The 115,343-nt window shown below is 73.9% G+C and carries 82 protein-coding genes and 2 pseudogenes (1 of these 84 running past the window's edge); 45 read left to right on the top strand and 39 right to left on the bottom strand.

Going from position 1 to position 115,343, the window contains the following annotated elements; genetic code table 11:
- On the top strand, positions 1-581 hold the 3' portion of the coding sequence (locus tag ACZ64A_RS27045) for a saccharopine dehydrogenase family protein (protein ID WP_469813905.1). 460 nt of this gene lie to the left of the window's left edge; only the last 581 of its 1,041 coding nucleotides appear in the window; its start codon lies off the left edge, out of view; its stop codon occupies positions 579-581.
- A 24-nt stretch (positions 582-605) separates the two neighbouring features.
- Here the strand turns inward: ACZ64A_RS27045 and ACZ64A_RS27040 are convergent, their stop codons facing one another.
- The 4 genes from ACZ64A_RS27040 to ACZ64A_RS27025 form a co-directional block, all read right to left on the bottom strand.
- Positions 606-2,438 carry a cholesterol oxidase substrate-binding domain-containing protein gene (locus tag ACZ64A_RS27040; protein ID WP_469813903.1) on the bottom strand — a complete coding sequence of 611 codons (1,833 nt, stop codon included), beginning with the start codon at positions 2,436-2,438 and terminating at the stop codon, positions 606-608.
- Between the two features lie 178 nt (positions 2,439-2,616).
- Entirely contained in the window at positions 2,617-3,291 is a 675-nt protein-coding gene (locus ACZ64A_RS27035) for a hypothetical protein (protein WP_469813902.1), read from the bottom strand.
- A gap of 155 nt (positions 3,292-3,446) precedes the next feature.
- Entirely contained in the window at positions 3,447-4,280 is an 834-nt protein-coding gene (locus tag ACZ64A_RS27030) for a PIG-L family deacetylase (RefSeq protein WP_469813900.1), read from the bottom strand.
- Positions 4,281-4,424: 144 nt separating this feature from the next.
- Positions 4,425-5,006: an alpha/beta fold hydrolase gene (locus ACZ64A_RS27025; RefSeq protein WP_469813898.1), complete on the bottom strand. Its 582-nt coding sequence runs from the start codon at positions 5,004-5,006 to the stop codon at positions 4,425-4,427.
- 268 nt (positions 5,007-5,274) lie between these two features.
- Here ACZ64A_RS27025 and ACZ64A_RS27020 point away from each other — a divergent pair, with 268 nt between their 5' ends.
- On the top strand, positions 5,275-5,727 hold the full coding sequence (locus ACZ64A_RS27020) for a hypothetical protein (RefSeq protein WP_469813897.1): 453 nt from the start codon (positions 5,275-5,277) through the stop codon (positions 5,725-5,727).
- Positions 5,728-5,952: 225 nt separating this feature from the next.
- Positions 5,953-6,744 carry a bestrophin-like domain gene (locus ACZ64A_RS27015; protein WP_469813895.1) on the top strand — a complete coding sequence of 264 codons (792 nt, stop codon included), beginning with the start codon at positions 5,953-5,955 and terminating at the stop codon, positions 6,742-6,744.
- An 8-nt stretch (positions 6,745-6,752) separates the two neighbouring features.
- Here the strand turns inward: ACZ64A_RS27015 and ACZ64A_RS27010 are convergent, their stop codons facing one another.
- Positions 6,753-7,661 (bottom strand): helix-turn-helix transcriptional regulator, encoded by a 909-nt coding sequence (locus ACZ64A_RS27010; RefSeq protein WP_469813893.1) that lies wholly within the window; start codon positions 7,659-7,661, stop codon positions 6,753-6,755.
- 138 nt (positions 7,662-7,799) lie between these two features.
- Between ACZ64A_RS27010 and ACZ64A_RS27005 the strand changes: the two genes are divergently transcribed.
- The 3 genes and pseudogenes from ACZ64A_RS27005 (at position 7,800) to ACZ64A_RS26995 (ending at position 9,043) form a co-directional block, all read left to right on the top strand.
- The gene (locus ACZ64A_RS27005) at positions 7,800-8,579 is read left to right on the top strand and encodes an NAD(P)H-dependent oxidoreductase (RefSeq protein ID WP_469813892.1); all 780 of its coding nucleotides are present in this window, start codon (positions 7,800-7,802) and stop codon (positions 8,577-8,579) included.
- A 31-nt stretch (positions 8,580-8,610) separates the two neighbouring features.
- Positions 8,611-8,718: pseudogene (locus ACZ64A_RS27000) on the top strand (ATP-binding protein); the annotation flags it as partial.
- A 106-nt stretch (positions 8,719-8,824) separates the two neighbouring features.
- Entirely contained in the window at positions 8,825-9,043 is a 219-nt protein-coding gene (locus ACZ64A_RS26995) for a hypothetical protein (RefSeq protein WP_469813891.1), read from the top strand.
- 190 nt (positions 9,044-9,233) lie between these two features.
- On the opposite strand, the gene ACZ64A_RS26990 is transcribed toward ACZ64A_RS26995, so the two are convergent.
- The gene (locus ACZ64A_RS26990; protein ID WP_469813889.1) at positions 9,234-9,599 is read right to left on the bottom strand and encodes a hypothetical protein; all 366 of its coding nucleotides are present in this window, start codon (positions 9,597-9,599) and stop codon (positions 9,234-9,236) included.
- Positions 9,600-9,680: 81 nt separating this feature from the next.
- Between ACZ64A_RS26990 and ACZ64A_RS26985 the strand changes: the two genes are divergently transcribed.
- Positions 9,681-10,622, top strand: coding sequence for an RNA polymerase sigma-70 factor (locus tag ACZ64A_RS26985; protein ID WP_469813887.1), 942 nt, complete (start codon positions 9,681-9,683; stop codon positions 10,620-10,622).
- Positions 10,623-10,734: 112 nt separating this feature from the next.
- Entirely contained in the window at positions 10,735-11,934 is a 1,200-nt protein-coding gene (locus ACZ64A_RS26980; protein ID WP_469813886.1) for an NAD(P)/FAD-dependent oxidoreductase, read from the top strand.
- A gap of 221 nt (positions 11,935-12,155) precedes the next feature.
- Here the strand turns inward: ACZ64A_RS26980 and ACZ64A_RS26975 are convergent, their stop codons facing one another.
- Entirely contained in the window at positions 12,156-13,145 is a 990-nt protein-coding gene (locus tag ACZ64A_RS26975; RefSeq protein ID WP_469813884.1) for a helix-turn-helix transcriptional regulator, read from the bottom strand.
- 62 nt (positions 13,146-13,207) lie between these two features.
- On the opposite strand from ACZ64A_RS26975, the gene ACZ64A_RS26970 reads away from it, so the two are divergent.
- The 24 genes and pseudogenes from ACZ64A_RS26970 to ACZ64A_RS26855 all read left to right on the top strand — a co-directional run bounded on the left by ACZ64A_RS26970 (position 13,208) and on the right by ACZ64A_RS26855 (position 71,039).
- Complete coding sequence (locus tag ACZ64A_RS26970) at positions 13,208-13,675, top strand: hypothetical protein (RefSeq protein WP_469813882.1); 468 nt, start codon at positions 13,208-13,210, stop codon at positions 13,673-13,675.
- Positions 13,672-14,220, top strand: a complete 549-nt coding sequence (locus ACZ64A_RS26965; RefSeq protein WP_469813881.1) for an NIPSNAP family protein — start codon at positions 13,672-13,674, stop codon at positions 14,218-14,220. Before ACZ64A_RS26970 ends, ACZ64A_RS26965 begins: the two co-directional genes overlap by 4 nt.
- An 11-nt stretch (positions 14,221-14,231) precedes the next feature.
- Positions 14,232-14,381: pseudogene (locus tag ACZ64A_RS26960) on the top strand (epoxide hydrolase); the annotation flags it as partial.
- 138 nt (positions 14,382-14,519) lie between these two features.
- Positions 14,520-15,116, top strand: a complete 597-nt coding sequence (locus ACZ64A_RS26955) for a dihydrofolate reductase family protein (RefSeq protein WP_469813879.1) — start codon at positions 14,520-14,522, stop codon at positions 15,114-15,116.
- Positions 15,117-15,274: 158 nt separating this feature from the next.
- Positions 15,275-16,474 carry a cytochrome P450 gene (locus ACZ64A_RS26950; RefSeq protein WP_469813878.1) on the top strand — a complete coding sequence of 400 codons (1,200 nt, stop codon included), beginning with the start codon at positions 15,275-15,277 and terminating at the stop codon, positions 16,472-16,474.
- Between the two features lie 10 nt (positions 16,475-16,484).
- On the top strand, positions 16,485-16,721 hold the full coding sequence (locus ACZ64A_RS26945; RefSeq protein WP_469813877.1) for a ferredoxin: 237 nt from the start codon (positions 16,485-16,487) through the stop codon (positions 16,719-16,721).
- Positions 16,722-17,144: 423 nt separating this feature from the next.
- A complete protein-coding gene (locus ACZ64A_RS26940) occupies positions 17,145-17,492 on the top strand; it encodes a YciI family protein (RefSeq protein WP_469813875.1) in 348 nt (115 codons plus the stop codon).
- A gap of 104 nt (positions 17,493-17,596) precedes the next feature.
- Positions 17,597-19,363 (top strand): acyl-CoA dehydrogenase, encoded by a 1,767-nt coding sequence (locus ACZ64A_RS26935; RefSeq protein ID WP_469813874.1) that lies wholly within the window; start codon positions 17,597-17,599, stop codon positions 19,361-19,363.
- The gene (locus ACZ64A_RS26930) at positions 19,363-21,042 is read left to right on the top strand and encodes an acyl-CoA dehydrogenase family protein (protein WP_469813873.1); all 1,680 of its coding nucleotides are present in this window, start codon (positions 19,363-19,365) and stop codon (positions 21,040-21,042) included. Before ACZ64A_RS26935 ends, ACZ64A_RS26930 begins: the two co-directional genes overlap by 1 nt.
- A 47-nt stretch (positions 21,043-21,089) precedes the next feature.
- Complete coding sequence (locus tag ACZ64A_RS26925; RefSeq protein WP_469813871.1) at positions 21,090-21,377, top strand: acyl carrier protein; 288 nt, start codon at positions 21,090-21,092, stop codon at positions 21,375-21,377.
- A gap of 181 nt (positions 21,378-21,558) precedes the next feature.
- Positions 21,559-22,881 carry an alpha/beta fold hydrolase gene (locus ACZ64A_RS26920; protein ID WP_469813869.1) on the top strand — a complete coding sequence of 441 codons (1,323 nt, stop codon included), beginning with the start codon at positions 21,559-21,561 and terminating at the stop codon, positions 22,879-22,881.
- A gap of 66 nt (positions 22,882-22,947) precedes the next feature.
- Positions 22,948-23,868 (top strand): DUF6039 family protein, encoded by a 921-nt coding sequence (locus ACZ64A_RS26915; protein ID WP_469813867.1) that lies wholly within the window; start codon positions 22,948-22,950, stop codon positions 23,866-23,868.
- Between the two features lie 16 nt (positions 23,869-23,884).
- A complete protein-coding gene (locus ACZ64A_RS26910; protein WP_469813865.1) occupies positions 23,885-24,685 on the top strand; it encodes an enoyl-CoA hydratase-related protein in 801 nt (266 codons plus the stop codon).
- A 28-nt stretch (positions 24,686-24,713) separates the two neighbouring features.
- Complete coding sequence (gene fabD / locus ACZ64A_RS26905; protein ID WP_469813863.1) at positions 24,714-27,446, top strand: ACP S-malonyltransferase; 2,733 nt, start codon at positions 24,714-24,716, stop codon at positions 27,444-27,446.
- Positions 27,443-28,267, top strand: coding sequence for a DUF6039 family protein (locus tag ACZ64A_RS26900; protein ID WP_469813861.1), 825 nt, complete (start codon positions 27,443-27,445; stop codon positions 28,265-28,267). Before fabD ends, ACZ64A_RS26900 begins: the two co-directional genes overlap by 4 nt.
- Positions 28,268-28,388: 121 nt before the next feature.
- Positions 28,389-42,185: an amino acid adenylation domain-containing protein gene (locus tag ACZ64A_RS26895; RefSeq protein ID WP_469813859.1), complete on the top strand. Its 13,797-nt coding sequence runs from the start codon at positions 28,389-28,391 to the stop codon at positions 42,183-42,185.
- A complete protein-coding gene (locus ACZ64A_RS26890) occupies positions 42,182-65,074 on the top strand; it encodes an SDR family NAD(P)-dependent oxidoreductase (RefSeq protein WP_469813857.1) in 22,893 nt (7,630 codons plus the stop codon). The genes ACZ64A_RS26895 and ACZ64A_RS26890 overlap by 4 nt, the downstream gene beginning before the upstream one ends.
- Positions 65,071-66,030, top strand: coding sequence for an LnmK family bifunctional acyltransferase/decarboxylase (locus ACZ64A_RS26885; protein WP_469813855.1), 960 nt, complete (start codon positions 65,071-65,073; stop codon positions 66,028-66,030). The genes ACZ64A_RS26890 and ACZ64A_RS26885 overlap by 4 nt, the downstream gene beginning before the upstream one ends.
- Positions 66,027-66,287, top strand: a complete 261-nt coding sequence (locus ACZ64A_RS26880) for an acyl carrier protein (protein WP_469813854.1) — start codon at positions 66,027-66,029, stop codon at positions 66,285-66,287. Before ACZ64A_RS26885 ends, ACZ64A_RS26880 begins: the two co-directional genes overlap by 4 nt.
- Positions 66,284-67,528 (top strand): hydroxymethylglutaryl-CoA synthase family protein, encoded by a 1,245-nt coding sequence (locus tag ACZ64A_RS26875; RefSeq protein WP_469813853.1) that lies wholly within the window; start codon positions 66,284-66,286, stop codon positions 67,526-67,528. Before ACZ64A_RS26880 ends, ACZ64A_RS26875 begins: the two co-directional genes overlap by 4 nt.
- 61 nt (positions 67,529-67,589) lie before the next feature.
- Positions 67,590-68,384, top strand: a complete 795-nt coding sequence (locus ACZ64A_RS26870) for a thioesterase II family protein (protein ID WP_469813852.1) — start codon at positions 67,590-67,592, stop codon at positions 68,382-68,384.
- Positions 68,385-68,414: 30 nt separating this feature from the next.
- Positions 68,415-69,098, top strand: a complete 684-nt coding sequence (locus tag ACZ64A_RS26865; RefSeq protein ID WP_469813850.1) for a Crp/Fnr family transcriptional regulator — start codon at positions 68,415-68,417, stop codon at positions 69,096-69,098.
- A gap of 115 nt (positions 69,099-69,213) precedes the next feature.
- Positions 69,214-69,492 carry an acyl carrier protein gene (locus ACZ64A_RS26860; RefSeq protein ID WP_469813849.1) on the top strand — a complete coding sequence of 93 codons (279 nt, stop codon included), beginning with the start codon at positions 69,214-69,216 and terminating at the stop codon, positions 69,490-69,492.
- Positions 69,489-71,039, top strand: coding sequence for a D-alanine--poly(phosphoribitol) ligase (locus ACZ64A_RS26855; RefSeq protein ID WP_469813847.1), 1,551 nt, complete (start codon positions 69,489-69,491; stop codon positions 71,037-71,039). Before ACZ64A_RS26860 ends, ACZ64A_RS26855 begins: the two co-directional genes overlap by 4 nt.
- A 120-nt stretch (positions 71,040-71,159) precedes the next feature.
- On the opposite strand, the gene ACZ64A_RS26850 is transcribed toward ACZ64A_RS26855, so the two are convergent.
- The 9 genes from ACZ64A_RS26850 to ACZ64A_RS26810 all read right to left on the bottom strand — a co-directional run bounded on the left by ACZ64A_RS26850 (position 71,160) and on the right by ACZ64A_RS26810 (position 82,985).
- Positions 71,160-72,962 carry an ABC transporter ATP-binding protein gene (locus tag ACZ64A_RS26850; RefSeq protein WP_469813845.1) on the bottom strand — a complete coding sequence of 601 codons (1,803 nt, stop codon included), beginning with the start codon at positions 72,960-72,962 and terminating at the stop codon, positions 71,160-71,162.
- Positions 72,959-73,786, bottom strand: a complete 828-nt coding sequence (locus ACZ64A_RS26845) for an ABC transporter permease (protein WP_469813844.1) — start codon at positions 73,784-73,786, stop codon at positions 72,959-72,961. The genes ACZ64A_RS26850 and ACZ64A_RS26845 overlap by 4 nt, the downstream gene beginning before the upstream one ends.
- Positions 73,787-73,830: 44 nt before the next feature.
- Positions 73,831-74,796: an ABC transporter permease gene (locus ACZ64A_RS26840; protein ID WP_469813842.1), complete on the bottom strand. Its 966-nt coding sequence runs from the start codon at positions 74,794-74,796 to the stop codon at positions 73,831-73,833.
- Positions 74,793-76,340 (bottom strand): ABC transporter substrate-binding protein, encoded by a 1,548-nt coding sequence (locus tag ACZ64A_RS26835; RefSeq protein WP_469813840.1) that lies wholly within the window; start codon positions 76,338-76,340, stop codon positions 74,793-74,795. Before ACZ64A_RS26835 ends, ACZ64A_RS26840 begins: the two co-directional genes overlap by 4 nt.
- 1,212 nt (positions 76,341-77,552) lie before the next feature.
- The gene (locus tag ACZ64A_RS26830; protein WP_469813838.1) at positions 77,553-77,915 is read right to left on the bottom strand and encodes a nuclear transport factor 2 family protein; all 363 of its coding nucleotides are present in this window, start codon (positions 77,913-77,915) and stop codon (positions 77,553-77,555) included.
- Positions 77,912-79,453, bottom strand: a complete 1,542-nt coding sequence (locus ACZ64A_RS26825) for a class I adenylate-forming enzyme family protein (protein ID WP_469813837.1) — start codon at positions 79,451-79,453, stop codon at positions 77,912-77,914. The genes ACZ64A_RS26830 and ACZ64A_RS26825 overlap by 4 nt, the downstream gene beginning before the upstream one ends.
- 7 nt (positions 79,454-79,460) lie before the next feature.
- On the bottom strand, positions 79,461-80,192 hold the full coding sequence (locus ACZ64A_RS26820; RefSeq protein ID WP_469813835.1) for a PIG-L deacetylase family protein: 732 nt from the start codon (positions 80,190-80,192) through the stop codon (positions 79,461-79,463).
- A 33-nt stretch (positions 80,193-80,225) separates the two neighbouring features.
- A complete protein-coding gene (locus tag ACZ64A_RS26815; protein WP_469813833.1) occupies positions 80,226-81,653 on the bottom strand; it encodes an MFS transporter in 1,428 nt (475 codons plus the stop codon).
- A gap of 129 nt (positions 81,654-81,782) precedes the next feature.
- Positions 81,783-82,985: a cytochrome P450 gene (locus ACZ64A_RS26810; RefSeq protein WP_469813831.1), complete on the bottom strand. Its 1,203-nt coding sequence runs from the start codon at positions 82,983-82,985 to the stop codon at positions 81,783-81,785.
- Positions 82,986-83,159: 174 nt separating this feature from the next.
- On the opposite strand from ACZ64A_RS26810, the gene ACZ64A_RS26805 reads away from it, so the two are divergent.
- The 3 genes from ACZ64A_RS26805 to ACZ64A_RS26795 all read left to right on the top strand — a co-directional run bounded on the left by ACZ64A_RS26805 (position 83,160) and on the right by ACZ64A_RS26795 (position 85,284).
- Positions 83,160-83,573: a DUF3224 domain-containing protein gene (locus ACZ64A_RS26805; protein WP_469813829.1), complete on the top strand. Its 414-nt coding sequence runs from the start codon at positions 83,160-83,162 to the stop codon at positions 83,571-83,573.
- Between the two features lie 194 nt (positions 83,574-83,767).
- The gene (locus tag ACZ64A_RS26800; RefSeq protein WP_469813827.1) at positions 83,768-84,664 is read left to right on the top strand and encodes an aminoglycoside phosphotransferase family protein; all 897 of its coding nucleotides are present in this window, start codon (positions 83,768-83,770) and stop codon (positions 84,662-84,664) included.
- A gap of 89 nt (positions 84,665-84,753) precedes the next feature.
- Entirely contained in the window at positions 84,754-85,284 is a 531-nt protein-coding gene (locus tag ACZ64A_RS26795) for a GNAT family N-acetyltransferase (RefSeq protein WP_469813826.1), read from the top strand.
- 39 nt (positions 85,285-85,323) lie between these two features.
- Here ACZ64A_RS26795 and ACZ64A_RS26790 read toward each other — a convergent pair whose 3' ends face one another.
- Together ACZ64A_RS26790 and ACZ64A_RS26785 are read right to left on the bottom strand one after the other, a co-directional pair.
- On the bottom strand, positions 85,324-85,884 hold the full coding sequence (locus ACZ64A_RS26790) for a DUF1697 domain-containing protein (protein ID WP_469813824.1): 561 nt from the start codon (positions 85,882-85,884) through the stop codon (positions 85,324-85,326).
- A gap of 62 nt (positions 85,885-85,946) precedes the next feature.
- Positions 85,947-86,687 carry a thioesterase II family protein gene (locus tag ACZ64A_RS26785; protein WP_469813823.1) on the bottom strand — a complete coding sequence of 247 codons (741 nt, stop codon included), beginning with the start codon at positions 86,685-86,687 and terminating at the stop codon, positions 85,947-85,949.
- Between the two features lie 314 nt (positions 86,688-87,001).
- Between ACZ64A_RS26785 and mca the strand changes: the two genes are divergently transcribed.
- Complete coding sequence (gene mca / locus ACZ64A_RS26780; protein ID WP_469813821.1) at positions 87,002-87,934, top strand: mycothiol conjugate amidase Mca; 933 nt, start codon at positions 87,002-87,004, stop codon at positions 87,932-87,934.
- Between the two features lie 137 nt (positions 87,935-88,071).
- Here the strand turns inward: mca and ACZ64A_RS26775 are convergent, their stop codons facing one another.
- Both ACZ64A_RS26775 and ACZ64A_RS26770 read right to left on the bottom strand, forming a co-directional pair.
- Positions 88,072-88,662 carry an anthrone oxygenase family protein gene (locus tag ACZ64A_RS26775; RefSeq protein ID WP_469813819.1) on the bottom strand — a complete coding sequence of 197 codons (591 nt, stop codon included), beginning with the start codon at positions 88,660-88,662 and terminating at the stop codon, positions 88,072-88,074.
- A gap of 147 nt (positions 88,663-88,809) precedes the next feature.
- Positions 88,810-90,279 carry a multicopper oxidase family protein gene (locus tag ACZ64A_RS26770; RefSeq protein ID WP_469813818.1) on the bottom strand — a complete coding sequence of 490 codons (1,470 nt, stop codon included), beginning with the start codon at positions 90,277-90,279 and terminating at the stop codon, positions 88,810-88,812.
- Positions 90,280-90,462: 183 nt separating this feature from the next.
- On the opposite strand from ACZ64A_RS26770, the gene ACZ64A_RS26765 reads away from it, so the two are divergent.
- The 3 genes from ACZ64A_RS26765 to ACZ64A_RS26755 all read left to right on the top strand — a co-directional run bounded on the left by ACZ64A_RS26765 (position 90,463) and on the right by ACZ64A_RS26755 (position 93,147).
- Positions 90,463-91,863, top strand: coding sequence for a pyridoxal phosphate-dependent decarboxylase family protein (locus ACZ64A_RS26765; protein ID WP_469813817.1), 1,401 nt, complete (start codon positions 90,463-90,465; stop codon positions 91,861-91,863).
- A 64-nt stretch (positions 91,864-91,927) separates the two neighbouring features.
- Entirely contained in the window at positions 91,928-92,515 is a 588-nt protein-coding gene (locus tag ACZ64A_RS26760; RefSeq protein WP_469813815.1) for a hypothetical protein, read from the top strand.
- Complete coding sequence (locus tag ACZ64A_RS26755; RefSeq protein WP_469813813.1) at positions 92,512-93,147, top strand: DUF6875 domain-containing protein; 636 nt, start codon at positions 92,512-92,514, stop codon at positions 93,145-93,147. Before ACZ64A_RS26760 ends, ACZ64A_RS26755 begins: the two co-directional genes overlap by 4 nt.
- Positions 93,148-93,237: 90 nt before the next feature.
- On the opposite strand, the gene ACZ64A_RS26750 is transcribed toward ACZ64A_RS26755, so the two are convergent.
- Genes ACZ64A_RS26750 through ACZ64A_RS26700 form a run of 11 tightly spaced genes read right to left on the bottom strand, consistent with a single transcriptional unit; the run spans position 93,238 to position 101,598 of the window.
- A complete protein-coding gene (locus tag ACZ64A_RS26750) occupies positions 93,238-93,954 on the bottom strand; it encodes a beta/alpha barrel domain-containing protein (protein ID WP_469813812.1) in 717 nt (238 codons plus the stop codon).
- A 47-nt stretch (positions 93,955-94,001) separates the two neighbouring features.
- Positions 94,002-94,307: a hypothetical protein gene (locus ACZ64A_RS26745; RefSeq protein ID WP_469813810.1), complete on the bottom strand. Its 306-nt coding sequence runs from the start codon at positions 94,305-94,307 to the stop codon at positions 94,002-94,004.
- Complete coding sequence (locus tag ACZ64A_RS26740) at positions 94,304-95,449, bottom strand: acyl-CoA dehydrogenase family protein (protein ID WP_469813808.1); 1,146 nt, start codon at positions 95,447-95,449, stop codon at positions 94,304-94,306. The genes ACZ64A_RS26745 and ACZ64A_RS26740 overlap by 4 nt, the downstream gene beginning before the upstream one ends.
- Positions 95,450-95,474: 25 nt before the next feature.
- Positions 95,475-95,849 (bottom strand): ectoine synthase, encoded by a 375-nt coding sequence (locus ACZ64A_RS26735; protein WP_469813806.1) that lies wholly within the window; start codon positions 95,847-95,849, stop codon positions 95,475-95,477.
- Positions 95,846-96,697 carry a tryptophan synthase subunit alpha gene (trpA, locus tag ACZ64A_RS26730; RefSeq protein ID WP_469813804.1) on the bottom strand — a complete coding sequence of 284 codons (852 nt, stop codon included), beginning with the start codon at positions 96,695-96,697 and terminating at the stop codon, positions 95,846-95,848. The genes ACZ64A_RS26735 and trpA overlap by 4 nt, the downstream gene beginning before the upstream one ends.
- Positions 96,690-97,721, bottom strand: a complete 1,032-nt coding sequence (locus tag ACZ64A_RS26725; protein ID WP_469813803.1) for a hypothetical protein — start codon at positions 97,719-97,721, stop codon at positions 96,690-96,692. The genes trpA and ACZ64A_RS26725 overlap by 8 nt, the downstream gene beginning before the upstream one ends.
- A 2-nt stretch (positions 97,722-97,723) precedes the next feature.
- Positions 97,724-97,981, bottom strand: coding sequence for an acyl carrier protein (locus tag ACZ64A_RS26720; protein WP_469813802.1), 258 nt, complete (start codon positions 97,979-97,981; stop codon positions 97,724-97,726).
- Positions 97,978-98,241: a hypothetical protein gene (locus tag ACZ64A_RS26715; protein WP_469813801.1), complete on the bottom strand. Its 264-nt coding sequence runs from the start codon at positions 98,239-98,241 to the stop codon at positions 97,978-97,980. The genes ACZ64A_RS26720 and ACZ64A_RS26715 overlap by 4 nt, the downstream gene beginning before the upstream one ends.
- Entirely contained in the window at positions 98,234-99,118 is an 885-nt protein-coding gene (locus ACZ64A_RS26710) for a MaoC/PaaZ C-terminal domain-containing protein (protein ID WP_469813799.1), read from the bottom strand. The genes ACZ64A_RS26715 and ACZ64A_RS26710 overlap by 8 nt, the downstream gene beginning before the upstream one ends.
- A complete protein-coding gene (locus ACZ64A_RS26705; protein WP_469813797.1) occupies positions 99,115-100,353 on the bottom strand; it encodes a beta-ketoacyl-[acyl-carrier-protein] synthase family protein in 1,239 nt (412 codons plus the stop codon). The genes ACZ64A_RS26710 and ACZ64A_RS26705 overlap by 4 nt, the downstream gene beginning before the upstream one ends.
- Before the next feature lie 27 nt (positions 100,354-100,380).
- A complete protein-coding gene (locus ACZ64A_RS26700) occupies positions 100,381-101,598 on the bottom strand; it encodes an aminotransferase class I/II-fold pyridoxal phosphate-dependent enzyme (RefSeq protein ID WP_469813796.1) in 1,218 nt (405 codons plus the stop codon).
- Between the two features lie 280 nt (positions 101,599-101,878).
- On the opposite strand from ACZ64A_RS26700, the gene ACZ64A_RS26695 reads away from it, so the two are divergent.
- Positions 101,879-102,718, top strand: a complete 840-nt coding sequence (locus ACZ64A_RS26695; RefSeq protein WP_469813794.1) for an AfsR/SARP family transcriptional regulator — start codon at positions 101,879-101,881, stop codon at positions 102,716-102,718.
- 986 nt (positions 102,719-103,704) lie between these two features.
- Here the strand turns inward: ACZ64A_RS26695 and ACZ64A_RS26690 are convergent.
- From ACZ64A_RS26690 to ACZ64A_RS26680, 3 genes are read right to left on the bottom strand one after another with little or no spacing between them, the layout of a single operon-like run.
- A complete protein-coding gene (locus ACZ64A_RS26690; protein WP_469813792.1) occupies positions 103,705-104,457 on the bottom strand; it encodes an SDR family oxidoreductase in 753 nt (250 codons plus the stop codon).
- A complete protein-coding gene (locus tag ACZ64A_RS26685) occupies positions 104,454-105,440 on the bottom strand; it encodes a 3-oxoacyl-ACP synthase III family protein (RefSeq protein ID WP_469813790.1) in 987 nt (328 codons plus the stop codon). The genes ACZ64A_RS26690 and ACZ64A_RS26685 overlap by 4 nt, the downstream gene beginning before the upstream one ends.
- A 12-nt stretch (positions 105,441-105,452) precedes the next feature.
- The gene (locus ACZ64A_RS26680) at positions 105,453-105,707 is read right to left on the bottom strand and encodes a hypothetical protein (RefSeq protein WP_469813789.1); all 255 of its coding nucleotides are present in this window, start codon (positions 105,705-105,707) and stop codon (positions 105,453-105,455) included.
- A 191-nt stretch (positions 105,708-105,898) separates the two neighbouring features.
- On the opposite strand from ACZ64A_RS26680, the gene ACZ64A_RS26675 reads away from it, so the two are divergent.
- The 5 genes from ACZ64A_RS26675 to ACZ64A_RS26655 are packed head-to-tail and all read left to right on the top strand — an operon-like array spanning position 105,899 to position 111,230.
- Positions 105,899-106,777, top strand: coding sequence for a class I SAM-dependent methyltransferase (locus ACZ64A_RS26675; protein WP_469813787.1), 879 nt, complete (start codon positions 105,899-105,901; stop codon positions 106,775-106,777).
- An 11-nt stretch (positions 106,778-106,788) separates the two neighbouring features.
- Positions 106,789-108,354, top strand: coding sequence for a flavin-containing monooxygenase (locus ACZ64A_RS26670; RefSeq protein WP_469813785.1), 1,566 nt, complete (start codon positions 106,789-106,791; stop codon positions 108,352-108,354).
- Positions 108,355-108,371: 17 nt separating this feature from the next.
- On the top strand, positions 108,372-109,856 hold the full coding sequence (locus tag ACZ64A_RS26665) for an FAD-binding protein (RefSeq protein ID WP_469813783.1): 1,485 nt from the start codon (positions 108,372-108,374) through the stop codon (positions 109,854-109,856).
- A gap of 43 nt (positions 109,857-109,899) precedes the next feature.
- The gene (locus tag ACZ64A_RS26660; RefSeq protein WP_469813781.1) at positions 109,900-110,388 is read left to right on the top strand and encodes an SRPBCC family protein; all 489 of its coding nucleotides are present in this window, start codon (positions 109,900-109,902) and stop codon (positions 110,386-110,388) included.
- A complete protein-coding gene (locus ACZ64A_RS26655; RefSeq protein WP_469813780.1) occupies positions 110,385-111,230 on the top strand; it encodes an alpha/beta fold hydrolase in 846 nt (281 codons plus the stop codon). Before ACZ64A_RS26660 ends, ACZ64A_RS26655 begins: the two co-directional genes overlap by 4 nt.
- A gap of 267 nt (positions 111,231-111,497) precedes the next feature.
- Here the strand turns inward: ACZ64A_RS26655 and ACZ64A_RS26650 are convergent, their stop codons facing one another.
- From ACZ64A_RS26650 to ACZ64A_RS26630, 5 genes are all read right to left on the bottom strand, one after another.
- Positions 111,498-112,499 carry an AraC family transcriptional regulator gene (locus tag ACZ64A_RS26650; protein ID WP_469813778.1) on the bottom strand — a complete coding sequence of 334 codons (1,002 nt, stop codon included), beginning with the start codon at positions 112,497-112,499 and terminating at the stop codon, positions 111,498-111,500.
- Positions 112,500-112,599: 100 nt separating this feature from the next.
- Positions 112,600-113,157, bottom strand: coding sequence for an anthrone oxygenase family protein (locus ACZ64A_RS26645; RefSeq protein ID WP_469813776.1), 558 nt, complete (start codon positions 113,155-113,157; stop codon positions 112,600-112,602).
- Positions 113,154-113,948: a hemerythrin domain-containing protein gene (locus ACZ64A_RS26640; RefSeq protein ID WP_469813775.1), complete on the bottom strand. Its 795-nt coding sequence runs from the start codon at positions 113,946-113,948 to the stop codon at positions 113,154-113,156. Before ACZ64A_RS26640 ends, ACZ64A_RS26645 begins: the two co-directional genes overlap by 4 nt.
- 82 nt (positions 113,949-114,030) lie before the next feature.
- On the bottom strand, positions 114,031-114,870 hold the full coding sequence (locus tag ACZ64A_RS26635) for an NmrA family NAD(P)-binding protein (RefSeq protein ID WP_469813773.1): 840 nt from the start codon (positions 114,868-114,870) through the stop codon (positions 114,031-114,033).
- Between the two features lie 248 nt (positions 114,871-115,118).
- Positions 115,119-115,343 (bottom strand): adenosylhomocysteinase (locus tag ACZ64A_RS26630; RefSeq protein WP_469813771.1); only part of this gene is annotated, 225 nt, incomplete at its 5' end.

Raw genomic sequence — 115,343 nt, 5'->3', positions numbered from 1 at the left:
AGGTGCACGTCGCCTACGGCCTGAACAGCTGGCACCCCACACCGGGCACCCGGCTCGCGGGAAAGGTGTCCGCCGAACGGCGCGGCGGACGCCGGGTGCGGTTCACCGGGGGCCGGCTGGAGTACCACGACGACGAACTGCCCACCCTGACATGGCCGTTCCCTGAGCCCATGGGGGACCGGTCGGTCATCGCCGGGTTCACGATGGCCGACGTCGTCACCGTCCCCAGCCACCTGACCGTCCCCGAGGTGCGCACCTACATGACGATCGAGGCGGCCCGGGGTGTGGGCTCGCCGGACACGCCCGCCCCGAGCGCCGTCGACGAGCGCGGGCGTTCCGCGCAGACCTTCCTCGTCGACGTCGTCGTCCGCCGCGACGGCGACGAACGCGGGGCGGTCGCCGTCGGGCAGGACATCTACGCCGTCACCGCGCCGCTCGCGGTCGAGGCCGTCGCCCGTGTCCTCGACGGGCGGACCCGGACCGTGGGCGTCGCCTCCGCCGGCGAGATCTTCGACGCGCCCGGCTTCCTCCGCTCCCTGGCACCGCACATCACCGTGACCCTTCGCCGAGACCCCCGCTGACGACAGCCCCCTCCGTCCGTCCGTTCAGCGCAGCAACGCGTCGAGGAACGGGCTGGACAGCACATGGTGGGGGTCCAGCCGGTCGAGGGTCGCGACCGCCTCGTCCCAGCCCGGGCCGCCCCCGGCGCGCTGGCTGTCGGGGACGGCACGGGTGAGGACGTCCGGGTCGGACCACGCGGCGGTGTCGGTGTAGGCCCAGCCCTTGGACCACTCCACGCGCACCGTCGCCCGGTCGCCGTCCAGACTCAGGAGGAACCGCTCGATGTCGCGGTAGAAGCGGTGCAGCGCGGGGGTGGCCGGCAGGGAGAGGATGTCGAGCCACACCGCGGTGTCGACGTCCGGCCGGTCCTGGCGGGGCCGCAGCGCGGACAGCAGCGGGGGCCGCGCGCCGGGGACACCGCACGCGGACGGGTCCTCCAGGCCCGTCACGCGGATCTCCACCTGGCCGTTGACCGGGTACTCGCCGCGCGCCGCGTACTGCGCGAGCAGCGTGCGGTAGAAGGCGGTGAACTGGCTGACCACCCATTGCAGATCGGCCCGGCGGGTGAGTACGGCGTAGCCGTTGGCGGTCTCGCGCAGCGTGGTGGGCCGCACGTACTGCAGCAGGTTGCGGGAGTCGCCCCACAGGTCCGACCGCAGGCCGCCTGCCAGCAGGTGGGTGAGGACGTCACCGGTCAGCACGTCCCGCACCAGGGACCCCGAGAGCAGGACGTCGGTGATGTCACCGGTCAGCGCGACCTTCGCCAGCAGGTACTGGACCTGCCCGAAGAGCGGCGCGCTCGCCCACGCCCCGGACACCAGGTCCCCGGCCAGCCGGGCCACGGGCTCGGGGAGGGAGTCGGAGAACGGGTAGTTGTACGGCTCGTCGACCGCGCGGGCGCCGAACGGCCGTTTCGGGGCGACGCTCCAGACCTTCAGCCAGGGGCGGTCGGTGAAGGCGAACCAGATCGCCTCCACCCGGCCGGTGCGGTCGACGAAGTCGGCGAGGGTCCGTGTGCCGGCCGGAGCACCGGGGGCGGCGAACAGTTCGGTGGCGGGGATGTCCAAGAAGGACTGGCAGCGCAGAGCGCGGTCGGGGCCGACCCGCAGGACGGCCTCGGTGACGAGCGCGCGGCCGAGGTGGGTGAGGAGCGCGGCGCAGTCGGGCTCGGCCCGGCCGAGGGTGCGCAGGACATAGCGGCCGGCGCTCTGGTCCCAGACGACCGCGGTCAGTTCGGTGACCAGGTTGCTCAGTGAGCCGTATCCGTGGCCGGGTGACGGGCTCTCGCCGGCGGCGGGTACGGCCGTGCCGTGCGCGCCGATGGCGAGCGCGCCGCCGACGGAGAGGTCGCCGGGGGCCGGCGCGGAGGCGACCCCGTGTCCGGAGGCACCGGCGAACGCGAGCAGCGTCTCCAGCGAGGCACCGGCCTGCACCCGGATCGCGGCCGATCCGTCGGCGGCCTGCTGCTCCAGCGACATCGCGGTGAGGTGCGCGGCGGTGTCCAGCAGCAGCACCTTGGCGGCGGCCGGGGTGCCGTCGGCCACGGTGAGGGGAGCCCAGCCGTGCCGATGCCCTTGCGCGCGGACCGTCCAGCCCGCGCCGTGCGCCCAGTTGACGACGGCCAGCACCTCCTGCGGGTCGCGCGGCGCGCACGTCCACAGCTGGTCGGTGCGGATCTCGCCGGCCCAGTTCTCGTAGGCGCGCTGGTAGACGTCGATCCCGGCCGGGAAGCCCGGCGGCGGTGCCGAGGCGGCGTAGGCGCTGCCCGGCCGGACCAGCCCGCGCAGCAACCAGACCGCGCCGCCCGCGACGGCCGACGACGCCAGCAGGCTGCGCCGGGACAGCCCGCCGCCCTGGTTCGAAGGACTGTCCGTCATCCCCGCATCCCCCTGACCCCGCTCCTGGACCGGCACGCCCGGTCCGGCCGACCACGCACGTTACCCAGCACAGACGGCCCCACGGTCACACGTTCGGCCGATCCACATGAACGAGTGAACGACCGCCGAACCGGCACCGCCTCGGGGCCATCACCATGTAGGCGGCCCAACCGCCTCCTCAGCGTGCGGGGTCGGCCGCCGAGGTCACCGTCACCCCCGCGCGGCTGAGCGCCCGGACGAGGGCCGGGCGGTCCAGCGGATCGTCGTAGCGGTTGGACTCGCCCAGCCGCTCCAGCAGCCTGTACGGCTCGAGCCGGTACGCTTCCGCGTCGGCCAGGAGGCTGTCCGCACTCGCCCCCTCCACCGTGTCGTCCAGGTGGTCCGTCAGGTCGCCCAGGACCTCGCCGCGGTCGATGAAGCAGCTCATGCCACAGTCCAGGCCGTCGTCGTCGAGGTCGTCCGGGTAAGGGGCCCGGGCCCAGGCGCCGTTCTCGTACCAGTAGACGCAGCCGATCTCGCGCCCTTCGAGGCGGCCCCGCAGTTCGTCCCAGGGCAGCCAGGGCGGCCCGCCCGCCAGCACGTCGATCGCCGGCTCGTGCCACTTGACGTCGCTCGCCTCGTCCTCGCCGTACAGCACGAACCGGCCTTCGCCTGCCCGGGACATGACCCACCAGGTGCAGCCGCAGTCGTCCCAGTGCAGGCCCTCGTCGTCGATCCACCGGCCGGTGCGGTGGCGCGGCGGGCGCTCCTCGTACTCGGCCGTCGCCTCCAGGGCGGCGAGCAGCGCCCAGCGCGCCCACAGCTCCTCGGCCGGCGGCAGGTCCTGCGGCAGTCCCGGGCGGTGAACGGTCATGTGTGGCCCCCGTGTGCGTCTCGATGCGATCGCCGCAACGATACGGTCCGGGACTGACACGAGCGTCCGTGCGGTGCCGTGCGGTGCGGCCGGCCGGACCGGCGGGCGCGGACGGCGGGCGGTCGGCGGCCGGCGGCTGGGGCGGGCCGGGCGGGTCAGCGGAGGCCGGTGAAGAGGTCCGTTTCCGGTATGGCCGCTCCGGTGGGGTCCTGGACGCGCAGGAAGGTCTCCGTGCCCATCAGCTCGGCGAACCTCTCCTTGCCCATCTTGAGGAAGAAGATGTTCTCGCCCTGACTGGCGTGCGCGGCCAGTGCGTCGAACTTCTGGCCGCTGAACGCGGTGGTGTCCACCCACGTGGTGATCTGATCGTCGGGCAGGCCGATCTCGGCCATCGCGGCGGCCTCGGCGGGATCCGGCTCGGGCATGTCCTCGTTGAACTCGCGCATGACCTCGCCGAACCGCCGCATCATCGAGCGGGGCATCGTGGTCCAGTACACCTTCGGCGTCAGCTCCGTCATCTCCAGTGCCGCCACGGTGATGCGGTGGGCCTGGATGTGGTCGGGGTGGCCGTAGAAACCGTTCTCGTCGTAGGTGACGACCACGTCGGGGCGGTAGTGGCGCATGAGTTCCGCGAGCCGGGCGGCGCCTTCCTGCACGGGGGTCTGCCAGAAGGAGCCGGGGGCGTCGTTGGTCGCCCAGCCCATCATCCCGGAGTCGGCGTAGTCCAGCATCTCCAGGTCGCTGATGTTCAGGACCTGACAGCTCGCCTCGAGTTCCTGACGGCGCATCAGAGCGACGGCCGCCGGATCGTGGCCGGGGTCGCCCGGCTTGACACCCCCCGGTCCGTCGCCGCAGCCGCCGTCGGTACACGTCACGAGAACCGTGCGGATGCCTTCCGCCGCGTACCGCGCGAGGACCCCTCCGGTGCCGGTGGCCTCGTCGTCCGGGTGGGCGTGTACTGCCATGAGCGTCAACGGCCGGTCGGTCATGAAGCGGTCCTCCTGGATAAACACGTCGTGGTGCCTCGGTCGATGCAACCCGCCGGCCCGACCGGCTGTTCCCCACGCGGCCACTCGGCTTTGCGGACGTGCGGGGGCCGGGGCCGCCGGGGCTGAGCACTGGGCCGGGGTTGCTCACTCTCCGGAGTTGCCGGCTCTGCCGGCAGCGATCGCCTCGGCCACTTCGCTCATGTCGTTGTTCAGCTGGTGGTCGCGTCCGGGCAGTCGGTGCACCTGTGCCTGCGGGATCGCGCGAGCGTAGAGATCGGCGTGCGGCGGTGGGGCGATCTCGTCCGCGAGTCCGTGGAACACGTGCACCGGCGTCCCCCGTGGCAGTCGCGCGCCGAGATCGCCGGGCAGTTCGAACTCGGTGACCGGCCAGCCGCCGTTGCCGACGAACGGGGCGGAGATCAGTACGATCGCCGCGAGCCTGCGCTCCGGCGGCTGCTCCACGCGTGCGAGTGTGTCGACCAGGAGCGTTCCGCCCACGGAATGGCCGACCACGACCGCGCCGTCCCCGAGGTCGGCCACTGCGCGCCGGATCGCCGGGCCCCACCGGGCATGGCTCGGGTCGTCCTCGTCCGGCATACGCGGGTAGCGGACGTCGTAGCCGTCCCCGAGCTCACGCCTCAGGCCGTCGGCCAGCTTGTCGTCCCACGCGTCGTGCGCGCCCGCGCCGCCACCCTGGATGAACAAGACCTGCTGAGTCCCTGTCACGGCAACCGTCCCTCGCCCGTCCGACAACCCGGTGCTACCCGCTGCCGGCAGACGACCACGCGGAGCGCAACCCGGCCGGCACCCGAACGGTGAGGCAAGTGCGCCCGTATGGATCTCCACGAGCGGCATCGGCATCCCTTGCCTCGGGCTGCCGTCCGCGCGGGGCGACGACATCGCGGGCCGGCCTTCGCAGACGTACCCCACGGTGTGATCAAGCAGGGTTAGGATCACGCCGACTGCTCAACTCTCCCAGGGGGAAGGCCACTTCATGTTCAAGACACGCAGCCGGATAAGCACCGTGCTGGCGGCGACCGCCGTGTCGGTCGGTCTCACGATCGGCGTCGGTGCGGGCAGCGCCTCCGCGGCACCCCGGCTCACCACCGACACGATCTTCTACCAGAGCGGCAAGTCGGTCGTCGTCTCCCTGTACGCCGACGGCAAGTACGCCGGCGCGGTGACCTGGAACGCGGACCCGCTGGGCGACAAGCCCGGGGACGCGCTGCAGGCGTACGACGGCGGGGCCGACGGCTGGGGCGTCCAGGGCACGGTCACGGACCCCTGGATCTACCGCACGGCCTCGACCGCGGGACACGCGTCCCCGTACACCACCAAGTGGGTGACCGGCGACATCAAGGAGGGCACGTGGCTGGACATCTCGGTGTGCCTGGTGAAGGGGTCGGAGCGGGTCTGCGACTACAACCTGCCCCGCGTCTCCTCGTAACCACCCGCATGTGACGCCGGCGGACCGAACCGGGGCGTCGACGCTCGCGGACGCAGGGGGCCGCTCCCGTTCGGGGGCGGCCTCCCGCTTGCTCGGCTCACTCGGTGGTGTGAACTGTCCGCGGGCACACGGCCCGGCCGTGCGGTGGGAACTGCCCGCAGCCGCACCGGCCGGCCGCTTTCGGCCGGCTTTCGGACCGGCGTGCCGGGCCTACACTCCGCCGACATGTCGCTGTGGCTGCTCAACCATTTCAGCACCTTCGCCCTCGCCGTCGTCACCGTCGGCGGGAGTGTCCTCCTGGCGGTCGCCGGCAGCGTCCTGATGCGCCGCCGCTACCCGTCGCTCGCGCGCGGCGAGCACAACGACATGGTCGGCGTGACGCTGGGCATGTTCGGCGCCATCTACGGCATCATCCTCGCCTTCGTCATCGTCACCCTGTGGACCCAGCTGGAGGACACCCAGACCATCGTCGCCTCGGAAGCCACCGACGCCGCCCTCATCGCCCGCGACGCCGCCGCCTTCCCGGCACCGGTCCACGCCCGCCTCGACTCCAGCCTCAGCGGATACGTGCACGCCGTCGTCGAGGACCAGTGGCCCCGGATGCGTTCCGGGCACCCCGCCTACGGCGCCACGGAACGCCATCTGAAGGCCGCGTTCCAGTCGTTGCAGACGTACGAGCCGAGCGGACAGCGGGAGGAGGTCTTCTACGAACAGGCCGTCACCCACCTCGACGACATCGCCTCCCAGCGCCGCGCCCGCATCACCATGGCGCGACAGGAACTGCCGCCGCTGCTTCAGGTCCTGGCCGTCGGCGGGGCGCTCGTACTGATTCCGCTCACCTTCCTCTACGGCATGCGCAAACTGCGGGTCCAGCTCCTCTTCGTCGCGTCGGTCGCCGGACTCGTGGGCTTCAGCCTGCTCCTCGTCTTCGTCCTGGACCGCCCCTTCGCAGGTGACCTCAGCGTCAGCCCGGCCCCCTTCCGGGAGGGAGCCCTCGCCCAGTACTGGCGTCCATGACCTCGGAGTCACTCGCGGACGTGAGCGGGCGCAGCGGGACGCCCGTCACCTGCGCCCGGGCCCGGGCCGGGGTGGGAGCCGCCGTCCGAGCCGGCGCCCGCGACCGAACCGCTGTCCGATGTCAGGCCCGCGAGGAGGCGCAGCCCGTCCTCGGCGGGGGTGCCGGCGGCTGCCGACAGGACCAGCAGCTCCATGCCCGGTTCGTCCGGCAGCGCGAAGTTCTCCTGGTGCAGTTCCAGCAGTCCGACCAGCGGGTGCCGGTACGTCTTGCGTCCATGGGCGCGGGCGCGGACGTCCGCGCGGGCCCAGAGGCGGCGGAAGCGCTCGCTGCCCATCGCCAGCTCGCCGATGAGCGAGGCCAGGCGGGGGTCCTCGGGGTACTTGCCGGCGGCCAGGCGCAGGTGCCCGACCACGTCGAGGGTGCAGGTCTCCCAGTCCGCGTAGAGGCCGCGCTCGCCTTCCTCCAGGAAGATGTGCCGGGCGACGTTCAGGCCAGGCATCGGCCGGCCGAAGAGGAGCCCGGCGAGGCGGTTGCCCGCGAGCGCGTCCAGGCGGTGGTTCATGATCAGCGCGGGTGCGTCGGCGACCAGGTCGAGGACGCGCAGCAGCTCCGGCCGGACCCGGCCGCCGGGCACCTTCGCGCGGCGGCGGCGCTGCCGGGCGAGCCGGTACAGGTGGCCGCGTTCGGTCTCGTCGAGAGCGAGGACGCGGGCGAGGGCGTCGAGGACCTGCTCGGAGGGCTGCGTCGCGCGGCCCTGCTCGAGGCGTACGTAGTAGTCGACGCTGACTCCGGACAGGTGCGCGACCTCTTCGCGGCGCAGTCCTTCCACCCGGCGACGGCTGTCGGTGGGGATGCCCACGGCCGCGGGGTCGACGCGGGAACGGCGGGTCCGCAGGAAGCCGGCGAGATCGTCCATGCCGCCAGTATCGCCTCCGCGTCGCCCGTGAAGGTGGCCCTGCCGTTACCAGGAAGTCCCGTCCGACGGAAGCGGCGCCCCTGAACGCGGGCGCCGCGGCGCCCCGGGATCGAAGGCACCCGATCCGAAGGAGTTCCCGTGAAGACGCTGATCGTCCACGCCCACCCGGAGCCGAAGTCGCTCAACAGCTCGCTGAAGGACCTCGCCGTGTCCACCTTGGAGAACGCCGGGCACGAGGTACGGGTGAGCGATCTGTACGCGATGAACTGGAAGGCGGTCGTGGACGCCGCGGACTACGGTCCCAGCGCGTCGGATCGGCTGAGGGTGGCCCTGGACTCGGGCCGGGCCTTCGAGTCAGGGACGCTCACGCCGGATGTCGTCGCCGAGCAGGAGAAGCTGTTGTGGGCCGACACGGTCATCTTCCAGTTCCCGCTGTGGTGGTACACGATGCCGGCGATCCTGAAGGGCTGGGTGGACAGGGTGTTCACCTACCGCTTCGCGTACGGCGTCGGCGAACACAGCGACACCAAGTACGGCGAGCGCTTCGGTGAAGGCACCCTCGCCGGCCGGAGGGCGCTGCTGTCGGTGACCACCGGCGGCCCGGAGTCGCACTACGCGGCCCGCGGGATCAACGGCCCCATCGACGACCTGCTGTTCCCGATCCACCACGGCATCCTGTACTACCCCGGCCTCGAGGTGCTGCCACCGTTCGTGCTGTACGGCACCGACCGGATGACGGACGAGGACTACACGGACGCCGCCAAGGCCTGGACGCAGCGGCTGCTCACCCTGGAGTCGACGGAGCCGATCCCGTTCCGGCGCCAGAACTTCGGCGACTACGAGATCCCCTCACTCCACCTGAAGGAGGGCCTGGAACCCAAGGGCCGCACCGGCTTCGCCCTGCACATACGCGACTGACGACACCCTCCGGCCGGCCTTCGGTTCGCCGGCCGAGGCCGCCCGCACATGGCTGCACGCCGAGGCCGAGGTCGTCGACACCACGCACCTCACACCCGCCGAGGCCTCGCCGCGGGTCGCGGAGGCTGTGAAGAGCTGAGGCAGCGGGCGTGCGCCCTGGGACGTGCCCGGACCTGCAGTAGCCGGCGACGTCGGCGAGCAGGTCCACGGATCCGTACGCCTCGGGCCGTGGATATGATCGCCTCATGCGTGGGCGGGGGCGGATGGTCGGGGCGGCGCGATTCCTGGTGGCGTGGGCCGTGCTCACCGTCTTCATGCGCTGGGCGACGGACTTCGCGGGCGTCTACAAGGGCTGGTCGGTCACTGCGGTGACGTCCGCGTCGGTGGTGGCCGTCTGGTACCTGGTCCCGTGGGCGCGGTCCCGCAGGGAACACCGAGCCGGCCCGGCGCGCCCGCGGGGGTGACGACGCCGGCGGCACCGACTTCGTGACCGTCCGTCAGTTGCCGTGCCTGTCCTGCGTCGTGACCGGTCGGCCGTACATCGCCACGTGGTACGGAGTCAGCCGCGTTGTGTCTTTCCGGCCGGCAGCATGCCGGAGAAGCGGCTGAGGTCCGTGACGTGAAGAGTCCCGTCGTGGCCTGGGTGCCGCCGCTTCAGGCGAGGTCGGTCAGGTCCTCCGCGTAGACCTGGGACAGGGGTTGCGGGCCCACGTACTGCTGGCAGTTGCACTGACCGGCCTCGTAGCGCAGGGGTTTCTTGTTCTCGTCCCAGGCCGTCGGGAGTTCGACGCGTTCGTGGCAGCGGCCCTGCTTGTCGTGCTTGGCCAGATGGTGCGTGCAGCCGCACACCGGCTCCGGGGGCCTGTTGGCCGCTTCGACGGCCAAGCGCTCCTGCTTCGCCGCCTCCAGCAACTGGAGTCTGCGTTCGTGCCGGTTGCGCAGCGCGGTGCGGATGTTGTCGGCCGCCCAGGCGAAGCCTCCCGTCCAGAAGGCGATGAGCACCCACCAGAACCAGTCCATCGGCTGTCCCCTTCCCCCGTCGGCTGCTGCCGGGGTCAGCATAGATGGCTGCCGCAGCGCCCGCGGATTAGGATCGGGCGCATGGCCCTGATCACGAGCGACGTCGACCGGTTCCAGGCCGCGAGGCCCCGGCTGGAGGCCATCGCCTACCGGTTGCTCGGTTCGGCGAGCGAGGCCGAGGACGCCGTGCAGGAGACGTTCCTGCGCTGGCAGGCGGCCGACGTCGAGCGGATCGAGGTGCCCGAGGCCTGGCTGACCAAGGTGCTCACCAACCTCTGCCTGAATCAGCTGAGTTCGGCACGAGTACGGCGCGAGAGCTACGTCGGCAGGTGGCTCCCGGAGCCGCTGCTCGCCGGGGACCCGATGCTCGGGCCGGCCGACACCGTCGAGCAGCGTGAGTCGGTGTCGTACGCCGTCCTCGTGCTGCTGGAGCGTCTGTCGCCCAACGAGCGGGCGGTGTACGTGCTGCGCGAGGCCTTCGACTACCCGCACCGGGAGATCGCCGCGATCCTCGACATCAGCGAGGCCGCCAGCCAGCAGATCCATCACCGGGCCAAGAAGCACGTCGCGGCCGGCAGGGCGCGTACCGAGATCGACGAGGCCGCCGCCCGCAGGATCGTCGAGGAGTTCCTGGCCGCAGCGACGAGCGGCCGGACCGAACCGCTGGTGCGGCTGCTCACCCAGGACGCCGTCTCGGTCGGCGACGGCGGTGGGAAGGTCCCGGCCCGCGCGAAGGCGTTCGAGGGTGCGCTCGCGGTCGCCAAGTTCCTGCGGGGTCTGTTCAAGCCCAGCGAGGCCAAGCGGGCCCATGTGGGGGGTACGCCCGAGCTCTACGCCACGACGGCCAACGGCGAACCCGCCGTAGTGGCGGTCGTGGACGGCCGGGTCGTCGGGATCACCTGCCTGGAGGTGAGCGCGCAGGGCATCGTCGCGCTGCGCAGCCAGGCCAACCCCGACAAGCTCGTGCGCGCCACTGAGCAGTGGGCCGCCGCGGACCACGGGGAGCCGCTGCACACCCTCTGACCGGGTGTGACGTGCTTCACATCGCGATCCTGTCAGGAAACGCCGGGCTGTCCGGTTCATGGGGCGAAGCCGCGCAGACAGCGGCGCGATCCTCACCGACAGGAGCAGCCCCATGCAGCACCGCATCGTCGTCCTCGGAGCCGGCTACACCGGAGCCATCGCCGCCGGCCGCCTCGCCAAGCGGCTGCACCGCGAGGACGTCACGATCACCCTCGTCAACCCCGAGCCCGACTTCGTCGAGCGGGTCCGGCTGCACCAGCTCGCGGCCGGCCAGGCCCTCAGGCCCCGGCCGTTCAGCGAGATGTTCGCGGGCACGGGCGTCGAGCTGAAGCTCGCCAAGGTCACCGCCGTGGACGTGGACCGCAAGGCGGTGACGGTCACCGCCGTCGACGGCCCCGGGCAGGAGGAACTGGTCTACGACACCCTGGTCTACGCCCTCGGCAGCGGCTGGAACGACGGCGGTGTCCCCGGCGCCGCCGAACACGCCCACGAGCTCTCCAGCCGCGCCGGGGCCCTGCGGCTGCGCGACCGTCTGGCCGCGCTGGACGCCGGCCGGCCCGTGGTCGTCGTCGGCGGCGGCCTGACCGGTCTGGAGGCAGCGACGGAGATCGCCGAGGCCCGCCCGGACCTCGACGTCGCCCTGGCCGTCCGCGGCACCCTCGGCGACTGGCTCTCGGACAAGGGCCGCGCCCACCTGCGCAAGGTGGTGGACCGGCTCGGCATCACGGTCCACGAGCACGCCGCGGTCACCGCCGTCGCGGAAGACGCCGTGACGACGGCCGACGGCCGGACCGTGCCCGCCGAGGTCACGGTGTGGACCACGGGCTTCGCCGTCCACCCCGTCGCGCAGGCCACAACGCTCGACGTCTCCGAGGGCGGGCGGATCGTGGTCGACGCCACGATGCGTTCGGTCTCCCACGAGGACGTGTACGCCGTGGGCGACGCGGCGATGGCGGTCGGCCCGGGCGACAAGCCCCTGCGGATGTCCTGCGCCTCGGGCGTCCCCATGGCCTGGCAGGCCGCCGACGCCATCGCGGCCCGGCTCACCGGCGCCAAGGTCCCGCACGTCGCGATCCGTTACTTCCAGCAGTGCATCTCCCTGGGCCGCAAGGAGGGCCTGATCCAGTTCGTCACGGCCGACGACCGGGCGGTCGACCGCGCCCTGACGGGCCGCGGGGCCGCCTTCTACAAGGAGATGATCTGCAAGGGCGCGGCCTGGGGCGTCGCCAACCCGACCGTGGGCATGCCGTCCCGACGCCGCCGGGTCGTACGCCCGCGGACGGCGCAGGCACCGGCCGGAGCGGCGGCCTGACCCGGCCGGCAGTCGTGAACAGTTCTTTCCGGGGGACCGTGGCCCCCCAGGTCGGGTACCTGGTCCACGCCGACGACGGACAGCAGGACGGCGTGGCGGACGCCGGCCCGCCCGGCGGTGTCCAGGCGGTTGCCGGTCGCGGCACGGAAGAAGCCGGCGGATGCGCCGTCGGTGGGGCGGCGAGCGGCTCCCGGAACAGGGTCCAGCGCCCTCGGCGCGCCCTAGGGGGTGTCGTTCGGATCGTCCCGGCGTCGCGGCGGGCCCTGGGGGTCGCCCTGTCCGGGGCGGTTCCCGTAGCGGGCGGTCAGGGTGCGGACGGTCGCCGTGATGCGGTCGCGGAGTTCGGCCGGGGCCAGGACCTCGATGTCCGTGCCCAGGCGCAGGAACTCCCCGTGGGCGTGGTCGACCGACTCGATCGGCACCCGGGTCTCGGTCCAGCCGTCGCCCGTGGGCGTCACCCCGAGGCGGCGGGCGCCCTCCGGGGTGAGCCGCACCAGGGCTTCCCCGGTGTGCAGCCGGGCCCGGAAGCCGGCCACATGGTCCTTCCAGTACGCGGCCAGGTCGAACCCCTCCGGAGCGGTGAACTCCGTCAGCGGGCGCAGGGCGAGGATCTGGTCGACGCGGTAGGTGCGGATCCCGGACGGGCCGCCCGCGACCAGGTACCAGCGGCCCGCCTTCAGCACCAGCCCGTACGGCTCCACCCGCCGCTCGATCTCCTCCGGCGCCCGCCAGCGCCGGTACCGCAGGAGCGTCGCCCGCCGCTCCCACACCGCGGCGGCGACCGCGGCCAGGTGGGGTGTGCGGTCGGCGTCGCTGTACCAGCCGGGGGCGTCGAGCAGGAAGCGTTCCCTGATCCGCCCGGCGTGCTCGCGCAGCTGTGCCGGCAGCGCGGCGTGCAGCTTGAGCTGGGCGGTGGCGAGCGCCTCGCCGAGGCCGAGGTCGGCGGCGGCGCCGGGGAGCGCGGCGAGGAACGCGGCCTGCGCCTCGTCGGCGGTCAGTCCGGTGAGCCGGGTGCGGTAGCCGTCGACCAGCCGGTAGCCGCCCGCGTGGCCGGCGGCGCCGTACAGCGGGATGCCGGCGGCGGCGAGCGCCTCGACGTCCCGGTAGACGGTACGGACGGACACCTCCAGCTCGCCGGCCAGTTGCCGGGCCGTCATCCGGCCCCGGTTCTGGAGCAGGAGGAGCAGGGTGACCAGCCGGCTCGCGCGCATGCTGTTCAGTATCCGCCTTCACTGACAGCGGATGTCAGGGGACCCTTTCTACTCTGCGGCGCATGAACGACTTCGACTTCCTGCACGGCACCTGGGACGTGGCAAGCCGCCGTCTGACCGCTCCGCTCGCGGCGGGCGCCGCGACCTGGGTGGAGTTTCCCGGGCACGCGGTGGTGCGGCCGCTGTTCGGGGGCGCCGGCAACATCGACGAGATCACCTTTCCCACCCTGGGCCGTCAGGGCGTGACCCTGCGCCTGTTCGACCGCGAGACGGAGCGCTGGTCGATCCACTGGTCCGACAGCCGGACGGGCCGGCTGGACCCGCCCGTCGTCGGTGGCTTCACCGGCGACCGCGGCGACTTCCACGGTGAGGACACCTTCGAGGGGCGCCCGATCCGGGTGCACTTCACCTGGCACCGCCTCGGCCCGGACCGCGCGCGCTGGGAGCAGGAGTTCTCCGCAGACGACGGCCGTACCTGGGAGCACAACTGGACCATGGACTTCACCCGGACCGGGCGGGCCGGCGCATGAGCATCGTCGAACTGCGGCAGTACACCCTGCGTCCCGGAGCCCGGGAGACACTGATCGAGCTGTTCGAGCGCGAGTTCGTGACCGGGCAGCAGGCGGTCGGCATCACGGTGGGTGGCCGGTTCCGCGACCTGGACGACCCGGACCGGTTCGTCTGGCTGCGCGCCTTCCCCGACATGGCGAGCCGCCGGCGCTCGCTGGAGGCGTTCTACGGCGGCCCCGTCTGGCGGGAGCACCGCGACACGGCCAACGCCACCATGATCGACAGCGATGACGTCCTGCTGCTGCGCGGCCCGGGCTTCACCCCCGCGCCCGGCGCCCGTGAGGTGCTCGCGACCGTCTGCCACCCGTCCGGGGAGAGCGCCTTCGACGCGTACGCCGCCCGCCACCTCGGCCCGGGCCACGCGCTGCACCGCACCGAGCACGCCGAGAACGACTTCCCGCGTCTGCCGGTCCGCACCGGGGAGGACGTCCGGCTCTGGTTCGGCCCGGCGCAGCCCCCGCCCTGGCCGGCGCAACGGCTGCGGCTGCAACCGGTGACCGCCTAGGACCTGCTGGTGTACGGGCGTTCGCGACCGGGCCGCAGGCGCGGTGGTTCCACCACGTCAACGTCAACGCCCATGACCGCGGCGGCCACTTCATCCCCTGGGAGAACCCCGACGCCTGGGTGAACGACCTGCGCCGCACCTTCCACGACCGCAGGCCCTGAACGCGCCGCGGGCCCGTCGCACGTCCCCCGAACACGGCTTCGCACGGCCCGGCCGCGTGTCATGATCGCCCGACGTGCCTCGCGCCCCGGCCGGCATGCCGGGGCCCACGGCAGCGGACCGAAGAAAAAGGAATCAGCGTGCGCAGACTCGTCCACTACGTCGCCATCACTCTCGACGGGTTCATCGCGGGCCCCGACGGCGCGGACCCCACCGGCCCGAACGGCTTCTGGCCCATACCGGAGGACTACATCCGCCACCTCGTGACCGAGTACCCCGAGACGCTGCCCGTGCAGGCCCGGCAGGCGCTGTCCGTCACGGCGGAGGGCACGCACTTCGACACGGTGCTCGAAGGGCGGCGCAGCTACGAGATCGGTCTCGCGGCCGGAATCACCGACGCCTTCCCGCACCTGCGTCACCTGGTGTTCTCCCGGACGCTGACCGAAAGCCCGGACCCGGCCGTCGAGCTGGTCGCCGACGACCCGGTGGCGACCGTGCGCAAGCTCAAGCAGCAGGAGGGCAAGGACATCTGGCTGCTCGGTGGCGCCGAGCTGGCGGGCTCCCTGTACGCCGAGATCGACACCCTGATCCTGAAGCTCGGCCCGCTGACCATCGGCGACGGGATCCCGCTGTTCTCCCGCAAGGCCGCCTTCGATCCGCGCACCTGGGCACTGGCCGACCACACCGTGCTGGACAGCGGCGCGGCCTTCCTCACCTACACCCGCGTCGACGGCTGAGCACGGGGGTCCGCCCGCCTCGGGCACGCATCCACTCCCCCGGTCCGGTGCGGGCGATGTTCAAGAGTGAGCGGCGCCGCGCGGGGTGGGCGGGTCACGCTCGGGCGTGAGAAGCCCCTCACCGAGGTGCCGGGTCCTTGAGGCGAAGGAGTGGACTCATGTCGACGACGAGGCGGGTGCACACGTACCCCTTCGAGGGGGAGGTGCACGGACTTGAGATCCACCCCGCGTTCGAGGAGCTGCGGGAGGCGGAGCCGCTTGCCCGGGTGAAGCTCCCGTACGGCGACGAGGGGTGGCTCGTCACGCGCTACGACGACGTGCGGACGGTGAACTCCGATCCCCGCTTCAGCCGGGCGCAGATCGGTGAGGACACCCCGCGCACCACTCCGCTGGCCCGCCGCGGCGACACGATCCTCAGCATGGACCCGCCGGAGCACACGCGGCTGCGGCGCCTGCTGTCCAAGGCGTTCACGGCCCGGCGGATGGGGCAGTTGCAGCCGTGGCTGGAGGAGTTGTTCTCCGGGCTGCTGGACGGTGTGCAGCGCATGGGCCCGCCGGCGGACGTGGTGCGCGACCTGGCGGAGCCGTTCACGATCGCGGTGATCTGCCGGCTGCTGGGCGTGCCGTACGAGGACCGGGGCAAGTTCCAGCACTGGTCGGAAGTGATCATGTCGACCACGGCGTACAGCAAGGAGGAGGCGCTGGCCGCCGACCGGGCGATCCGCACCTATCTCGCCGACCTGGTGGCCGCACGCCGGGCCGCCCCCCACGACGACCTCCTGGGCGTGCTGGTGGCGGCCCGGGACGAAGGGGACCGGCTCTCCGAGGAGGAGCTGATCACCTTCGGGGTCACGCTGCTCGTCGCGGGACACGAGACGTCGGCCCACCAGCTGGCGAACATGCTGTACGTGCTGCTGACCCACGAGGACCAGATGGGGCTCGTGCGGGAGAAGCCGGAGCTGCTGCCGCAGGCGGTGGAGGAGCTGCTGCGGTACGTGCCGCTGGGCAACGGCATCGGCAACGCGCGCATCGCGCGGGAGGACGTGGAGCTCAGCGGCGGCACGGTGTGTGCCGGTGAGGGCGTGATGGCCGCCGCGATCAACGCCAACCGCGATCCCCGGATGTTCGCCGACCCGGAGCGTCTGGACGTCACCCGGGAGAAGAACCCCCATCTGGCGTTCGGGCACGGGGCGCACTACTGCCTCGGGGCACAGCTCGCCCGGATGGAGCTGCGTGTGGCCATCGGCGGGGTCCTGGAGCGTTTCCCCGGGCTGCGGCTGGCGGTCCCGGCGGAGGAGATCGAATGGAAGACGGGTGGTCTGTTCCGCGGTCCGCGGCGGCTGCCGGTCGCTTGGTGAGGTGGGCGGGATGAGCGAGGAGCGCACGACGCACTGGCGGGTCGAGGCCGATCACGGGGTGTGCATCGGCACGGGAATCTGCGCCGGGGTGGCACCCCACCGTTTCCGGGTGGTCGACGGGCGGTCGGTGCCGCCGGCCGGGGAACTGGAGCCGGACGAGGACGTGCTGGACGCGGTGGAGTCCTGCCCGGTGGAGGCGTTGCGGGTGCGGGACGCGGCGACCGGTGCGGTGCTCGACCTGCAGTGACGGGCGGTCGGGTGCGGCGCCTCGAGCGATCCTCGAGCGCCGCACGCGCGGGCCGGGGTGCACAGTGGTTAGGGTCGGCAGCATCACCGCCTTTCGGGTGGGTGCTTTACGGTCCTGACGGTGGGCGCTTTCCGGCCCTGACGGTGGACGCTTTCCGGTCCTGGCACCCGGTCCGGGGGCGGCGGCGGAAATCAGCCGTAATTCGGCGGGAATTGACGCTCTGAATAGGGGCCGCTCCCGAGGCGGCGCGGCACGACTGCGAGTTCCGCTTGCCGAATGCCAATTGCCTCTCCACTCAAAGGAGTTGCTTCCCCCGGTCCGACTTGACACGGGTCGCGAGGGGCCTATTGAGTATCTCCTCGGATTCTGGAATTCCGTATTCCAGCCCGGTATTTCGCACGTCGCGACAGTAGGAGAACCCGCATGAAGTTCGCCATCGTCATCATCGAGAACGCCGAGTCCAGGCGGAAGATCCAGGAGGACCGCCTCGCCTACCGGAAGCAGATCGAGGAGTGGATGGGCCAGCAGGCCCAGGCCGGTGCCCTCGTGGGCGGCGAGGCGTTCGAGACCGAGTCCGTGGCCCCGGTGACGGTGCGCCGGACCGCCGACGGCACCCCGAAGGCCGTCGAGGAGCCGTTCGCGGGCGGTGACGAGACGCTGGGCGGTTACATCCTCGTCGAGGCCGCCGACCGCGACGCCGCCGTGGAGATCGCCAAGTCGTGGCCGACGCCCGAGACCCTCGAGGTGCGGCCGCTGTGGGTGGCCCAGTAACACCGGCCGGGCACGGTCCCGAGCCCGCGCCGGGGCGTCCGCGAGCAGCGGCCGCGCCCCGGCGCGGGCCCGCGGCGCAGCCCATCAGCGAAAGGGGGGAAGCGATGCCGGGCACCAGGAACGCGACACCGCCCGCCGACGTGGCCTCGCTGCTCGAACGCCGGCTGGGGGACCCCGAGGACCCGGCGACGATGCTGTCGTACGCCCGCGTTCTGGACGCCGACCGCCACGAGACCTTCCCCGCCGATCCCTGCGGGCTGCTCGACCTGTGGGGGCTGCCGGACCACTACGTGCCCGCCGAGCACGGCGGGCTGCTGACCGACTACCCGCAACTGGCCGCGCTGGTACGCACGGTGGCGGGACGGGACCTGACCACGGCGGTGGTCCACACCGGCACCTTCTTCGGCTCGGCCTGCGTGTGGGCCTCCGGCGATCCCGGGGCCGCCCGGCGCCTGGGCACTCTGGTGCGGGCCGGGCACAGCGTGGCGCTCGCCCTGTCCGAGCGGCACCACGACGACGACCCGATCACCACCGACGTCACCGCCTGGCCGGTCGCCGACGGCTTCCTCCTCAACGGCGAGAAGGCGCTCGTGCCGGGTGCCGCCCGGGCCCGGGTGCTCTGTCTGCTCGCCCGCACCGGGCCGGACTCCGGTCCGCGTGCCTACAGCGTGCTGCTCGTCGACAAGGCCACGCTGAGCGGCGGCCGGTGCGAGGAGTCGGCCCGTACGCCCACCGAGGGTGTGCGCGGCGCCGACCTCAGCGGGGTGCTCTTCACGGACGCCGTCGCTCCGGCCGGCAGCCTGGTCGGGGCACAGGGCCAGGGCGGCGAGATCGTCCTGAAGGGGCTGCAGCTCGTCCGCAGCATCACCCCCGCCCTGTCGTCGGGCGCCGCCGGCCACGCACTGCACCTGGCGCTGACCGAGCTGCGGCAGCGACCCGGCCGCCCTCCCGGCACAGTCGCCGGCACCCTCGCCGACGAACCGCTGACCCGCCGGATCCTCGGCGAGTGCGCCGCCGACCTGCTGGCCGTCGACGCGCTGGCCACGGTCACCGCACGCAGCGTGCACCTGCTGCCGCGCGAACTCTCGGTGACCTCCGCTGCGGCCGCCCACCTGGTGCCCGCGGTCGTAGGAGAGGTGCTGGAGCGGCTCGTCGGCCTGTTCCCGCAGCGCACGGCAGGCCCGGCGCAGGAGATGCTGCGCAAGGCCGAACGCGACCACCGGACCGTGCGGATCCTCGGCGGCAGTGACACCGCCCATCTGTACGCCCTCGCCACCGCCTTCCGTCATCTGGCGCGCCCCGCCGAAGCGCAGGGCGCAGGCGTCGACCCGGCCGTGTACGACCCGGGCTCGCCCCTGCCCCCGCCTCGCCCGCAGGATCTCGCTCTCGTCGCGCGCGACGGCAGCGCACTGCTCGCGGCGCTGCCTCGGCTGGCCGGGGAACTCGCCGGCGCCGCGGCCACCACCCCGGCGCTGGCAGGTGCCGCCAGGGTGGCGCAGGAACTGAGCGGCCGGGCCGAGCGGCTGCGGGCCGCGCTGCCGCCCGCCGTGCACACCCTCGCCCGGCTGCCCGCCGCCTCGGCGGAACAGGCCCGGCAGGTGGCCGTGTGCCTGGCGGCCTCGGCCTGCCTCGGCATGTGGCGGCACGCGCCCGCGCTGGAGGACAGGTGGCCGGACGGGATGTGGCTGGAGCCCGCGCTGCGGCGGCTGCTGCGGCGGCTCGGCGGGGCGGACACGCACATGGTGCAGGACGGACCCGGATCAGGCGGCCAGGACTACGACGCACTGGCCGACCGTGTCGCCGACCTGTGGGAACGCGACGGCGCGCCCTGCGCTCTCGTGCCGCCCGCAGGCGTGGAAGGAGCAGCGTGATGAGACTGGCCGCGGCCCGGGGCACACGTCCGGGATCGGTGTCGGAGGACAGTGCGGTACGGGCCCGTATCACCGCATTGGACAAGCACTTCGGCAGCCCCGGCGATCTGACCAACCCGTTGGGTGCGGCGGCGTTGCTGCGCGCCGACGAGGAGGGGCGTGTGCCGGACGCGCTGCCGCTGCTGCTGGCGGACTACCGGTTCGGCGCCGAGTTCGTGCCCACCGAACTCGGTGGCCGCTTCGTCCAGGTCGACACCCTGTGCAGGGTGGTGCGCACCGTCTTCCGGCACGACGGCGCCCTCGGGCTCGCCACGGGCGCCTCCACGCTCCTCGCCGTGGCCCCCGTGTGGGCGGCGGGCAGCGGACAGCAGCAGGAACACCTGGCCCGGCTGCTGCTGAGCGGCGGGTATCCGGCCGCGGTCGGCGTGGGCCGGGACTGCGCTGTCGCCGATACGGCACCGGCCGCCCGGCGCCACGGTGAGCGATACGTCCTGGACGGGGACGCCGAACGATGTATCGACGCTTTCCGGTCCGACGCGCTGCTCGTGTTCGCCCGGACCGGTTCGGGCGAGGCCGCGCACAGCGCGCTGCTGCTGCGGACCGGAGAGCTGCCGGACGGGCAGCGTGGTCCGGGCACGGGGCCGTCGTTCGACGCCCACGGTGTCCCGGCGTCCGCGCTCGTCGGAGCCGAGGGCGAGGGCGATGAACTGGCCCGACGTATACGGCAGTTGGCGGGATGCGCCCTGCCGTCCATGGCGGTGGGCGGCGCCGACGGGGCCGTGCGCACCGCCCTCGGATTCGCCCGGGACCGGCGGCTGCTCGACCGGTCCCTGGCCGACGTGCCGTTCCACCGGGGGCTGTTCGCCGGTGCCTTCCTCGACCTGCTCGTCGCCGACTGCCTGGCGCTGACGGCGACCCGCTGCCTGCACGCCCTGCCCGCCGAGGCGGGTGCCGTCGCGGAGGCGGCCGCCCTGGCCGTGCCGCGGCTGCTCCGCCGGGCCGTCGACGACGTCGCCGGCGTGCTGGGCCTGGCCGGCTCCGTACGACAGGGGCCGTACGCGATGTTCGGCAAACGCCTGCGCGACCTGCAGCGGCTGCCCGCGCCGCCGGTGACCGCCGCGACGGCGCTGCGCGCCTTGTCGGCGACGACGCCGGGGCGGCCCGTGCCGCGTTCGGTGTTCTCCCCGGGGGAGGGCCTGCCCCCGCTCGACTGGCGCGGCCGGCCGCAGGCCGTCTCCGATCCGCTCGCCGCGTCGCTGCGCGCCTGCGCCGACGACGTGATGGGGCGCACCGATCTCGGCCCGCACGGCCGCGTGCTGGGCGCCGCGTGCGCGGCGCTCCTCGACGAACTGCGCGACCTGACACGGCAGTGCGCCCAGCTGGACCCCGAACACCTCGTGGCGCCGCACCCGCACGCCCGGCACCTGGCCGAACGCCACGCTCTGCTCACGGCCGCGGTGGCCGCTCTGGGCGTGTGGCGCGAGGCGGACGGCCAGCGGACGCATTTCCTGGCCGATCCCGCCTGGGTGACGGCGGCCCTGCACCGCATGGTCGTGCGGCTCGGCCGGGAGATACCCGCGCCGCCCGCGACCACCGAGCGGGAGATCGTGGCCGAGCTGCTCGCCCGTCACCGCTCGCACCGGACATTCGATGTGTACGACACCCCCCTGGCCGGCTGACGGCGGCGCGTCCGCCCACCACCGGCCCCTGCCCGAGGACTTCGCCCATGCCGAGCCCGTCCCAGCAGCTTGACGAGGCGGACGTCCGCCGCTGGCTGGTGTCCCGGATCGTCGCCTACCTGGGAGGCGACGCCCGGACCCTGGACCTAGCCCTGCCGTTCAGCGAGTACGGCCTCGACTCGCTGGCCGCGTTCGGGCTGTGCGGCGACATCGAGGAGGAGTTCGGGGTCGTCGTGGAACCCACCGCGGCCTGGGACCACCCCACCGTCGCCGCGCTGAGCCGCCATGTCGTGGCACAGGGGGTGCCTGTGCGGGACGGGCGCCCGGAACGCTAGGGCGGCTGCCGTCGGTCGCGCCGGGCCGGGCGGATCCGCCGTGACCGGCGAGACGTCCCCGGCGCGGCGCGGTCCGCTCAGTTTTGAGCGGAGCCGGGGGCTCGGCCGACCCCATGGTGGGGTGCCGTCGCGATGCCCCGGGCGGCCCCGACCCCGTAGGCGCGAAGGAGAGGCACTCGCCATGACGGACGGCGTGACGGACATGGCCACGGCGGGACCCGGCACCGGGCGGCTGCGGCCCCTGCTGGACGCCGTGCACGACACGGCCGCTGAGGTGCGCGCCCGGCGCCCCGACTACTTCGAGCACCGGCCGCTGCGGCTGCCGGCCCATCTGCTCGAGCGTCACGGCGCCGACCGTGACCCGGTGCGCCGGCTGGTGTCCGAGGCGTACGGGCTGCGGCTGGAACCGGTGGCCGACGCGCAGGACTGCACCGCCGTGGACCGCCTGGCCGCCCTGCGCGCGGAACGCGGCCGGATCGCCGGCGGCAACGGCAACGACACGGACGCCGATGGCGGTGTGGCCACGGCCGCGGACCTGGCAGCCGTCGTGCGGGAGCAGGACGCGCTGCGGCGCTCCCTCGCACAGCAGGCGGACCGGATCGCCAGGACGGCGCCGCGCCGGGTCGGCGTCATGGGCGGAGTGCTGTCGTACGTCGCCGCCGGCACCGCCCGGGACGGCGAGCCGCCCGTCGTCCTGGTGAACGCCCTCGGGATGGGTACGGCGCTGTGGCATCCGCTGATGGCGGCGCTCGCGCCCGACCACCGGGTGCTGACCTGGGCGCCGCGGGGCACCCGCGCCGGCACCCGGCCGCTGCGGCTGCGCGACCAGGCCGAGGACCTGGCGGCCGTACTCGCCGCCGAGGGTGTCCGCGAGTGCCATCTGGTGTGCTGGTGCAGCGGACCGAAGACGGCGGTGGAGTTCCACCGGCGCCGCCCCGACGCCGTACGGTCGATGGTCTTCCTGCACGGCTCCTTCCGGCACACCGGCGACCCGGCCGGGCGCGAGCCCGACACCCCCTACGAGCGCGGCCTCGAGGAGTTGTGCCGGGCCGTCGCCGCCCGCCCGGCGCTCGCCTCCCGGATGCGTGCGCTGTTCACCGGCAAGCGCGCCGACCTGCCAGAGGACCTGAGCGCCCACCGTTTCGCCGAGGAGGTCCTCGCGCTGCCCGCGCCCGGCCTGGAGGAAGAACTGCTGCGTCCGTTCGCCGACGACGTCCTGCCCGCCTACGCCCGGCAGTTGCTGGACTACTGGGACCACGACGCCCTCGCGCACGCCGGCCGGGTGCGGGTGCCGGTGCTGTGCGTGACCGCCGAGTTCGACCGGATCGCGTCCCCCGAGCGGCTCGCCCTGGCAACCGGCTCCTTCCCCGACGCCCGCCACGAACAGCTGCCCGGCGCCACGCACTACTCCATGTACGACCGGCCCCGCGAGGTCGCGCGGCTGCTCGGGGACTTCTTCACGGCGGCGCGGCCGCGCTCAATTGTGAGCGGCACCCTGCGCTGACGCTCCCTAGCGTCGTACCCCGGCGGCCCGAGGCCGCCTCACTCGTGCGACGAAGGAGACAGTGCGATGACCGACGCGGTGAGCCCGGCCCCGGGCGCCTTTCTTCCCGCCCAGGCCGGACCCCTCGGCTCCGGCAGCAACCTGCTGCACTCCGGGAACGCGGGCTTCATCATCCACCGGGCGGGCCAGCTCAACCACGCCTTCCGTGCCGAGGGCCGCGCGTTCGCCAGGGATCTGGTCGACCACCTCAACAAGGTGGTCGAGGGTGTCGCCACGATCGCGGTGCACGAGGAGATCCTCGGCACCGCCGACCGGCTGCACTGGCTGATCCACATGAAGCAGCCCAACGACTACAGCCGCTTCCTGGAGATAGCCGACCACGACCGGAGCTTCAAGGAGATCACCGAGGCCGACCGGATCAAGGCCGAGCAGGGCGCCGGGAACTGGGAGCGCATGTTCGTCGAGGGCTCCTTCCAGGAGCGCGTGTACGTGCCGCAGCACGGCCTGGACGACCACGACGACGACCACCACGACCACCACGACGAGCCGTCGGACACGTTCGTGCCGCCGGCCCGCCACCAGACCGGCCTGCCCGAGAGCCGGCAGCGCAACTCGCTGGACAGCGGCCTGACGATCATCCGCACCGCGCAGACCGCGTTCCGCTTCCGCACCGAGGCCCGCGAGTTCGCCTTCGCCTGGGCCGCCGAGGTCAACCGGGCCCTCGGCGGGGAACTGACGGTCTACCTGTACGAGGAGACCTTCGGCCAGCAGGACCGCATCCACTGGATGATCCACCTCGACAGCTTCGACACCTACCGCAAGCTGACCGAGCTGAGCCGGACCGACGCCGACTACCGGGCGCTGTTCGGGCGCGAGTTCGTGCCCGCGCACAAGGGCGGCGGCGGCTGGGAGCAGACGTTCGTCTCGCCCACCATCCAGGACACCGTCATCACGCCGCTGCACGCCGGCGCGCCCCTGTGGTTCTGAAGCGGCGGACCGGGCCGTGACGGCGGACATCGATCCGACGCACCAGGGCGTGCGGCTCACCACCGAGCCGCACGTCCTGCGTGTCACGCTGGCGAGCCCGGACGGCCTCAACAGCCTCAGCGGGGACGTGCTCGACGCGCTGGAGGCGGCCCTGGACCGGGCCGAGGCCGATCCGGACTGCCGGGTGCTGCTCCTGGAGGGCTCCGGCGGCACGTTCTGCACCGGGCTCGACTTCGAGGAGGCCGCGGGCGATCTCGCCGGCGGTGACGTACGGGCGGGCCAGGGCGGGGAGGCGTTCCTCGCCCTGATGCGGCGCTTCGGCGAGACGCCGGTCGTGGTGGTGGCCTGCGTCGACGGACGGGTCACCGGGGGCGGTGTGGGCCTCGCGGCCGCCGCCGACCTGGTGATCGCCACCGAACGCAGCGAGTTCAGCCTGCCCGAGGCGCTCTGGGGGCTCGTGCCGTGCTGTGTGCTGCCCGTCCTGGTGCGGCGTACCGGCTTCCAGGTCGCCTACTCGATGGCCTTGACCACCCAGCCCGTGCCCGCGCGCCGGGCGGCGGAGTACCGCCTGGTGGACGACGTGGTGGCCGACCCGGCCCTCGCGGTGCGCAGGCTGCTGGTCCGCCTGACGCGGCTGGACCCGGTGACGGTGGGCGAGCTGAAGCGCTACGCCCGCACCCTGTGGTTCACCACGCAGGAGACGGACGCGTTCGCCCTGCGGGAGTTCACCCGGCTCATCGACGCGCCGGTCGCCCGGCGCCGTATCACCGACTACACGACGGCGCGGCGGCTCCCCTGGGAGAAGCCGCGGCCCTGACCGGGAACGGGCCAGGAGGGACGAGGCGATGGTGGCACTGGTGTTCCCCGGACAGGGATCACAGCGCAAGGGCATGGGGGACGGGCTGTTCGCCCGCTTCCCCGAGCTGACGCGGCAAGCGGACGACATCCTCGGCTACTCCGTCGAGGAGCTGTGCCGCACCTCGGGCGAGGGCCGGCTCGACCGCACCGAGTACGCGCAGCCCGCACTGTTCGTGGTGGGTGCGCTAACGTATCTGGCCCGCGACCCGGCGTTGCCCGGGCCGCGGTTCCTGGCCGGGCACAGCCTGGGCGAGTACGGCGCCCTGTTCGCCGCGGGCTGCTTCGACTTCGCGACCGGGCTGCGGCTCGTGCGGGAGCGCGGCGCCCTGATGGGGCGGGCAGCGGGCGGCGGCATGCTGGCGGTGCTCGGCGCCGAGGGCACCGAGGTGCCGGGGCTGCTTCAGGAGACCGGGGCGCGTGAGGTGGACGTCGCGAACTTCAACGCGCCCACGCAGACGGTGCTGGCCGGGCCGCTGGAGGAACTGCGCGAGGTCGCGCAGGCCCTGGGGCGGCGACCGGGGGTGCGCTGTGTGCCGGTGCGGGTGAGCGCGGCGTTCCACTCCCGGCACATGCGGCCCGCCGCGCAGGAGTTCGCGCGCTTCCTGGCCGGCTTCTCCTTCGCCGACCCCCGCCGCACGGTGGTGTCCAGCGTCACGGCCCGGCCGTACCGGCCCGGTGAGGTGGCCGAGCTGCTGGCCCGGCAGATCGCGGCCCCGGTGCGCTGGGCGGAGACCATGGCCTACCTCGACGCGCAGGGCGTCCGGGAGGTGGAGGAGGTGGGCCCCGGGCAGGTCCTGACGGGCCTGTGGAAGCGCACGTACGCCGCGGCGGCCCGCGGCGGCCCGACCGCGACGGCCCGGACCACCGCGCCCCGGGTCCCGGCATCCCGCGGGGCCGGGGCACCCGCGTCCCCGTCCACGGCCCCGGCCGGCGCGGCGACGGCCACGTCGGCCGCGCCGCACGGCACGGGGGCCACGGCCGGCGCGGTGACCCCCTCGCCGTTCAGCACGGCCACGGCCACGACCGGTGCAGAAACCCCCTCCGCTCCCCCACCGCACGCCACGGCCCCGGCCGGTGCGGTGGCCGTCGCGCGGGCCGGCGGGGGCGGCGTCGCGGGCACCACCGTCGTCGCCGATCCCCCGCGGGCGGCCGCCGCGCGCACCGCCGCCGTCGCCACCATGCCCCCCACGGCCCCGGTGGGCCTGTCTGCGGCCGGTGTCACCGTTCCCGCGGGCGACACCGCCGTCCTGGACGGCGCGGCAGCGGGGCAGCTGCGGCGGTTCCCGGTACCGGCCGAACCCTCCGGGCAGGTTTCCGACGGGCAGGCCTCGGGCGCCGAGGCGTTGGGGTGTGCGGAGTTCCGGCGGGAGTACGGGATCCGGTACGCGTATCTCGCGGGGGCCATGTTCCGGGGTATCGCCTCGGCGGATCTGGTGATCCGGATGGGCCGGGCCGGCCTCATGGGCTTCTTCGGCGCCGGCGGCCTCACGCTGGAGAAAGTGGAGAGCGCGCTGCTGCGCATCACCGACGCGCTGGGGCCCGACGGCCGCTACGGCATGAACCTGCTGCACTCCATCGACGACCCGGCCTATGAACAGACCCTGGTCGACCTGTATCTCAGGCACGGGGTGCGCACGGTGGAGGCCGCCGGGTTCACCCAGCTCACCCCAGCCGTGGTGCGCTTCCGTTTCGCGGGCGCCCACCGGGACGCCCAGGGCCGGCCCGTCGCCGTCCGCCGGGTCCTGGCCAAGGTGTCGCGCCCGGAGGTGGCCACCGCGTTCATGGGTCCGCCGCCCGAGCCGATCCTGCGCCAGCTGGTCGCCGAGGGCCGGCTGACCGCGCAGGAGGCCGAGGTGGCCGCCGGCCTGCCGGTCAGTCAGGACATCTGTGTGGAGGCCGACTCCGGCGGTCACACCGACGGCGGCGCGGCCCTGACCCTGCTGCCCGCGATGATCCGCCACCGGGACGCGGCGATGGCCCGTCACCGTCACGCCCGGCGGATCCGGGTCGGCGCGGCCGGCGGAATCGGGTCCCCGGAGGCCGTGGCCGCGGCGTTCGTCCTCGGCGCCGACTTCGTCCTGACCGGCAGTGTCAACCAGTGCTCACCGCAGTCCGGCACCTCCGACGCCGTGAAGGACGTCCTGGCCTCGCTCGATGTGCAGGACACCGCCTACGCGCCCGCCGGTGACATGTTCGAGATCGGCGCCCAGGTGCAGGTGGTGCGCAAGGGCACGCTGTTCGCGGCCCGCGGCAACAAGCTGTACCAGCTCTACCGCTCCCACGACAGCTGGGAGTCCATCGACGCCTCCACCCGGCGCTCGATCGAGGACACCTATTTCAAGCGGCCGTTCGCCGAGGTGTGGGAGGAGACCCGCGCCTACCACCTGTCCCGGGGCCGGGCCGCCGAGATCGAGAAGGCCGAGCGGCTGCCCAAGCACCGTATGGCGCTGGCGTTCCGCTGGTACTTCGCCCGGTCGGTGCGCTGGGCGCTGGAGGGCGACCCCGCGCAGAAGGTCAACTACCAGATCCAGTGCGGGCCCGCGATCGGCGCGTTCAACCACGTCGTACGGGGCACCGCGCTGGAGAACTGGCGCGACCGCCATGTCGACCTCATCGCCGAGCACCTGATGACCGGTGCCGCCGAGGTCCTCGCCCGCCGCTGCGGCGGGGCGGCACCATCCGACGTTTCCCACGCAACCACTGCCAGGAGCAGCTCATGACCGCCCTGACCTTCCATTCGACCAACTCCGGTGTGATCGTCGAGCGCACCGCCCAGCTGAAGCAGGAGCACCGGACCGAGGGCCGCCGGATCGCCCTGGAGCAGGCGGCGTTCCTCAACGAGAAGTTCGCCGGCCGTACCACGGTCACCGTGCACGAGGAGGCGTTCGGCTCCCGGGACCGGCTGCACTGGCTGATCCATCTGCCGCAGCTCAGCGGTCACCGGGAGATCGTGCGGCTGCTCGACGGTGACGAGGGTCCGGCCGGGGAAGCCGGCTGGGACCGCATGTTCGTCGACGGCTCCTTCTCGGAGACGGCCCTGATCCCGCAGCACTGGGGGATGTACGGGACCGACGAGGCGCTGCCGGACGGCACGCAGATCGACGCGGCCGCTCCGGACCTGCGTGTCCCGCCCGCTCAGCGGCAGACGTCGGTGAGCCCGGACCAGACCGTCAACTCCGCCACGGCCGGAATGATGATCCACCGTGTCGCGCAGCCGAAGTACGCCTTCCGCGCCGAGGCGCGGCTGTTCGCCCGCCGCATCACCGAGTCCATCAACACCAGGCTGCCGGGCATCGCCTCGTCGTTCCTGTACGAGGAGGCGTTCGGGCCGGCCGACCGGGTGCACTGGCTCATCCACATGAAGAACGAGGACTCCTACTACGACCTGATCGACATGCACATGCGCATGGACGAGGAGACCCGCGCGATCTACCTCGACGAGATCATCGTGCCGGAGAAGGGGGGCGGCACCTGGAACCGCCTCTTCGTCGAAGGCAGCATGGGCGACACCGCGTTCGCACCGCTGCCTCAGGTCCGCTAGAGGATCGCTCGCCGAACTCTCTCACCTGCCGCGGGTCCGCTCACTTCTGAGCAGGCCCGCGGTTGTGCTGTTCCTAGGGTGCGACAGGCGCAGGAACGGTGTCTCTTTCGTGGGAGCGGATATGGAACGGACCAGCTCTGCGGGTCGGCAGGACGCGGCAGGCACCGGCATCGCCGAGCGCGTCGCGGCCATGGTGGTGCGGGTGGTGTCCGAGGCTCGGCCGGACGGCCCGGACGTGAGCGCCGACAGCGAGTTGCGCGCCCTCGGGCTGGACTCGATGACGGCGGCCCGGCTGTGGCTCGCCGTGCAGGGCGAGTACGCGGCGGACGTGCCCCTGGGCTGGCTGACCGAGCCGATCACGATCGGCGAGTACGCGCGCCGGGTCGCCGGGCACTCGGCGTCCGGGTCGGCGGGCGAGGACGCGGCGACGGCCGGCGGGGACGCGGCGACGCCGGGTCCGCACGCCGGGGGTACGCGGGTCGTCAGCGCGCCGGAGGCCCGCCACGAGCCCTTCCCGCTGACCCCGCTGCAGGAGGCGTACCTGATCGGCAAGGAGCCCGATCTGCAGCCCGACGCCGTGGGCTGCCACCTCTACCGCGAGTTCGACGTGCCGGCCCTGGACGTGGAGCGGCTGCGGGCCGCTTGGCAGCGCCTGGTCGAGCACCACGACATGCTGCGCGTCACCGTCACCGACGACGGCCTCCAGCAGATATCCCCGCGGGCCGGGCAGTGGCAGCTCCCGGTCCACCGCGGGGCGAGCCGGGCGGAGTTCGCCGCGACGGCCGCGGCCGTGCGCGCCCGGATGTCCCACCAGCTCTTCGCGCCGGGCCAGTGGCCCCCGTTCGCCATCGAGGTCTGCCTCGGCCCGGACGGCACCGGCCGGGTGCACTTCGGCATCGACGCCATGGTCACCGACGGCCAGGGCCTGGACCTGCTCACCGCCCAGTGGGAGGCGTGTTACGCCGACGACGCGCACGTCCTTCCCGCACCGGCAGCCGGGCTGTCGGTGCGGGACTGCGTTGTGGCCCTGGACGCGGCCCGCGGCAGCGACGCCCACCGCCGCGGCCTCGATCACTGGGTGCGCCGCCTGAAGGAACTGCCGGGTGCGCCCCGCCTGTTCACCGACGCCCCGCCCGCTGCGGCCGACGGCCTGACCTGTGTGCGCCGCAGCAGCCGCAGTGCGCGGCTCGCGGCCGGCGAGTGGGCGGCGCTGCGCGAACGGGCCGAGACACTGGGTGTGTCGCCGACCTCCCTCGTGCTGACCGTGTTCACCGAGGCCCTCGCCCGGCACGGCGCGCACGAGCCGTACGCGCTGGTCGTCACCACCAGCCGGCGTCCGCATCTGCCGTCCGACGCCGACACCCTGGTGGGGCCGTTCACCGCGACCACCTTCGTGGAGGCCGTCCTGCCGCAGCAGCACGGCTTCGAGGAGGCGGCCCGGCTCACCCACGAGGGCCTGTGGCAGGCCCTGGAGCACTCCGCCGTGTGCGGGGTGAGCGCGCAGCGCGCGCTGCGCGGAGGCGAGGAGGGGCCGGGGCCGCTGCCCGTGGTGTTCACCAGCATGCTCGACGCCGGAGGGCGGCCGCGGGAGCGCGGCTTCGGCGCCGCACCCGTGTACGCCGTCAGCCAGACCTCCGGGGTGTGGCTCGACCACCAGATGTGGGAGCAGGACGGCGAACTGCACCTGCGCTGGGACATCGCCGACGCGTGCCTCGCACCCGGTGTCGCGGACGCCGCGTTCGCCTCGCTGTGCAACGGGCTGCGTGCGGCCGCGGTCGGCGGCCCCGTGGCCGTACGCCCCCTGAACGACCTTCAGCAGGCGTACTTCGTCGCGCGGGCCGGCGCCGAGCCCGCCCCGTGGAGCGGCTGCCAGGTCGTCCTGTCGCACGACACCGAGGAGCGGGTGGACCCGGTGCGCCTGGAGTCGGCCGTCGTACGGCTCGTCGAGGCCTACGACGTGCTGCGGTCGGCGGTCACCGAGGACGGCACCGCCGAGATACGCGAGCAGGCCCCGCGCCGCTGGACCGTGCCCGTCCTGGAGACCGAGGACGCCGGCGCGGTGCGCGAGGCGATGGCGGCCGCCCCGTTCCCGCTGGGCCGGCACCCGCAGTTCGAGGTGCGGGTGGCGCGCGCCGCGGCCGGTGACACGGTGCTTCTGTGCGTGGAGCTGACCCTGGCCGACGCCCGCAGCATTCACCTGATGGGCCGTGAACTCCTGCGGCTGTACGCCGATCCGGCGGCCCGGCCGCGGCCCGCGGCGGCCGACGGGGCGGCGCCGTCCGGCCGGCAGGAGGAGGACGGGCGGGAGCACTGGCGCGAGCGGCTGCGGGCGCTGCCGCCGGGCGTGCCGCTGCCCGCGGCACGGGAGGCGGACGCGTCCGGACGCCGGGTGCGGATGGCGGGCGCGCCGCTGCCGGTGCGGCCGCTGGCCGACCGGTGCGCCCGCCTCGGGCTGAGCCTGGACGCGGCCCTGCTGACCGCGTTCACCGATGTCCTCGCCCGCCGGTACGGCACCCGTTTCTCGGTGCCGGTGGTGCGCTGGGACCGTGATCTGGACGCCCGCCGCCCCGGCGAGTTCACGGCGCTGAGCTGGGTGGCGTGCGCGCCGCGCGAGCTGTCGTTCACGGCACGGGCGCGCGGCTACCAGGAGGTCCTGGAACAGGACGCACGGGTGGCGGTGGGCGGACTGCCGGAGCTGCGGCGGGCCGTGGCACGCGAGGGCGGGGCCGGTCATCCGGTCGTCTACACCTGCGCCCTGGACTTCGGCGACGCTCCGGCGCTGCCGGGCGGTGTGCACGCGGGGCCGTGGCTGAGCTGTACCCCCGATGTGTCCCTTGACTGCATCACCACCGTCGACGGCGGCCGGCTGCACCTGGCCTGGGACGCCGTGGACGCCTTCGCCGCCGAGGGCGGCTGGCAGGAGCTGTACGGCGAGTACCGCCGGCTGGTGGAACGCCTCGCCGAGGACGAGGCCGCCTGGGAGGAGAGCGCCGAGGCCGCACCCGAGGGGGACGCCCGCGGCGAGGACGCCGGGGAAGAGGACCTCTCCGGCGAGATGGACGACGCGCAGCTGCACACCGTCCTCCACGAGTGGAACGACACCGCCCACCCCTTCGACGGCGACCGGCTGATGCACCAGCTGTTCGAGGAGCGTGCCGCGCTGCAGCCGCAGGCCGAGGCACTGCGCTGGCGCGGCGGCACCATGACGTACCAGGAGCTCAACCGGCGCGCCAACCGCATCGCCGCGCGGCTCGCCGGGCAGGGGGTGGGCCCGGAGACGGTGGTCGCGGTGAGCGTGCCGCGCGGTCCCATGATGGTCGCGGTCGTCCTCGGCGTGCTGAAGGCCGGCGGTGTGTACCTGCCGATGGAGCCCCACCTGCCCGCCGAGCGGGCCGCCGTGATCCTCGAGGAGGCGGGCGCCGCGCTCGTCGTCACGACGGCCGACCGCGAGGGGTGGCCGGTGCCCGAGGGCTGTCCCCGGATGTGCGCGGACGCCGCCGTGGAGGGTCCGCACCCGGCCGACGCCGACACCGATCCGCGTCCGGCGACGGAGCCGCACAACACGGCCTACATCATCTTCACCTCGGGCAGCACCGGCCGTCCCAAGGGTGTGGCGGTGGCCCACCGGCCCGTGCTGAACCTCCTCAACTGGTGCCACCGCACCTTCCACTTCGCCCCCGGGGACATGGGGCTGTGCGTCACCTCGCTGGGCTTCGACCTGTCCGTCTTCGACGTGTTCGGCCTCCTCGGCGCGGGCGCCGCGCTGTACGTCGCGGACGCGGAGCAGCAACGCGACCCGGGCCTGCTGCTGGACGTCCTGCTCACCGAACCGGTCACCTTCTGGAACTCGGCTCCCACCACGCTCGCGCAGGTGGGGACGTTGCTGGAGGGCGTGCGGGGCGCGGCCGGCACGGACGATCTGCGGCTCGTGTTCCTCAGCGGCGACTACACCCCGCTGTCGCTCCCGGACGAGGTGCGCGCCGTCTTCCCGCGCGCCGACCTGATCAGTCTGGGCGGTGCCACCGAGGCGACGGTGTGGTCCAACTGGTTCCGGATCGGCGCGATCGACCCGGGCTGGCGCAGCATCCCGTACGGCAAGCCCATCGACAACTGCCGCTACCACGTCCTCGACGAGGACCTGCGGCCGTGCCCCGTGGGCGTGGAGGGCGATCTGTACATCGGCGGCGAGTGCCTGGCGCTGGGCTACGTCAACCAGCCCGAGCTGACCGCCGACCGGTTCATCCCCGACCCCTTCCACGACGACCCGGAGGAGCGGCTGTACCGGACCGGTGACCGCGCCCTCTACTTCCCCGACGGCAACCTGTGCTTCCAGGGGCGTGCCGACAGCCAGGTGAAGGTCCGCGGGTTCCGGGTGGAACTGGGCGAGATCGAGCACCGGCTCAGGGCGCACCCGGCGGTCAAGGAGGCCGTGGTGCTGGCCCGCGAGGACGGCTGCGGGGACCGCGTCCTCGTGGCGTACGTGGTGGCGCCGGGCGGCGGTGAGGTGAGCGGGCGCGACCTGCGCACCTTCGCGGGGCAGACACTGCCGGAGTACATGGTGCCGAACTTCGTCGGCTTCCTGACCGGCTTCCCCGCCACCTCCAACGGCAAGCTGGACCGGGCGGCGCTGCCGTGGCCGCTGCGCAAGGAGCACATGACGCCTCCCTCGGCCGCGCCGGACACCGCGCCGGCCGGCGGTCGGCAAGCGCAGCCCGCCGCTGCAGAGCCGGACCGGGCGGACGAGGCCGCGGCGGCGGTGCCCTCGTACGAGGCGCTGTGCACGGAGATCGCCGCGCTGTTCGCCCGCACGCTCGGGGTCGAGTCGGTGGAGGTCGACACGGACCTGTGGGACCAGGGCGCGACCTCCTTCAGCATGGTCCGCGTGTCGGGCGCGCTCCAGCGCACCTACAAGCAGCGGTTCCCGGTCTCCTCGCTGCTCGGCGACCCGAGTGTCGCGGCGATCGCCCGCTGGGTCCACGACCGGCTGACGCAGGCGGCGCCGGTGGCGGGCGACTCCGCGACGGCCGGGCAGGCGGCGGACCGCACCACGGACGGCCCGGACACGGCACCCACGGCGACCACGGCGACCGGACCGGACACAGCACCCCGTGCGACCTCGGCGGACAAGGAAGCCGTTGCGACCGGTGCCGGAACGGAACCCGGTCCGGCCGGTGCGGGAACGGAACCCGGTCCGGCCGTCGCCGCGGACGTGCCCGAGGCGGTGGACTTCTTCTCGCCCGAGGAGCGTGAGCGCTTCAAGCGGCAGCGGTGGAACCGGCGCCGCGACGAACCGGACCTGCCCGAGGTGACGCTGCCGCGCATCGAGCACGAGCCGGAGCTCTACGCCTGGCGGTCCAGTCGCCGGGACTTCCTGGAGCAGCCGGTGCCGCACCACGCCTTCGCGGGGCTGCTGGGTCTGCTGGGCCAGGCCGCGGGCACGGAGGGACGGCGCACGCTGTACCCGTCGGCCGGTGACACCTACGCCGTCCAGGTCTACGTGCACCTGACTCCGTCCGCCGTCGAGGGTCTCGACGCCGGCCTGTACTACTACGACCCCGCCCGGCACGCCCTGCGGCTGCTGCGGCCCGGCGTGTGGCCGGACCGCGGCGACCACTTCTTCTACAACCGGCCGGTGTTCGACCGCTCGCGGTTCGGGATCTACCTGTTCGGCCAGCGTCACGGCATCGAGCCGCTGTACGGCGAGGAGAGCCTGCGCTACCTCACCCTGGAATCCGGGTACATGGCGCAGCTGCTGCTGATGGGGCAGGCCGCGCACGGCGTGGGCCTGTGCCCGATCGGCGCCCTGAACACCGAGCGGCTGCGGGACGGGCTCGGCCTGGACGCGGGACATGTGTTCCTGCAGGCCTTCCTGGGCGGTGCCGCGACGCACCCGGAGCGCACCGCGCTCGGCACGCGGCCGTTCTTCACCGCGCCGACGGCACAGCCCGTCCCCGAGCGCTCCGCGAACGCGGCCACGACCGATGCCCGCACGGACGCAGCCGCCGCCACAGCCGGGACCCGCACGGACAGCGGTGCGGTCACGGCCGGTGCGGCCGAGGCCGAGGCCCCCGCCGCCGGGCCCGCCGCGGTGATCGGTATGGCGGGCCGGTTCCCTGGCGCCGAGGATCTGGACGCCTTCTGGGACAACCTGGTCTGCGGCCGCAGTTCGATCGGCGCGGCGCCCGCGTCCCGGCCGGAGACGGCACCCGGCGCGGCGCGTGCCACCGGGGGTTTCCTGCCGCACATCGACCGCTTCGACAGCCTGCTGTTCCACGTGTCGCCGCAGGAGGCACCGAGCGTCGACCCGCAGGCACGGCTGGTGCTGGAGACGGTCTGGCAGTGTCTGGACGACGCCGGGCACACGGCCGAGTCGTTGCGCAGGTCGGCCGGGCGGGTCGGGGTCTTCATCGGCTCCATGTGGCACGACTACCGGCAGCAGGGAGCCGACCGGTGGGCGGCGGGCGGCACCGCGGACGTCGCCGCGGCCGCCTCCGACATCGCCAACCGCGTCTCGCACTTCTTCGACTTCCGCGGCCCCAGCCTCGCCGTCGACGCCTCCTGCTCGTCGTCGCTGACCGCACTGCACCTGGCGGTGGAGAGCCTGCGCCGCGGCGAGTGCGGCGCGGCCGTGGTCGGTGCCGTCAACCTGCTGGCCCACCCCTACCACTGGGGCCTGCTCGACGGCCTCGAACTGCTGGCCGCCGACACCCCGCCCGGCGCCTACGCGGCCGAGGGCAGCGGCTGGCACCCCGGCGAGGGGGTGGGCGTGGTGCTGCTGCGCCCGGCCGGCGCCGCCCGCCGGGCCAAGGACACCGTGCACGGGCTGATCGAGGGCACCCGCATCGGACACGCGGGCAGGGGACCGCGCTACGGCGCCCCGCACACCGCGGCGCTCACCGACTCGCTCGCCCGGGCCCTGGCCGACGCGTCGGTGCTGCCCGACGAGATCGACTACGTCGAGTGCGCGGCCGCCGGGGCGGGCATCGCCGACGCCGCCGAACTGGAGGCGCTGGGCTCCGTGCTGGCCCGCGGCACGGACGCCGCGCCCGTGCCGGTGGGCACGGTGAAGCCCAACATCGGCCACCTGGAGGCCGCGTCGGGCATCTCCCAGCTGATCAAGGTCCTGCTGCAACTGCGGCACGGGCGGCTCGCGCCGACCCTGATGGCGGCCGAGCGCAGCCCGCTCGTCGACTGGGAGGACCTGCCGGTGGAGCCGGTCGAGCGGCCGCGTGCCCTGACCCCGCGGGCGGCGGACGGCCGGGCCACGGTCCTGGTCAACGCCATGGGAGCGACCGGTTCGTACGGGCACGCCGTGGTGCGCGCCGCGCACCCCGTCACCGGGCGCACCGAGCCGGGCTCCCCCACCGGGACGGACGCCGAGGCGGCCGTGAGCGGTCCGCACACGCTGGTGCTGTCGGCGGCCTCCGCCGAGGCGCTGACGGTGACGGCCGAGCGGCTGCGCGACCACCTGGCGCAGACGGCGCGCGACCACCGGCTCGCCGACGTGGCGTGGACGCTGCAGACCGGGCGCACCTCGCTCGGCCACCGGCTCACCCTGGCGGCCGACGACCTCCACGACGCCCGCGCGGGACTGACCGCGTTCGTCGACGGGCGGCCCTATCCCGGGCTCGCGCACGCCGTCGCCGATCCGGCGGCGGCCGACGTGCCCGCCACCGCGTCCGACCCGTCCGAAGCCGCTGAGCTGTGGCTGCGCGGGCACAGCGTGGACTTCGCCCGGCTGTGGCCCGCCCCCGCCCGCCGCGTTCCGCTGCCGGTCCACGTCTTCGACGCCGTACGGCACTGGCTCGCCGCTCCCGAGCCGGCGCGGGTCGGCGGCCCGGCCGGATCCGGCCCCGCACGGCCGGTGTCCGGGGTCGGTGAGCAGGTCCCGGTGGCCGGGCACAGCCGGGTGGCCCCCGGCCGTGCGGCCCCGGCGACCCGGCCGGCCGGCGACGCACGGGAGGGGGACGCCGTCGAGGAGTACGTCCTTAGGTGTTTCGCCGAGGTGAGCGGTGTCCCCGTCGAGCAGCTGCACCCGCGGGTGCCGCTGGAGCGCTACGGGCTGAACTCCCGTATGGTCGCCCGCTTCAACGAGCGGCTCGGCCAGGACGTGAGCGGCGTCTCGAGCACCGTGTTGTTCGAGTACCCGGACCTCGCCGGGGTCGCCGCCCATCTGGCCGACCGGCACCGGGGACCGTGGACGCCGGCGCCGGACGCCACGGCCACAACCACAGCCCCGGCCGCAGTCACAGCCACAGCTCCCGCCACAGCCCCGGCCGCAGCCGCAGCCGCAGCCGTGGTCACGGCCGAGGCCACCGAGCCGCAGGAGCCCGAGCCGGTCGCGATCGTCGGGATCGCCGGGCGCTATCCGGGCGCTCGGGACCTGGAGGCGTTCTGGGGCAACCTCGTGCAGGGTGTCGACAGTGTCGGTCCGCTGCCCCCGGAGCGGGCCCGTGACGGCTGGCCCACCGAGCTGATGTGGGGCGGGTTCCTCGACGGCGTGGACCGCTTCGACCCCCTCTTCTTCGGCATCACACCGCGTGACGCGCAGCTGATGGACCCGCAGGAACGTCTCTTCCTCGAAGTGGTCTGGGAGACCCTGGAGGACGCGGGATGCACCAGGGACCGCATCCGCGAGCAACTGGATTCCCGCGTCGGCGTGTTCGTCGGCACGATGTACAACGAGTACCCCTTCTTCGGGGTCGAGCGCTCGATGGACGGCCCGCCCGCCGACACCGGGTCCGCCGTCGCGGGCATCGCCAACCGGGTGTCGTACTTCCTCGACCTGAGCGGTCCGAGTCTGGCCGTGGACACCATGTGCTCGTCCTCGCTGACCGCGCTGCACCTCGCGGTGGAGAGCCTGCGCCGCGGCGAGTGCGCCGCGGCGGTGGCGGGGGGCGTCAACCTGTCGCTGCACCCGCACAAGTTCCGCCAGCAGGCCCGGCTGAAGATGACCTCCGGCGACCACCGCTGCCACAGCTTCGGCGCGGGCGGCGACGGCTTCGTCCCCGCCGAGGGTGTCGGCGCGGTGCTGCTCAAGCCGCTGTCCGCCGCCGAGGCGGACGGCGACCGCATCCACGCCGTCATCCGGGGGACGGCCGTCAACCACGGCGGCAAGACCAACGGTTACATGGTCCCCAACCCGGTGGCGCAGGGCGACCTGGTCCGTGCGGCACTGCGCCGCGCGGGCGCCGACCCGGCCACCATCGGCTACCTGGAGGCGCACGGCACCGGCACCCGGCTCGGCGACCCCATCGAGATCAACGGCCTCAACCGGGCGTTCGCGGACGCGGACCTGGCGGCGGGCAGCCGCCCGATCGGCTCCGTGAAGGCCAACATCGGCCACGCGGAGGCGGCGGCGGGCATCGCCGGCCTGACCAAGGTGGTGCTCCAGCTGCGCCACCGTCATCTGGTCCCGTCGCTGCACGCCGAGCAGCTCAACGACGCGATCGACTGGGACAGTTCACCCTTCGAGGTGGTGCGTGAGGGCCGCCCCTGGACCGCGCCGGCCGGCCCGGACGGGACGGCGCTGCCGCTCCGGGCCGGGGTGAGTGCCTTCGGCGCGGGGGGTGCCAACGCCCATGTCGTGGTGGAGGAGTACGTTCCCGCCGCCGACGGCACGGCCGGCGAGGACGACGTACGCGGGCCCGAGCTCGTCGTCCTGTCCGCCTACGACCAGGACCGGCTGCGTGCCCTGGCCGGGCGGCTGCGGGACTGGCTGCGCCGCACGGACCGGCCCGCGCCGGCGCTCGCCGACATCGCGCACACCCTGCAGAGCGGCCGTGAGCCGCTGCGCGAGCGGCTGGCCATGGTGGTGGCCGGCGTGCCCGAGCTGTGCGACGCCCTGGACCGGTTCGCCTCCGGCGACACCGGTGCCTGGGTGCTCGGCCGGGCGCCGGGCGGCGGCCGTCCGGCCGGCCCGCTCGCCACGCCGGACCCGGCGGCCGACCGGGAGGCGGAGCTGCTCCGCCTGGCCGGGCACTGGGTCACGGGCGGCACCGTCGACTGGGCGGGACTGCACCGCGTACGCCGTCGTCTGATCGCGCTGCCCTCCTACCCGTTCGCCGGGGACCGGCACTGGCTGCCCGAACCCCGGCCGCAGGAGCGGGCACACACCCCCGCGCTCCCGGCGCCCCTCTCCCAGGCGCCCGCCGCGGTTGCCGCGCCCTCGCCGGCGGCCGCCTCCGACGGGGCGCTGCCGGAGACGGCCACGACGACGAGTACACCCGAAGTCACCCGTCTGTACGGCCGTACCTGGCGGCCGCTGCCCGCGCTGCCGGAGACGGCGGTACCGGCGGGGCGCGTGGTGTGCGCCTTCTCCGCGGCCGGCGAGCCCGTGGCGCGTGCCGTCGCCGCCGCGCTCGGCTCCGAGCGGGTCGTGCTCGTCCGTACCGACACCGCGGCCGGCGACGGGGTCACCCACATCGCCGACGAGGCCCGGGCCACCGCGATCGCCGACGCACTCACGGCCGACGGGCCGGACGCCGTGCACGGGCTGATCGACCTGAGCGACCTCGGCCGCACCGAGGACGAGGACCCGGGCCGCTTCGCGGTGCGGCTGCGGCTGCTGCAGCGGCTGGTGCGCGGCCTGCGCGGCCGCGGTGGCCGCGTGCTCCATGTGACGCAGGGGCTGTTCGGCCCCGCCGGCCCCGCGCCCTCGCCGGCCGGGGCGCGCATGGCCGGCTTCGTGCGAATGCTCGGCGCCGAGTACCCGCGGGTCCCCGGAACCGTCCTGGACCTGGACGTCCCGGCCACCGGGCCCGAGCGGGCGGCCCGCTCCGTCCTCGCCGAGCACTGCGCACCGCACGGCACGGGCGAGGTAGCCGTGCGCGGCGGGCTGCGCCACGGACCGCAGCTGGTGGACCTCGGTGAAGCCGGGCACCGGCCGCTGCGCCCCGCCGCCGACCGCGCCTACCTCGTCACCGGCGGCACCCGGGGCATCGGCGCCCAGGTGGCCCGGTTGCTGGTGCGCCGCGGCGCCCGGCGGATCGCCCTGACCGGGGCGCGCCCACTCCCGCCGCGTTCCGAGTGGCCGCTGCTCGCCCCGGGCACCCCCGAGGCCGGCACGGCCGCACTCGTCACCGAACTGGAAGCCCTCGGCGCCACGGTCCTGGTGCACTCGGGGCCGCTGAGCGAGCGGGCGCGCACCGAACGGTTCCTGGGCGAGGTACGCCAGGTGCTCGGCCCGATCGGCGGGGTCGTGCACTGCGCCGGCCGCGCCCCGGTCGGCCGGCCCTCGTTCGTCGGCAAGGACCCGGCGGACTTCGCGCCCGTGCTCGAACCCAAGACGACGGGCCTCGAAGTGCTCGACGCGCTGTGCGCCGAGGACCGGCCGGAGTTCTTCGTGCTGTTCTCCTCGCTGTCCGCCGTGGCACCCGGCCTGTGCGCCGGGGTCCTCGACTACGCGGCGGCCAACGCCTTCCTCGACCTCTACGCGGGCCACCAGGCGCGCTCGGGCCGCACCGGCTTCCGCTCGGTCGCCTGGCCCACGTGGAGCGGATCGGGGATGGGCGCGAGCCGACCGGACGGCTGCGCGCCCGTGGGTGTCGGGCCGCTCGGTGACGAGGAGGGGCTGCGGGCCCTGGAACGGATCGTGGCCCTGCCCGCCGGCCACACCCACGTCGTCGTCTGCCCGCCGCTCGACGGCGTCCCCGCCGACCCGGGCGCGCTGCTCGGTCACCCCCGTGACGAGGCCGCTGCGCCGGCCGCCGTACCCGCCCCGCCGACCGCCGGGACCCCCGGGTCCCCGTCCCGTGAACAGGAGCCCCTCGTGGCGCAGACCTCCCCCGCCGGGCCGCCGTGGCTCGTCCCGTTGTTCAGCGAACTCCTCGCCATACCCGAGGACTCCCTGGATCCCACGGCGCTCTTCGGCGACCTGGGGGTGGAGTCCGTCCTCCTCGGCGACATCCTGGAGCGGCTGGAGGAGGTCACGGGCCTGTCCCTGGACCCCGCGACGATCCTCGACCACCCGACCATCGAGAAGCTGGGCCGTCACCTGGTGGAACTCGGTGCGTCCGGCGCCCCGTCGTCCGGGCCCACGGCTCCCCCCGTGGCTCCGGAGCCGGACACGGCACCGGCCCTGCCCACGGCTGCCGACGCGGTGACCGTCGTGGCCCCCGCTGCCGTTGCCCCCGCTGCTGTTGCCCCGGCTGTCGTTGCCCCCGCCGCGGTGGACGCCGTACCGCCCGCCGCCGTATCGCCTGCCGCCGCGGCTCCCGCCGCCTCCCCCGCCGCCGTACCGCCTGTCGCCGCGGCTCCCGCCGCCTCCCCCGCTCCCTCCGGGGCCGGTGCCGTCGCGGCGGAGAAGATCGCCGTCATCGGGCTCGCCTGCCGCTTCCCCGGTGCCGAGGACGCCGCCGCCTTCCAGCGCAACCTGCTGGCCGGCGTGTGCTCGGTGACCGAGGTGCCCGCCTCGCGCTGGGACGCGGAGCGGCTGTACCGGCCCGAGCCCGAGCCGGGGCGCAGCATCAGCAAGTGGGGCGGGTTCCTGGACGGCATCGAGGACTTCGACGCCGAGTGGTTCGGCATGAGCGAGGACGAGGCCCGCTGCCTCGACCCGGCCGTGCGGCTGTTCCTGGAGGGTTCCGCCACCTGTCTCGCCGACGCCGGGTACGCCCCCGAGGAGCTGGCCGGCCGTGAGGTGGGCGTCTTCGCCGGTGCCCGGATGTCCCACTACGGGCGCCGGGTGGGTGACCGGCGGGGCCTGGTCGGCATGGGCTCGGACCAGAACTTCATCGCCGCCCGCGTCGCCCACCACTACGACCTGCACGGCCCCAACCTGGTGGTGGACAGCGCCTGTTCCTCCTCTCTGGTGGCCTTGCAGCTGGCCTGCCGCAGCCTGCTGGCCGGCGAGTCGGAACTGGCGCTGGCCGGCGGGGTGGACATCCTGCTGGACGAGGAGCCGTACCTGGACTTCAGCGCCGCCAAGGCGCTGTCCCGGCACGGCCGGTGCGCCACCTTCGACGAGAGTGCCGACGGGTTCGTGCCGGGCGAGGGCTGCGGAGTGGTGCTGCTCAAGCCGCTCGCCGCGGCGCTGCGCGACGGCGACCGGGTGCACGCCGTGCTCGACGCGGTCGCCGTCAACAACGACGGCCGCACCATGGGGCTGACCACGCCCAATCCGGCGGCACAGGCGAAGGTCGTGCGGCGGGCCCTGGCCGCCGCCGGACGCGGCGCGGACGAGGTCGGCCTGATCGAGGCCCACGGCACCGGGACGATGATCGGCGACCCGATCGAACTGCGCGCCCTGACCGAGGTGTTCCGCGAGGAGACGCAGCGCACCGGGTTCTGCGCCATCGGCAGCGTCAAGACCAACATCGGGCATCTGCTGAGCGCCGCCGGCATGGCCGGACTGATCAAGGCGGTGCTCGCGGTGCGTGACGGGCGGATCGCCCCGTCGCTGTTCTGCGAACGGCCCAACCCGCGCTTCGACTTCGCCTCCTCGCCGTTCCACCCCAGCCGCACGGCCCGGGAGTGGATCGCCGAACCCGGGCGGGTGCGGGTGGCCGGGGTGAGCGCGTTCGGGCTGGGCGGCACCAACGCCCACGCCGTCGTCAGCCAGCTGGAACCGGCGCTGGCGGCGGCGCACCGGCCGCGCGGCGCCCTGCCCGCTCCCCTGTTCCGGCGGCGCAGGCTGTGGCTGGAGGCCCCTGGTCACACCGCGCCCCCGACGCCTCTGCCCGCCCCGGCCGCAGCGGCCACACCGGCCATCCCGGCCGCCCCGGCACCGGCCGCCCCCGCACCGGTCCCCGCCCATCCCGCACCGCAACCCCTCACCCCAACGGCATCCGCCTCCCGGCCCGCGCTGGGCGCCACCCTCCTCGGCCTGAGCTTCGAGGAGAACGCCGCGCCCCTGGCCCCTCTCACCCCGACCGTCGCCGACTCCGCTGCGGCGCCGCAGGAAGGACAGAAGTGGTGAACGTGCCCTCCGCAGCGAAGCCCGGACCCGAGCTGGTGTGCCATGTGGTCCTGGAGCACGACGACTTCGTCATGCAGAACCACCGCGTGCACGGCGTGTCCGTCATGCCGGGCGTGACGTTCCTGGACATCGTCTTCCGCGTCCTGCGCGAACGCGGCTTCGACACCGCGCGCGCCGAGCTGCGCAACGTCCTCTTCCACGAACCCGTGGTGACCGCTCCCGGCCGCGACTGCGACATCCGTCTGACGGTGTCGGAGCCCACCGACGGCAGCCGCTGGATCACCGCCGAGAGCCGGCGCCGCGAGGACGGCGTGCCCGCCGGCGCCTACCGGGAGAACTTCCGCGCCGAACTGGTCCTGCACGACCTGCCCGAGCCCGCATTGCTGGACGTCGGCCGGCTGCGCGGCACCGCGCGCCGGGTGAGCGACCTGGACGAGATGTACGAGCGGGCCCGCGCCGAGGAGATCGTGCACGGCTCCGCCATGCGCTGCTACGGCCGCCTCTACCACGGGGACGGCGAACTCCTCGCCGAACTGGGCCTGGACGAGGCGTCTGCGGCCCTCGACGAGCGGTTCCATCTGCACCCGGCGAAGATGGACTGCACCACCATCGCCGCGTTCACCCAGCTGCCGCCGCCGGACCAGGACCCGTTCATACCGGTGTACATCGAGTCCTTCCGCGCCCCGCGGCCGCTCACCGGCACCACCTACGCCCACATGCCGCGCCCCGAGACCTACGCCCCCTCCGGGGACGTGATGTACAACGACTGCGCGCTGTACGACGGCGACGGCCGCTTCCTGGCCGGCTTCACCAAGCTGACCTGCAAGCGCATCCGCAACCCCGAGCTGATCACCCGGCTGCTCGACGACCCGGACCGGGCGCACCCGGCCGCACCCGCCGTGACGCCGCCCGCCCCGGCGACGGCCGCCGCCGCGGAGGCCCCCGCCGGCACTCCCGCCGCCGTCCCCGCCGGCAACGGGCCGGAAGGGGTGCGTGCGCACCTGCGCGGCCTCGTGGGCGGGATCCTCGGCAAGGCGCCGCAGGAGATCCGCACCGACGCCGGCTTCTACGACCTCGGCCTCGACTCCGGGCACATGCTGTCCATCAGCCGCAGCCTGGAGGAATACGTCTGCGCGCCGCTGTACCCGACGCTGCTGTTCGAGTTCTCCGACATCGACTCGCTGGCCGCCCACCTGTACGCCGAGTACGGAGCGCAGCTGCGTACCGCCGCCACGCAGACACCGGCCGAGGTGACCGGGGAGCAGGCCGCCGGGCGTCCCGCACCGGCCGCCGAGGCCCCGGCGGCGTCGCCGGCCACCCTGTCCCTGGGCTGCCACCGGCCCGTGTGGTCGCCGCTGCCCGCCACCGCCGCCGAGGACGGCGCGCGCACGGTGGTCCTGGCCGGCGCCGACCAGACGACCGCGGCCGCCCTGCGCGAGGCCGCGGCACCGGCCCGGGTGGTGCGTGCGGAACGCGCGTCGGCGTTCGAACGGCTGGACACCGACCACTTCCGGCTCGACCCGGCCGATCCGGACCAGCTGGAGCTGCTGATCACGGCGCTGGCCGAGGAGGGCGCCACGCCCACCGCGTACGTGCGTTGCGCTCGTGTGCGCGGCGCGGGCGACGAACGGGGCGCTCTGCCCGAGGCGTACCGGGAGAGCTGGGCGCTGGCGTTGGCCGTCACCCGGACCCGTCCGACCCGGCCGGTGGCCGTGCTCTTCGTGCACCCGCGCGATCCGCAGGCCCCGCGCCCGCAGGAGGACGCGCTGGGCGCGCTCGCCCGCACCGTCGCCGCCGAGGCCCCGCTGCTGCGCTGCCGTGCCGTCGCGTACGACGCGGCGTCGACGGCCCGGGAACTGGCCGCCGTCGTCGCCGCCGAGAGCGCGGACCTGTCCACGGAGAGCGAGGTGCGCCACACCGGCGGCACCCGGCTGGTGGTGCGCCACGAGCCGCTGCCGGTGGCCTCCGGCCGCCCGGCGCTGCGCGACAACGGCGTGTATCTCGTCACCGGCGGGGGCGGCGGCCTGGCCGCGCTGCTCGTCGAGCGCCTGGTCGCGGCGGGCCCGGTGCGGCTGGTGCTGACCGGCCGCAGCGCTCCGGGACCCGAGTTCGGCCGGCGCATCGACGCCTGGCGGCGGCGCGGCGCCGAGGTCACCTTCGTCCGCGGTGACGTGGCCCACCGCGACGACGTCCTGGCCGCCGTGAGCCGGGCCCGTGAGTCGTACGGCCGCCTCGACGGTGTCTTCCACTGCGCCGGCACCGTCGACGACGGCCTGTTCTTCCGCAAGGACCCGCAGCGCTCCGCCGCCGTGCTGGCCGCCAAGGTGGCCGGCACGATCCACCTGGACGAGGCGACCGCCGACGACGACCTGGCGTTCTTCGCGCTGTTCTCCTCCGTGTCGGCGTCCGTGGCCAACCCGGGCCAGGCCGACTACGCCTACGGCAACGCGTTCATGGAGCACTTCGCCGAGCAGCGCGCCGCCCGCACCGACCGCCGCGGCCTCAGCGTCGCCGTCGGCTGGCCGCTGTGGGCCGAGGGCGGCATGCAGGTCAGCGACGAGGTCGTGCGCCGCTCCGCCGCGGACACCGGGCTGCACCCGCTGCCCGCCGGACCGGGCCTGGACACGCTGTTCGGACTGCTGTCCGGGACGGCGCCGCGGGCCGTCGTCACCTACGGCGACCAGGACCGCGTCGCCGCCCTGCTGCCCGCCCCGCCACCCGCCGCCGGCGCCACGGCGCCCGCCTCCGCCACCGCCTCCGCAGTGCCCGGCGGCCCGGCGGGCGACGACATCGCGATCATCGGCGTCGCGGGTCGCTACCCGCAGGCGCAGGACCTGGACGCCTTCTGGCGCAACCTCGCCGAGGGCCGCGACTGCGTCACCGAGGTCCCCTCCGACCGCTGGGACCACGCCGCCCACTTCGACCCCGAACGGGGCAAGGAGGGCCGCACGTACGGCCGTTGGGGCGGCTTCCTGGACGGCGTCGACCGGTTCGACGCCGCCGCCTTCGGCATCTCGCGGCGCGAGGCCGAACTGATGGACCCGCAGGAGCGGTTGTTCCTCACCGTGGGCCGGCAGGCCGTCGAGAACGCCGGGTACCGGCCCGAGGAGCTGGCCCGCACCCGGGTGGGGGTCTTCGCCGGTGTCATGTGGAACCACTACCAGTTGTGTACCGACGGCAGTGCGGACCCGGTCGCGCCGACCGCACTGCACTGCTCGGTGGCCAACCGGCTGTCGTACTGCCTGAACCTGTCCGGGCCCAGCATGGCCGTGGACACCGCCTGCTCGTCGTCGCTGACCGCGCTGCACCTGGCCGTGGAGAGCATCCGGCGCGGCGAGTGCGCGCTCGCCGTCGCGGGCGGCGTGAACGTGGCGGCGCACCCCCAGAAGTACCTGCAGCTCGCCCAGGGCCGGTTCCTGTCCACGGACGGTCGCTGCCGAGCCTTCGGCGCCGACGGCGACGGCTATGTGCCCGGCGAGGGCGTGGGCGCGGTCCTGCTCAAGCCGCTCGCCGCGGCGCTCGCCGACGGCGACCACGTCCACGCGGTGATCAAGGGCTCGTTCCTGAACCACTCGGGCCGTACCAGCGGCTTCACCGTGCCGAGCCCCGCCGCGCAGGCCTCGCTGATCGCCGAGGCGCTCGAACGCTCCGGGGTCGGCGCGGACAGCGTCGGCTACATCGAGGCGCACGGCACCGGCACCGCACTCGGCGACCCGATCGAGATCGAGGGGCTGCGGCAGGCGTTCGCGCCCGCGCACCTGGCCCCGGGCAGCTGCGCCGTGGGTTCCGTGAAGTCGGGGATCGGGCACCTGGAGAGCGCGGCCGGGATCGCCGCCGTCACCAAGGTGCTGCTGCAGATGCGCCACCGGGAGCTGGTGCCGTCGCTGCACAGCGAACACCCCAACCCGCACATCGACTTCGCGTCCTCCCCCTTCGTCGTGCAGCGCACCCGCTCGCCCTGGGCCCCGCCGCCCGGCGGCACGACGCTGCGGGCCGGGGTGAGCGCGTTCGGCGCGGGCGGCTCCAACGCCCATGTCGTGCTGGAGAGCGCCCCGCCCGCGCCGCCGGTCACACCGGCCGCGGGACCGCAGCTGTTCGTGTTCTCCGCCCGCAGTGAGGACCTCCTGCGCGAGGCGGTACGGCGGCAGCTGCGGCACCTGGAGGAGCAGGGCCGCGGCCGGGGCTCGGTCGCCGAGGCGACCGCGCTGCTGGCCGGTGAGGTGGCCGCCGTGCTGGAGGTGCCGGCCGATGCCCTGGACGTGCGCGAGAGCCTGGCCGATCTCGGAGTGGACCGGCTGGGCCTGGCCGAGCTGGAGCGCCGTCTGACCGGGCGGCTGCCCGGCGGGGTCCCGCTGTCGGGGCAGGCGTCCGTGGCCGAACTGGCCGAGGCGGTGGCGACCGCGGCCCGCCCGGACGCGGTGCCGTTGGCGGACATCGCGTACACCCTGCGCGTGGGCCGCGACCAGCAGGCCGTGCGCCTCGCCGTCGTCTCGGGCGAGCCGGAGGACCTGCGGCGCAAGCTGTCCGCCTTCCTCGCGGGCGAGGAGAACGGCGACGGGGTCTTCACGGGCCGCGCCGGCGACGACGAGCCGGTACGTCTCGACGAGGCCGCGGAGCTGTTCCGTCTGGGCCGGCTGGCGGAACTCGCCCGCGCCTGGACGCAGGGCGCCGACGTGACCTGGGACGAGTGCCGCGCCGAGGGGGTACGGCCGCGCCGGGTGCCGCTGCCCGCGCATCCGCTGGAGGAGCGGTCGTACTGGATCGGCGGCTGGCGCACCGCCCAGGAAGGCGGCGCGGAGCGCGGCTCGGAGGGCGGCTCGGAGCGCGGCGAGGAGCGCGCCCAGCAGCCGGCGCCGGCTGACCGCATCGCGGCCGTGGCACCGTCCGCCGCCAAGAGCCTCGTCGCCGGGGGCCGGCTGCCCTCCGATGCCGGTCCGGAGGGCGACGCACGGCCCGAGTTGGACCCGCGCGAGGCGCTGCGGGCCGTGGAGGACGCGGTGCGGGCGCGGCTGTACCTGGAGCGGGACGAGGTCGACCACCGGCTGTCGTTCAACGAGATGGGCCTGGACTCCGTGGGCGCCGTCGAGATCGTCGAGCAGCTCGGTGCGCGCTTCTCCGTGGAGATCGATCCCGTGGCGCTGTTCGACCACCCCACGGTGGCCCGGCTCGCGGACCACGTCGTGGACGTGTGGCGCAACAGCCCGGCGCCGGCACCCCGCAACGGCGACGGAGACGTAGACGTAGACAGCGAGGGTGCGCTGGACATGCGGAGCGGCACGGACGTGCCCGGCGCCGACGCGCCCGGCGCGGACGGTGCCGGTTCGGGCGCCGCCGGAGCGGCCGGGTCGCCGGTGTCCGCCGTCGCCGCCGTGCCGGCCGCCGCCGGGGGCGCGTCCGCGTCGCCGGTGCCCGCGGCGGACGTCTGCGACGACATCGCCGTCATCGGCATGGCGGGCCGCTTCCCCGGCGCCGCCGACCTGGACACGTTCTGGGAGAACATCGCGGCCGGACGGGACAGCTTCACCGAGGTGCCCGCGGGACGCTTCGACATCGGCGCCGTCTTCGACGCCGACCGCCTGGTGCCGGGCCGGACGTACAGCAAGTGGGCGGCCATGCTGCCCGAGGTGGACCGGTTCGACGCGGCGTTCTTCAACCACTCGCCGCTCGAGGCCGAGGTGATGGACCCCCAGCAGCGGCTCTTCCTGGAGGAGGCCTGGTCCGCACTGGAGCACGCCGGGTACGCGGTGGGCTCGGACGAACGCACCTCCTGCGGCGTGTTCGTCGGCTGCGCCCCCGGCGACTACGCGACGCTGCTCGGCCGGGCGGGCCTGGCCGACACCGGGCACGCCTTCCTCGGCACCACCAGCAGCCTGCTGCCCGCCCGGATCGGCTACTTCCTGAACCTGGACGGCCCCACCATGGCCGTCGACACGGCCTGTTCGTCGTCCCTGGTGGCCGTGCACCTGGCCGTCGAGGCCATCCGGCGCGGCGAGTGCGCCATGGCCCTCGCCGGCGGCGTGGCCCTCATGGTCACGGAGCAACTGCACGTGCGGGCCAGCAAGGTCGGGATGCTCTCCCCCCGCGGCAAGTGCCTGCCCTTCGACGCGTCGGCGGACGGCACCGTGCTCGGCGAGGGCGTGGGTGCCGTGGTGCTCAAGCGCCTGGACCAGGCCCTCGCCGACGGCGACCACATCCACGGCGTCATCAAGGCGACCGGGGTGAACGGCGACGGCCGCACCAACGGCATCACCGCGCCCAGCGCCGCCTCGCAGGCCGCTCTGATCGAGGACGTGCACCGCAGGGCGGGGGTGCGGGCCGGCGACATCGGATACGTCGAGGCCCACGGCACCGGCACGGCACTCGGCGACCCGATCGAGGTGCGGGCCCTGACCGAGGTGTTCCGCCGCTCCACCGACCGGGTCGGCTACTGCGGCATCGGCACCGTGAAGGCCAACATCGGCCACACCACGATGGCCGCGGGCATCGCGGGGCTGCTCAAGACGCTGCTCGCGCTGCGCCACCGGGAACTGCCGCCCGCCCCGGCCTTCGACACCCCCAATCCGCGCACCGCGCTCGACACCAGCCCCTTCTTCGTGGTGCGCGAGCGCCGGCCGTGGGAGCCCGGCGACAGCGGGGCCCGGATCGCCACCGTCAGCAGTTTCGGCTTCAGCGGCACCAACGCCCACGCGGTCGTGGCACAGGCCCCCGAGCCCGGGCCACGGCCGGTGGAATCCGCCCGTGAGCGGCTGTTCGCGGTGTCCGCGCGTGACGACGCGGCCCTCGACCGGGCGCTGCGGCGGCTCGCCGACGCCGACCTCGACGGTGCGGACCCCGCCGATCTGGCCTTCACCCTCGGTGTGGGCCGGACCCATCTGCCCGCGCGTGCGGCCGTGGTCGCCCGGGACGTGCCCGAACTGCGCCGCAAGCTGCGCCTGCTGGAGTCGGGGACACCCGCTCCGGGCTGCTTCCGTACCGGGTGGGGGCCGGCGGCCGGTGAGCCGGACGAGCAGACCCTCGCCGGCCTGACCGCCCGGGCCGCGTCGGCCGGGGCCGCCGACCGCGTCACCGCCCTGGAGCGGCTCGCGGCCGCCTACACCGAGGGCCACGACATCGACTGGCAGGCCCTGCCGTACGGGGTCCGCCCGCGCCGGGTGCCGCTGCCGACGTATCCCTTCGCCCGGGACCGGCACTGGGTCACGCTCCCGGACGGCGACGCCTCCGGCACGCCCGCCCAGCGGCCCGCGGCCGCCCCGGCCTCTGGTGACGATGATGCGCACCCCCTGCTCGGCCGTCCCTCCGGTACACCGGACGACGCGGACGGCGTCCGCTTCCCGGTGACCGTGCCGGCCACGCACTGGGTGCTGGACGAACACCGGATCGGGGAGCGGCCCGTGCTGCCGGGCGCCGCCGGGCTGGATCTGGCGGTGGCCGCCGCCCGCCGGTCGGGGCTGCGCGGCATCGTGCGGCTGCAGGGGGTGCAGTGGCTGCGGTTGATCGACGCCGAGGCCGCCGCTGACCTGCGGCTCATCCTCACCCGTGAGGGCGGGGGCTACCGGTTCGCGCTGCGCGCGGGCGCCGACGGGGCGGTCTGCTCCCGCGGTTCGCTCACGGCTTCGCCGGACGCTGCAACGGACGCGGCCGCCGCCGAGACGCTCGACGTCGCGGCCGTCGCCGCCCGCTGCACCCGTGAGGTCCCCGCCACCCGCTTCTACGACGACTTCCGCAGCGGCGGGATCGCCTACGGCCCGTCCTTCCGGGTCCTGGAGAAGATCGCGTTCAACGACGACGAGGTGCTCGGCACCCTGCGCGCCCCCGTCGACAGCGCCGGCTTCGCCCTGCACCCGGCGCTGCTCGACGGCGCCCAGCAGACCATCGCCGCCCTGGAGGCCGGCAACGACGCCACCCTGGTGCCGTTCTCCGTCGAGACGGTGGAGGTCCTCGACACCACCGCCGTCCCCGCCTTCGCCCACGTGGTGCGCAGCGGAAACCACCGCTACACGGTGCGTCTGGCCGACCGGTCCGGACGGGTGTGCGTGCGCTACGAGGGTCTGGCGCTGCGCGCGCAGCACACGGCGGCCGACTCCATGATGTACCGGCCGGTGTGGCGCCCCGCCGTCCGGCCGGACGCCTCCGGCACCCCCGCGGGCGGCCGGACGGCGGTGGTGCACACCGCCGACTCCACGGCTCTGGCGGCCGCCCTGGCGGCCCGTACGGGCGCCCACCTGGTGGCGTCCGCGCAGGCCGGTGCAGGCGCGGACGACGGCCACGCCGTCCTCGGACAGCCGCTGGACACCGTCTACTTCCTGGCCCGCACCGGGGAGGTGGAGGGTCCCGCCGAGGCGGACACCACCGCCCTGGAGCTGTTCCGTCTGGTCAAGCGGCTGCTCGCGGCGGGCCGGGGCCGGGACCGGATCACCTTGCGCATCGTCCTGGCCGGAGCGGTCCCGGCCGATGCGAAGGAGCCGGTACGGCCGCACGCCGCCGGGGTGCTCGGCCTGGCCCGGGCGATCGAGTCCGAGTGCCCGCGCTGGAGCGTGGCCTGTGTGGACGTCGGTCTGCCCGACGCCACCACCGACGCGGCGCGCACCGCCGAGCGGATCGTCGCCGAGCCCGGCACCGAACCCCTGGTGCTGCTGCGCGGCGAGGAACGCCTGGAGCGCGTCTTCGAACCGCTGCGGCTGCCCGCGCCGCAGGGCACGGAACCCTTCCGCGAGGGCGGCGTCTACGTGATCGCCGGCGGGGCGGGCGGCATCGGCTTCGCGCTGAGCCGCCTGCTCGCCCGGATCGCCCGGGCCCGCCTGGTGTGGATCGGGCGCAGCCCCGAGGGGCCGGAGCACCGGGCCAAGGCTCAGGAGATCGCCGCGCTGGGCGGCGAGGCGCTGTACGTGCGGGCGGACGTCGCCGACGAGGCGGCGCTGCGCCGGGGGCTTCAGACCGTGCACGCCCGGTTCGGGCGGGTCGACGGTGCCGTGCACGCGGCGCTCGACCTGCGGGACCGCACCATCGCCCTGATGGACGAGGAGGACTTCGTCGCCGGGCTCGCGCCCAAGGTGGCCGGAGTCACCGCCTTCGCCCGGGTCTTCGGCGCCGAACCGCTGGACTTCCTGCTGGTCTTCTCCTCCGCTGTGTCTTTCGTGGAGGCCGGCGGTCAGGCCAACTACGCGGCCGCGAGCACCTTCGAGGACGCCTACGTCCAGTGGCTGGACCGACGGCACGACTACCCGGTGTCGGTGGTGAACTGGGGCTTCTGGGGCAGCGTGGGCGCCGTCGCCAACGACCGGATGCGGGCGGCCTTCGCCCGCCTCGGCGTGGGCTCGGTGGAGCCCGCCGAGGGCATGGCGGTGCTGCGGCGCGTCGTCTCCGGCCGGGTGCCGCAGACGCTGGCGATGAAGGCGGAACCCACGGCCCTGCCCGCCATGGGTATCCGGGTCACCGGACAGGACACCGCCGGGGCCGTCCCCGCGGCGCCGGCGGCACGCTCCGCTCAGGGCGCGGGCGGCGCGGGTGCCCCGGCCGCGCAGGCCGCGGGGGGCGTGGGCGCCACGGCCTCGCGGCCCGCGGCGGCGGCGGTGGGTGCGGACGCTCTGCCCGAGGGGGCCGTGCGCGACTACGTGGCCGGGGTGTTCGCGGAGGTCCTCAAGTACGAGACGGCGTCGCTCGACCCGGAGGCCACGTTCGAGACCTTCGGCGTGGACTCACTGGTGTCCCTCAACATCGTCGACCGTTTCGAGCGGGACCTGGGCGACCTGCCGCAGACGCTGCTCTTCGAGCACATGACGATCGGTCAGGTCGCCGCCTACCTGAGGCAGGAACACGGCGAGCGGCTCGCCCGGGTGCTGTCCCCCGCCGAAGGACACGGTGAGGACACCGCGACGGGGGCCGCCGCAGCCGGCACGGCCCCGGCATCCGGCGCCGCCGTGCCCGGAGACGGGAATGCCCTGTCGGGGGACGACACCGAGGTGTTCGCCCGGGCCCGGGAGGCGTTCGCGCAGGTCGAGGCGTTCAGCCGGGACCTGCTGTGCCGCACCTTCCCGCGGCTGGACGGCGTACCGCGGCCCGGCGAGAGCGTGACGGCCGACGAGCTCGCCGCCCGCCTCGGCGTGGTCGGCCGTCACCGTCGCCTGTTCGACGCGGCGCTGAGCGTGCTGCGCTCGTGCGGCGCGGTGACGGGTGACGCGGACACGGTCATGTTCACCGGCACACAGGCGGTGCCGCAGGCGCCGGTGGACGGCGCCGAGGTCGCCGCCCGCTACCCGGAGATGAGCGGCCACGTCACGCTGCTGGAGCGCACCCTCGGGGCTCTCGGGGACGTGCTGGCGGGCCGTCGCAACCCGATGGACGTGCTGTTCCCGAAGGGCTCCGTGGCCCTGGTGGAACCCATCTACAAGGGCCAGCCCATCGCGGACCACTACAACCGGCTGCTGGCCGCCGAGGTGGCCGACGCGGCCCGCCGGGTGCGCGCGGAGTCGGGCCGGCCGGTCCGGGTCCTGGAGATCGGGGCGGGCACCGGAGCCAGCTCCCGCACCGTGCTGCCCGCGCTGGCCGCCTCCGACGCGGACGCCCACTACTGCTACACCGACATCTCCCCCGCGTTCCTGCGCCACGGCGAGCGGGAGTTCGGCCCGACCTTCCCGCAGCTCGCCTTCCAGACCCTGGACATCTCCCGTGACCCGCTGGAGCAGGGCTTCGAGGCCGGCACCTACGACGTGGTGCTCGGCACCCACGTGCTGCACGCCACGCCGGACATCGAGCGGACCCTGCGCAACATCCGCACCCTGCTGCGGCCGGGCGGCCTGGTGCTCGTCAACGAGATCACCCGCTTCTCGGAGTTCCTCACCCTCACCTTCGGCCTGACCACCGGCTGGTGGATGTACGAGGACGAGGAGTGCAGGCTTCCGCACTCGCCGCTGCTCGCCCCCGTGCAGTGGCGCCAGGTGGCCGAGGCGGCCGGACTGCGCCCGGTGCGCACGCGCGGCCTGCCCGGCACGCCCGCCGACGACCTGGAGCAGTCCCTGGTCGTGGCGGAGCGGCCCGCCGAGGACGGGGCGGCCCCGGGGCCGCTGAGGGCCGGGGAGCAGCCGTCGGCGGCGTCCGTGCGGTCGTATGTGACCGGGGTGTTCGCCGAGGTGCTCAAGTACCGGACCGAGGACCTGGATCCGGCGGCCACCTTGGAGACCTTCGGCGTCGACTCGCTGGTCAGTCTCAACATCGTCGACCGCCTGGAGCGCGACCTGGGCGATCTGCCGCAGACGCTGCTGTTCGAGCACACCAGCATCGACAGCCTGACCGAGTACCTGATCGCCGAGCACGCTGCGCGGCTCGCGGACGTGGTGGGCGGAGCACCGCAGACGGTGAACGCGCCCCGTGCGGAGGGGACCGCACCGGCCACGGCGGCCGACACCGATACCGCGGCGACCGCCGGGACGGCCGGGACTGCCGGTGCTTCGTCGGAGGCGCCGGCCGGGACGGCCGCGGCCGAGGCCACCGCCACCACGGCGGAACCGGCGGCCGGGTCCTCGTCGCACGTACCGGCCGGGCCGGCCGTCGCCACGCCGCCGGTGAACGGCGCCGCGGCGGCGGTGACGGCCCAGGCCGCGCCGCGGCCCGTGGTGCGGGCCGTACCCGCGGACGATCCGGCCGGTGCGCTGGACATCGCCGTCATCGGTGTCGTGGGCCGCTACCCCGGCTCACCCGACCTGGAGGCGTTCTGGCGCAACCTCTCCGAGGGCCGCAGCTGCATCACCGAGATCCCCGGCGAACGCTGGGACTGGCGGCGCAACTTCGACGCGGACAAGAACCGCAAGCACCGCAGCTACAGCCGCTGGGGCGGCTTCATCGAGAACATCGAGATGTTCGACGCCCCGCTCTTCGGCATCCTGCCGCGCGACGCCGCCGACATCGACCCGCAGGAGCGGCTGTTCCTGGAGACCTGCTGGGAGCTGCTGGAGACGGCCGGCTACCTCGGCACGTACACGCACGAACCGCAGACCGGTGTCTTCGCCGGGCTGATGTACGGCGAGTACGGTCTGCTCGCCGCCGCCGCCGACTGGCCCGAGGGCCGTTACGCCACCGGCCACTCCGCGTACTGGTCCCTGGCCAACCGGGTCTCCTACACCTTCGACCTGCAAGGCCCGAGCCTCGCCGTCGACTCCGCCTGTTCCTCCGCGCTCAGCGCCATCCAGCTGGCCTGCGAGAGCCTGCGGCGCGGTGAGTGCCGGATGGCGGTCGCGGGCGGCACGAACCTGATCCTGCACCCCGCCCACTTCGCGGCCCTGTGCGCGCGCAACATGCTGTCGTCGGCGGACGCCTGCCGGGTGTTCGACGAGGGCGCCGACGGGTTCGTGCCCGGTGAGGGCGCGGGCGCCGTGCTGCTCAAGCCGCTCGCCCAGGCCGAGGCCGACGGCGACACCGTCTGGGGCGTCATCAAGGGTGCCTTCAGCAACGCCGGCGGCAAGGTGAGCGGTTACACCGTGCCCAACCCCAACGCCCAGGCCCGGCTGGTGCGGCAGACGCTGCGCCGCTCGGGAGTCCACCCGCGCACGGTGTCCTACGTGGAGACCCACGGCACCGGTACCGCGCTCGGCGACCCCATCGAACTGGGCGGTCTGACCAAGGCGTTCCGCGCCGAGGGCGCCACCGACGACGGCTACTGCGCCGTCGGTTCGGTGAAGTCGAACATCGGTCATCTGGAGGGCGCGGCCGGGATCGCCGCCGTCACCAAGGTGCTGCTGCAGCTCAAGCACCGCACCCTGGCGCCCACCATCCACCTGGACAAGCCCAACCCGAAGATCGACTTCGCGGGCTCGCCGTTCCGGCCGCAGCGCGTCGCCGCGGCCTGGGAGCGCCCGGTGGCCCGCGTGGACGGGGTGGAGCGCACCTGGCCGCTGCGGGCCGGAATCAGCTCGTTCGGAGCGGGAGGAGCGAACGTACACATGGTGCTCGAGGAGTACACCGGAGCGGAGCCGGAGGACCCGCGCGAGGGCCGGGCCGCCGCCGCGGAGCCGGAGCTGTTCCTGCTCTCGGCGCTGGACCGCGAGACGCTGGGCCGTTACGCCGGGCGCGTCGCCGACTTCGTCGCCGGTCCCACGGGCGCGCGGGTTCCGCTCGCCGACCTGGCGCACACCAGCCGGGTGGGACGGCGTGAGCTGCCCGAACGGCTGGCGGTGACCGCGTCGACCCACGCCGAACTCGCCGCGCGCCTGCGGCACTTCGCGGAGACCGGCGACCCGGGCGAGGGCGTGGTCACCGCCACGGCCCGCAAGGACGGCTCCGGAAGCGGTCTCGGCGCCGAGGAGCTGGCCGCCGCCTTGGCTGTCCGCAGGTGGGCGGAGCCGGCGGAGCACTGGACGCTCGGCGGCCGCGTCGACTGGCGTGCCGCCGACACGGCGGGACCCGTGCGCAAGGTCGCCTTCCCGACGTACCCCTTCCACCGCAGCCGCCACTGGATCACGTCCGACCCGCACCACCTGGCGCCCTCGGGCCCGGAGGCCGGGGACGGCGCGGCGCGCACGCTGCCCGCCCCCGAGCCCATGGACACCGCGTCGCCGGAGCGGCACGTGCCCGCCCTGGCCACGGTGCCCACGGCTGCGCCCACCGAAGGCGCCACCACGGCGGGCCCCGGACCGGCGCCCGTCGCCCCGCAGCCCGCGGCCGCGGACGCCGGCCACGCCGGTGCCCTCGACGACACGGGCGTTTCGCCGGCCGGCACCGAACACGACAGCGCACCGCCCGCCCACCAGCCCGCACCCACAACGGGCGCGGACCCCGCGTCGTTCGCCCCGCAGCCCCCCGTCGGGGTCGGCGCGTACGAGGCGGCGGGTGCGCCGTCCGTCGGTGCCGTCGAGGACGACGAGTCCGATGGCGCGGCCGGTGTCACCGTCGAGCGGCGGGTCCATCACCCTGCGCTCGCGCTCGCCGCGCACCACAGGATCTCCGGTGCCCGCTGGGTGCCCGGAGTGGCGCTGCTGGAGCTGGCCCGGGAGGCCTGTCCGGATGCGCGCGGCGACGCCGGTCTGACCTTCCCCTTCCGGCTCGGCTCCGTACGCTGGCAGACCCCCGTCAACCTGGACGCGGGCGTCGAGCAGGTGACCATCGGGTTCACCGAGAACGCCTCCGGCACCGCGTTCCGGATCACCGCGGGCGGTCCGTCCGGGACCACCGTGGCCCGGGGCACCCTCGCCGACGGCGCCGGTGCCGAGGACGGGAGCCTCGACCTGGCCGCGCTGCGGGAGCGCCTGGCCGGCCGTGTCGACCTCTGCTCCTTCTACGACGCGTTCGCGGCCGCGGGCCTGGAGTACGGGCGTCCGCTGCGCAGCGTCGCGGGCCTGTGGACGGGCAGCGGGGAGTGTCTGGCCCGGCTGAGCCTGAGTCGGCTGATGCGCCGTTCGGGTCCGGCGTACGCGCTGCACCCGGCGCTGCTGGACGGTGCTCTGCAGGCCGTCTCGAACCTGTGCGCGGCGGAGGAGTCGTATCTGCCCGTCGGCATCCACGAGGTGCGGGCCCACGGCTCGCTGCCCGCGGACTGCTGGGCGTACATCCGTGAAGTGCCCGCCGAGGGCGCCGCGGACGGGCGGCGCCGCTTCGACATCCGGCTCGCCGACGGTGGCGGCCGCGTCCTGCAGGCCGTCGACGGCCTCGAGATCGCGCCGCGTCACGGGGCCGGCCCTGCCCCGACCCGCACCCGCTACCTGGCCCCGGCGTGGAGCACCGCGCCGCTGCCGGAGCAGGGTCCGCTGCCCGCCACCGTGCTGCTCTGCGGCGCGGACAGCGCGGAGCGGCAGGCGCTCGCCGGGCGGCTGACCGCCGCCGGCAGCACCGTGGTCTGCGCGACCGACGGGCCGGCCTTCGCCCGCGACGACGCCGGTCCCCACCTCGTGTACACCCTGCCCGGCGGCGACCCCGCCGAGCACGCACGGCTGATGGACGACCTCGCCGGGCGCGGGCTGCTGCCGGACGCCGTCGTCCATCTCGCCGACGCTCCCGCTCTGCCGCTGGGCGACGCCACCCCGGTCCTGCCGTTCGTCCTGTGGTCCGCCGCTGCGGTCCTGGGGCGGCCCGGGCGCCCGTCGCTGCGGGTGGTCTTCGCCCACCGCGTGGGCGCGCGGGGCGCGGAGCCGGTGCACACCGCCGTCGGCGCCACGCTGCGCACCCTGGCCCTGGAGCACAGCACGTTCGGCGGTGTGCGCGTACAACTCCCGGCCGGCGACGGCACGGACGCGGTCCTCTGGGAGCTGCGCGCCGTACGGTCCGGTGCCGCCGAGGTCGCCTACGACGACGCCGGTGTGCGCACCGAGAAGAACCTGGAGCCGTTCGAGCCGCCGGCCGCGGGGCTGTGCGACTTCGCGCCCCGCGCGGGCGGCACGTACCTGATCACGGGCGGCGCGGGTGCGCTCGGTCTGCACTTCGCCGCGTACCTCGCCGAGCGGTCCACGGACGGCGGCACGATCGTGCTGGTCAGCCGTTCCCGGCCGAGCGGGGACGCCGCCCGCCGCATCGAGGAGCTCGACGGCGACGGGGTCCGGGTGGTGCACCGGTGCGCCGACCTCACCGACGCCCGGTCCCTGGCGGAGCTGGTGGCGTCCGTCACCGCGGAGTTCGGGCCGCTGCGCGGTGTGCTGCACTCCGCGGGTGTCACCCGGGACGCCCGCGCCGTGAAGAAGACGGCGCGGGAGGTCCAGGAGGTGCTCGCACCCAAGGTGCGGGGGACCGTGCACCTGGACGAGGCGACGGCGGACCAGCCCCTGGACTTCTTCGTCGTGTTCTCGTCGATGTCCGGTGAGTCGGGCAATCCGGGGCAGGCCGACTACGCGTACGCCAACGCGTTCCTCAACGCCTTCGCCGCCCGCCGTGACGCTCAGCGTGCGGCCGGCGCCCGCTCGGGACGCAGCCTGTCCATCGGCTGGCCGCTGTGGGCCGACGGCGGCATGACCGTGGACGACGCCACCCGGGAACTGTTCGCCCGCGCCTTCGACATGGTGCCGCTGAGCACCCGGGCGGGCCTGGAGGCGTTCGTCCGCGCGCTCGCCGCCGACGTGACCGCGCTGTGCGTCGTGGAGTCGCCGGTACGGCGGCGGCCCGCGGCGGCCCCGGCCGCGCCGGTCCCGGACACCGCCCAGGGCGGGGAGCAGCCGGCCCTGGACCCGGCGGTGCTGCGGGAGCTGGTGGAGCGGGAGGCCCGTGAGCTGGCCTCCGGGTTCCTGCTGGTGGACCCCTCCGAGGTCGATGTCACCGCCGAACTGCTGGAGCTGGGCTTCGACTCGATCACCCTCACCGAGCTGGTGAACAAGGTCAACGAGCGTTTCGGCCTCGACCTGCTGCCCACGGTGCTCTTCGAGTGCCCGGACCTCGTCTCCTTCGCCGGGTACCTGACCGAGCACCACGCCGGCGAGCTGGCACGGCACTACGGGCCGAGGCGGACTCCCGTCGCCGCGATGGCCGTCACCGCCGGCCCGGACGCGGCGCGGGAGGCGAACGCCGCTGCCCCGCAGGCCGAGGCGCCCGCACCGGCCCCGGTGTCCGAGGTGCCCGCCCCGGCCCCCGTGCCGGAGGTGCCCGCCCCGGCCCCGGTGTCCGGTGAGGCGGTGACCGGCGGCGAGGTGACCCGTGGTGAGGTCGCGGCGCACCCGGTGCCGGTCGCGGCCGGCGCGGGGGGCGACGAGCGCATGGAGATCGCCGTCGTCGGCATCGCCGGGACGTTCCCCGGCTCGCAGGACGCCGACGCCTTCTGGGAGCACCTGGTGGCGGGCGACGACCTGGTGCGGCCGGTGCCCGAGGACCGCACCGCGATCCGCGCGAACCCGGCCACCCGGGACCTGGTCGGCGGTTTCCTGGACTCCGTCGACACCTTCGACGCCAAGCTGTTCGGCATCGCGCCCAACGAGGCCGCCCTGATGGACCCGCAGCAGCGGCTGTTCCTGCAGACGTCGTGGCGGGTCTTCGAGGACGCCGGCTACCGCCCGGCCGACCTCGCGGGCACGTCGTGCGGCCTGTTCGTCGGTGTCGCCACCCATGACTACGACGAGTTGCTCAAGCAGAGCGGCGTACCGGTGCAGGCGCACACCGCCACCGGCATCGCCCACTCCGTCCTGGCCAACCGGGTGTCCTACCTGCTGGACCTGCACGGCCCCAGCGAGGCCGTCGACACCGCCTGCTCCAGCTCGCTGGTCGCCATCCACCGGGCCGTGCGCGCCCTGCGGGACGGCGAGTGCGACCTGGCCGTCGCCGGCGGTGTCAACGTCATCCTCACCCCCGGGCTGCTGGAGTCGTTCCGCCAGTCGGGCATGCTCAGCCCGGACGGGCGCTGCAAGACCTTCGACGCCGACGCCGACGGATACGTGCGCGGTGAGGGCGTCGGCGCGGTGCTGCTGAAGCCGCTGGCCCGGGCCGAGGCGGACGGCGACCACGTCTACGCGGTGGTGCGGGGCAGCGCCGTCAACCACGGTGGCCGCAGCAACTCGCTCACCGCGCCCAACCCCGAGTCCCAGGCCCGGGTGGTGGCCGCGGCCGTACGCGACGCGGGCATCGAACCCGGCACCATCACCTGCGTCGAGGCGCACGGCACCGGCACCCGGCTCGGCGACCCGGTCGAGATCGAGGGCCTGAAGAAGGCGTTCACCGCCCTGCACGAAGAGCGGGGCGAGCCCGTGCCGGACACCGGCCGGATCGCCGTCGGCGCGGTGAAGACGAACATCGGGCATCTGGAGACGGCCGCCGGGATCGCCGGTGTGATCAAGGTGGTGCAGGCGATGCGCCACCGGGTGCTGCCGGCCAGCCTGCACCTGCGGCGGCTCAACCCCTATCTGCGGCTGGACGGCACGCCCTTCCGGGTCAACGACCGCAGCAGGCCCTGGGAACCGGCGCTCACCTCCGACGGCCGGCCGGTGCTGCGGGCCGGGGTCAGTTCCTTCGGCTTCGGCGGTTCCAACGCGCACGTCGTGCTGGAGGCCCGCCCGGCGCGGACCGCGCCCGCGGTGCAGGAGTTCGCGGCGCACACCGTGCCGTTGTCGGCGGGCGACCCGGACGACCTGCGTGCCTACGCGGGCCGTCTGGCCGAACATCTGGCACGTACGCCGGAGGCCGACCTCGCCCGGGTGGCGTACACCCTGCAGACGGGGCGGACCGCGCACCGGCACCGCTTCGCCGTCGAGGTCCGCGACCGCGAGGAGCTGATCCGCGCGCTAGAGCGGTACGCCGCCGGGGAACTGCCCGAGGACGCGCAGACCGGAACCGCCCGGCGCGACGCACCGGCCGTACGCGGCGACGAGGACCCCGCGCTGCTGCGCAAGGCCTGGTGCGAGGGGGCCGAGGTCCCCTGGCACCTGAAGTGGCCGTCGGTTCCGGGCCGGGTCCCGCTGCCCACGGCCCCCTTCGCCCGTACCCGCCACTGGTTCCGCGCACCGGAGACCGGCGCGGAGACGGCGGCCGCGCCGGCTGCCACGTCACCGGCGGTGGCCACCGCCACGGCCGGCGCCCGCGCGGCGCGGGACGGCCTCTCCGCCGCGGCCGCACGTGACACGACCGTCAGCGGTGCCGCGGCCGCAGGCACCTCGGCCGTGGTGACCCGCCCGCAGGCCGCTGCAACGCCCCGCCCGGCAGTGGCCGCGCGTCCGCAGGCCGCTCCGACCCCTCCCACCGCTCCCGTGACCGCCACCGGCGTGGCCGGCCGGCCGGGCGGTTCCGCTTCCCCTTCCGGCTCCGACAAGGAGGCCTTCATGACAGCCCGCAGCGAGCCGCGTCCCACCCGTGGCGGACCGAGGATCCGGCTCATGGCGCCGGTCAGCGTCCGGCCGGGCACGGCCGCCGGGACCACCGCGGCGACCGTTCCCCCGCCGCCCGCTCCGGTGCAGACGCCCCCGCCGGCACCGGCGGCCGCCGCGCCCGCTCCGGTCCCGGCCGGCGAACCGGCCCGGCCGCCGGCCGCGGCCGGCGCGTCCGACGCCGCCGTCGTCGCGGTGCTGCGCGGTGAGCTGTCCCAGATCCTGGGAACGCCGTCCGAGGACATCGAGGACGACGCCCCGTTCGGCGAGCTGGGGCTCGACTCCATCTACCGCATGGACCTCGTCCGCACGCTGAACGAGACCTTCGGCCTGGAGCTGAAGGCCGCCGAGCTCTACAACTACGACACCGTCCGCAAACTCACCGACTTCGTCGCCCCCCTGGTCGATTCCCCCGCCCAGGACGCCCCGCACGCCCCGCACGCCCCGGCGCCGGCGGCCACCGGGACCGGCCCCACCGAACCCGTCCCCGCCGGGACCGGCTCCGCCGAGGTCGCGCAGGAGTCCCCCGGGCGGTTGGAGGACGTGCTCCTCGCGTACGTCGAGGGCGAGATCGGCCGTGCCGTCGACCCCCTTCTGAGCTTCACCGACAACGGCTTCAGCTCCTTCGACATGCTGCGGGTGATCGCCGCCCTGGAGCGGGGCTTCGGTGCGCTGCGCAAGACCCTGCTCTTCGACCACCCCACCATCGATGCGCTCGCCGCCCATCTCGCCGAGACGCACGGCCCTGACGCGGCCCGCCGCCTGGCAGCCGCGCCGCAGGACCGCCCCGGCCCGCGGCCCGTGACCGTGGAGCCGTCGCACGAGGGTGCGCTGGTCGTGGAGAAGACGGCTCTCGCCGGGCAGCCGGAGATCGCCGCGGCGGTGGCCGCACTGGAGGCCGCCCACGGCCGCGAGGGAGGTCTGCCCGGGCGCGACATCGCCCCGCTGATCTTCCTGGGCGCCGCGCGCACCTCGTACTTCAACTTCTCCGTCCGTGACGACGCGATGCTCACCTGGAGCTACGTCGGCCCGAGCGAGGAGATGCCCTCGCTGGCCGCGGAGTTCGTCCGCTACGGCCAGGAGCACGGTCTGGCGCCCAACATCGTCTCGCTGATCCGCCTGGAGGAGGTGGACGGGGTCCGGTTCACGGCGACCCCCTTCGGGGCGCTGCAACGCCTGGACGACATCGCGGACTTCAGCCTGGAGGGCGGCCCGATGCAGCGGCTGCGCTACATGGTCCGCAAGTTCGAGAAGGCGGGCGCGTGCCGGACCACGGAGTACACCGTCGGCTCGGACCCGCGCACCGACCAGGAGATCACCACCCTGATCGACCGGTGGGCCGCGGCGAAGGAGATGGTGAACCCGTACGTGTCCACGGTCCGGGACGAGATAGCGCGCGGCATCCTCGCCGCCCGTCACCGGATGTTCCTGACCCATCTGGACGAGCGGATGGTCAGCGCGGTCATCGTCACGAAGATCCCCTCCGAGGAGGGGTACCTGCTCGACCTCGAGTTCTACCCGGAGGACGCCCCGCTGGGCAGCCTCGACTACACCGTGGTGAAGATCATCGAGCAGACGGCGGCGGAGGGCTGCACCGTCTTCAGCTTCGGCGGCAGCTTCGGTGCCAAGGTCTGCGAGTCGCCCAACGCGGCGCCGGAGGCCGAGGCGGCGCTCACCGATCTGCGCTCGCGCGGCATCTTCACCGGTGACGGCAATCTGCGGTTCAAGAACAAGTTCCGTACGACGAACCTGCCGCTGTATCTGTGCCAGCCCGCGGACGCGGAGCGCACCGACGTCTCCCGGCTGATCCTGATGATCGCCAACCCGGACGTCAACGGCGACCGTGCCCCCCGGGCCACCCCGCCGGCCCCGGCCGCGCAGCCCTCTCCCACCGCCCCGGCCACCCCGGCTCCGCGGCCGGCCACCGCCCCCGCGGCACCGGCCCCCCGGCCCGCCACCGCCGTCCCGGCCCCCCGGCCGGCCTCCGGTGACACGGTGGCCCCGGCGGTCCTCCCCGGCACCCGGGACCGTGAGCGGCAGCTGTCCGCGCACGGCTGGAACCCGCTCCACCTGGACTCCGCGGCCGTCGAGTTCGACCTGATCACCGACTCCTGGGCGGAGCTGGACCACCCGTCCGTGCGCGCCAGGACGGCCGAGCTGCACGCCCGGGCCGCAGGCCGGTCCGTGGGCCACACCCTCGAGGACCTGGACCTGCTGCCGTTCTCCTGTGTGCTGGTCACCGGCTCGGGACGGGCCGCCGAGGCCGCGCTGTGCCGGGCCTGGCCCCGGCAGGGCGTCGTCGTGCACAACTCGCTCTTCCCCACCTGGTACTTCAGCCACCTCGACCACGGGTTCACGCCCGTTCAGACCCGGCGCGCGGCCGCCGCTGACGACGGCGTCTTCCGCGGGGACCTGGACCTGGATCACCTCGACGGCCTGCTCACCGAGCACGCCGGGCAGCTCGCGTTCCTGTGCGTGGAGGTCGCCAACAACGCCCACGGCGGGGCGGCGATCAGCCTGCACAACCTCGCCGGCATCCGCCGGGCCGCGGACGCCCACGGCGTGCCGCTCGTCCTGGACGCCACCCGCGTCCTCGACAACGCGTCGCTGATCGCCGCGCACGAGAGCGGCCAGCAGGGTCGTGATCCGCTGGACGTGGCCCGCGAGATGCTCTCCCTGGCCGACAGCGTCACCATCAGCCTCTCGAAGGACTTCGGCGTCGACGGCGGCGGTGTCGTCGCCACCGACGACCCGGCCGTCGCCCACCACCTGCGTGAACGCCTCGCCCTGCGGGGCCCCGAGACCGGCCGGGCCACCCGGGCGCTCGCGGCCACCGCCCTGGAGGACCTGGACTGGGCGGCGTCGGCGACCGGTGAACGGGTGCGGCAGGTGGCCGCGCTGCGGCAGGCCCTGGCCGCGGCCGGCGCCCCCGCCGTCGACGGCGCGAGCACCCACTGCGTCCTGCTCGACACCGCACGCGTGCCGGCGCTGGCCGGACACGAACACCCCGTGCCCGCGTTCCTGGCCTGGCTGTACCTGCACACCGGCATTCGCGCCGCCGCCCACCTCGACGGTGCTCCCGGCACGTCGGCACTGGTGCGCCTGGCGCTGCCCGTCGGGCTCGGCCATGAGGACGCCGAGGAGATCACCGCCCGGCTGACCTCGCTGTTCGCCGCTCGCCCGGCGATCCCCGAGCTGCTGCGCGCCGCCGGGGAGGGGCCCGCCGCCCTGGCGTCGTACCACCCGGTGGACGGGGTGCCCGACGACATCCGGGAGGCGATGGCCGAGGGCCACACCGCCGAGAACGACAACTGGACGGTGCTGCGCGAACACCACCGGGCCGTGGAACGGCTGGTGCTGCGGATGCCGCAGGGAGAAGGCGGCGGCGACGTGGAGGTGTTCACCAGCGGTGAGGGTCCCACGCTGCTGATGATGCTGCCGTTCAACATCGGCGCCGGTCTGTTCGGGCCCCAGTTCGCGGCGCTCAGCGACCGCTACCGGGTGATCGTGGTGCACCACCCCGGTGTCGGCGCCACCACCGCCTGCGAGGACCTCACCTACGAGGGCATCGCCGACCTGAACCTGCGGGTGCTGCGCCGGCTCGGCATCGACGGCACCGTGCACGTGGCGGGCGCGTCCTTCGGCGGCATCACCGCCCAGACGTTCGCACTGCGCCACCCGCACTCCACCGCTTCGCTGACCCTGATCGGCAGCTCGTACAAGCTCGGCAACCGGGCCGGTGAGGTCAACCGGCTGGCGCTGGTGGCCGGTGAGGACTTCGACCGGGTGCAGGCGCACAGCGGTTCGCAGCGGCTCGACCGTGAACGCGAGGGCTACGAACGGCTGCTGCTGCGCTGCGAGTCCATGGACCCGCAGACCGGCCTGCGGTATCTCGACGTGTTCGCCGCGGCGCCCGATCTGCTGAGCAGGCTCGGCGACATCGCCGTGCCGACGCTGATCGTCCAGGGCCGGCACGACACGGTCATCCCGCAGAAGACCGCCCACCTGCTGCACGGCGCCATCCCCGACGCCCGCTACCACGAGGTGGCCGACGCCGGCCACTTCCCGAGCCTGTCGAGCGCGCAGGAGTTCAACACCGTTCTGACCGCCTTCCTCGAGGAGTTCCCGGCATGACCCTCACCTCACCGCTCGGCGTCGGCCCCGAGATCACCCGGACGGTCACGGTACGGCCCGGCATGTGCGGTCCCGGATCGCTGTTCGTCGGCCAGCTCGGCGACTGGACCTGGGAGACCGTCAGCGCCCTGTGCGACACCGACGTGTTCTCCGCGCGTGACGCCTCCGGCAACCCCACCTACCTGGCGTTCTACTACTTCCGGGTGCGCGGCGGGCGCTCGCTGCACCCCGGTGCGCTCACCTTCGGCGACCGGCTCACGGTGACCTCGGGCTGCTACGACCACGGCACCGAGTCCGTCCTCACCCTGCACCGCATCGACCGCGCCGGCGCTCCCGACGCCGAACGCCCGCTGGATCTGACGGAGTTCTACGAGCGCCCGCGCGACGGGTCGCTGTACGTGGAGAACTTCAACCGCTGGGTGACCCGTTCCGCGCCGGGCAGCAACGAGGGGCTGGTGAAGTCCTCGCCCCCGGGCTTCCGCAACGACGGGCTGCCGCAGCTGCCCGCCGCCCACTCGCCGCGCGCGGTGTACCGGGCGGCCCGTGAGGCGCACACCTTCCGCGACCCGGCCGACCCGGCGTTCCGCCCGCTGCCGGGCACCGTCGAGGTCGAGCACCCGGTGGACATCATCCGCGACGTCAACGGGGTGGGGCTGCTCTACTTCGCCTCGTACTTCTCCATGGTCGACAAGGCCGCCCTGGCGCTGTGGCGCCTGCGCGGCCGCTCCGACCGGGCCTTCCTGCGCCGGACGGTCGTCGACCAGCAGATGTGTTACCTCGGCAACGCCGACCTCGACTCGGTCCTGATCCTCGGTGCCCGGGCCCGGGTCAGCACCACGGACCCCGGCGAGGAACTGGTCGACGTCGTCATCCGCGACCGGGACAGCGGCCGTGTCATCGCCATCAGCACCCTGCACGTCCTGCACGACGCGCACGATTCGGAGGAAGCAGCATGACCCAGGCACCGACGGACATCCGGCAGGAGACGGCCCGTCTCGTCCGCGAGGTCGTCACCGAGATCCTGCCCGGAGTGGACCCCGCCCTCATCGGCGGCCACCGGCACCTGAAGGACCTGGGCGCCGACTCGGTGGACCGTGTGGAGATCATCGCCGCGCTGATGGACCGCACCGGGGTCGACGCCCCGATGTCCGCGTTCAGCGACCTGCCCGACATCGAGAGCCTCATCGACTTCCTGAGCGGAGCGCGGCGATGAGCGAGAACGCACCGGCCTACGGCATCGAGGCCCTGAACGTGTGGTGCGGCCTGGCCCGCCTGAGCGCCGCCGACCTCTTCGCGGGCCGCGGACTCGACCCGGACCGCATCGGCAACCTGATGATGTCGGAGCGCTCCATCGGCCTGCCGATCGAGGACCCCGTCACCAACGCCGTCAACGCCGCCCGGCCCCTCATAGAGGCCCTGCCGCAGGAGGAACGCGACCGGATCGAACTCGTCGTGACGTCCACGGAGTCGGGCGTCGACTACAGCAAGTCCCTGACGTCGTACGTCCACAAATACCTGGGCCTGAACCGGCACTGCCGGCTCATCGAGGTCAAGCAGGCCTGCTTCGGGGCGACCGCGGCGGTGCAGACGGCCCTGGGCTATCTCGCCTCCGGGATCTCGCCCGGGGCGAAGGCCCTGGTCATCGCCACGGACGTGGCGGTCGTCGACGACAAGGCCGAGTACTCCGAGCCGGCCGCCGGGCACGGGGCGGCGGCGATGCTGCTGAGCGACAGGCCCCGGGTGATGACCGTGGACTTCGGCGCGTTCGGCAACTACAGCTACGAGACCCTGGACTCCGCGCGGCCCTCCCCGCGCTTCGACATCGCGGACGTCGACCGTTCGCTGTTCGCCTACCTGGACTGTCTGAAGAACGCGTACGCCGACTACGCGTCGCGGGTCACCGGCGTCGACTTCACCCGCGACTTCGACCACCTCGTCATGCACACCCCGTTCGCGGGCCTGGTGCGGGCCGGGCACCGCAAGATGATGCGCGAGCAGGGGGTCGCGGGCGCCCTGATCGACGAGGACTTCGCGCGCCGCGTCGCCCCGTCGCTGAACTATCCGGGCACGGTCGGCAATCTGTGCTCGGGGTCGGTCTATCTGGCGCTGGCCAGCCTGCTGGACTCGGGCGTGGTGACCTCGCCGCGCCGGGTGGGGCTGTTCTCCTACGGCTCCGGCTGCTCCTCGGAGTTCTTCAGCGGGGTCGTCGACGAGCGGTCGGCCGCGGCCGTCGCCGAACTGGGCATCGGCAAGCATCTCGACGCCCGGGTCCGCCTCACCTTCGAGGAGTACCTGGCGGTCCTCGAGCACAACCTGGAGTGCCTGGTGCCGGTGGAGAACCGGACCGTGGACCCGGCGCCCTGGGAGTACCTGCTCGCCCAGGTCGGCGACCGCCCGCAGATCCTCACCTTCACCGGGGTCAAGGACTACCACCGGCAGTACGCGTGGCGCTGACCGGCAATCCGGCCGCCGGCGGCCGGCGCAGCAGCATCCGCACCAGCGACAAGGAGACGACGTGTCCGGCTCTTCGGTGACGTGGCCCGGCGACGGGGAGGCCGCGGGCCTGCGCCTGTTCTGCTTCGCCCACGCGGGCGGCGGCAGTGCCTTCTTCCACCCGTGGCGCAAAGCGCTGGGGCCACGGGTCGACGTGCACCCGGTGGTCCTGCCCGGACGGGAGCGCCGGGCCGGGGAGGCCCTGCACACCCGCATGGGTCCCCTGGTCGACCAGCTCGTCGGCGAGCTGTCGGGCCGGCTCGATCTGCCGTACGCCCTGTTCGGGCACAGCCTCGGCTCGATCGTCGCCTACGAAACCGCTCGAGCCCTGCTCGAACACGGCTTGCCCGCGCCACGCGCACTGCTGGTGTCCGGGCGCCGCGGGCCGTTCCTGCCCAGTCACCGGCGACCGGTGCACCAGCTGTCCGAGGAGGAGTTCCTCGCCGAGATGTCCGAACTGGGCGGCACCCCGCCGGAGGTGCTGCGCCAGCGTGAACTGGTGCGGCACTTCCTTCCGCCGCTGCGCGCGGACCACGAGATCAACGAGACATACCGGCCGCCCCGGCTGCCCGGACCTGCGCTGACCTGCCCGGTGTTCGCCTTCACCGGCGACGCCGACCCGCTCGCCGATCCGCACGCGGTGGCCGGCTGGCGCGAGGTGACCAGCGGGGACTTCCGGCTGCGTGTCTTCTCCGGCGACCACTTCTACCTCAAGGGCGCGCCCGAGGAGGTGATGGCGGCGCTGCGCGGAGCGCTCGGCGGCCTGGACCGGGACTCGAGTGACTCTCGAAGGCCCCTTCGTACAGTCGGTGCATGACGGGCGTGTGCCGATGTACGGGGAGGCCGGATGAATCCGCTGGGTGTCATCGCATCGACCGGATTCGACACCCGCTTGCGGGACTTCCTGCGCGAGCAGTGCGCGCACACCACGACTCTGGCCGTGGAACGCGGCCAGAGCGTGTACTGCTGCGGTGGGCAGGACCGCAACGTGTACTTCCTGGAGAGCGGTCAGATCAAGACCGTCATGTTCTCCCGTTCCGGCAAGGAGTGCCTGCTGCGCATCCACACGCCGGGCGACATGTTCGGTGAGCTGTGTTCGCTCGGCGGGGTGCGCAGGGAGGCGGCCATCGCGATGCGCGACAGCGTCGTGCACCGCATGTCGTACGAGCGTTTCCTGTCCGCGATCACCGCGGCGGGGTTCGTCGACGACTTCATCACCCACCTCACGCGCCGTCTCGCCGAGCAGCAGCAGTCCATCACCCATCTGGTGACCGTGGACAGCGAACAGCGGCTCGGTGAGATCCTGCTGGATCTCGCCCGCAAGCTCGGCCGGGGCGACGAGCGGCGGCCGTGCATCACGGAGCGGCTCACTCACGAGGAGCTGGCCGGCATGGTGGGCACGACCCGCTCCCGTGTGGGGCACTTCCTCAAGGGTTTCCGCGACCGGGGTCTGATCGAGGTGACCTCCGCGTCGCGCCTGGTCGTCGACCAGGACCGGCTCGCCGCCTACCTGGAGAGCCGCTGCGTGTGACCGTGCTCCCAGGGCCTCTCGTTGGGATCATGCCGGGCTCGCGGGGTCTGGTGCCGCGCCCTGATCCGGCCTGATCCGAACGAAAGACCCCAGACAACTGTGCGAGGTGAGCCCCATGTGGGACGAGAAGTTCGAGAAGCTGCTGCGGGACCGGCTGCCCGGCCTGGACGCCGGTGCCCCGCTCACCGAGGACCTGCCGCTGGCGGCCTTCGGGCTGGACTCCATGGCGACCGTGGGCCTGATCATGGCCCTCGAGGAGGACTACGGCCTGTCGCTGCCCGACGAGGCCGTGGTGCCGGCCAACTTCACCACGCCGGGCACGGTGTGGAAGCTGGTCGGCTCGCTCACCGCGAGTCCGAGCGAGGCGCCCGGCACCGCGGGCCTGGGCCGATGAGCGACGTCAAGCTGCTGCACCACTGGTTCCTCGACGGGCTCGCCCGCAACCCGGAAGGGACGGCGCTGCGCATCGGCGAGCGCCGGTGGAGCTACGCCGAGGCGGACCGCGTCGCACGGTCCTGGGCGTCGGCGCTGCACGGCGGCCCGCGGGCGCCGCGCAGGGTGGGGGTGCTCGCCACCAAGAGCGAGGAGAGCCTGCTGGGTTTCCTGGCCGCGCTGTACGCGGGCTGCACGGCCGTACCGCTCAACCCGGAGTACCCGGTGGAGCGCAACCGGGAGATCGCCGCGGCGGCCGGTCTGGACGCGCTGATCGTCGACCCGGCCGGCGCCGCCCAGCTGGACACGGTGGCCGCGGCCGCGCCGCCCCTGGTCGTCCTGGCACCGCGCCGTGCGGCGTGGACCGGGCCGGTGCCGCAGACCGCGGTACGGGTGCCCGACCCGGCCGGTGACCGGCCGCCCGCGCAGGGACCCGACTCGCTGGCGTACATCCTGTTCACGTCGGGCTCCACGGGGCGCCCCAAGGGTGTGCCGATCCGCCACGGCAACGTCTCGGCCTTCCTGGACGCCACCCTGCCGCGGTACGACTTCGGACCGGGCGACGTCTTCGGCCAGGTCTACGAACTCACCTTCGACCTGTCGATGTTCGAGGTGTGGTGCGCCTGGGCGAGCGGTGCCTGCCTGACGGTACTGAACCGCCTCCAGGCACTGAACCCGGCCCGCTACCTGCCCGCCCAGGGCATCACCGTGTGGACGTCGACGCCGAGCCTGGTGGCCGCGTTGCGCACCCGTGGGCTGCTCGGGGCCGGCAGCCTGCCCGGCCTGCGCCACACCGTGTTCTGCGGCGAGCCGCTGCCGCAGGAGAGCGCCGCGTACTGGAGTGCGGCGGCGCCCGGTTCCGTCATCGACAACCTGTACGGCCCCACCGAGCTGACGATCGCCTGCACCGCGTACCGGTGGGAGCCGGGGACGCTGTCGGGCACGGTGCCCATCGGCGAGCTGAACGCGGGACTGCGCTGTGTCCTGGTCGACGACGGCCTGGTCGGCGAGGACGTCGGTGAACTGTGCGTCACCGGGCCGCAGATGTTCGACGGCTACCTCGACCCGCGCAACGACGAGGGCCGTTTCCTCACGGTCGACGGGGAGCGCTGGTACCGGACCGGGGACCGGGTGCGCCGTACGGAGAAGGACGGCTTCACCCACCTCGGACGTGACGACGGACAGGTCAAGATCCACGGCTACCGGGTGGAACTGCACGAGGTCGAGGCGGCGCTGCGGGCCTGTGCACCCGGCACCGAGGCCGTGGTCCTCGCGGTGCCCGGCGCGACGGGCCCGCAGCTCGCCGCCTTCGTCGTCGGCGACGACGCCTCCGCCCGGCTGACGGACACGGCCAGGGATCTGGCCCGGCGCCTGCCCGGTTACATGCTGCCCGCGCACCTGTGGGCGCTGACGGATCCGCCGCTGAACGCCAACGGCAAGACGGACCGGCTGCGCCTGCGCGAGGAGGCCCAGCGCCGCCTGTCCGGCGCCCTCTCCACGACGACATGACAGCGGGCCGCCGTCGGCACTGACGGCACCGCCACGAACGAAGGCGCCCCGCGCCCCCGAAAAGGGGCGCGGGGCGCTTTCGTCACCCGGGTCCTCGACGGCTCGGAGCTGCCGTGGCCGTCAGGCCGTGTCGGTGCAGGCCGCTCGGCGGGACAGCTCGCCGGTGACGGACGGGACCGCCTCGACCAGGGCCCGGGTCCACGGGTGGCGGGGGGAGGTGAACACCTGGGCCACCGGGCCCTGTTCGCGTACGGCGCCCTGGTCGAGGACGAGGACGCGGTCGGCCATCCGGGCGATGACCCCCAGGTCGTGGCTGATGAGCAGCAGGGCCAGGTCCAGGCGTGTGCGCAGGGTGTCGAGCAGGTCGAGGATCTCGGCCTGGACGCACACGTCGAGGCTGGAGGTGACCTCGTCGCACAGCAGCAGCCGCGGCTTCGCCGCCAGCGCGCGTGCGACGGCGACCCGTTGCCGCTGGCCGCCCGACAGGGTGCGCGGCAGCCGGTCGGCCCACTCCGGTTCGAGGCCCACGAGCGACAGCAGCCGCCGTGTCTCGGCGGCCGCGGCATGGCAGTCGAAGCCGCGCAGCACCCGCAGCGGCCGGGCGAGGGTAGCTCCGACGGTGCGCCGCGGGTTGAGCGATCCGCCCGCGTCCTGCGGGATCAGCTGCACCAGCCGGCGCTGATCGAGCGTGCGGCTGCGCAGCGGCGCGGGCACGGCCGTCCCGGCCAGTTCGATGACGCCCGCGTCGGGGCGGTGGTGCCCGGTGACACAGCGCGCCAGGGTCGTCTTGCCGGAACCCGAGCCGCCGAGCAGGGCCACGCACTCGCCGGGCTGCACGGTGAAGGACACGTCCTGAGCGGTGGTCAGCCGGCCGCTGCCCCGCCCGTGCCCGGCGCGCAGCCCGGCCACCCGCAGCACGGGCGCGGCGTCCGGCGCGGCAGCGGCGGCCGGTGCCGCGGTGGTCGGCACCGTGCTGGCCGGCACCGTGCTGGCCGGCACCGTGCTGGTGGGCGCCGTGCTGGTGGGCGCCGTGGTGGCCGGTGCCGTGCTGGTGGGCGCCGTGGTGGTCGGTGCCGTGGTGGTCTCGGCGGCCGGTGGGGTCCGCAGCCGGCCGATGTCGGGGACCGCGCGCAGCAGCGCGCGGGTGTAGGGCTGCCGGGGCCGGCCGAGGACGTCGGTCACCGGCCCCTCCTCCACCACCTGGCCCGCCCGCAGGACCGCGAGCCGGTCGGTGAGGCGGGCCGCCGCGGGCAGATCGTGGGTGATGAACAGCAGGGTCAGCCGGCGTTCGGCGGCGAGCCGGGCCACCTCGTCGAGCACCAGGCGCTGGGTGAGCACGTCGAGCCCGGTGGTCGGCTCGTCCAGGACGAGGCCGGCGGGTTCCGCCGCGAGCACCCGGCCGAGGGCGAGCCGCTGCTGCTGCCCGCCGGAGAGTTCGTGCGGGAAGCGGCGCAGGAAGTCCGCGTCGTCGGGCAGGCCCACGCTCCGCAGGACGGCGGCACTGGCCTCGGGGGTGCGCCGTGCGGCCAGCTCGGAGACCAGCGCGCCTACCCGCAGGGTGGGGGTGAGTGCCCCGGCCGGGTCCTGCGGCAGGTACGCGAGGGTGTGCCGTCGTAGCCGGCGCAGGTCCCGGCCGGCGAGGGCGAGGGGGTCCTGGCCGGCGACCCGGATCCGGCCGCTCCGTGCGCGCAGTCCGGGGCGCAGGGCGCCGAGCAGGGCGAGGGCCAGGGTGGTCTTGCCGGAGCCTGATTCGCCGACGACGCCGACGCGTTCGCCCCGGCGCACGGTCAGGGACACATCGTCCAGTACGGGCCGCCCGTGCGGGTCGGTGACGGTCAGACCGGTGACGGAGACCAGCTCCGGGGCCTCGTCGCCGGCGCCGGTGCCGGCCGGGTGGCTGTGGGTGTCGTGGACGGTGCTCATGGCGCGTACCTCAAGATCGCCCGGTCCAGGGCCAGGTTGACGGAGACGGTGAGCACGGCGAGTCCGAGGGCCGGCGCCGCCACCCCCCAGGGCGACAGGGTGACGCCCTCCATGTTCTCGCTGATCATGGCGCCCCAGTTGGGGCTGTCGGGGCCGAAGCCGAGGAAGCCGGCGGACGCGGTGAGGGTGATGGCGATGGCGAGCCGGGTGCCGGCGTCGGCGAGGACGGGGCGCACGATGTTGGGCAGGATCTCGCGGGCCATCACCGCCACCGGCCCGTCGCCGAGGGCGACGGCCTGGTCGACGTAACCGGCGTGCGCCACCTGGGCCGTCGCGGCGCGGGCGACCCGGGAGACGAAGGGCACTCCGGTGACGGCGACGGCGGTGACGAGGGTGAGGGTGCGGTAGCCCCAGCCGTGCAGCAGCACCAGCAGGACGAGGACCGGGGGCAGGGCCAGCAGCAGGGTGTCGAGGCGGGAGACCAGGGCGTCCAGACGGCCGCCGAGATAGCCGGCCAGCACGCCGGTCACGGTGCCCAGCACGGTGGTGACGAGGGTCGCGAGCAGCGGCAGCAGCACCAGTGGCCGGCCTCCGGCCAGGAACCGGGACCACACGTCGCGTCCCTCGCCGTCCGAGCCGAGCAGCAGGGGACCGCCGGCCGGGTCGTAGGGGGCGGCGGTGATGAGGGCCGGGTCGTGCGGGGCGAAGTGCGGGCCCGCCAGGGCCAGCAGGACGACCGCGGCCACGGGCAGCAGCCACAGCACCGCGCCGCGGCTCCCGGGCCGGGCGTCCGGCCGGGCCGCGGCAGCTGTCACGGTGGTCATGTCACCGTCCTTGTGCGGGGTGGGGGCGGAGGGGAACGGCCGGCTCATCGTGCCGTCCTCAGCCGGGGGTCGAGCGCCATGGCGAGCAGGTCGGCCAGCAGCAGACCACCGGCGACGGCCGCCGCCATGAGCAGCCCGATGCCCTCCAGGACGGCCACGTCGTGGTGGTGCACCGCACCGACCAGTTCACGGGAGAGACCGGGGTAGTTGTAGACCTGTTCGACCACGGCCGTGCCGCCGACGAGGGCCCCGGTCAGCCAGCCGAAGACCTGGGCGCAGGGAGCGGCCGCGCTCGGCAGCAGGTGCCGCAGCACGACGCGCGCCGGGGAGAGCCCGGCGAGGCGGGCCGCCTCCACATGGGGGGCCGCCGCGGCGTCCACCACGGCGGCGCGCACCATACGGCTGGCCCAGGACGCGGAGAACAGCGTCAGGGAGGTCACCGGAAGCACCAGCACCTCGGGGTGGGCGAGCAGCGGTTCGCCGAACGGCACCAGGGAGACGGCCGGCAGCCATCCGAGCCAGGCCGCGAAGACGAGGCTCAGCAGGCCGGCCGTGACGAACTGGGGAACCGAGACGAGTGCCACGGCGGTGCCGGAGAGCAGCCGGTCCAGGAGGCCACCGGGACGCAGCCCGGCCGCGAGGCCGATCACCAGCGCCATGACGACGGTCAGCACGGCGCACACCCCGGTGAGCAGCAGCGTGTCGGCCAGCGGCCCGGAGATGATCGCGGTGACGGGCCGGCGGTCGATGAGGCTGTGCCCCAGGTCGCCGCCGAGGGCCGCGCCGATCCAGGCGGCGTAGCGCACCACCAGCGGGCGGTCGAGGCCGAGTTCGGCGTGCAGCCGGGCGATGTCGGCGGGTGAGGCCGCAGGGCCCAGCGCGGCCTCGGCCGCGTCGCCGGGCAGCACCTCGGCGGCGGCGAACAGCACGAAGGAGGCGACCAGGAGGGTGGCCAGGGCGCCGCAGAGCCGGCGCAGCGCCAGGGCCGTGAGGGGGGCGGCGGTTCTCACGCGAGCCGGGCCCGGGTGAACACGGGGATGGACTGGCTGGACCACACCCCCGTCAGCCCGGGCACGGAGGCGTCCAGCTGCTCCCGGAATCCCCACAGCAGGTCGCCGCCGTTGTCGAACAGGTCGCGCTGGACGGCGGCGAACGCGGCCTGGCGGGCAGCGTCGTCGACGACGGCCTGCGCTTGCGCGAGGCGCTTCCAGTGCGGCTCGCCGAGTCCGGTCACGTTGAAGAAGGCGCCCTTGACGGTCGTGGCGGACAGGTGCACGGAGGCGGGCCGGTTGGTGTAGTAGAACGTCTGGAACGGAATGCGGCCGAGGCTCTTGAGGTCGGCGTAGTAGGTGTCCGCGGGCACCTGCTCCACCTTCAGCTCCACGCCGGCCTCCTTCAGCTGCTGGCCCAGGAGGCGGGCGGCAGCGACGAAGCCGGGGACGGTGTCCGCCGCGTGCAGGGTCAGCGAGTCCACGCCGGCGCGGGCGAACAGCCGCCTGGCCTCGGCGGTGTCGCGGCGGCGGCCCGCGGCGGCGATCGCGTAGCCGGGCAGTCCCTTGCCGACCACGTCGTCGCCCCGGCTGCCGAGGCCGAGCAGCACCCGGTCCACCAGGGCGTCACGGTCGGCGGCGAGGCGTACCGCGCGCCGCACGTCGGGGTTGTCGAAGGGGGCGAGGTTCTGGTTCATCGCGAAGGACAGCGCGTTGGAGTTGGCGGTGCCGCCGCGTCGGACGCGGATCGCGTGGTTGCCGCGCTCGGCGGTGGCGCCCGTCGCGGAGATGCCGAAGGCGTAGTCGATCTGGCCGCTCTTGAGGGCGTTGAGCCGGGCGGCGGGGTCGGCGATGAGGGCCAGCTCGATGCGCTCGAAGCCGGCGGCCCCGCCCCAGTAGGACGGGTTGGCGGCGAGACGGAGGTTCTTGCCGTCGTTGCCCTCCAGGCGGTAGGGGCCGGAGCCGATGCCGCGGGCGAAGTCCTTGTCGGCGGTGCCCTCGGGGAACACGGGCGAGAACACCGCGAGGACGGAATCGCGGAAGTCGCCTCGGGGCCGGCGCAGCCCCACCTTCAGGGTGTGGGCGTCGACCACCTTGAGCCGGTCGGGGTCCAGGTCGGCGAAGTTGGTGGCGCGGGTGGACGACGGGCCGGCGAGGGTGCGCAGCGAGTAGGCGACGTCCGCGGCCCGGACCGGGGAGCCGTCGTGGAAGACGGCGCGCTCGTGGATGCGTATGGTCCATTCGGTGGCGTCGCGGTTGGGCTGCACCGACTGGGCGAGTCCCGGCGCGTAGCCGCCGTCCTTGAGGTACATCAGCTGGTCGTACAGGTGGTACAGGGCGATGTAGCTGGCGCCGAACCCGGTGTGCCGCGGGTCGAGGGTGGTGGTGCCCGTGGCGTCCGTCGCGCCGACCCGCAGCAGCCGGCCCCCGGCGGCGGCGGAGGTACCCGGACCGCTGGTCTCGGGACCGCAGCCGGACAGGGCCGTGGCGCTCGCGGCTGCCGTCGTCGCGGCAGCGCCCCACTGCAGGAAGCGGCGCCGGTCGACGCCGTTGACCCGTGACATGGCAGAAGGCTCCTCACAGTTCGTGAATACCGACAGCGGCACCGCGCCGCCGGAACGACGCGATGGCCGTGTGGCAGAGTGCGCCCCACCGCGCCCGCTGTCCGCTCAAACTTGCGCCCCCGACACCGGGTGGGCGGCACCCTCGCCGGGCGGGCACACGTGCACCGCGACGCGCGGGCGCGCCCGACGACCGCGTGCGCCGCAGCGGGCGCGGGCGCCGCGGCGGCGCGGGCGGGTGCGGCGCAGTGTGCGGAGCACTGCGGCGTCCGGAGCGCCACCCGACGGGCGGGCTGCCGCGCCACAGCAGGCGGGCGGGTGCGCCGCGGCGGATGGTCGCGTGCGCCGCAGCGGCGCGGGGCGGATGCACCGCAGTGTGCGGAGCGGCGGGCGCGTGCGCGGCAGCGGCCGGGCGGGTGCCGCGGCGTCCGGAGCGCCGCCCGAAGGGCGGAAGCCGCAACGGGCGGGCGCTCGCCCCACAGCGGGCGGGCGGGTGCGCCGCAGCGGCGCGGGCGCGGCCGCCGCAGAAGGCGGGCGGGTCCTGCGGCGTCCGGAGCGCCGCCCGACGGGCGGAAGCCGCGACGGGCGGGCGGCCGCGCCGCAGCAGGCTGGCGGGTGCTACGGCGTCCGGAGCGCCGCATGAAGGGCGGAAGCCGAAACGGGCCGGCGCTTGCGCCACAGCGGGCGCGTGCGCGGCAGCGGGTGCGCCGCGGCGTCCGGAGCGCCGCCCGAAGGGCGGAAGCCGCGACGAGCCGGCGCTTGCCCCGCGGCGGGCGGGTGCGCCGCGGCGGGCGGGTGCGCCGCGGCGGGCGGAGCACTGCGGCGGGCGCGCACCGCCATGGGCAGGCGCGTGCGCGGCAGCGGGCGGGTGCCGCGGCGTCCCGAGCGCCGCCCGACGAGCGGAACCCGCGACGGGCGGGCGGCCGCGCCGCAGCAGGCCGGCGGGTGCTACGGCGTCCGGAGCGCCGCCCGAAGGGCGGAAGCCGCCACGGGCCGGCGCTTGCGCCGCAGCAGGCGGGGTGGTGGGTGCGCCGCGGCGTGCGGAGCCCGCGACGGGCGGTCGCATGCGCCGTAGCGGACGGGCGCGCCGCCAGCAGGCGGGCGCGCGCGCCGCGACGGGGCCGGAGCCCACGACGGGCCGGCGCCTGCGCCGCAGGGGACGGCGCGCCGCCAGCAGGTGAGCGCGCCGTGGCCTGCGCGGGCGCTGTCGTGGGGTCAGGACCACCAGTCGCGGGTGCCGCCCTCGTCGGCTCCGCACTGGCGCCAGATCAGACCGTCGCGCAGGACGTACACGCCGAAGGTGACGACGGTCTCGCCGCGTACCTTCATCGTGCCGCGCATCATGACGGTGTCGTCGGTCTGGATGAACTCGTTCATCTCCACGTGCTCCAGGTCCAGCTCCCAGTAGCGGCGCAGCAGTTCGCGGATCTGGTCGTGGCCGCGCACGGGGCCGGTGAAGCGGATCCACTCGGCGTCGGGGTGGTACAGGGCGACGAGGCCGTCGAGGTCCCGCTCGGCGGTGCAGCGGATCATCTCGGCGAACAACGGGTGGATGGGCGGTGCGGTCTCCGTGCTCATGACGGGGCTCCTGTGGCGTCGGGGTGGGCGGGGGCGGACGGCTCGGACCCGGTGCCCGCCGCGGCGAACCAGGTCCTGACGACGCGTTTGACGACCTTGCCGAGGTCGTTGCGCGGCAGCTCGTCGACCACCAGGTACCGCCTGGGGATCTCGTGGGCGTCGAGTTCGCCGCGCGCGTGGGCGACGAGGGTGTCCCGCAGCACGCCGGGGTCCCGGGAGGCCCCCGCCGCGGACACCACCGCCGCGGCCGGCCCGTCGTCGGTCGCCACGACGGCGGCGTCGGTGATCGCGTCATGGCCGAGCAGGACCGTCTCCACGCGCAGCGAGGACACCAGTCCGTGCGGCGTGGTGACGGCGTCGGACTCGCGGTCGAAGAGGTACAGCTCGCCCTCCTCGTCGACGTGTCCGAGGTCGCCGGTGTCGCACCAGCCGCCCTCGGGCGCACCGGCCGCCTCCGGGCCGCGGTCCACGCGGTTGCGCGGTGGCGCGCCCTCGGCGCGCAGCCAGATCCGGCCGACCTGCCCGGCCGGCAGTGCCGTACCGTGCTCGTCGGTGATGAGGACGTGGGTGCCGGGTGCGGGCCGGCCCACGGACATCGGGCGGGCCGGGTCCAGGGTGCCGATGGTGACGGCGGGTTTGGCCTGGCTGGCCGAGTAGGCCCCGAGCACCCGGGCCCGGGGCATGGCCTTCAGCAGGGCGCGGGCGAGCGGCTGGTGCAGGAACGCCGACGCGGTCGCGACGGTGGTGACGGAGCTGAGGTCGTGGCGGTCCAGGGCACCTTGGTGGATCATCTGCACGGCGAGGTGCGGGGTCATCATCACGGTGCTGGCCGCGTGCTGTTCGATGAGCGCGCACAGCCGGTCCGCGTCCCCGGGCGGGGCGAGGACCAGGGTCGTCGGGGTGGCGTTGAGCACCATGGAGACGGTGGTGGCGCTGGCGGTGATGCCGAGTTTCACGGACGCCACCATGGGAGTGGGTTCGTCGTGGGCCATCACCGAGGGCGGGCCGCCCGCCGTGGCGAGGTTCTGGTGCGGTACGACGACTCCGCGGGCCGGCCCGGTGGTGCCGGAGGAGTACACGATCTCCGCGTCGTCGTCGGGGCGGTGGACGACGTCCACGCGCCCTTGCCCGGGGACGGACAGTTCGGCGAGGGGGCGGCTCCAGCGGACGGCGGGCACGTCGGGCGGGGCGGTGTTCCCGTGGACGATGCCGGCCAGGTCGCACTGGAGCGCGCGCCGCTGGAGTTCCTCGGCCGGGATGCGCACGGGCAGATGCAGGGCGGTGGCGCCGGCCTTGAGCACGCCGAGGTAGGCGATGGCGTAACCGGCCCAGTCCATGTCGCCGAAGAAGATGCCGATGCGGGTGCCGCGGCGGGTGCCGGCGGCGAGCAGTGCGCGCGCGAGGTCCTCCGAGCGCCGGTCCCACTCGCCGTACAGGAGGTCGGGCCGGCCGTCGATGACGAGCGCGGTGCGGTCCGGATGCAGCTCGGCGTGGGAGCGGAGCTGGTCGGTGAGGTAGGAGAACGTCCGCTGTGTCATGGCCGGTTCAGCCCACTATCTGGAACGCGACGCCGTCGCGGCCGCCGAAGCGCGGTGCGGTGGCGGCGAGCAGGTGGCCGAGGATGAACCGGGCGCGTTCGGCGGGCGGTTCGTCGCTCAGTGCCCGCAGATAGCGCTCGTGGGCCGCCAGGGAGCGCACCGCCCGCTCACGGGCGTCGTCGTCGACGGCCACGGCGTGCGTGGGCTGCGGTGACCCGGCGACCGCCACGCGGGACGCCCGCCACGGCTGGAGTCCTTCCTCGGACAGCTCGGGGAAGATCCAGGGGTTGGCGGCGTCGGCGACGGCGTCCAGGACCGCCCGGCCCACGGCGCGGTGGTCGGGGGTGTTCCACGCGCCGGAGGCCCAGGTGTCGTGGTGGTTGAAGGTGACGACGAGGTCGGGGCGGTGCCGGCGGATGGCGCGGGCCAGGTCGCGGCGCAGGGCGGGCCCGTAGGTGATCGTCCCGTCGCGGTGGCCGTCGATGAACTCGACCTCGTGGACGCCGAGTTCGGCCGCGGCCTTGCGCTGTTCGCTCTCGCGCACCGGGCCGCACTCGGCCGGGTCCAGGTCGGAGATGCCGGCCTCGCCGCGGGTGACCAGTGCGTAGGCCACCTCGCGTCCCTGAGCGGTCCACTGGGCCACGGCGGGACCGGCGCCGAACTCGATGTCGTCGGGGTGGGCGACGATCGCGAGCACGCGATGGAAGTCGTCGGGCAGGTCGGGCAGTGTGTCGGCCATGGGGTTACCTTCCCGGTGGACGAAGGGGATGGGTCAGGCGGCGTCGGCCTGCGGGGGAATCCGGATGACCAGGGCGGCGACCAGCATCGCGGCGACGGCCACGCCCGCGCTGGACAGGAAGGCGACGGTGTAGCCGTGCGTGCCGGTGAGGCCGCCGGCGGCCTGGGTGACCGTGGTCAGGACGGCGAGTCCGAGGGAACCGCCGACCAGGATCGCGGTGTTGAACAGCCCGGACACGGCGCCGGCGTCGGCGGGGTCGACACCCGTGGTGGCCACCGTGCCGGCCGGCATCATGGTCAGCCCCAGTCCGATGCCGGAGATGACCGTGGGGCCGAGGACGGTGCCGAGGAAGGTGCCCGACGAGGCGGCGAAACCGAGCCAGCCCATGCCGAGCGCCAGGCAGAACAGACCGGCCAGCAGCATCCGGGTCAGACCGACGCGGCCCACCGTCTTCATGCAGATCTGCGCGAAGACGAGCAGCACCGCGATCAGCGGCAGGTAGGCGAGGCCGGTCTGCAGCGCGGAGAAGCCGAGGACTTCCTGCAGGTACAGGGTGACGAAGAAGAAGTAACTCATCTGGGTGGCGCCGAACATCATCATGATGGCGAGCGCGGCGCTGGTGTTGCGCAGGCGGAAGACGCGCAGCGGCAGGAACGGGTGCGCCTGGCGGCGTTCGACGGCCAGGAAGACGCCGAACAGCACGGCCGCGGCGACCAGCAGCCCGCCGCGCAGCGGGGAGGCCCACGAGCGCTGGGTGTCGAGGAAGGCGTAGACGGTCATCAGCAGGGCGGCGGTGATCGTCACCGCACCCGCCACGTCGATCGCCGGGCGTTCCTCGGCGCGGCTCTCCTTGATCGTGGTGGCGGCCAGCCCGACGACCAGCGCGCCGATCGGGACGGCGGCGAAGAAGCTGAACTCCCAGCCCGGGCCGGACGTCAGCAGGCCGCCGACGAGCAGCCCGAACAGGGCGCCGGCCGCCTGGGCGCTGCCCCACAGGGCGAACGCGCGCTGCCGTGCGGGACCTTCGTCGAAGCAGGTGATGATCAGCGACAGGACGACGGGGGCGGTCAGGGCGCCGCCCATGCCCTGCACCGCCCGGGCGACGACCATGACCGCCGGGTCGGTGCTGAAGCCGCAGACGACCGATGCCAGCGTGAAGACGGTGACACCCGTGATCAGTACCCGGCGCCGGCCGAACAGGTCGCCGATGCGGCCGCCGAGGGGCAGCAGCCCTCCGTAGAGCAGGCCGTAGGCGTTGACGACCCAGGGCAGCCCGGACTGCGAGAAGCCGAGATCGCGCTGGATGAAGGGCAGGGCGACGTTGACGATCGTCTGGTCCACCTGGATGAGCAGCTCGGCCATCAGCAGGGTGACGAGGATCAGCCGGGCGACCAGCGAAGGGCTGCCCGTGTCGGGGCTTTTTCCGGCGGCTGACTGGCCGTCGGCGGTACTGACGGTCATGGCTCTCCTGATCATCGGTGCCACACCCGCCCTTCGGGCAGGCTCGGTCGGGGGTCACGGTAGAAAGGGGCGGGGCCCGGTGGATGCTCAATACAGCGCATCCACCGGACGGCGGCCGAAAACCCCCTGTCACCACTCGATGTGCATGACCTTCGGGGCGCGGATGATCATGTGGGACTTCCAGGTGACCTCGCCGTGGATGCGCAGCTTCGGCATGCCCAGCACGAGCGCCTTGAGCGCCTCCTGCAGCTCCACCCTGGCGAGGTGGGCGCCGAGGCAGTGGTGCGCGCCGTGCCCGAACACCATGTGCCGGTTGTCGGCGCGGTCCAGGACGACGTCGTGGGCGTCGTCGAAGACCTCGCGGTCGCGGTTGACGGCGCTGGTGTCGACGATGACCGGCTCGCCCGCCCGTACCGGGACACCGCCGACGGTCAGGTCCTCGGTGGCGTAGCGCGGGGAGATGCCGTTGGCCGCGAACGGCACGAAGCGCAGCAGCTCCTCCACGGCCGTCGGGATCGACTCGGGGTTCTCGCACAGCCGCGTCCACAGTTCGGGCCGCTGCTGGAGCACGTAGACGAAGTTGGAGATCTCGCTGGCCGTCGTCTCGAAACCGCCGATGAGGGTGGCGACGCACAGCCCGAGCAGCTCCGCCTCGTCCAGCCGGTCGTGGGCGTCACGGGCCTCGATCAGGGCGCTCGTCAGGTCGTCGCGGGGCTCGGCCCGGCGCTGTGCGATCAGGTCCTCGAAGTACTTCTGCAGGGCGATGAAGCTCTGCACGCACTCGTCGTCGGTCAGCTCGTTCGTGGACAGCGCCGCGTCGCACCACGCGCGCAGCCGGGGCCGGTCCTCGTCGGGCACGCCCAGCAGTTCGCAGATCACCGTGACGGGGATGGCCAGCGCGTAGGAGCCGACCAGTTCGGCGGTCGCCCCCTTGGACTTCATGTCCTCGACGAGGCCGGCGGCGAGCTCGCCGATCCACTCCCGCTTGGACTCGATGCGCCGCGGGGTGAAGGCCTTCGACACCAGGGTGCGCACCCGCGTGTGGTCGGGGGCGTCCATGGTCAGGATGCTCTCCGGCACGGGGCGCGGTGTCATCCGCGGCTCGTCCCGCTCGATGGCCATGTGCCGGGAGAACCTGCGGTCGGTCAGCACGAAACGCGCGTCGGCGTACCGGGTGACCAGCCACGCGGGCTCACCGAACGGCAGCTGGACGCGGATGGGGGTGCCGTCCTCGAAGAGCTTCGCGTACTCCTGTGACAGCCCGAGTCCCTCTCCCCCGGCGAACGGGTACGGACATGCTGTCGGCTTCTCGGTGTGCACTTCGGTGCTCAATGTCGCCTGCCTCCTCGGAAATGCCGGCGCGTCCCGTCAGGCCCCGGAGCCTTCGCGGAGCCGCGTGGGCGGCGCTGCGCGCGGCTGACGCCGGGTCACGGTAGCGGCGCCGGCGCCGGCCGCCTGCTCAATCGGGAGCATCGAGCGGTGCGGGACGGGCGCGATACTCCGCGCATGACTCAGATGCGCATTCAGGCCGTCTTCACCGTGGATGTGTGGGACGGAACCGACGACGAGCCCGTCGACGGCGGGCCGGTGACCGGGCGGGTCGAACTGACCAAGACCTACACCGAGGGTGACGTGAAGGGCTCGGCCACGGGTCACATGGTCACCACGCAGGGCCCCGGAGGTGCCGCGTACGTCGCGCAGGAGCGCGTCGTCGGCGTCCTCGGCGGCCGTGAGGGCACGTTCGTGCTGGAGCACCGGGCGACGCAGGTGCCGGGTAGCGAGCCGGTGACATGGGCGGGCATCGTGCCCGGCTCCGGCACCGGTGAGCTGGCCGGAATCCGTGGCGAGGGCACTTTGGGGCACGGCACCCTCGACCTCGAGGTGGAGTTCCCCGGCCCGGCGGCCGGCGCCTCGGCCTGAGCCGGAAGGTGCCGCGCCGGTCACGCCGGGCCCGCGACGCCCGGTGTGACCGGCGCGCGCCTTGTGGGGCCGACGTCAGGCATCGTCGCCCGCGCCGGTTTCTCGCTGCCGGGGCCGCCCATTGACCGGAAGGGGTCGTTCGGCAAGCCTGAGGCGTGCTCGGGAGCAGGGAGGGACGTGGAGGGGCTGCGCGTATGAACATGCACGACGACCAAGTGGACGTGACCACCGACATCGTCGCAGCTCTGGTCCGCGACCAGTTCCCGCAGTGGAGCGGCAAGGCCGTCCGGCCGCTTGCGTCGACCGGGACGGTCAACGCCGTCTTCCGTATCGGGAACGGCCTTTCGGCGCGGTTCCCGCTGCGTCGGGCCGATGCCGCCGAGGTGCTGGCGGTGCTGGAGCAGGAGGCCCGGGCGAGTGCGGAGCTGGCCCGGGTGTCCGGGTTTCCCGCCCCGGAACCCGTCGCCCTGGGAAAGCCCGGAGCGGGCTACCCCATGCCGTGGTCGGTCCAGACATGGGTGCCCGGAACGATCGCCTCCGAGACCGACCCGAGCGGATCGGACGCGTTCGCCGAGGACCTGGCGGCCTTCATCGCAGATCTGCGCGGGGCCCCGACGCGGGGACGGCGTTTCAGCGGAGAGGGCCGTGGCGGCGTACTCGTCCACCACGACGCCTGGCTGGCGACGTGCTTCCAGCAGAGCGAGGGGCTGCTCGACGTGCCCAGGCTCCGCCGGCTGTGGAGCCGTTTCCGGACGCTGCCACGCACGGGTGGCGACGTGATGAGCCACGGTGACCTGATTCCCGGCAACGTCCTGGTCGTGAACGGCCGGCTCGGCGGCGTCCTGGACACCGGCGGCTTCGGCCCGGCCGATCCCGCGCTCGATCTCATCGGTGCGTGGCATCTGCTGCAGCCGGGCCCACGGGAGGTGCTCAGGCGGCAACTGGCTTGTGACGACCTGGAGTGGGAGCGCGGCAAGGCCTGGGCGTTCCAGCAGGCGATGGGGCTCGTCTGGTACTACGCCGAGAGCAATCCGGCCATGAGCGACTTGGGGCGCCGCACCCTCGCCCGCATCGTGGAGTCGATGGACTGACGCCGCCCCGGTGCAGGTGTGACCGGCGGCCGCCCGGGCGGTGGGATATTCGCTGGGCGCCGTCCGTGGGCGGCGGTCATACTGCCCTGATGGATCCGGTGACTTTGGAGACCGACCGTCTGGTGCTGCGGACCTTCACCTCCGCCGACGTGGATGCGGTGTACGAGGCCTGTCAGGACGAGGACATCCAGTTCTACACGCCGGTGCCGGTGCCGTACCGTCGGGCGGACGCCGAGAAGCTCGTCGGCGAGACGCTGCCCGCCCAGTGGGCCGAGGACAAGGACTACACCTTCGGCGCGTTCCGCAAGGACACCGGCGCCCTGGTCGGCTCGTACTGTCTGACCCTCCTCAGCCGGGGCGTCTGGGAGCTCGGTTACTGGGCGGTCAAGGAGCAGCGCGGCCAGGGCTTCTCGGTGGAGGCCGCCCGGGCGCTGTGCGACTGGGGCTGGGCCACGCTCGACGTGCACCGCATCGAGTGGTGGGCCATGGCCGGGAACACCGGCTCGCGTGCCGTCGCCGAGAGACTCGGCTTCACGGTGGAGGGAACCCTGCGCCGGCGCGGCATCGCCAACGACGGCAAGCCGCACGACTGGTGGGTGGGCGGGCTGCTGCGGCCCTGACACTCCCCCGGTTCCGGCCCGCGCCGCGAACCCGCCCCGCTACGACGGACCCTGGGTCTTCTCGGCGGCGGCCAGGATCTTCAGCGTGGTGTGGAAGAAGCGGGCCGTGGCCTGCACGCCGAACGCCTTCTCGATCACCGGGGCCGGGTTGACGGGGCGGCCGCCGCGCAGCCGCCACCGCACCGACGCCGTGCCCCCGCAGACGTCCAGGACCTCCCAGTCGCCGCGCGGGGAGCGCAGCGGGAGCGTGCCGTCCTCCAGCGGGCCGGAGGCGAACACCAGGGAGAAACGCTCGTCGGCCGCCGGCCGCAGCTCCGCGAAGGGCGACGCGGTCAGTTCGGCGCGCAGCTCCGGCAGGGTCCGCACGATCGTGGGGACGTCGAAGCCGAACGTCTTCGCCAGCGCCTCCTCGATGCGCCCGGTGAGCGCCGGACGATCGGTCTCCGCGGTGGTGAAGAAGGCGTTGCCGCTGGCGATGTAGGTGCGCACTGCCCCCAGTCCGAGCCCGGACAGCGTCTCGCGCAGCCGGGCCATCTCGACCTTGCGCGCGCCGACGTTGACGGCCCGCAGGAACGCGATGTGGGTCTGCTCGGTCGTCATACGGGCATGGCCCCTCCCCCTCGCTGTGCCATCGGCACGCCATGATCTCACGCGGTCGCCGCTCAGAACGTCCGCTCGGCCGCGGAGAACCGGTTGTGCGCGGCCTGCGCGCGGGTCAGGTCCCCGGCGAACGTCTCCAGCAGGGCCCGGTCGTCCGGCAGCCAGTGGTAGGGGCCGCCGGGACATCGCCGCATGCGGAAGGAGCGGCGGGTGTAGCCGCGCCACGCCCCGAGCTGCGCCGCGCTCACCGTCGGGTCGGCGCGGCCCGCCAGTGCCGTGACGGGCGCGTGCACGGTGTCGTCGCAGCCGGCCCGGTAGGAGCGGGCCAGCGCGAAGTCGGCCCGCAGCATGGGCAGTCGCAGCCGGGCCAGCCGGGCGTCGGCGAACGCGCCGGGGTGCACGTGCGGATGACGGCGGGCGCGCTCCAGGAACGCGTCGTCCGGCAGGTCTTCCGCAAGCTCGTCGCAGCGCACCAGGTGGGGCGCCGCGGCCCCGGAGACGTACAGCCGCTCGGCGACCAGTTCGTGGTCCCATTCGAGCCTGGCCGCGACCTCGAAGGCGAGGAGCGCTCCGAAGCCGTGGCCGAAGAACGCGAACGGCCGGTCGCACAGCCGTGCCGCGGCGCTCACCAGGTCCTGCAGCAGTGGTTCCAGCCCGCGGCAGGGCTTTTCCCGTATCCGTTCACCGCGGCCCGGCAGTTCGAGGGGGGTGACGGCGATGTGGGGCCGCAGGCGGTCCGCCCAGGGCAGATGGACGCCGGCCGGGGCACCGGTGCACGGCAGGCAGAACAGGCGCACCGACATGCCGTTCACGCTCGGGCCGCCGTGTCACGGGCCGGGACGTGTGCCGCGGGGGTGGGCGGACCGGTACGGGCGGTGACGCGACGGAGTGGGGCGGGGCGGTGCGGCTGCCGTTCGTGAGGCACGGTGCTTTCCCCTCTGGTGTCCGGGGCCGTTCGGTGGGCCCCTCATGGCGCCGGACCCTACGGACGCGCCGGGCCGGCCGCCGATTTCTGTAGGGAGTCGACCCCGCGGTCTGCACCGGTCCTCGAGCGGTTCTCCAGGGGCGGCCCCTAGCGTGCGTGCGGGGACGACCGGTTTTTGCTGGAGGAGGACCGATGAGTGGTGACAACCTGCCCGGCGCGCCCCGGTGGCGGCCGCGTCTGATGGCCGTGCACGCCCACCCGGACGACGAATCCAGCAAGGGCGCGGCGACCATGGCGAAATACGCCGCGCAGGGCGCCGAGGTGCTGGTGGTCACCTGCACCGGCGGTGAGCGCGGATCGGTCCTCAACCCGCGGTATCCGCGTCCGCGCGGTCGGGTGGACATGGGCGCGCTGCGCGCGGCGGAGATGGAACGGGCCCGGCGCATCCTCGGGGTGCGGCAGTGCTGGCTCGGCTACCGGGACTCGGGACTGCCCGGGGACGGTGAACCGCTGCCCGCGGACTGCTTCGCCCGGGCCGACCCGGGTGAGGCGACGGCTCGGCTGGTGGCGCTGATGCGGGGGTTCCGGCCGCACGTCGTCACGACGTACGACGAGGACGGCGGCTACCCGCACCCCGATCACGTGATGGCGCACCGGATCACGGTGGCGGCGTTCGCGTCGGCCGCGGACGGCTCGGCGCATCCGCTCGCGGGGTGGCCGTGGCAGCCGCTCAAGCTGTACTACAACCACGGTTCGCATCCGGCGCGCAGCGCGGCGCTGCACCGGGCGCTCAGAGCGCGCGGCAGCACCGCGCCGTACGCGCCGCTGCCCAACGAGCCCGCGCGGCAGCCGGAGATCACCACCCGCGTGCCGTGCGCCCGGTACTTCCCGGTGCGTGACCGGGCGTTGCTCGCCCATGCCTCCCAAGTGGACCCGGACGGCATCTGGTTCGCCGTGCCGACGGCGGTGCAGCAGGAGGTGTGGCCCACCGAGGACTACACCCTGGCCCGGTCGCTGGTGCCGGTGAGCCTGCCGGAGAGCGACCTGTTCGCCGGGATACGGCCGCCCGTGCGGGCCGTGCGCCCGCAACCGTCCCGGGCGGTGCCCGCCCCGCTCGCCGGCTGATCCGTGAGCGGGCTCGCGCCGCCCGGCACGTCGTTGCGGGCCCGGGCCGGGAGGGCGACGTGGTCGCCCTCCCGGCGGGTGCGGGCGGGGCACCGGCCGCGGGCCGGTGGCCTCGTGCGCTGCGTCGGGAACCGACGTCAGTGGCCGCGCAGCAGGGCCTCCGCGCGGCCGTGGAGCTGGACGGCGTAGGCGACGCAGCCCAGGGCGACCGTGCACAGCAGGGTGCGCAGGATGTTCGTCGTCTCCCAGGTGGTCTTGAACTTGTCGATGACGGAGAAGTCGTGGGCCTTGGCCGGGTTGCCGAGGTCGGCGAGCTCGTTGTTGAGCGGGATGTTCACGGAGAACGTGACCATCAGAACCACCAGGTAGAGCACGGCGGCCACGCCCGCCCACACCGCGATGGCCCTGCGGCCGCGGCGGAACTCGATGAACGCGGCGGCCGCCGAGGCCAGCAGGGCGACCAGGAAGACGAGACCGAACAGGCCGTTGCCGTCGATCTCGCTGTTGAAGTACTGCATGGCGGTGGCGAACGTGCGGTCGTCCGTGGAGTTCAGGCCCGGCATGACCGAGACGTCGAACGCGAAGAACAGACCGGCCATGAGGCCGATGGTGATGGTCGACACGAGGAGCAGCGGGCCGGCCAGTCTGCCGGACCGGGACGGCGCGGGCGCCGGAGGGACCGTGGGTCCGGGGACCTGGCCGTACTGCTGGTAGGGGTTGGCTGACATCGGGCGTCCTCGCTCTGCGTCGGGAGGATGGTGGGTGGTCTGTGCGGCTCGCTCACGCGAGCCTAGGCAGTGGCGCGGTGCCGCGCAGGGGAGTCGAGCCGGACCGGACCGGGTCCCCAGCGTTTCTGTAGCGGGCGCCGAGTGCGCTCACGCGATGGACATCTGGGCCATCATGCCCATCGCCGAGTGGTCCAGAAGGTGGCAGTGGTAGACGTAGGTGCCGCGGTAGCTGTCGAACGTCGCCTGCAGGGTGACCGTCTCGCCGGGCAGCAGCCGCACGGTGTCCTTCAGGCCGGACTCGGAGCCGTCCGGTTCGCGTCCGTTGCGTTCCAGGACGCGGAACTGCACCAGGTGCAGGTGGAAGTTGTGCGGGATGTCGGTGTTGGTGTTGGTGACCGTCCAGATCTCGCTGCTTCCGTAGGGTATCCGGGTGTCGATGCGGGCGGGGTCGAACGAGCGGCCGTTGATGAAGCCGGCCGGGCCCGTCGCGCCGTCGGTGACGTTCAGGTCGAACGAGCGACGGGTGGTGGCCTGCGGCAGCGGGGGCAGGGTGCGCAGGACGTCCGGCACGGCGCTGGGATCGGTGGCGGTGCGTACGACGTCGAAGCGCAGGACCTGGCCGGTGCGCTCGGGGTCGCCGGGGCCGAGGGTGTTGCGCAGCACCAGCTGGGTGCCCACCCGGTAGCGGGAGAAGTCGATGACGACGTCGGCGCGTTCGGCGGGCGAGAGCAGCAGGGTGTCGGTGACGTGCGGGCGCGGCAGCAGGCCGCCGTCGGAGCCGATCTGCACGAAGGGTGAGCCGTCGGCCAGCTGCAGGCGGAAGAAGCGCAGGTTGGAGGAGTTCAGCAGGCGGAAGCGGTATTTGCGGGCGGCGACCTCCAGGTAGGGGTAGGGCCTGCCGTTGGCCAGGATGGTGGACCGGCCGGCGGCGTCGTCCATGACGTACAGCAGGGCACCGCTGTCGTCGAAGTGGGCGTCGCGCAGGGCGATGGGGATGTCGTAGCGGCCGGACGGCAGGGGCAGTGCCTGCTCGGTCGCGTCGGTGAGCTGGTAGAGGCCGGACAGACCGCGGTAGACGTGCTCGGACTCGCTGTGGTGGGCGTGGTCGTGGAACCAGAGCGTGGCGTGCGGCTGGCGGTTGGGGTAGGTGTAGGTGCGCACGGCTCCCGGCGCGAGGGTGTCCATGGGCGCGCCGTCGCTGGCGGCGGGCACGGAAGCGCCGTGCAGGTGGACGGACGTGTCGGCCTGCAGGGCGTTGCGCTGGCGCACGACGACGGGGCGGCCGGAGCGGGCCTTGATGACGCCGCCCGGGAAGTGGCCGTCGTAGGTGAGGACGTCGGTGCTCAGGCCGGGCAGGATCTCCGCGCGGGCGGGTCTCATCGTGATGTCGTAGAGATCCGTGCCGTTGGCGGTCGACACGGGCTGGATGACCGGCAGCGACGGCAGCGGGGCGCGGAAGGGCTCCACGGCGGGCCCGGCGGGCAGTGCCGTGGCGGGGGCCGTGCCGGGCGGGGAGCCCGTGGCCCTCGCTTCCATCAGCGGCGTGAGGGCCGCGCCGGTGAGCACGGCGGCGCCCGACGTGGTCAGGGCGGTGATGAGGGTGCGTCTCGTGACCATGCGGTCTCCTGCGGAGAAGGGGCGGGGCGGGCCCGCGAGGATGGCCGGTTCAGCGCAGCAGGTCGTCCTCGTGCGGTGCTGGGGCGGCGCCTGCGGGATTGCGGGCCGCTTGCGGAGGGGCCCATATAACGGGGGCGATGACCCGCTGTTCGAACTCCGGTTCGCCTACCTGGAAAGGCTGACGTGGATCTTCGTCACTGGCTGCCGCGCGCGGTGGACGTAGCCGAGCGGTTCGCGGAGCGGTTCGGGGCGTACGACGAGCACGCCTCGCACCTGGTCGCCGACCGGGACTTCGGGACCGTGTTCGAGCGTTTCGCCGAGCGGCTGGACGACAACTACCCGTTCTTCCACCCCCGTTACGCGGGGCAGATGGTCAAGCCGCCGCATCCGGCGGCGGTCGTCGGTTACGTCACGGCCATGCTCTTCAACCCGAACAACCATGCCGCCGAGGGCGGCCCGGCCACCACGGCGATGGAGCACGAGTGCGTGGCGCAGCTGGGCGCGATGTTCGGTCTGCAGGCACCGCTCGGGCATCTGACGACGAGCGGGACCATGGCGAATCTGGAAGCGCTGTACGTGGCGCGCCAGTCCCATCCGGATCGCGGCATCGCCTTCAGCGCCGAGTCCCACTACACGCACGGGCGGATGTGCGGGGTCCTGGGCGTCGAGGGGCACCGGGTGCCGGCCGACGGCCGGGGCCGCATGGACGTGGAGGCCCTGGAGCGGCTGCTGGCCGGCGGGCGGGTGGGCACGGTGGTGCTGACCGCCGGGACGACCGGGCTCGGCGCCGTCGACCCCGTGCACGAGGTGGTGCCGCTGGCCCGCCGGTACGGGGTACGGGTGCACGTGGACGCCGCGTACGGCGGGTTCTACGCGCTGCTGGGGCGTTCGCAGCGCCCCGAGGGCGTCGACACCCGGCCGTGGCGGGCGATCGCCGCGTGCGACTCGGTGGTGGTCGACCCGCACAAGCACGGCCTGCAGCCCTACGGCTGCGGCGCCGTGCTGTTCAACGACCCCGGCGCCCGGGGCCACTTCGCGCACGACTCGCCGTACACCTATTTCACCGACTCGTCGCTGCACCTCGGTGAGATCAGCCTGGAGTGCTCGCGGGCGGGAGCGGCCGCGGCCGCGCTGTGGCTGACGCTGCAGCTGCTGCCGCTGACCCGGGACGGCCTCGGGGAGGTCCTCGCGGCGGGCCGGCGCGCCGCGCTGGCCTGGTCGGAACTGATCGCCGGCTCCGAGGTGCTGGAGCTGTACCAGCCGCCGGAGCTGGACATCGTCACCTACTTCCCCGCGGTGGGCGGACGCGGCCTGGCCGCCGTCGACGCGGCCGCTGCCCGGCTGCTGCGCGACGGCATGGAGGCGCCACGCGATCCGGTGTTCCTGAGCCTGCTGCGCACCGACGCCGACGCCTTCACACGCCGTCACCCCGGAGTGGAACGGGACACCGACACGGCGCGCGTGCTGCGCAGTGTGCTGATCAAGCCGGAGTCCGAGCTGTTCGTCAAGACCCTGCACCGCGCCGTGGAAGACCTGGCCGACCCGATCGTGCGGGACGGGACCGGCACCGTACGGCGCCCCTGACACGGAGGAAGAGAAGACAGTGGCTGTTTCGCCCGCGTTGCCCCCATCCGCGGCCGACGGTGGGGTGCGTGTCGCCGCCCGGTCGGAGACCGACGCGCTCGCGGCCGTGCTGGCCGGGTGTTTCCTGGACGATGCGCTGACGCGCTGGATCATCCCGGACGAGGAGCGCCGGGCAGCCGTGCTGCCCGCCTTCTTCCAGGTGTTCCTCGACATGGCGTTCCCCTTCGGCGGGGTGACCACGACCGCCGGGCGGGAAGCGGTACTGGTGTGGCAGCCGCCCGGCGCACAGGAGCAACTGGCCGGACGGCAGGAGGAGTTCGAGGACCGGTTCGCACAGGTCCTGGGGCCCGGGGCACAGGCACTGGCGGTGATCGCGGCGTTGCAGGAGTCCCGGCGGCCGGTGTCGGTGCCGCACTACTACCTCTCCTTCGGCGCCGTCACGGCGAAGGCTCGCGGCAGCGGCCTGATCGACACCCTGATCACCGACGTCATCGCGCGGGCGGACGACGCCGGCTGCGGGGCGTACGCGGAGGCCAGCTCTCCGGCCGGTGAGGCGGTGGCCCGCCGGTTCGGCCTGCTGCCGCTGGGCGCGGACATCGAACTGCCCGGCGGCGGTCCGCGGCTGCGGCCGATGTGGCGGGAGCCGCGATGACGGGCGACGAGCACCTCCAGATCTACACGCCGGCGCAGATCGATCTGGGCCTGGTGCCCGCATCGCACGCGGCGCAGCTGCGCGACGTACTGGCCTGGAGCCGGAGCTTCCTGGTGAACGGGCATGCGGAGCTGGGCCGCAGCGGACCGGTCTGCCCCTACACGCAGCCCTCGCTGCGGCGGGAGCTGTTCCTGCTGGCGGTGCCGGCGCAGGGCGGAGCGGAGTCGCTGCCGCAGGCGGTGGACCGGCTGCGGACCTGGTACGGGCGGCTCGCGGCCGACCTGGACGCGGACGCGCGGGAGCTGCTGACGGTGCTGATGGTGCTGCCGGAACTGGACCGGGAGGACCCGAAGCCGCTGGACGTGCTGCAGGAACAGGCGAAGAACGACTTCGTCGCCGAGGGGCTGATGATCGGTCAGTTCCATCCGCAGTGCGACCAGCCGGGGCTGTGGAACACGTACTTCCGGCCGCTGCGCGCGCCGGTGCCGCTGCTGGCGGTGCGCCGGCTGCTGGTCTTCGACCTGCCCTTCCTGGTCGAGGCCGAGGAGCACCTCGACCACTATCTGCGGCGTTTCGCGCCGGCCATTCCGGCTCGGGTACGGGACCAGCTCGTGCAGCGGGTGGTGTCCTGACCGGACGGGCCGTGCCTGCCGTTCCGGTACCTCAAAAGCGCCGGGGCCGGCCGGGGAGACACTCCCCCGGCCGGCCCCGGCGCTTCGGTGTCAGGCCGGACGCAGGGCGGGACGGCGTTCCCGGCGGCCGTGGTCCATGGTGTCGAGCCAGGTGCCGGGCGCGGAGGAGCGCAGCAGCGCAGTGCCGACGAGGAGGCCGGCGTATCCGGCGTCCAGCAGCCGGGCCGCCACCTGCGGTGTGTCGATGGCGCTGGCGCTGACCGGGCAGGGGGTGCCGCTGGCGTGCAGCGCGGGCAGCAGGTCCAGGCTGCGGCCGATGTCGCCGGTGTCGCGTTCGCGGCGCTTGATGTCCTTGTTGTTGACGGCGATCACGCAGTCAGCGGCGTGCGGTACGGCGGCGATCTCGGCCTCGGTCGTGACTTCGACGAACGGGGTCAGTCCGGTGCGCAGCGCGGCGGCGACGAGGGTGGCGAGCACGGAGGCGGGCAGCAGTGCCGCGGTGAGCAGCACGGCGTCGGCACCGAGGTCCCGGGCGGTCTGCAGCTGGTCTCTCCGGGTGATGAAGTCCTTCTGCAGCAGCGGCAGATCGGTCAGGCGGGCCACGTCGCGCAGCAGGTCGGCGGTGCCGCCGAACCAGCGGCCGGTGACGACGGAGATGCAGGGGGCGCCGGCGCTTTCGTAGGCGGCGACGGTTTCGGCGGGGGTGTGCCCGGCGATGAGGTCGAAGCCGTGCGCGTCGCGCCGCTTGACCTCCATCACGACGGGCCGTCGGGCGGTCAGCAGGGCCTCGATGAACCGCGACGTCATGAACGCTCCTTGAGGTCGGTGCGGTCCGCGCGCGGGGTCGGGCGCGGTCACACGGTGGGCTGTGCGGTGCGCGGCGCGCCGGCCGGTCGGGCCGAAGCGGTCGCGCCGGCGCGGCCGCGCGGGGCACCGGCCGCGGTGGGGACGTCGAGGCCGCCCCCGCGGCGGGGACGGCCGGTGGCGGCCCGGGGTGCGGTGCGGGCCGCGGCGGTGCGGCCGAGGGCCGGCCGTGACGGCCTGCCGAGGCGTTCGGCCGGGTGCGGGCCGGTGGCGGGGCCGCCGCGGGCGAGGACGTCGTCGTCCTGCCCGCGGGCGGCCCCGTGGACCGTGAGCGGCGGTGCGGGGGCCGTCGTCACCTGCCCAGGCCCAGCTGGGAGGCGATGCGGTTGTACTGGATCTCGTTGCTGCCCGAGTAGATCGTGCCGCCCACGGCGTTGCGCACGTCCTGTTCGAGCCCGTACTCGGTGGTGTAGCCGTAGCCGCCGAAGACCTGGACCGCGGTGAGCGAGCTGCTCACGTTGGCCTCGCTGGTCACCAGCTTGGCGATGGCGAGGTCCTCGGTGACGTTCTCGCCGTTGGTGAGCCGTTCGGCGGTGTCGTACAGCCACTTGCGTGCCGTCTCCAGGCCGATCTTCACATCGACGATCTTGTTGGCGATCGCCTGGTAGGTGCCGATCGGCTTGCCGAAGGAGCGGCGGGTACGGGCGTATTCCACGCAGCGGTCGAGACGGTGGCGCATCTCCCCGGCGTTGACGATGAAGGAGAAGAGGATCTCCCGCTTCATCACATGGTCGAGGACGATGAAGCCGCCGCCGACCCGGCCGAGGACCCGCTCGCGCGGGACGCGGCACCCGTCGAGGTACAGCTCGCTGAGCTGCGAGGTGCGCAGCCCCATCTTCTTGATCGGCCGGCCCACGGTCAGGCCCGGGGTGTCGCGGTCGACGAGGAACGCGGTGACGCCCAGGGCCCCGCCGTCGGGGCGGGTGCGCGCGTACACCACGAACACGTCGGCGACCGGGCCGTTGCTGACGAACGTCTTGCTTCCGCTCAGCACGAAGTCGTCGCCGTCGCGGACCGCCCGGGTCGTCATGGCCATGGCGTCCGAGCCGCCCTCGGCCTCGGTGATGGCGTGGGCCCCGATCGCCTCGCCGGAGCAGATCAGGGGCAGGTACCTCGCTTTCTGTTCGGGGGTGCCGAACGCCTCCAGGGGGATGCCGGTGCTGGCCAGGGTGGTGGTCACCGAGAAGCTCAGTCCGGAGTCCCGGCAGTGCTCGCCGAGCCCCTCGAGGACGTACATGGTGGTCAGCAGGGACTGGCCGAGCCCGCCGTACTCCTCGGAGAACGGCAGGGCGAGGATGCCGGTCCGCCGGACCGTCTTCCACTTGTCCCAGGGGAACTCGGCCTGTTCGTCATGGGCGATGTGGTCGGCGCTGAGCGCCTCGCCCCACCGTGCCAGGCTCTCCCTGAGGTCGGCCTGGTCGGCATTCCATCGGATCACCGAATCACCTTCGCTGGGGTGGGTGTCAGTACGCGGAGGAGGAGTGTTCGTCCAGGCTGTGCACCTCGTCGCCGCGCAGCGCGGGACTGAACACGCACACCAGGCGCAGGTCCTCGTGCTCGGCGGCGACCAGGTAGTGGGCGTCGTGCCGGTCGAGGGCGTACAGGCGGCCCGGCGTGATGGGGTGGACGGTGCCGTCGAGCTCGATCACCTCGCCGGAGCCCTCGATGCAGTAGCAGGCCTCGAGGTGGTTGCGGTACTCCAGACGTGACTTGGTGCCGGCGCGCACGGTGGTGTCGGTGATCGTGTAGCCGACGTTGTCGGCGGCCACCAGGAAGCGGCGGCTGAGCCCGTTGCCCCAGTCGACGGTGGTGACGTTCTCCAGGTCACGGATGATCATGTCGGTCTCCTGATCGTCGAGGTGGTTCCTTCGAGGTTTTCGAGGGGGCCGGCCGGCTCGCTGCGGAGCGACCGGACGAACGGGTGCAGGACGTCGGTGACGCGGGCGCCGGTGGTCAGGGCGTGCTCGACGCGGGCCACCGTGGCGGAGCCGACGATGGCGGCGTCCGCCCCGGAGGCGGCGACGGCTTCGACGTCCTCGGCGGTGCTCACCCCGAAGCCGACGGCGATCGGGGAGCGGGTGTGGGCGCGCAGGCCCGTCACGGTGCCGGCCAGGGCGGCGTGGCCGGCGGCGGGCGGGGTGCCGCTGCGCCCGTAGTGGGCCACCAGGTACAGGTAGGCGGTGGCGTCACGGGCGGCCTGGACACGGGTGGGTTCGGGGCTGGAGGCGTAGCAGGTGCCGACGGTGGGCAGCCCGGCGTCGGCGGCCGCCTGGAGGTGGCGGGCGCGCAGCCGGGGCGGCAGGCCGTGCACGAGCAGGCCGTCCGCTCCCGAGTCGGCGATACGGCGGGCCGTGGCGGCGGGGTCGCGGTGCTTGAGCGAGTGGCTCCAGTCGGCGAGCAGCGCGATACGCAGCCGGCGCAGGCCCGGCCGGACGCGGGCGACGGTGTCGAGGACGTCGTCCAGGGTGGTGCCGTTGTCCAGGGCCCGCCGGGCGGAGCGGCGGATGACGGGCCCGTCGGTGACCGAGTCGGGGAAGGGGACGGCCAGTTCGAGGCAGTCCACTCCGCTCTCGTCGAGCATGGCGGCCACGTCGGCCAGTTCCTCCAGCGGTGGGTCGCCCGCGGTCAGGAACAGGGCGAGCCCGATCCTGCCGCTCGCGCGGGAGCCGGTGAAGAAGTCAGCCATGGCGGCCTCCGACCGGGCGCGCGGCGGCGCGCAGCCGTTCGGCGAGGTCGCGGGCGCCGCCGCCGGTCACGGCCTCCTCGGCGGCGCTGAAGGCGGCCGCCCAGGTGGGGTGGTGGCCGGCGGCGACGGACAGCGCCGCCGCGTTCAGGCACACGGTGCGGGTGGCGACCGTACCGGCGCGGCCGGCGAGGACGTCGAGGAAGTGCTCCGCGGCCTCCTGCGGCGGGCGCGGCCGCAGATCCTCGGGGCCGCCGCCGGCGCCGGTGATCTCGCCGGGCCGGATCCGCAGCAGGCGGCCGTCGTTGACGTACACGGTGTTGTCGGCGAAGCCGAGCAGTTCGTCCGCGCCGTGGTCGTTGGCGCACAGCCACAGGGTCCGCTCGGTGCACGCGGCGGCCAGCTGCCGCAGGTCGTCCAGCGGCATCGCCCCGGAGACGCCGGTGACCTGGGCGGCGACCGGCAGGTGGGCGAGGAAGGGGCCGACGGCGTTCAGGAAGCGGCCGAAGGGCTTCATGCTCACCGGTGCCACCGTGCGGGCCAGACGGGCGAGCGACGGCGGGTAGACGAACGGCCCGGCGAAGGCGATGCCGTGCCGGCCGAGCAGGTCCTCGGTCTGGGCGAGGGAGGACGTCAGCCGCACGCCCAGCCGTTCGAGGAGGTCGACGGAGCCCAGGGAGGAGGTGTGGGCGCGCGAGCCGGTCTTGACGACGCGTACACCGGCGGCGGCCGCGACGAACGCGGAGGCGGTGGAGATGTTGAAGGTGGCGGGCCCCCCGCCGGTGCCGACGACGTTGACCGTGCCCGGCCAGGTGCCGGTGGCGGGCGCGGGGTGGCGTTCGCGCAGGGTCGCGGTCAGGCTGTGCAGGGTCGCGGGGTCGGGCAGCCGGGTGGCCAGCGAGGCCAGCAGGGCGACGGCCTGCTCCCGGGGGAGCGAACCGTCGCCGAGCCGGTCCCACAGCGACCGCCACGTCGCCGGGTCGGCCACCGTGCGCCGCGCGAGCAGCCCGGTGAGCGCCTCGTGCATGGTCAGCCGCCCACCCGCTGGCGCGATCCCTCGATGAACGCGTCGATCGCCGTCACGCTGCGGAAGTTGTTCGGGTCGAGGTCGGTGTCGTCGACGGCGAGGGCGAAACGGTCCTCCACCCAGGCGATCAGCTTCAGCACGCCCAGCGAGTCGATGACGCCGTCGGAGAGCAGGTCGTGGTCGTCGGCCAGCTGCTCGGGGCTGACATCGGGCAGGAACTCCTCGATGAGGAACTGCTTGATGGTGGCGGTGTTGCTCATGGTGTTCTTCCTTCTTCTCGGCTTCGGCGCGGCAGACGGTCGAACGCGGCGCGGTCGACCTTTCCGGTGGGGGTCTTGGGCAGCGGCTCGCCGGCGATCCGTACGACGGCGGGGACGGCCGTCCGGGGCAGGCTGCGGGCGCGGTGTTCCTTCAGCTCCCGACAGGCGGTCTCCTCGGCGTGCCGCACGAGCGCCGGCGCGTCGGGGCGTTCGCGGACCTGGGTGAGGGAGCCGCCGGCGAGTCCCGTGCCGTCACTCATCGCCGTTCCCGGGTCCGGGCGCGCCGCCGTCCAGCAGGACCCAGCCGTTCTTGACGGCGGCGCCCTCGGGCACACGGCAGGTGAACCGCACGACCCGTCCCTCTGCGTCCGGTTGGTAGGCGACGTCGAGGGGGCGGCCGTGCAGCACCGGTGCGGAGAAGCGGCCCGACACGGTACGGATCCGGGTGATGTCCCCGCCGGCATAGCGGTCGGCGATCTCCTCGCAGGCCAGGGCGATCACGCTCATGCCGTGGGCGAGGACGGTGGGGAAACCGGCGTCCTGGGCTGCCTGTTCGTCCAGGTGGACGGGGTTGAGGTCGCCGGAGGCACGGGCGTAGCCGCGGATGAAGCCGGCGCTCAGCTCGTGCCGGGTGGTGACCGGCTCGCCCGGGGTGGCGGCGGGAGCCGCCGTGGCCGGCGGTATCTCACCGAACGGCTCGATGCCGGTGGCGCCGACCAGCAGGGCACCGGTGAGCAGTTCGGCGAACGGCGTGCCGTCCTCGCCGGTCAGGGTGGAGCGCACGGCCAGGCGGGTGCCGCGGGCCTCGCGGCGGGCGCCGAGCACGTCGACGGTGACGGTGACCGGTTCGCCGGGGCGCACCGGGCGCTCGGTGCGGATGTCCTGCCCGAGGTGGATCACGGAGCAGGGCCGCGGCTCGCCGGCCGCCAGGTCGCGCACGGTGGCGTCGGCGAGGGTGTGGGCGAGGACGAAGGCGCTGACCGGGGAGGCGCCGTCGGTGGCGGCGGGGCCGGGCAGGGCGGCGCGCACGGCGGTGCGCAGGGCGGTCAGTTCGGCGGTGGTCGGGGTGTGCCGGACACGGCGGCGTGCGGGGGCGGCCCGGTCGGCGCCGTCCGCGGCGGGTACGAGGGTGGTCATACCGGCGTCACCACCATGCTGGCGTTGTGGCCGCCGAAGCCGAAGGAGTTCGACAGGGCGGGCCCGGAGGCGACGGACCGTGGGCGGGTGTGCACCACGTCGATCTCCATTCCCTCTTCGAGGTGTTCGTGGTTGGCGGTGGGCGGCACCTCGCAGGCCCGCATGGCCTGGACGGCGGCGATGAGTTCGACGGCTCCGGCGGCTCCGATGAGGTGGCCGAGCACCCCCTTGGAGGCGGTGACCGGCGGCCCGCCGGGACCGAACACCGCGCGCAGGGCGGCGGCTTCGGCGCGGTCGTTGTGCGGGGTCGAGGTGCCGTGGGCGTTGACGTGGACGATCTCGTCGGGGGCGAGGCCCGCGTCGGCGAGCGCTCCGGTCATCGCGGCGGCGGCGCCGGCCCCGTCGGGCAGCGGCATCGACAGGTGGTAGGCGTCGGCGGTGGCGGCGTACCCGGCGATCCGCGCGTAGGGGGTGGCGCCGCGGGCGGTGGCGTCGTCGAGCCGTTCGAGGACGACGAAGCCGGCGCCCTCGCCCATGACGAATCCGTCGCGGTCGCGGTCGAAGGGCCGGCTGGCGCGGGCGGGGTCGTCGTTGCGGCCGGAGACGGCGTTGAGGTTGCCGAACGCGGCGAGCGTGACGGGGCTGAGGGTGGCCTCGCAGCCGCCGGCGATCACCACGTCGGCGCGGTGCGTCTGGAGCAGCGCCGTGGCCTGCCCGATCGCGTCGACGCCGCTGGCGCAGGTGGTGGCGACGGTGAGCGCCGGTCCGGTCCAGCCCAGCCGCAGCGCGATCTGCGCGGCGGCCGCGTTGGGCATGGTGATCAGCGGCATCAGCGGGTTGACGCGGGCGGGGCCGCCGGCGGCGAAGTTCAGCGACTCGCGGTCGCTGGTGGTGCGTCCGCCGACGGCGTTGCCGACGACGACGGCCGTGCGGTGCGGGTCGGGGGCCGGGGCGCCCGCGTCCCGGTGGGCGGCGAGCGCGGCCGTGGCGCCGTACAGGGCGAACGGGTCGAGGCGCCGGGCGTCCTTGGCGGGCACCAGGTCGAGCCGGTCCAGTCCGCTGACCTGGCAGCCGATGCGCACCCGGTGCTTCTCGAGGCCGGGGTGGGTGAGCTCCGCGGCGGTCGAACGGCCGGCCCGCAGCGCGTTCCACAGGGCGTCGGGTGTGCAGCCGGCCGGGGTGACCACACCGATGCCGGTGATCACGACCGGGGGCTTGGCGGGTGCAGCAGTCATCGTCGCTCTCCGGGGGACGGCGGGCGCTCAGGCCGGGAGGATGCCGCAGGCGCGGGCGGACCGGACGAAGGCGTCGGCGGCGAAGTCGATGTCCTGCGGGGTGTGCCGGGCGGTCACCGCGATCCGCAGGCGGGCCAGATCGTTGGGGACCGCGGGGGTCACCACCGGCAGGCCGATGACGCCGTTGGCACGGCAGGTGGTGGCCAGGTCGTAGGCGGCGTCGTCGGAACCCGCGATCAGCGGGATGACGGCGGTCTCGCTGTCCTGGGTGCGCAGCCCCTCGGCGTTCAGCAGGGAGCGCAGCCGGGCGGACTCGCGCTGGATGTGGGCGACCCGCTCGGGTTCGCGCTGCAGGATCCGCAGGGACTCCAGGGCGGCGGCCGCCTGGGCGGGGGCCAGGGCCGCGGAGAACAGGAACGGGCGGGCGGCGTAGCGCAGATGACCGATCAGGTCGGCGGGGCCGGCCACCCAGCCGCCCATGGAGGGGATGGCCTTGGACAGGGTGCCGAGCTTGATGTCGACCTGGGCGGTGTGGTCGAAGTGTTCCTCGATGCCGCGTCCGCTCGCGCCGATGACGCCGAGGGCGTGCGCCTCGTCGACCATGAGCAGCGCGTCGTGTTCGTCACACACCTTGCGCAGCTCGGGCAGCGGGGCGATGTCGCCGTCCATGGAGTAGACGCTGTCGACGACGACCAGCCGGACCCCGTCAGGGCCGGCCGCGCGCAGCCGGCGGTCAAGGTGGTCCACGTCGTTGTGGCGGAACCGGGTCACCGTGGCCCCGGACAGCTTGCAGCCGTCGACGATGGAGGCGTGGTCGTACTTGTCGATGAACACGGTGTCGCCGGGGCCGACGAGGCCGCCGACGGTGCCGACGTTGGCCGCGTAGCCGGAGCCGAAGACCATCGCGGCCTCCCGGCCGGCGAACCGGGCGACCTCGGACTCCAGTTCCTCGTGCAGCGGGATGGATCCGGCCAGGGCGCGCACGCCGTGGTTGCCGGTGCCGTACAGGTCGACGGCGGCCTTGGCGGCGGCCACGACGCGCTCGTCGCCGGCCAGGCCCAGGTAGCTGTAGCCGGACATCATCAGCAGGCGGCGGCCGTCCAGGTCGGCGTGGGCGCTGTCGCGTTCCACCGTGTAGGCGACGAAGCTGTTGCGGCGGTTCGGCTCCCACTCCAGTGACTTCACGCGCTGCAACGTGGCCGCCAGCTTCGGCTCGAGCCGTTCCCAACCTCCGGTCGCGTTCACGTGAGTCTCCTTGAAGAGTGTCGGGCGCGATCCACCGGGCCGCCTCGATTGTGCGTCGACCCGTTCTCGAGTGGATTTCTACGCCGTCCTCCGCAAGAGGTCCGCAACAGGGGTGCCGCCGGGAAATGGAACTCAGGTCTCCCCCGATTCCGGCTGGAATGTTCTCATCCTCGATTGACACGCCAAGCACCCTTGAGGGTAATGTCCCGGCCAAAGCACAGGTAATGAACCAGCCGTTTATTCACGATCAGCCGGCAACGGCTGAGGGGGAGTGTCCGACGTGCTGATACGACTCGCTGGGCTTGTCACCATCGAGCACGACGGCGAACCACCACGGCACCTTTCGAGCGCCCAGGCCCAAGTCGCCTTCGCCCGGCTCGTCCTGGAACGGCGCACCGGCACGGGCCGCGACCAGCTGGCGGACACGGTGTGGCCGCAAGGGCTGCCGGAGACGTGGGCGTCGGCGCTGCGCAGTGTCATCAGCCGGGTCCGCACCTTCGTCGCCAGCTCCTCGCAGAAGCCGGGCGAGACCCCGCTGGTGGCGCAGAGCGGGCGGTATCTGCTGCGGCTGCCCGAGGACGCGGCCACGGACGTGGAGGCCGCCGAGGCCGCCGTGTCGGAGGCACGCCAGGCGTACGCGGAGCGGGCGCACGCGGTGACGTACCAGCTGGCCACGGGGGCGCTGGCGAATCTGCGCGGGGCGTTCCTGCCCGCGCACGACGGGGAGTGGGTGCAGACCACCCGCGAGCGGATCAACGAGCTGCGGCTGACGGCGCTGGAGCTGGCCAGCCTCTCGGGCGCCGCGCTGGGCAACGATCACCACGCGCTGCGCTATGCCGAGGAGGCGGTGCGCCGGGCTCCGTTCAGGGAGAGCGCCCACCGCTGCCAGATGGCGGCGCACGCCAGCGCCGGCAATCCCGCGGAGGCGCTGCGCGTGTACCACGAGCTGCGGGAGATGCTCGCGGACGAGCTGGGCATCGAACCGGCCCCGCGCACCCAGCGGCTGTACCTGGAACTGCTGCGCGGCCAGCCCCGACGCACCGTGCCCACGAGCGCCGCGGTCCGCAGAGTGGACCCGCTCCTGATCGGCGCCTTCGAGGCCCTACTCCCACCCCGCTGACTGACCGGCGAGCCCGACCCGGCGCCCCGCAACGGCGCCGGAAGCCCCCGGCTGACGGGGGCACAGAGAGGCCGCCTGCCACGCGAGGCGGGACGCCCACGTGGGACGCCCACGCGGGGGGCGAGGAAGGCGCCGCCACCCGGCAGGCCCGCCAGGCTGACCGAACCGGCCCGCCCGGCGCGCGCCGCGACGGCCCCGGAAGCCCCGGCTGGCGGGGGCACAGAGGGCCCCCGGCCGCCCGGGCGGCGAGGAAAGCGCCGCCACCCGGCAGGCCCGCCAGGCTGACCGGCCGGCCCGCCCGGCGCGCCGCGACGGCCCCGGCGCGGTGACGCGGAAAGCGTCAGTCCCCGGCGGAGCGGCCCATCCCCGCAGGGGCTCCCGCCCTGCGGGGATACGGCGTCTCCCCCACCCGGCGGGGCCGGCCCCTGGCCGACGGGGCTCCCGCCCCGCGGGCATACGACATCACCCTCGCCCGACGGGCCTGCCCTTGGCCGACGGAGCCCGCCCCGCGGGCATACGACATCACCCCCGCCCGACGGGCCAGCCCTGGCCGACGGAGCCGGGCCCCGCGGGCATATGGCGTCACCCCCCACCGGCGGGGGCCCGGTCCACAGTCGCCGGGGAGGCGGAAAGCCACCCCGGCCGACCGGGGACGCAGAAAAGCCCCGGCCGAGGGGGACCGACACAGAAAGCCGCCGGCCGAAGAAGACGTAGAAAACCCGCGGCCGGAGGACGGGCGCAGAAAGCCCCCGGGCCAGGGGGCTTGAAAGATCTCGGTCGGCCTGTGAGGGCTGGAAAAGGGGTGGCCGGATCACAGGGGGAGTAAAGCGAGTGGGACGTGGAAAGCGTCCGCGGAAATGATCCGCGGACGCTTTCCGCGGCGTGCCGGGAATCCGCCGCAGACGGAATTCGACCCACCGGCACGCCGGGCACGGCGAACGGTCCGAGGGGGAAGACGGACCGTTCGCCGGCATATTCCGCGGCCGTCACATGATGGACACTCCGCTGTCGATGCTGATGACCTGACCCGTCATGCAGTCCTGGTCCAGGAAGAGCCCCACGCTGCGGGCGACCTCCTCGACCGTCACGAACCGCGGAACGGGGGCCTTGCTCTCCATTCCCTCCTTCACCCGGTCCGGCAGGTCCCGGGTCATGTTGGTGATCATGAACCCGGGCGAGAGGGCGTTGACCGTCACCCCGCGCCGGCCGCACTCGGCGGCCAGGGTGCGGGTGAAGCCGATCAGCCCCGCCTTGGACGCCGAGTACGCGGTCTGTCCCGGCGTCGCGATGATGCCCGAGGGCGACACCACGTTGATCACCCGCCCCCAGCGCCGGCGCACCATGTGCGGCACGCAGACGCGCGCGGTGTGGAAGGAGCCGACCAGGTTCGTCTGCACGACCTGGGCCCAGTCCGCGGGGGCCTGCATCACCATGACCTGGTCCTTGCGGACCGCTCCGTTGTTGACCAGGACGTCGACCGGGCCGAGCCGCTCGCCGATCTGCTCGTACAACGCGGTGACGGCGTCGTAGGAACCGACGTCCCCGGTCACCAGCACCGAGTCGTTGCGGAGTTTGTCCTGCACGGCCCGGGCCGCTTCCCGCGAGCTGTTGTAGTGGACCGCGACCCGGCAGCCGAGCGCGTCCAGTTCGATCGCGAGAGCCTGTCCGAGTCCCCCGGAGGCCCCGGTGACCAGGGCCACCGGGCTGTCCGGGCGGCTTCCCGCCGGCTTGCTGCTCATGACTTTCCTCCGCCCCACCTCAGCAGCATGGAACCCCAGGTCATCCCGGCGCCGAAGCCCGCGAGCAGCACCAGGTCGCCCTCGCGGATCCGGCCGCCGTCGAGCGCCTCGGCCAGCGCGATCGGGATGGACGCGGACGCCGTGTTGCCGTACCGCTCCAGGTTCGCCACCAGGGCCTCGGGCCGCAGTCCGGTGTGGGAGAGGATGGAGTTGATGATGCGGATGTTCGCCTGGTGCGGGATGACGTGGTCCACCTCGGCGGCCTCCACCTTGGCGGACTGCAGCGTCTCGCGGACCGTACGGACCGTGTAGCGCACGGCGTTGAGATAGATCTCGTTGCCGTTGATCTGCGCGTAGTGCAGGCCCTGGCGCACCGTCTCCTCGGTGGTCGGCATCCGGCTGCCGCCGGCGAGCACCTTGAGACTTCCGGTGCAGCTGCCGTCCGCTCCCAGGTTCCAGGCCAGTACCCGGTTCTCGGGTGCCGGCTCGATGACGACGGCGCCGGCGCCGTCACCGACCAGGATGGACAGGTTGCGGTCGGCCGGATCGGCGGTGAGCGTGTGCGTGTCCGAGCCGATCAGCAGGATCGGCCGCGGATCGATCGCGACCAGCGCCATCGCCGAGACCAGGCCGTACAGGAAGCCCGCGCACTCGGAGTTCACGTCGTGCGCGCTGCCGGCGATGCCCAGTTCGTGGTGGACGAACGCGGACGTCGCCGGCGAGGGCTGCTCGGGTGTCGCGGTGGCCACGATCAGGTGCGCGATGTCACCGCCGCTCAGTCCCGCCTTCTCCAGGGCGCGACGGCCGGCCTCGACGGCCAGGGAGGCGGTGGTCTGACCGGGGCCGACGGCACGCCGTTCACGGATTCCGCACCGGCTGGTGATCCAGTGCTCGTCCACGCCGAAGCGGTCGGCCAGCTCCTTGCTGGTGACGACGCGTTCCGGGACGGACATGCCCCACCCGGTGATGTCGAAGCCGTTCACGTCGCCGCCCGCTCAGCTCTGCGCCGGAACGAGCGCGAGGATGCGGTCGTAGACGGTGCGCAGCGTCGTGGTGTCGTCGATGTCCGCGAAGAGCGACTCGTCGGCCGGGATGTCGGGGTAGGCGTTCTGGAACGCGTACAGCCACTCCATCAGGTCCAGGGAGTCGACGTCGGGGATGTGCTGCAGAGGGTGGTCGGGGTCGACCTGCTGGGCTCCGGACACGGCCTCCAGCCGGTTCGCCAGCTCTTCGATCGTCGGCACAGACATGAGGTGGGTCCTTCCTCGCAAGGGCTAGGCGCTGTTCGAGAACGCATGGAAGCGGCCACCGCGCAAGGCGCGCGCAACACCGCCCGGCGCCCGCACCGGTGTTGCACCTGTCTTGCGAGCGGCGGGTTATCTCGTCTGCCGTCGGCGTCTCGCGCCAGGCACAGCGATCCGGACAGGAGTTGAGGACGAAGATGACCACGGTCGAAACACGGTCGGTCCCCGAGGTCGACGCGATCAGGCACCACTACGAGGTGAGCAACGAGTTCTACCGCCTCCTGCTGGGCCCGACGATGATGTACTCGGGCGGGTACTGGGAGAAGGGCGAGGGGCTCACCGAGGCCCTGGACGAGGCCCAGGAGCGCAAGCTCGACCGGTTCGCGGAGCTGGCCGGCGCGGCCGGCGCGCGCCGGGTGCTGGACGTCGGCTGCGGCTGGGGCACCCTGCTCAACCGGCTCACCACGGTGCACGGCGTGGAGCAGGCCGTCGGCCTCACCCTCAGCCGCACCCAGGAGGAGTTCATCGCCGGCCTGGACAACCCGCGGATCGCGGTGCGGGTGGAGAGCTGGGAGGACCACACCACCGACGACCCCTACGACGCGGCGTTCTGCATCAACGCGCTGGAGCACTTCGTCTCCTCCACGCTGCCGCCGCGTGAGCGCACCAAGAAGTACCGGGTGTTCTTCGGCAAGGTGGCGGCCGCGCTGAAGCCGGGTGCGCGGTTCGTGCTGCACACCATGACCGCGGAGGCGCTGCCGATGAACCGGCAGCTGCTGGACGACCTGAAGTTCCTGCAGCGCTCGGAGTTCGAGAACTGCCACATCCCGCACCTGCACGAGCTGACCCAGGCCGCCGAGGGCCTCTTCGACGTCGTCGAGATCGTCAACGAGCGCGAGTCGTTCGCCGTCGCCTGCCGTGCCTGGCTGAAGCTGCTGGCCGAGCGCCGGGACGAGGCCGTCGCGCTGGAGGGCGAGGAGGTCGTCGCCCGCTTCGAGCGCTACCTCGACATCTTCGCGTACACGCTCGAGGACAAGTTCTTCAACAACTTCCGCGTCACCATCGCGCGCCGCTAGGAGGCAGGGACGTGACGAGCATTCTCGAACCCGCGCACAGCGGGGAGGCGTCCGCGCCGCAGCCGGCTCAGAGCTCCGGCGGCCCGCAGCGCCATCTGCGGGTCGCCGTGATCGGCAGTGGCTTCTCCGGCCTGGGCATGGCCATCCGCCTGCTGCAACAGGGCATCGACGACTTCCTGGTCTTCGAACGGGCCGACGAGGTCGGCGGCACCTGGCGGGACAACTCCTACCCGGGTGCGGCCTGTGACGTGATGTCACACCTGTACTCGTTCTCCTTCGCGCAGAACCCGGGCTGGCAGTCCACCTTCGGCAAGCAGCAGGAGCTGTACGCCTATCTGCGGGACACCGCGGACCGCTTCGGGGTGCGCCCCCACATCCGCTTCGGGCACGAGCTGCTGGCCGCGCGCTGGGACGAGGCGACCCGCCGCTGGCACATCCAGACCTCCCAGGGCGACTACACCGCGCAGGTCCTGGTCAGCGGCACCGGCTACCTCAGTGAGCCGTCGGTGCCGGACATCCCCGGTCTCGGCGACTTCGAGGGCACCGTCTTCCACTCCTCGCGGTGGCGGCACGACCACGACCTGAGCGGCCGCAACGTCGCGGTCATCGGCACCGGCGCCTCGGCCATCCAGTTCGTGCCCAAGATCCAGCCGGTGGTGGGCCGCCTCGACGTCTACCAGCGCACGCCCCCGTGGATCGGCCCCAAGAACGACAAGCCGACCAGTGCGCTGCAGTCCGCGCTGCTGCACCGGGTGCCCGGCTACCAGAACTTCCGGCGCAACTTCAACATGTGGGGCCGGGAGATCCTGGCGTTCGTGATGAAGCGGCCGGCCGTCGCGCTGAAGATGCAGAAGATGGCCAGCGACCATCTGAAGAAGTCCGTGCCCGACGAGGCGCTGCGGCGCAGGCTCACGCCCGACTACGTCATGGCCTGCAAGCGGCTGCTGTTCTCCAACACCTGGTATCCGGCGATCCAGCAGCCCAACGTGGAGCTGGTCACCGACTCCGTCGACCATGTGCGCGCCCGCTCGATCGTGACGGCGGACGGCACCGAGCGCCCGGTCGACACCATCATCCTCGGCACCGGGTTCAAGGCCACGGACCGCCCGTTCGCCGGGCGCGTGACGGGCCGCGACGGCCGGGTGCTGCGCGAGGTGTGGCGCGAGCAGGGCATGGCCGCCCACCGTGGCTCCGCCGTCGCCGGCTTCCCCAACCTGTTCCTGCTGCTGGGCCCCAACACCACCCTCGGCCACTCCTCGCAGGTGGTGATGATCGAGGCGCAGATCGGGTACGTCCTGGACGCGCTGAAGACCATGGAGAAGCGGAACCTGGCCTCGGTGGAGGTGCGCCAGGAGGCCCAGGACGCCTGGAACGAGCAGCTCCAGGACCGGCTGCAGGGCACGGTGTGGAACGCCGGCAACTGCCGCAGCTGGTACCTCGACGAGCACGGCCGCAACCCCTCCATCTGGCCGACGTACACCTGGCGATTCCGCCGCCAGACCAGCCGTTTCGACCCCTCCGAGTACCGGCTCGCCACGACGGTGGGCGCCGGGCTGCCCGTCCTCGACCACGTGTAGAGCAGGAGAGAGACACCATGAGACACAGCGCTCCTACACGTCGCACCGTTCTGGGCGGTCTCGGCGCAGCGGCCGCCACCGTCGCCGGCTGGAGTGCGGCCGACCGGTCCTGGGCCGTCGCCGGTGACGCCTCCGGCGTCGCGGCACTGCCGGCGCTCGACGGCACGCTGCGCCTGACCCCGGCCGACACCGCCGAGTTCGCCAAGGACTTCGGCGCGATGATCTCGCGCACCCCGTGGGCGGTGCTGCGGCCCGGCTCGGTGCAGGACATCGTCAAGATGGTCAACTACGCCCGCGCCAACCGGCTGTCGATCGCGATGAACGGCCGCGGCGGCACGGGCACGGACCTCGAGTCGCACTCCTGCTACGGCCAGGCGCAGACCAGCGGCGGCATCTCCATCGACGCCCGCGGCCTGTCGAAGATCATCAAGGTGGACTCCTCCGGTGCCGTGGTGGAGGCGGGCGTCACCTGGGCCCAGCTGACCGAGGCGGCGCTGGCCAAGGGGCTGACCCCGCCGGCGCTCACCGACTACCTGCATCTGTCGGTGGGCGGCACGCTCAGCGTCGGCGGCGTCGGAGCGACCGTGCAGACCTACGGACTGCAGGTGGACACCGTACGGTCGCTCGACATCGTCACCGGCACCGGGCAGCTCGTCACCGCCAGCAAGTCGGTGCGTCCGGACCTGTTCCAGGCGGCGCTGGCCGGCGGCGGCCAGGTCGGCATCATCGTGCGCGCCACCATCGATCTGGTGCCCGCTCCGCAGAAGGTGACGGTGTTCCAGCTCGTCTACCGCGACGAGACCGCCTATCTGGCCGACGCCGAGAAGGTCATGGCGGAGCGCCGCTTCCAGGGCCAGGTCGGCGAGATCATGCCCGCCCAGGACGGCTCCGGCTGGTGGTACAAGCTGGAGGGGCAGGCCTACTGGGCGGGGACCGCCGCACCCGACCGTGACCGGCTGCTGGCCGGGCTGCACGACGACCGCTCACTGCTGACCGTGGAGGAACTCTCCTACCGCGACTGTGTCTTCCGCACCGACGCCGACGAGGCGTGGCTGAAGGAGAACGGCTACTGGAACCAGCCCAAGCCGTGGCTGAGCCTGTTCCTGCCGGCCTCCCAGGCCAAGGCGTTCGCCCAGGCGATCGAGCAGCAGCTGACCGCGGACGACCTCGGCGCCGGCTTCCTGCTGTTCTACCCGTATCCGACGGCGAAGCTGACCCGGCCGCTGGCCGTGCAGCCGGACGAACCGGTGGCCTACCTGTTCGACCTGCTGCGTTTCCCGGCGCCCGGCGCGGACGTGCAGCGGATGCTGGAGCAGAACCGCCGGCTGTACGACCTCGCGGTCTCCCTGGGCGCCAAGCGCTACCTGGTCGGCGCGGTGCCGCGCATGACCGTCAGGGACTGGCAGACCCACTTCGGGTGCACCTGGAACACCCTGGTCGCCGCCAAGAAGACCTACGACCCCGCGAACATCCTCACTCCCGGCCAGGGCTTCTTCGGCTGAGGCCGAGGCCCTTCGCGCACCGGACATCCGACAGGAGTTGGGCATGACGAGTTACGACCTGATCGACGAGGCGGTGGTGGACGCACCGCCCGAGGAGGTGTGGAGCATGCTCCTCGCCGAGTTCCGCGGGGCGTCGGCCTGGTGGGTGCCGGCCAACACCTTCGCCCCCGCCTTCGGTGCGCCGGACGAGGTGGGCGGTGAGGTGCGGGTCACCGTGCACACTCGGGGCGCCGACAAGGGGGGCCTGAAGCTGCGCTTCACCGCGCGCACCACCGCCGTGGACCCGGCGCGGCGGCTGTCGGTCGAGTATGTCGACGGGGTCTTCCGCGGGGTGAGCGACTTCGTGCTGGACCCGCTCGACGACGGCCGCCGCACCCGGATCGGCATGCACTTCCGGGGCCGCCCGGCCGGCTGGCTGAAGCTGCTGGCGAAGGTCGCGGACATCGGCGCGGAGCACTCCAAGGCCACCAGTGAGGCGTTCGTGCGGCTGGGGCACCTGCTGGGGCAGCGCCGGCCGGAGGCGGTCCGATGACGACGGCCCTGACGCGTACGGCGAGCGAGACGCAGGTCGGCACCGACGACGGCGCCCGGCTCGCGGTGTCGGTGCTCGCCCCACTGGCGGAGCCGACGGGCACCACCGTGGTCCTGGTGCACGGCTGGGCGGCCACCCGGCGGGTGTGGGGCACGGTCGCCGACCGGCTGATCCGCGCCGGGCACCGGGTGGTGCTCTACGACCAGCGCGGCCACGGCGCCTCCCGGCCGGGGCGTGAGCCGCTCGGCGTGGCCCGGCTGGGCGCGGACCTCGGGGCCGTGCTGGAGCGGACCGCGGGGCCCGGCGCGGTCGTCGTGGGGCACTCCGGCGGCGGTTTCGCCGCCCTGGCCCACGCGGCGGCCGACGCCGCCACGGACGGGCTGGGCGGACTGGTCCTGCTGGGCACGGCGGCCCATGAGCAGGACACCCCCGACAGCGAGGTCCGCATGATGGGCAGCGGCCTGTTCCAGTGGGCGCTGTCCCGGCCGGCCCTCGGCCGCAAGCTGCTCGGCCAGACGATGGGCAAGACGGCCGACGCGCGGCTGCGCGAGGTCAACCGGCAGATGTTCGCGGGGACGGCGCCGCGCGTACGGGCGGAAGCGTTCGCCTGCACCCGCGGCATGGACCTGCGGCCGGGCCTGGTGTCGGTGACGGTGCCGACGGTGGTGCTCGCCGGGGAGCAGGACAAGGTCGTGGCCCCCCGCCTCGGCCGCGACCTCGCCCAGGCGCTGCTGCGCGCCCGCTACGAGGAACTGCCCGGCGCCGGGCACATGCTCCCGCTGGAACGCCCCGACGCGGTCACGGACGCGGTCGCCGAGGTCACCCGGGCAGAGACGGGCTGAGCGGCCGCCGTGCCGCCCGGCCCCGGCACCGGCTCACGCGGCACGCCGGCACCGGTCCCCCGACCGGACGGCGACCGCCTGGGCGCGGTGCGCGCGGGGGGGCCTGGGCGCCGTACTCACCGGGGCCTTGAGCGTTGCCGTACGCGCCGGGGCCTGGGCGCCGTAGCCCGGGCCCCGAGTGCCGCACGCCGGCCCTCGCTGCTGCCGTTCCCCGTTCCCCGCGGTGCCGTGGGCGCCGTACTCCCCGGGAGCAGGGCGGTGTCGGGGTCAGGCGGGGAGGGGTGGGCTGAGCAGCCGCAGGGACGTTCCGGCTCGGCGGGGGCGGTCGCCGGCGGCCGCCTGGGCGCGGTACTCCTGCGGGCTCATCCCGCGTACCCGCTTGAAGGCGGAGCTCAGCGCGAAGCCGCTGCTGTAGCCGACCCGCCGGGCCACCGCGTCCACCGTCGTGTCGGGTTCGCGCAGCAGGTCCGCGGCGAGGGTGAGCCGCCAGCTGGAGAGGTAGGCCATCGGCGGCTCGCCGACGACCGCGGTGAAGCGCCGGGCGAGCTGGGCCCGGGACACACCGACCTTGCGGGCGAGCGCCTCCACCGTCCACGGCCGGGCCGGATCGTCGTGCAGCAGGCTCAGCGCCGGCCCGACGACCCGGTCGCTCTGCGCCCGGTACCAGGCGGGCGCCCCGGAGGCGGGATCGGCGAGCCAGCCGCGCAACACGTTGACCAGCAGCAGGTCCAGCAGGCGGTCGAGGACGAGTTCCTGGCCCGGCTCGTCGCGGGCCACTTCCTGGGCGAGCATCCGGATCAGCGGGTCGGTGCCCTCGCCCACGGGCCGTACCAGGACGGCGGGCAGGGCGCTCAGCAGGCGCCGGCCGATCTCGCTGGGCGCCTGGTAGGTGCCCGAGAGCATCACCGCCGAGCCCTCCCCGAGCGGGTCCCCCCAGGTGCGCACGCCCAGCGCCATCGTCTCGGTGACGTCCTCGCCGTCGGTGGTGCTGCACCGCTGTTCGGGGCCGACGGTGATCTGTACGCCGGTGTCCGGCGCGTCGGAGATGACGTACGGGTCGGGTCCGCGCATCACCGCGACGTCGCCGGTACGCAGCCGGACCGGGTCGGCCCGGTCCGGCCGGGCCCAGGCGTCGCCGTGCACCATCGTCACCACCGAGACCGGCGCGCGGTCCTCGATGCGCAGCGCCCACGGCGGGTTGAAGACGGACTTCAGCAGGAAGGCGCCGCGCGCCTTGGGCCCTTCGAGCAGGCCGGTCATCGCATCCATGTCATCCTCCGAGCGTGTGACCGGGCCTCGCGGCCCGACGGACGGCAGCCACAGGCGCCTGCCCCGGCGGGACGGGGGACGACCGCCGGGGCAGGCGCGGTCAGGAACGCCCCCGCAGCACCAGGGCCCGGCCGACGCAGAGCAGCGCGGCGGTGCAGGCCAGGGTGCGGGTGGCGTTGGCCGGGACCCAGACGCCGCGGAATCTGCCGCGCAGGGCGGCCAGGGCGGGTCCGGAGGGGGCCGGTCCGAGGCGGGCGAGCTGCCGGTTGAGCGGGAGGTTGATGCCCACGGTGAGGGCGACGGCGCCGGAGTACAGCGCGAGCGCCGCCCACGCCCACCGTGCGGCGCGCGCGAGCCCGAGGCGGCGCAGCCGCAGCCCTGCGGCGCCGGTGGCGAGGAACGCGCCGCAGAAGACGATCCCGAACAGACCGTTCTCGATGGCGTCGTTGATGTGGTTCATGACGCTCGCGAAGGTGGCGTCGTCGGCGCGGTCCAGGCCGGGCATGACGGAGACGTCGAACGCGAAGTACAGGCCGGCGCTCAGGCCGAGGGCGACGGCGGCGGCGTACAGCGCCGTGTCCCCGTCCTTGCCGGAGCGGGCGGGCGCTGCCGGGCCCGGGGCGAGGGCGGGCAGGGAACGCGGGGCGGTCTGGGTCACTGCTGCTCCTTGTCGTCCACCCGCGCGTCCTGCCGGGGTGCGTGCTCCTGCTGGTCGGCCGTGGAAGCCGTGGAGGTCACGGAGGCCGTGGAAGCCGTGGAAGCCGTGGAAGCCGTGGAAGCCGTGGAGGCCGTGGCGAGCCGTACGACGGGGGCGAGGGATTGCCGGTAGCGCCGGCGCAGCACGGTCCGGCCGAGCAGCCGCACGGGCGGCGGCATGGTCGCCTCGACCAGTGCCGCGGAGGCGGCATCGGCCTCGTCGAGCATCCAGGGCGGCAGATGAGTGAGGACCCGGGGCGGGGCGGTGCGCAGCAGCCTGCGCTCGACGTCCTGGTAGTCCCGCGGGCCCAGGGCGGCGAAAGCGGGGAAGGCGACCTGCTCCTCGTCGGCCAGGTGGGCGCCCAGCACGGCGGCGAAGGAGTCGGCGGCCGGCACGAGGAGCGCGGGGTCACCGCCGCGCAGGGCCTCGCCGACCCGGTCCATGGCGGTGTCCAGATGGCCGTGGTCGTCGGCGAGGGCGCGGGAGGACTCCGCGAACTCCGGCAGGGCGCGGCACAGGTGGGGCCACAGGACGTCGTCCTCGCTGCGGTGGTGCCAGTCGATCACGTCGCGCAGCCGCCGCCACCAGGTGTCCACCGGTCCGAGCTGTCCGGGCCGCGCCGCACGCGCCGCCGCGGCGAGTCTGCGGGCGTCACGGCGCATCGCGATGTGCATCAGCGCGAATGCGTGGAAGTGGCCGGGCAGCGTGTGCAGACGCTCGCTCGACATCGGCGGGGAACCGGTTCCGGTCACGGCAGGGCCTCCTCCCCCGGCGGGGGTGACAAGGCGGGCGCCGGCCGCGGCCCCGGGGCGGGGGCCGCGGCCGACGAGCGCGTCAGGTGTTCCACACGCCGCCGGCGGCGGCGTCGCGGGCGAAGTCGGCGAAGTCCTTCGGCTTGCGGCCGAGGGCTTCCTCGACGCCGTGGACGAGGTGGGCGTTGCGTCCGTCGAGGATCAGCCCGAACAGGTCGGCGAACTCGACGGGAAGCCCGTTCTCCTCCAGCGACGTGCGGTAGGCGTCCACGGTGACCGGCGTGTAGGTGATCTCGCGGCCCGTGGCCTTGCTCAGTTCGGCGGCGATGTCGTGGAAGCTCAGCAGCCGCGGCCCGGACAGCTCGTAGACCTTGCCGGCGTGCCGGTCCTCGGTGAGGGCCGCCACGGCGACGTCGGCGATGTCGTCGGCGTCGACGAACGGCTCCACCGCGTCCCCGGTGGGCAGGGCGAGCTCGCCCGCCATGACCAGCTCGTGGAAGAAGCTCTCACTGAAGTTCTGCGCGAACCAGCTGGAGCGGATCACGGTCCACTCGGTGCCGGCGTCCTTGAGCTTGTCCTCGCTGATGCGGGCGCCTTCCTCGCCGCGCCCGGACAGCAGCACCAGACGGCGTACGCCCTTGGCGGCCGCGGCCTTGGCGAAGGCTCCGACGGCCTCGGCAGCGCCGGGGAAGGCGAGGTCGGGGTAGTAGGTGACGTAGGCGGCGCCGACGCCGTCGAGGGCGGCGTCCCACGTGCCGGGGTCCTCCCACACGAACGGCGGCTCACCGGACCTGGACCCGACCCGCACCGGCAGTCCTCGTGCGGTGAGCCGCTCGGCCACCCGGCGTCCGGTCTTGCCCGTGCCGCCGATGACCAGGATCGTGTTGTTCGCCGTCGCCGAGGTGTTCTGTGTGTTCGTCATGCCGTTCAGTCAACTCCCTGTCCGGCGGAGGGGACATAGCCGCAAAGCTCACCCTTGTGTGCGGACGTCTACGGCGGATCGCCTGCTCGCCGGGCGGCGGACCAGGTCCGTGAACGTGCCTTCGGGAAGCCTAGGCACGGGCCGCGGACGGCGGCACGGCACCGCGAGGCAGCCTTGAGCGCTCTTCGAGCCCGGCGGCCGGTGGGATGCGTCCGGTCAGTGGCGGTAGTGGCCAGTGTCGGTGGTGGTCAGTAGCGGTAGTGGTCCGCCTTGTACGGGCCGTCCACGTCGACACCGATGTACGCCGCCTGCTCCGGGCGCAGCCTGGTCAGCTTGACGCCGAGGGCGTCCAGGTGGAGACGGGCGACCTTCTCGTCCAGGTGCTTGGGCAGCACGTAGACGCCGGTCGGGTACTCCGACTGCTTGGTGAACAGCTCGATCTGCGCGATCGTCTGGTTCGCGAAGGAGTTGGA

This window comes from Streptomyces sp. NPDC104814 (assembly GCF_055583185.1).
This window is presented reverse-complemented; position numbering and strand designations above follow the sequence as displayed.

Excerpts from the sequence above, each read along its gene's own strand:
- ACZ64A_RS27015 (WP_469813895.1), top strand. The coding sequence starts at position 5,953 with ATGTCGCTGTGGCTGCTCAACCATTTCAGCACCTTCGCCCTCGCCGTC.
- ACZ64A_RS26940 (WP_469813875.1), top strand. The coding sequence starts at position 17,145 with ATGAAGTTCGCCATCGTCATCATCGAGAACGCCGAGTCCAGGCGGAAG.
- ACZ64A_RS26820 (WP_469813835.1), bottom strand. The coding sequence starts at position 80,192 with ATGGCCGACACACTGCCCGACCTGCCCGACGACTTCCATCGCGTGCTC.
- ACZ64A_RS26930 (WP_469813873.1), top strand. The coding sequence starts at position 19,363 with ATGAGACTGGCCGCGGCCCGGGGCACACGTCCGGGATCGGTGTCGGAG.
- ACZ64A_RS26975 (WP_469813884.1), bottom strand. The coding sequence starts at position 13,145 with ATGCGCGCGAGCCGGCTGGTCACCCTGCTCCTCCTGCTCCAGAACCGG.
- trpA (WP_469813804.1), bottom strand. The coding sequence starts at position 96,697 with ATGGCTGACTTCTTCACCGGCTCCCGCGCGAGCGGCAGGATCGGGCTC.
- ACZ64A_RS26750 (WP_469813812.1), bottom strand. The coding sequence starts at position 93,954 with ATGACGTCGCGGTTCATCGAGGCCCTGCTGACCGCCCGACGGCCCGTC.
- ACZ64A_RS26895 (WP_469813859.1), top strand. The coding sequence starts at position 28,389 with ATGGAACGGACCAGCTCTGCGGGTCGGCAGGACGCGGCAGGCACCGGC.
- ACZ64A_RS26885 (WP_469813855.1), top strand. The coding sequence starts at position 65,071 with ATGACCCTCACCTCACCGCTCGGCGTCGGCCCCGAGATCACCCGGACG.
- ACZ64A_RS26720 (WP_469813802.1), bottom strand. The coding sequence starts at position 97,981 with ATGAGCAACACCGCCACCATCAAGCAGTTCCTCATCGAGGAGTTCCTG.
- ACZ64A_RS27020 (WP_469813897.1), top strand. The coding sequence starts at position 5,275 with ATGTTCAAGACACGCAGCCGGATAAGCACCGTGCTGGCGGCGACCGCC.
- ACZ64A_RS26830 (WP_469813838.1), bottom strand. The coding sequence starts at position 77,915 with ATGAGCACGGAGACCGCACCGCCCATCCACCCGTTGTTCGCCGAGATG.
- ACZ64A_RS26880 (WP_469813854.1), top strand. The coding sequence starts at position 66,027 with ATGACCCAGGCACCGACGGACATCCGGCAGGAGACGGCCCGTCTCGTC.
- mca (WP_469813821.1), top strand. The coding sequence starts at position 87,002 with ATGAGTGGTGACAACCTGCCCGGCGCGCCCCGGTGGCGGCCGCGTCTG.
- ACZ64A_RS26900 (WP_469813861.1), top strand. The coding sequence starts at position 27,443 with ATGACCGCCCTGACCTTCCATTCGACCAACTCCGGTGTGATCGTCGAG.
- ACZ64A_RS26770 (WP_469813818.1), bottom strand. The coding sequence starts at position 90,279 with ATGGTCACGAGACGCACCCTCATCACCGCCCTGACCACGTCGGGCGCC.
- ACZ64A_RS26715 (WP_469813801.1), bottom strand. The coding sequence starts at position 98,241 with ATGAGTGACGGCACGGGACTCGCCGGCGGCTCCCTCACCCAGGTCCGC.
- ACZ64A_RS26845 (WP_469813844.1), bottom strand. The coding sequence starts at position 73,786 with ATGACCACCGTGACAGCTGCCGCGGCCCGGCCGGACGCCCGGCCCGGG.
- ACZ64A_RS26735 (WP_469813806.1), bottom strand. The coding sequence starts at position 95,849 with ATGATCATCCGTGACCTGGAGAACGTCACCACCGTCGACTGGGGCAAC.
- ACZ64A_RS26860 (WP_469813849.1), top strand. The coding sequence starts at position 69,214 with ATGTGGGACGAGAAGTTCGAGAAGCTGCTGCGGGACCGGCTGCCCGGC.
- ACZ64A_RS26710 (WP_469813799.1), bottom strand. The coding sequence starts at position 99,118 with ATGACCACCCTCGTACCCGCCGCGGACGGCGCCGACCGGGCCGCCCCC.
- ACZ64A_RS27035 (WP_469813902.1), bottom strand. The coding sequence starts at position 3,291 with ATGACCGTTCACCGCCCGGGACTGCCGCAGGACCTGCCGCCGGCCGAG.
- ACZ64A_RS26635 (WP_469813773.1), bottom strand. The coding sequence starts at position 114,870 with ATGACGAACACACAGAACACCTCGGCGACGGCGAACAACACGATCCTG.
- ACZ64A_RS26705 (WP_469813797.1), bottom strand. The coding sequence starts at position 100,353 with ATGACTGCTGCACCCGCCAAGCCCCCGGTCGTGATCACCGGCATCGGT.
- ACZ64A_RS26945 (WP_469813877.1), top strand. The coding sequence starts at position 16,485 with ATGAGCGAGGAGCGCACGACGCACTGGCGGGTCGAGGCCGATCACGGG.
- ACZ64A_RS26790 (WP_469813824.1), bottom strand. The coding sequence starts at position 85,884 with ATGACGACCGAGCAGACCCACATCGCGTTCCTGCGGGCCGTCAACGTC.
- ACZ64A_RS26995 (WP_469813891.1), top strand. The coding sequence starts at position 8,825 with ATGCGTGGGCGGGGGCGGATGGTCGGGGCGGCGCGATTCCTGGTGGCG.
- ACZ64A_RS26965 (WP_469813881.1), top strand. The coding sequence starts at position 13,672 with ATGAGCATCGTCGAACTGCGGCAGTACACCCTGCGTCCCGGAGCCCGG.
- ACZ64A_RS26775 (WP_469813819.1), bottom strand. The coding sequence starts at position 88,662 with ATGTCAGCCAACCCCTACCAGCAGTACGGCCAGGTCCCCGGACCCACG.
- ACZ64A_RS26665 (WP_469813783.1), top strand. The coding sequence starts at position 108,372 with ATGAGACACAGCGCTCCTACACGTCGCACCGTTCTGGGCGGTCTCGGC.
- ACZ64A_RS26915 (WP_469813867.1), top strand. The coding sequence starts at position 22,948 with ATGACCGACGCGGTGAGCCCGGCCCCGGGCGCCTTTCTTCCCGCCCAG.
- ACZ64A_RS26725 (WP_469813803.1), bottom strand. The coding sequence starts at position 97,721 with ATGCACGAGGCGCTCACCGGGCTGCTCGCGCGGCGCACGGTGGCCGAC.
- ACZ64A_RS26865 (WP_469813850.1), top strand. The coding sequence starts at position 68,415 with ATGAATCCGCTGGGTGTCATCGCATCGACCGGATTCGACACCCGCTTG.
- ACZ64A_RS26650 (WP_469813778.1), bottom strand. The coding sequence starts at position 112,499 with ATGGATGCGATGACCGGCCTGCTCGAAGGGCCCAAGGCGCGCGGCGCC.
- ACZ64A_RS26990 (WP_469813889.1), bottom strand. The coding sequence starts at position 9,599 with ATGGACTGGTTCTGGTGGGTGCTCATCGCCTTCTGGACGGGAGGCTTC.
- ACZ64A_RS26835 (WP_469813840.1), bottom strand. The coding sequence starts at position 76,340 with ATGTCACGGGTCAACGGCGTCGACCGGCGCCGCTTCCTGCAGTGGGGC.
- ACZ64A_RS27030 (WP_469813900.1), bottom strand. The coding sequence starts at position 4,280 with ATGACCGACCGGCCGTTGACGCTCATGGCAGTACACGCCCACCCGGAC.
- ACZ64A_RS27010 (WP_469813893.1), bottom strand. The coding sequence starts at position 7,661 with ATGGACGATCTCGCCGGCTTCCTGCGGACCCGCCGTTCCCGCGTCGAC.
- fabD (WP_469813863.1), top strand. The coding sequence starts at position 24,714 with ATGGTGGCACTGGTGTTCCCCGGACAGGGATCACAGCGCAAGGGCATG.
- ACZ64A_RS26690 (WP_469813792.1), bottom strand. The coding sequence starts at position 104,457 with ATGAGCAGCAAGCCGGCGGGAAGCCGCCCGGACAGCCCGGTGGCCCTG.
- ACZ64A_RS26980 (WP_469813886.1), top strand. The coding sequence starts at position 10,735 with ATGCAGCACCGCATCGTCGTCCTCGGAGCCGGCTACACCGGAGCCATC.
- ACZ64A_RS26825 (WP_469813837.1), bottom strand. The coding sequence starts at position 79,453 with ATGACACAGCGGACGTTCTCCTACCTCACCGACCAGCTCCGCTCCCAC.
- ACZ64A_RS26675 (WP_469813787.1), top strand. The coding sequence starts at position 105,899 with ATGACCACGGTCGAAACACGGTCGGTCCCCGAGGTCGACGCGATCAGG.
- ACZ64A_RS26785 (WP_469813823.1), bottom strand. The coding sequence starts at position 86,687 with ATGTCGGTGCGCCTGTTCTGCCTGCCGTGCACCGGTGCCCCGGCCGGC.
- ACZ64A_RS26680 (WP_469813789.1), bottom strand. The coding sequence starts at position 105,707 with ATGTCTGTGCCGACGATCGAAGAGCTGGCGAACCGGCTGGAGGCCGTG.
- ACZ64A_RS26795 (WP_469813826.1), top strand. The coding sequence starts at position 84,754 with ATGGATCCGGTGACTTTGGAGACCGACCGTCTGGTGCTGCGGACCTTC.
- ACZ64A_RS26855 (WP_469813847.1), top strand. The coding sequence starts at position 69,489 with ATGAGCGACGTCAAGCTGCTGCACCACTGGTTCCTCGACGGGCTCGCC.
- ACZ64A_RS26755 (WP_469813813.1), top strand. The coding sequence starts at position 92,512 with ATGACGGGCGACGAGCACCTCCAGATCTACACGCCGGCGCAGATCGAT.
- ACZ64A_RS26655 (WP_469813780.1), top strand. The coding sequence starts at position 110,385 with ATGACGACGGCCCTGACGCGTACGGCGAGCGAGACGCAGGTCGGCACC.
- ACZ64A_RS26950 (WP_469813878.1), top strand. The coding sequence starts at position 15,275 with ATGTCGACGACGAGGCGGGTGCACACGTACCCCTTCGAGGGGGAGGTG.
- ACZ64A_RS26935 (WP_469813874.1), top strand. The coding sequence starts at position 17,597 with ATGCCGGGCACCAGGAACGCGACACCGCCCGCCGACGTGGCCTCGCTG.
- ACZ64A_RS26800 (WP_469813827.1), top strand. The coding sequence starts at position 83,768 with ATGAACATGCACGACGACCAAGTGGACGTGACCACCGACATCGTCGCA.
- ACZ64A_RS26920 (WP_469813869.1), top strand. The coding sequence starts at position 21,559 with ATGACGGACGGCGTGACGGACATGGCCACGGCGGGACCCGGCACCGGG.
- ACZ64A_RS27040 (WP_469813903.1), bottom strand. The coding sequence starts at position 2,438 with ATGACGGACAGTCCTTCGAACCAGGGCGGCGGGCTGTCCCGGCGCAGC.
- ACZ64A_RS26660 (WP_469813781.1), top strand. The coding sequence starts at position 109,900 with ATGACGAGTTACGACCTGATCGACGAGGCGGTGGTGGACGCACCGCCC.
- ACZ64A_RS26815 (WP_469813833.1), bottom strand. The coding sequence starts at position 81,653 with ATGACCGTCAGTACCGCCGACGGCCAGTCAGCCGCCGGAAAAAGCCCC.
- ACZ64A_RS26875 (WP_469813853.1), top strand. The coding sequence starts at position 66,284 with ATGAGCGAGAACGCACCGGCCTACGGCATCGAGGCCCTGAACGTGTGG.
- ACZ64A_RS26850 (WP_469813845.1), bottom strand. The coding sequence starts at position 72,962 with ATGAGCACCGTCCACGACACCCACAGCCACCCGGCCGGCACCGGCGCC.
- ACZ64A_RS26925 (WP_469813871.1), top strand. The coding sequence starts at position 21,090 with ATGCCGAGCCCGTCCCAGCAGCTTGACGAGGCGGACGTCCGCCGCTGG.
- ACZ64A_RS26970 (WP_469813882.1), top strand. The coding sequence starts at position 13,208 with ATGAACGACTTCGACTTCCTGCACGGCACCTGGGACGTGGCAAGCCGC.
- ACZ64A_RS26985 (WP_469813887.1), top strand. The coding sequence starts at position 9,681 with ATGGCCCTGATCACGAGCGACGTCGACCGGTTCCAGGCCGCGAGGCCC.
- ACZ64A_RS26805 (WP_469813829.1), top strand. The coding sequence starts at position 83,160 with ATGACTCAGATGCGCATTCAGGCCGTCTTCACCGTGGATGTGTGGGAC.